Genomic DNA, 115,343 nt, shown 5'->3' with positions numbered 1-115,343 from the left:
TCGGTTTATTCCTGAAGTGGCTGCTTTACTCGATCATTTTAATTTTCTACCACAATGGCGTGTAGATGATGTTATGATTAGTTATGCAGTAGAGCAGGGTAGTGTGGGACCACATTATGATAATTATGATGTTTTCTTATATCAGGCCCAAGGTTCTAGAAAATGGTTACTTACTACAAAAAATTGTAATCCTGGGAATTACATAGCTGAGCTTGAACTACGCATCATGAAACAATTTGATGTTGAGCAAGAAATTCTTTTACAAGAAGGTGATATGCTTTATCTTCCTCCTCATATAGGTCATTACGGTATAGCGTCATCAAATGATTGCCTAACTTATTCTTTCGGCTATCGAAGTTACACGTCTTCTGAAATGTGGGATAGCTTAAGTGAGTACTTATTAGAGCATAAAAAAAATGATTTGTTATATAAAGACCCATTATGGTTTAATTTAAAAGCGCCTGCAGAAATTCCTAAACAGGCCTACCAGCAAGCTCAAGAATTATTACAAACAGTGCTTGCAGATGATATTTTAATAAGTCGATGGTTTGGTAGTTTTATTACTAACTTAGATAGGCAAGCAGAATCATTATTACCTAACGCCAATAAAAAAAGGAATTTAACTCAATTTCTCAGTAAATTAAAAAAAGCTAAACAACTAGCACGTAATCCTGTATGTCGTTTTGCTTATATTAATGATGAGGAAACGGGTTTACCTATTTTATACATTAATGGTGATTGTTGGGAAACAAATAGTATTAATCCAGACTTAATAAGAAAACTTGCTAACCATCGCTGTCTAGCATTAAAGGAATTAGCTCAATTCGTCGATAAAAAAGAAAACCAGCAATTTCTTTATGAGTTATGGAAATTGCATTGGATAGAATTTACAAGTATCTGATCTATTGTTAAAACTTTAATTTATGATAATACTAATAAGTAGTTGCGATTTTTAGGTTAAATCAGGAAAATTATCACTAATAGGGAAATTGCAATGTACAAAATAAAGCTAACCTTCATATTTTGGTTTAGTCTCCTTTATTCTATTTGTTTTGGACAGACAAAAGAGATTGCAATTACAATTGATGATTTACCGTTTGTCGGTTCAACACATGGTAAACCGGCTAATTTACAAAGGGAACATGATCGATTTTTGCAACTAGTTCAGGCATTACTTGATCATAAAGTGCCTGCAACGGGTTTTATTATTGCAGGCTCGATTGAAAAAGATCAATGGCAATTACTGGAGTTATTCCGTGAAAAAGGCTTCATTTTAGGTAATCACACCTATTCGCATAAAAGCTTAAATAATTTACCTGCAGAAAAATATATTGCTGATGTTGATAGAGCTGATAAAATTATTGAGCCACTTTTTAACGGCCCTAGATATTTCCGTTATCCCTATTTAGCTGAAAGCACGGGTGATAAACGTCAAAAAGTTTATGATTATTTAGCCCAGCATCATTACACAATTGCGCCAATAACTATCGATAGTAAAGATTATCAATTTAATGCAAGATTATTTGCTATTCCTTATCGACTTCGCCCGCAAAATTTACCCCGTATAAAAAAACAATATTTAGATTACATTTGGAGTCAAACACTAAGAGCTGAGGCACGTGCTCAAAGACAACACCAAGAAAATGCTAAACAAATTTTATTAATTCACGCTAATTTATTAAATAGTCATTTCCTAGGTGATATTCTGGATATGTATGAAAAAAATGGTTACAAATTTATTAGTCTTGAAGAAGCGTTAAAAGCACCAGCGCCTACTATTAACACACCTATTCAGCAAGACAGCCCTACAAAAGATGCTCCTACTAAAGATACACCCAATGAAGAAAACGATAGAGTTATAATAAGTCTGTTAGAATCTAATTTTCTTCGAACCATTCTAGATACAGCTAAAAAAGTTAATGTAGGAAATCATTTAGTGATTCGTAAATAAAAATTATATTTATAAAAACTTAAGCAATTGTTTTGGGAAGCAGTGCATTAACTGTATGCCGAGGTAATAATAACCAATAGCGACCTTTATTTTTCATATTTCCAGCAATAAAGGTTGCTTTATCGCCAGCTCCCCAAAATACATCGCCACGAACTACCCCACGTATTGCACCGCCTGTATCTTGCGCTATCATCAGGCGTTGTAACTTTTTATGTTCGTCTGGGTGTGGAGGATTAGGCCTTGTTGTGTCTAGCCATAAGGGCGCACCTAGAGGAATCCATTTTCGATCTACAGCGAGTGAGTAACCTGGGGTTAGAGTAACACCTTGAGCACCCATAGCAGCTGTATGTTTTAAAATTTTAAAGAAAACAAATGACTTATTATGGTTAATGACTGGTTCAATCTCCTTAGGATGGGCTTCTAAATAGGAACGAATGCGTTGCATTGATGCATTGTCCTTAGTCATTATACCGCGGTCTATTAAAACTTGTGCTATCGGTGTATACGGGGCGCCGTTTTCTCCTGCATAACCTAAATAAAGACGCTCTCCATTAGGAAGCTCAACTATACCTGAACCCTGAATTTCTAAAAATAATCTATCTATATGGCTATTAACCCACACAAGAACCGGGGCTTTATCTTTAAGAGCACCTTTATTAATTGCCTTACGGTCATAGAAGGGTAAAGCCTTATTATTTTCAATGCGTGCTACAATTCGTCTTGAAGCAAGATCTGGACTAAAGTCGCCTAAGTTAATAGTAACTAAATTTGCGGGTAGACCGTAAATTGGAACATTATATTCAGTAGTTTTAACTAAACTACCATGCAGCAGAGGTAAATAATAACCTGTAAAAAGGCCATGAACTGTCTCTTTTTCATAAAATTCTACAGGTTTAAACCATTTTTGAAAGAAGTTACGTGCAGTCTCTTCACTCGCTTCATTAAGCGCTAAGGCTTCTCGACAAGCAGGATACCAATCTTTAACCTTGAGAGGAATTTTTTGACTGCCTACTGCTCGCTCAGGATTCTGCCGCAAGAAGGTCTTACAGGAAAGCTGAAAAGCTGATAGCGATTTTTTAACATTAGCCTCATTCCAGCCAGGCAATTTAGCAAAAGAAGATTCCTTAAGCATAAGCGGTGCCGGTTGTTGATGCATTGTCCATATAACAAAACCTGCAACAACGCTTAAGGCCAGAATGAAGAAATAGAGTAGTTGTTTTTTCATAGGTGGACAAATATTACACGAAATGAAATAAATTTCAATAAATTTGGCAAAAAAAATATTTCGCCAGTAGAATATTTTAACTTTATTAAAGTTAAAATTAAGCAATAAGTTTTTGTTTAATAAATAATTATAGTAAGACTAAAAAATATTTTAGTTAATATCAAGAAGCATAAGCAGCAAGATGCCGCTTATGCTTCTGTATTATTATCTTGCTGCTCTTGAGATATCACCTAATGAAGTATGCCTCATTGAAGAAGCCCCTATTGAAGGCGTTCTCATTGAAGATTTACTCTGTTTAGAAGCGTGTTGTTTTTTTTGTTTGCTACCATTTGATTTTGACTTACTAGCTGAACTAGCTTGTCTTTTTTGGGTGCTACCACCGGATTTCGATTTACTAGCTGAACTAGCTTGTCTTTTCTGCGTGCTACCACCAGATTTTGACTTGCTAGCTGAACTAGCTTGTCTTTTCTGCGTACTACCACCAGATTTTGATTTACTAGCTGAACTAGCTTGTCTTTTTTGGGTGCTACCACCGGATTTCGATTTACTAGCTGAACTAGCTTGTCTTTTCTGCGTGCTACTACCGGATTTTGATTTACTAGTTGAACTAGCTTGTCTTTTCTGCGTGCTACCACCGGATTTTGATTTACTAGCTGAACTAGCTTGTCTTTTTTGATTGCTACCACCGGATTTCGATTTACTAGCTGAACTAGCTTGTCTTTTTTGAGTGCTACCACCAGATTTTGACTTGCTAGCTGAACTAGCTTGTTTTTTCTGCGTGCTACCACCGGATTTCGATTTACTAGCTGAACTAGCTTGTCTCTTCTGCGTGCCACCCGATTTTGATTTACTAGCTGAACTAGCATGTTTAGCTTTAGATTGACCTTGCCTACTAGAGCGGCTAGAAGTCGCTTTGGCTAACTCTTCCATAGGAATAGTAGGATTAAAGGCTTCTCTAGCAGCATTCATCATAGGATTAGACATAGGATCAAAAACAGTTTGAGCCATATCCATCATCATACTAGAAGGGTTCGCTGCAGCGCTGCCTACTCCCATATTATTGCCGGGATAAGTCATGTCAGCCATAGAATCAGTTGTTTCACGTAACTTATCATTTGATGCAAAAAGAGCTTCCTCAAGTATTTGAAAAGTTTTTTGCATATAATCAAGAGTCTTATGGCCATTTTCGATAGCTAATGTAACTTGTTTTTCAAATAACTCTTCAGGCTTAATACGAACTAACTCATCAGGTTTAAGGTAACTTAAATTTCGCATTGTTTTAATATTTAGCTCAGTCATTGCCTGTAAAGGCCGCTGCACATTCCTAATTATTTGAGTTAAACGTTTAAAATATTCTTGATTCATAGTTCTCTCCCTAGATGTTGCGATGCACAACAAAAGCTTAGTCCGTTATAGTCAATTACGCAAATACGCAAACTTAACCATTAATTTAGCTTGTCTAAATAAGAAGTTAGGCTCCTAACTATGAAAAGTTCTTATTTTTTTAAGTATAGTCAAATTAATGTTTAATTATCTTAAGACGTATAGAGTATGGCATAATTAGAAATTTAATTAGGAATAGCGAAGTGAATGCTTTTAATTATTTGCCCTCAATTAACATTCTTTATGCCCTAGGTAGCATCTGTATTGGCTACTTTATTGCTAAAAAAGTTAGCACTCTCGTACAAAGAGCAGTTGATAAACACTTCTCGCAACATCAAGCTATGCTTGCCCAGCGATTAATTTTTTATATCTTATTAGGGCTCTTTTTTATTAATGCTTTTCAAGAATTAGGTTTTAATTTAAAAGTTTTATTAGGTACTGCTGGTATTATTACTATCGCCCTAGGTTTTGCATCTCAGACAGCTGCCTCAAATCTAATTAGTGGTTTATTTTTACTATTTGAGCATCCTTTCCGGGTGGGGGATACTATTGATGTGAAAGGCATTACTGGTGTTGTTGTATCTATTGATCTGTTATCAACAAAACTTCGTTCAGCAGATGGCAAATTAGTACGTATACCTAATGAGACATTGATTAAATCTGAAATTACTAACTTAAGTTATTTTCCCACTCGTTGTGCTGAGATTATTATCAATATAGCTTATAGTTGCGATATTACTTTAATTAAAAAAATGTTACTTGAAATTGCTAATCAATGTGATCAAGTGCTCAGCGATCCGGAGCCAAAGGTGGTTATTAACAATTTTACAGCTTCCGCTGTAGAGCTTAAATTACAAGCATGGGTAAAAAATGATATGTTAAGTGCTACAAAGGATTACTTACAAGAACTAATAAAAGCAAGATTTGATCAAGAAGGAATTGAGATACCTTATCCTCAACTAATGATCCATCAGAATTAAATAAATTATTTTCTTGAATTTAAAAAGGCTCTGCTTTAGCTTATTTAACACTAAAACAGAGCCAGTTTTTATCTTAACGACGTATAAAAGAGGCTAAAATAAAACCTACGCCAGCAGCTATGAGTAAAGTAGTCATTGGCCGAGCGTGAACTTGTTTAATTAATTCATCAGAATAGACACGGATTGAGTCTTGCATTTCGGCTACTCGATAACGACCTTCTTCATATAATCCATTGGCTACTTTCTTACTATCTTTTAAAAGGTCACTAGCAGCTTCACTTAAATTGCTATTTCTACGATTGGTATCGCCCATAGTGCCTCTATTTGATCCAGCGCCCATATTTTGAAAGTTTTGAGTGCCTGTAGTCCTTCCTGTGACATCCATTGTTCTCTCCTTGTTGCTATAAATTGTTTACTATAAAAAACGATTTCTAATTTTGATCTCGCCTATAGATTTCTTATCTAACCCTTGTATTAAAATAATCTCAAAGGTCATAAAGATTTCTAATAAATCAAAATTTACAGCTTCACAAGAAATCTCATGTTAAGCATAGACAAGATTTTAAAAATAATAAATTTTTTTTTATAACTGCTATAATTTACGTGGGTAATAATACAAGGAGTTGACATGAGTCTAATTGCTCTATTAATTCTAATTCTGCTCTTAGCAGCAGTATTACCTGCTTGGCCATATAGTAGTGGTTGGGGTTATGGTCCATCAGGAATTATAGGATTGTTAGTTTTAATCTTAGTTATACTTTTAATCTTCAGAGTCTTACCCATTTAAATTTTAGAGGAATTAACTTTATTTACAGTTAATTCCTCTTCTAGATACTTTAATTCTATATTAGCCTTATTCGATTTTAATATTAGTAGCACCGTACTGTTTGAGAATATCCATGACTTCGTTAATTTGATCTTCATTAGTAATACTAATCCAAATAACAAAACCGCCTTGATTTGCCTGTTCGCGGTTCGCCTTAGTACGACGAAGGGTAATTAATCGCGATATAAAATAACCTACTGCACCACCTACTAATGCTCCTATAAACCCAAATATTAAATTATCAGTAATGTCGTCACGTAGATCACCACCAATCAAAAGACCAATGACAAGCCCTATAAACATAGGTATAGAAAAAGCAAATCCTTTAAGCCAGCCAAAATCATCAGCCAGATACGGCTCTTGTTTAGGCGCGTCTTTGCTTTCTTGTACTCGGTTGGGTTCTAAATATTGAGTACCAAATTTATCGGCTATAGCGCTAGGACTACCTTGAATTGTAATATCATGCCTGGCAACCGTTGTTTGCGTTAATTTATTAAAAACTCGCTCTACTCGATGCTCACTGCTTAAAATAGCACTAATTTTCCGTGTGGAAACCTTATCCATGATAATTCTCCTAATACGACTTCGTTTTAAAAGCTCTAAATCATTGCTAAAATAATTTAACCTTTATTTATTAATATTAAGTTATACTATTATTGCTAATCCTGTTAACATAATCTATCTTTCTTTAATAAATTGATAATATTGAAAAATTCAACATATCTGGATTAGAATTATTGTTAATGTTAAAAAGTCATTTGTCAAAAGTAATAAGCTATAAACTATTGACTAAATAACTAAATTTTCATAAAAATGTATATTTTCAGCCATATCGACCTATCAAATAAGATAAAGGACGTCTTAAGTTAGGTCGGTGTATTATATATAACCTGCATAAGCAGTAATTGGGAAGGAGAGGACTATGCTTATTACGCGGGAACCTGCTACTGAAAAAAAGACCCAATTTCGTATCCGTATGAGTGAAGCAGTTTATAACGAAATTACTGCTTACTGCGAATGGGCTGGTATTCGTTATCGGGACTTTTTTATTGAGCATGCCTGCCGTTATATCTTTACTCATGATGATGAGTGGATAGCTTATAAACAAAATAATTCAATAGAACAATCAACAAATAACGATTCTAAATAAAAGGATTTATAGATTTTACTAAGCTTAGTGTGTAAAAATTAGCTTTATGCTAATCATCTATGGCTGTATTAACAACAAGGAGTGTTAACTATGAGTAATAGAAGTGTAGTCAAGGCTAGTGAAGTTACTGGAGTCGATGTCAAAAGTGCAACGCGTGAGAGCCTGGGTACTGTCAATGACATAGTAATCGATAAGGTTTTTGGCAAAGTTAACTATGTTGTACTCGATTTTGGTGGTTTTTTAGGTTTTGGCAATAAATTCTTTGCTCTACCATGGCATTTGTTTACTTATGATCCAGCAGAAGATTGCTTTATCATTAACATTGATAAAGAAAGGCTTAAAAACGCACCTGGTTTTGATAAGGATAATTGGCCTAATTTTGCTGATACCCATTTTACATCCTCAATTGACGATTACTATCGGTAATCAAAACATTAAATTTTAAATTAGTTTTAAGATAATCATACATGTGTATTTAATTTTATGTCTTATAAATATTGACAGGTTTTGCATTATGAACTAACTTAAAGTGGTCACACAATTTGAGTTACATGTTGTGACGTAGTATTGACGTTAAAATGGAGTTGTTACTTTAATTAACCTCTTTAAAAGTTAAGAAAGAATAATAAAGGAGAGATTCATGTTAAAGAAAAGCTTACTCTGTAGCGCACTAGCTATAGCAGCAGTTAATCCGCTAGGAGTTTTTGCGGCATCTCAAACTGATACCACTACTTCGACTCAAAGTAATACAGGGACTATTCCTACAACGACTCCAACTCAAGGCGATACTACAGCGACTACGCCTACTACAACAACAAATACCACTCAAACTGTTAATACACAAAGTGCAGTAAACGACACAGCTATAATAGATCAAGTTAAAGCACTCTACCAAAAATCGCCCTTATTAAAGGGAAAAAATATTAATATTACTGCAACTAATCAGCAGGTAATCCTACGTGGTCAAGTTGATACTGATATGGAGTATGAGCGAGCAATTTCACTTGCAGAATCAGTTCAGGGTGTAAATGATGTAAATGCCGATCACTTATTAGTGAAAGATAGTAAATCTCCTTTAGCAGATACTTTTATTACTGCCAAGGTGAAAGGTACCTTAATGAAAGAGAAATTATTTGGCGAGAAGGATATAGAGTATTGGCCAGTAAGTGTTGAAACTAAAAATGGGGTGGTTTATTTAGCTGGTAATGTTGATACCAATGAGCAACGTACTAATATTGAAAATTTAGTCAAAAGAGTAAGTGGTGTGAAATCAGTTAAATCATCCTTAACAGTAAACCAAAATGCCAATAGTACCAATAATGCAGGAACTAATAATAATCATCAAGATAATTATTAAAATGACGATAATATTGCAGAATAAAGTCTAAACTGTAAGTAGATTGTTTTGTACTGATTTTAGTAGTTTTAATGTTCGGATAAAGGTGCTTAAGTGAATTTAGTAATTTACTTAAGTAATTTAAGGTCTTTAAATAAAGAGGATAAAATGATGGCTAATGATAAAAATAATGGGCAGGACAATTTAAGAAATGCAAAAAACTCTGCAAGTAATATATATGAAGAAGGTAAAGATAAAGCAAGTAATATGTATGAAGAGGGTAAAGACAGAGTAAATCAAGTTTATGAGCAAGGTAAAGAGAAAGCTGAAGATATTTACAAGCAAACTAAAGAAAAAGCGAGTGAAATCTATGAAGAGAGTATGAAAAAGGTTTCTGAAGCTCATGAAAATTTAAAAGAGTATTCAGATGAACTTGTTAAGACAGTTAAAGAAAAACCACTTACTTCATTATTAATTGCAGGTGGTATTGGTTTCATTATTTCTGCCTTGCTTAGAAAATAATGAAATTCTTAGAACATTTAGAAGGGCTTATTTCCAGCAAAATAGAGGTTGCCAAGAATCTTTGGTCTCTATTTAAGCTGGAAGCGAAGCTGGCGGGATTAAATATCTATCCCTTATTCATCAATCTGGCTCTATTACCAATTTTATTGCTAACCATCTGGTTTTCTACAATGACTTTGGTAGGTTATATTGTGGCAGTGTTAAGTGGTTACATTTGGTTAGGTATAGTAGCAGTAATGCTGCTTAATGCTGTTATTTTAGGTATTGTTGTTAAGCGTTTAATTACCAATGTACGTCAAATGAGTTTTGAAAAAACACGTGCTTGCTTTGCAAGTCATAAAGTGAGGGATGCTCATGAGCTCCAAGAAAGAACTGCTAGCGTTGATAACCAGCACGAGCTTAAAAATTCGGAACAACCAAGTTCAGTTAGCGCAACATAAGCGGTATTTTGAGCAATTTGCTAATAAACATAAATTAGCAGTGGTTTCTTTGCTTGTGCCTGCATTTATTGCAGGTTGGGAAAGTGCTAAGAGAATGAATCTAAAGCATTGGTTACGGCAAATGACTAGAGTAGGGTTTTCTACAGCTTTAGGTAGTATGAGGAAACTTTATCTAGGTATTTAAAAGTTTTAAATAACAGGGAGATAATTATGCTTAAATACTTACTTGCTTGGCTGTTAGGCGTGCCATTAAGTATATTAGTTTTAATTTGGTTAGTATCACATATTTTTTAATCGTTATAATTAAGATAAGGCTAAGGAAAGTATTATGATGAAAGAACATACGGTTGTAGATCCTGTACCAGGTCATGTGGATGAGCCGGTGATGGAAAGCTATCCATCGTTGAGGCGTATTTCTTGGAGTGCAGTTTTTGTTGGTGCTCTTGTAGGTGTAGGCTTAGGTTTTCTTTTAAATCTCTTTGGACTCGCTATTGGTTTAACAGCCTTTAGTGTAAACAATGATACAGGTGCTACCGCAGTGGCGATTGGTGGCTTAATTGGAATATTAATTGGTATCATTGCATCTATGGTGGCAGCAGGTTATACCGCGGGTTATCTAGGAAGATATTATTGCCCTAAGAAAAATATTGGGGTTATTTATGGCTTTACTACCTGGACTCTCGCTCTCTTGTTAAGTGCCATAGTTACAGCTCATGTTGGAAATTATGCAGCGAGCTATACTAATAATATGGCTCGTACAGGTGTATCAGCTAGAAACGATACGATGGCTACTGCGGCAAACACTTTAACACCAACAACTACTCAGGCCGGGACTAATAATCGAACAACTACTGTTACAGCTTCTCCTGAGAGTTTGGCTGCCAGTGCTTTTATTGTCTTTGTTTTATTTTTTCTCGGTGCACTCGCTTGCTGTTTTGGGGCGGTATGGGGTATGAGTTGTAAACGAGATGATTAAATAAAAGTAATTCACCGCAAAGCTTAAGGCTTTGCGGCTTTTGATTTAGTGAAAGGATATAAGATGCCTGAATATATCTATAAAGGATTTAAAGTTGTTTATAATATCGATACTGATGAAAGCAACAATAAATTATATAAGGCAGATGGGTATGTCCAATGTCTTTTAGATAAAAATAATCATCCACCACAAAAATTTCATACCGAATATAGTACTTTAGCTGGTGTACAAGAGGAAATTAAGAAAATGCTTGAAGATTATATTGATTTTGAATGGAATGAATTTAATAAAATGCATGATTAGATTTGGTATCTTATGTATTTGATGTTTTGCTAAAAATCAAATTAATTAGAGGAGGCTTATATGAGTAGAGGAGATAAATCAAAGTACACAGATAAGCAAAAACGCCAAGCTGAGCATATAGAAGAAGGATATGAGAAGAGAGGTGTGTCTAAAAAAGAGGCTGAGAAACGGGCCTGGGCTACTGTAAATGACCGCAGTGGTGGTGGTAAGAAGTCTGGATCGGGACGTAAAAAATCTGATTAATTTCAAGCAAATTATCTTACAGTAAAACAAAAATAATTTAATTATTTTTGCTTTACTGCTTTCTCAATCTTCTTAATTACTGATGAAGGTGAAATAGGAGTAATATTTCCACGTTTATCCGGAATTAATAAAACATCTACTTCCATCAATTTAGCTAAAAAGTTCCATTCTGTGACTGTTAAGCCTTGATTAATAATAGTATCGACATTAAGAATCTTAGTAGCGAGACCAACAAAGGAAGTAATAACTGTAACTTCATTTTCAGTGAAGTTAATTTTAACCTTTTCCATACTATTCCTTAACAATAAAACTCAAGCCTTTATTGTAATTATGACATGAGTTTCCAATTTAGTCTGTACCTAAAGTAATTTTACTTAGTTAAATTAAAAAAAGCTTAACATTCTGTTAAGCTTAGCTTTGAAAAGATAAAGCTAAAGTAAATGCCTTTTATTAGCTTGCTAAAGCTGAGTGGGCAAGGCTATCTATGACAGGTTTGTTCTAGCCAATACAAAAGCAGTTCATCTTCATTAAGCGTTTGAATTTTTTTATTTTGCTTTTTAAGCCATGTAGAAAAGCGGTTTTCTTTCCACCATTCAATGATTTCCGAATAGACATAACTTTTTTGGCAAATTGCTGGGGTGTGACCTAAAAGTTCGGCAACTTCTTCAATAACGCCTTTTAGTAAAGATGGTTCTGAACAATCTATACAAATTAGACGCTTTAAAGTTTCTCGGCACGCAGCCCAGGTCCGAAAATCTTTTGCTGTAAAGCCTTGGCCTGTAAGTGTTTGTAGATAGGCATTAATATCTTGTGAGCTAATCACATTTAATTGGTTATCTTCATCATAATATTTAAATAATTCATAACCTGGGATGGCTTCACATTTCTTTAACACTCGAATAATTTTTTTATCTCGCAATATAATATGCCAAGGTTTGGCATTTTTACCTATGAATTCTAAAACAGCTTTATTGTATTCCAAGGTTAAATGTTTTTTACGCAGTGTCGTAAGGCCATAGGATTTGTTTTGTTTAGCATAAATAGCATTGCCAATACGTATAAAAAAGCTATCGAGTAAATAGATAATTGCGCAAATAACTTGTTCTTTGGTTAGTTTGATGGTTTTCTCTAGCTCTTGATTAATGTGCTTGCGGATTAAAGGAAGAGCACGGCCAAACTCAATCATCATATGGAATTTATTTTGTTGGCGTTCTTGCTGCCATAATTTATGGTAACGATACTGCTTTTTATTCTTAGCATCCCGCCCTGTTGCCTGAATATGTCCATTGGCATAGGGACAAATCCAGACGTCTTTATAAGCTGGGGGAATGGCGAGTGACTTAATGCGTTTTAATTCTTGAGGGTCGGTAACTTGCTCACCTGTTGGATAATAATAGACAAAGTTTTTACCAACTTTTTTCCGCGTAATGCCTGGCGAAGTATCTCTAACGTAGCGCAGCGAAGCTGCTTTTGCAATTCGTTCACATTCTTCGGTAGAATATAGCGAAATTTCCATGTAGTTTCTTTGCTCTATTAAAATTTTATTATAAATAAAACAAATTTAATCTGACCAAGGTTCAGGCGTTTTAATTGGCTCTGGCTCTGGTGAGTTATTGGGCTCCGGTTCTGGTATGTCAGCAGGGGCTGGCTCGTAGGGATTGGGATTTTCCAGTTGTATAGCCTGAACCCCCTTTTGTAACTCGGTTAGCAAATAATGTCTTAACATAATATTCTCCTTATTGTAATTCCCATATCAATACTGTCATAGTATAGGTCTTTTATAAAATTATATTTTCATTTTAAAGACCTGTATTGAGGTTAATATATGATAGTTTCCTATTTATGTGATAATCATTTTAAGCAAGAAATCATTAACGTCCAAAGCTTATCGCTATTAAATGAGGCTGTATGGATTGATTTAATTGATCCAACTAAAGAAGAAGAAGCTTGGGTAGAAAAAGCATTGGCAATAGGAATACCAACCCAGGAAGAAATGCGAGAAATTGAGCTAACTAGTCGTCTTTATATGGAAAATGATGTATTATTTATGACAGCTCTTATGATTGCTCAATCGGCTTCTTTAAATCCTAAATACGACTCCGTTACTTTTGCTTTAACTCCTAAGCAATTAATTACTATTCGTTATATTGAACCCCAATCGTTTAAAATGCTAAGCAATAGTCTTGCAAAAACGAATAAGAAATATCGCTCCTCAGATATCTTAATTACTCTTTTAGAAGCAACGGTTGATAGGCTTGCAGATGTATTAGAGTATGTAGGTCAACATTTAGATGAGTATTCAAACTATATTTTTCAGCAAGATTATAATAAGGGGGCCAAACCTAAACCCGATTATCAACAAGTCATGCAAAATATTGGAAACAAGAGTAATTTAACGGCAAAAGTAAGAGAAAGCTTAATCAACTTTAATCGACTAATCGTTTTTTTCAGACAATCAACAGATAATCAGATAGATAAAGAAAGCAAGATACGATTAGTTAATCTCATGAAAGACTTAGGTTCTTTAAGTGATTATGCTAATTTTATTTCCAATAAAATTAACTTTTTACTTGACGCTACTTTAGGTATGATTAGCATTGAACAAAGCGCCATTATTAAAATCTTTTCTGTTGCAGCTGTTATTTTCTTACCGCCAACCTTAATTGCTAGTATTTATGGCATGAATTTTCAATTTATGCCTGAATTATCTTTTAAATGGGGCTATGAATTAGCTATTTTAATGATGCTTATTTCTGCTTGGATTCCTTATAAATATTTTAAGCACAAAGGGTGGTTGTAAGTGGATGAACTTTTTGGATTTAGTAAGATCCTTGATTATGGGCTTTATATACGGGGTATAGTAATTACTTTCTATTCATTACTTTTGTTTAGAGCAACGTCAGTGCGATTATTTGGTGAGTACTCTACCTTCGATTTTATTGTTTCTATTGTTCTTGGCGCTATTTTAGGCGAAGCAGTGGTTAACAATTTGCCTCTACTACCATCAATGATTGTTTGTGCAATTATTGTCTTTATACATCGCATGCTGGCATTTTTATCTTATAAAAGCCATTATATTGGCAAATACATCAAAGGCGAGAAAATGATTATTATCAAGGATGGTCATTATCAATGGGATAACCTCCATTGTTGCCGTCTTACTGAAAATGATATTCTACAATCTCTAAGAACCCAGCATAGTACCGATGATATCAGTAGCGTTGATAGAGCTATTTTAGAGCGCAATGGAGAAATTTCATTTCTCTTCAAGAATGCAAAAAAGAAGTAAAATCTTGGAAATTAAATTTCTGAAGTATCCTAATTAAGTAGTGACCCGCACTCATTGCAATTTATTTATCAACTTTCTGTAATTTCAATCATTTTCTGTAGGGCTTTTTTAGCATTTTTAATAACCCATTGCTGATCATTTAAATCTAAGCGATGACGGGCCCCTGTAAATTCATTAACCATATCGCCTGCTTTCACTTCATTGTAAGGCATTGCTTTACCTTGACGCAGTAAGTCTATAAGAGCAACTAAATGAGGTGGATCATTACGTGACATGGTAGCGCAGCCACAGCCTAAACCTTTTTCATTTTCATTTAAGGGGGCTTCTGCTAAGTTAACAACGTTAATACCTAAATTTTTACAGTACTGTTTTACATTTTCAACCATATGGTTTTCAGTGCCAATAGCATAGTACTTAGTGCCAGCACGATCATTGACCACAAAATCCCAGATAAATGCGGTAGAGCCTGCATGCTGAGCAATCCGAATAACATCATTACGACATTCAGGATGTACTACTGTCGTATAACCTAAACTATGCCAGTAATCACACATAGCTGGTGTATAGTGAGTATGGACTGCACAATGGCTTGCAAATAAGATAAGCTCTGCTTTATCAAATTGATCTAAGGTTTCTTTGTCTTGATTAAGCAAGGAGTATTGAGCTCCTGCAGTGCCTCCTGGCCAGTAAGCCATATTTTTAATTCCTAACCAATAGGCTACATTTTCGCCCATATGCTGATCTGGAATAAAAAGAATTTTCTTATTTTGCTCTCTTGCCCAGCGAAATATTTTTTTCACATTGGAGCTTGTGCATACCGCGCCGCCTTGTGCACCAGTCATTGCTTTAACACGACCAGATGTATTCATATAACAGACTGGTAGTATATTTTCTTTACCATAACGCTCATTTAAGTCCATAAAAGCAGGCTCAACCATGAAATCTTTAGCAAGCATTTCCATGGTACAGCCTGATTTGGGATTTGTTATATAAACTTGTTGGTGTTCATTGGCTAAAATACTAATAGATTCAGCCATAAAGTGCACGGCTGATTCGATAATAACCGATTTTTGTGGATTATTTGCAGCCATTAGCGCTAATTGATAAGAATCACCAATCTGACCACCAAATTGTTCTATAAGACGAACTATCTCTCCACCCATGTAATAATGAGCTAATAGAAGTAACTTATCACCAAAATGATCTTGTGCCTTTTTCATGTAAGGCGTCATCCAGGCTAACACAGTGGTCAATTTGCGATCTGGAAGCGCTTGGTATTCTTCAGCATAAGGAACAAATTCAGGCTGATACCAATCTAGCGGGTAATCACTTTGACATATTTGCATATCATTGGTGATATGCATTAATGTTCTTTCAGGATGATAAATCTCAGGGTTATTAAACATAAGTTAATACCTTTAAATAAATGGATTAAGAGGCAAATTGAGCCTAGAAATACTTTCTTTAGCTTGCGCGCTTTTTTCTGGAAAATCTTCACGGTAATGACCACCGCGAGATTCACGGCGCGCAAGAGCCGCACGAACGATAAGTTCCGCATTTAGAATAATATTACGTAGTTCAATAAAGTCTCGTGTAATAGAGTGTTTCCAGTAATATTCCTCAATAATTTGTTGGCGCTTCATAATTAATTGTAGTAAATCTTGTAATCCTGCTTCAGTACGCACAATACCAGCATAGGAAGTCATTTCACCGCGTAAACCGCGCCAATGCGCATTAATTTGGCTCGCTCGACGATTATTAACTTCACTGGGAGAATTCCAATTATCAATATTATCTAAGTTTTTAAAGGGACTATTAATATCATTTAAACTGTGATGAGCGGCACTACTTGCCATTACAATTGCTTCAAGCAGGGAATTGCTTGCTAGGCGATTTGCACCGTGAAGACCCGTAAAAGCAACTTCTCCAATAGCATAGAGTCGCTTTAAATCTGTTCGGCCATGCAGATCAGTTAAAACACCACCGCATTGATAATGAGCAGCCGGCACGACAGGAATCATATCTTGGCTCATATCAATACCAATTGTTAAAAGTGTGGCATAAATATTGGGAAAACGCTTTTTTAAGAACTCTTTTGATTGATGCGTTATATCTAAATAAACAAAACCACTTTGACTTAATTCAATTTCATTAAAGATGGCACGTGCCACTACATCCCGCGTGGCTAATTCAAGTTGCTCCGGCGCATAACGGTGCATAAAGCGCTCACCTGTTTCTGCATTTTTTAAGAAAGCCCCCTCGCCACGTACTGCTTCTGAGATTAAAAAGTTATTTAAAGTATGATGATGTAATAGTGTAGGATGGAATTGATAAAATTCCATGTTACCTACTCTAGCGCCTGCTCGATAAGCCATTGCTACACCATCACCTGTAGAAACCATAGGGTTAGTCGTGTATCGATAGGTTTTACCGGCTCCGCCTGTAGCTAAAATAACACAACGAGCAAGGAATGTATGAATGACATTTTTCTCACAATCTAAGATATAAGCGCCTAAAACTTCGCCTTGATTTTCAATAGAGTGAGGCTCGTAATGCGTAATCAGATTGACTGCAACATGATCTTCAAAGCACTGAATTTGCGGATGACGCTCAATTGCCTTAAGTAAAGTCTGTGTAACAATTAAACCTGTTTGATCACCACTATTAAAAATACGTCTATGCGAATGTCCGCCTTCCTGTGCTAAAACATATTCGCCAGCTTGTTTAATGAATTGAATAGGGTAGTCTAAGAGTTCTTTGATAGCACATGGCCCTTGATGAATAATGAATTCAACTGCAGGCGTATAGCATAATCCATCGCCTGCTTTTAATGTATCTTGGATATGTGCTTCAATAGAGTCTTCACCCGATACAGCAGCAGCAATTCCGCCTTGAGCATATTTGCTATTACATTCATTTAAAGAAGATTTACTAATTAAGGCAATATGTAAAGCCGGTTGTAATTTTAATAATTGCAAGCAATAGTGCAATCCAGCTAAACCCGAACCTAAAACTAAAACATCAAACTCGTGGGTGACACCTTGTTGGGAACTATAACTCATGTGAACGCCTTTACAAGTTGAGCAGCGAGCCCCGTATATTTTTCAGGTGTTAAATTGAGCAATTGTTCTTTAGCTGGTTTAGGAATATCTAGCGAGTCAATAAACTCGTTTAAAGTATTTTTATCAATACCACCTTGTCCTCTAGTTAACGCTTTTAATTGCTCATAAGCATTAGGAATTCGGTAACGACGCATAACAGTTTGAATAGCTTCTGCCAATACTTCCCAATTCGCATTTAAATCGTCTTGTAAAGCACGACGGTTAATTTGTAATTTATCATTACCTTTAGCAATAGCTTGATAAGCAATTAAAGTATAAGCGAAAGCTGAACCTAAATTACGTAAGACGGTTGAATCTGATAAATCACGTTGCATGCGCGATTGGGTTAGTTTAGTAGCAAAATGACAAAATAATGCATTTGCTAATCCTAAATTACCTTCAGCATTTTCGAAATCAATGGGGTTAATTTTATGTGGCATGGTTGAAGAGCCAACTTCACTCGCTACCGCTTTTTGAGTAAAGTAATTTAAAGAAATATACATCCAAATATCTTTAGTATAATCAAGCAATATATTATTAATACGCATCATAATATGACAAACTTCGGCGATACCATCATGGGGCTCAATTTGCGTGGTATAAGCGCTAAACGATAAGCCAAGTGAAGTTACAAAATTTGCACAATGTTTACGCCAATCAACTTCAGGATAAGCAATAATATGGGCATTGTAATTACCTACAGCACCATTACATTTAGCAGGAATAAGCACTTCTGCTAATTGCTGTTGTGGACGTTTAAGTCTTGCAACAAAATTAACTAATTCTTTGCCAACGGTTGTTGGCGTTGCTGGCTGCCCATGGGTACGACCAAGCATAGCCGCATCACCATGTTGTTTACCTAACATGGTAATGCCGCCAATGATCTCTGCCAAAGTTGGCTGAATAACCTGAGCAAGGGACTCTTTTATCATTAAAGCGTAAGCCAGATTATTAACATCTTCTGAAGTGCAAGCAAAATGAATAAACGGCGAAAATTTCGCTAAGTTTTCACGTTCACTCAATTTATCTTTTAGATAATATTCAATTGCTTTGACATCATGATTCGTTTGTTTTTCAAAGAATTTAACTTTTTCAGCTTCAGACTCATTGAATTGGCTAATTATATCTGTTAAGAAAGCCTTAGAGCCTGCATCAAGGTTGGGCACTTCTTTAATATCAGGATTGGCTGCGAGTGATTTTAGCCATTCCACCTCAACCAATAAACGATAATAGATAAGTGCAAATTCACTAAAGTAAGGGCTTAATGCACTTGTTTTTTTTTGATAACGACCATCAATAGGAGAAATAGCATTTAAAGTAGATAAAATCATGTATATAAATCAATCAAACCAAAGTTGCTTATTAGTATATAAGATAATCATAGAAAAAGCATGATAACTATAGGTTAGGTAGATTGTATAAGCAACTAGCGAGCTTAATATTTGAGAAATAGATAAAACCTATTGAACCTAAATACTTAAAGTTAACCATGCTATTTTTAGTCAGCATGCTAATAAATAGCTATTAGTAGCTAATTGTTAAGTGAAAACCATATAAATTTTCCTTAGTCTAACTATTTTCCATCTTCCAGTTTATAAGTTCATTCACATTAATTGTTAATTTAAGTAGAATGGCTAGAAATTAAAGAGCTAGGGTATCTAAAAATTATGGCAAGCAGGCATACTATTGAATTTGACTGTCTAGGCATGAAGGATTTAGAGCAAGTAGGTGGTAAAAATGCCTCGCTTGGCGAGATGATTAGCCATTTAACTCAATTGGGCGTATCAGTGCCACATGGTTTTGCAACAACAGCTGATGCATTTCGAGAATTTCTATCTACAAATGGCTTAGATAAAAAAATCTATGCCATGTTAGATTCTCTCAATACCGATGATATCGCAGAGCTTGTTTCTGTAGGTAAAAAGATTCGGGAACTAATTATTCAAACGCCTTTTTCTACTGATTTTAAAGATTCCATTAGGGCAGCCTATCATAAACTTACTCAAACAATTAACCAGACTGATTTTAGCGTTGCAGTTCGTTCTTCGGCAACAGCTGAGGATTTACCTGATGCATCCTTTGCAGGTCAGCAAGAAACCATTTTAAATGTTCGAAGTCTCGAAGGCGTATTTATCGCTATCAAACAGGTATTTGCTTCATTGTTTAATGATCGCGCCATTGCTTATCGTGTGCATCATGGCTTTGAACATAAGGAGGTTGCTTTATCAGTGGGAATCCAGCAAATGGTACGCAGTGATTTAGCAGCCAGTGGTGTTATGTTTACTATGGATACTGAGTCTGGTTTTAATGAGGTTGTTTTTATTACTTCTTCTTATGGTTTAGGTGAAATGGTGGTACAGGGTGCAGTAAACCCAGATGAGTTTTATGTACATAAGCAAGGACTTCGTGCAGGCCGACCCGCTGTGATACGGCGAAATTTAGGCAGCAAGGCAAGTAAAATGATTTACTGTACAGAGCAAATTGAGGGCCGCACTGTAAAAACAACTGAGGTAGGAGAGCAAGAGCGCCTTAAGTTTTCTCTAACCAACAGTGAGGTCGAAGAATTAGCTCGTCAAGCATTAATTATTGAAAAACATTATGGCCGGCCTATGGACATTGAGTGGGCTAAAGATGGGCAGGATGGTCGGCTTTATATTTTGCAGGCGCGTCCTGAAACCGTAAAAAGCCGCGTCATTGAGCAAAAGCTTGAACGTTATACCTTGCAGGGTAAAGGTCAAATCCTTGTTGAAGGACGCAGTATTGGACAGCGAATTGGTCAGGGCAAAGCGAAAGTCATTAAAGACATTAGTGAAATAAATCGGGTAGAACCTGGCGATGTTTTAATCTCTGATATGACAGATCCAGATTGGGAACCTGTTATGAAACGTGCAGCAGCAATTGTAACCAATCGTGGTGGGCGGACTTGCCATGCAGCCATTATTGCACGTGAATTAGGTATTCCTGCTGTGGTTGGCTCTAGTGATGCAACAAGAGTGATTAAAGATGGTGCGCATGTCACCGTCAGTTGTGCCGAAGGTGATACCGGTTATGTTTATGAAGGATTATTGCCTTTTGAGCGGGTCACATTGGATGTTGAAAACATGCCTGAATTACCTTTAAAAGTGATGTTAAATGTTGGTAATCCAGAAAGAGCTTTTGCATTTCAAGCTATTCCTAACCAAGGTGTTGGGTTAGCAAGGTTAGAATTTTTAATTTCCAATACTATTGGTATTCATCCTAAGGCCCTCATTCAATATGATCATTTAGAGGATAAAGAGTTAATAGCATTAATTAATGAAAAAACGGCTGCATACGATTCGCCTGTCAATTTTTATGTTGATCGTCTCAGTGAAGGGGTAGCCACTATTGCAGCAGCTTTTTATCCCAAACCTGTGATTGTACGTTTGTCTGATTTTAAATCAAATGAATATGCTAATTTAGCCGGAGGAAAGTACTACGAGCCACTAGAAGAAAATCCAATGTTAGGTTTTCGTGGTGCTTCGCGCTATGTTTCTCCTAATTTTGCTGATTGTTTCGCTTTAGAGTGTCAAGCTATTAAAAAAGTACGAGAAGAAATGGGTTTTAAGAATATCGAAGTGATGATTCCTTTTGTTAGAACAGTTTCAGAAGCTGAGCAGGTTATAGAAGTACTTAAGGAAAATGGTTTGGAAAGAGGTAAAAATGAATTGCGTATTATTATGATGTGTGAATTACCTTCCAATGCGCTGCTAGCGGATAAGTTTCTAGATTATTTTGATGGCTTTTCAATTGGTTCTAATGATTTAACTCAGTTAACATTAGGACTTGATAGAGATTCAGGGCTGGTCGCTGCTCAATTTGATGAGCGTGATGAAGCGGTCAAAACATTATTGCATATGGCTATAGCAACTTGTAAAGCACGGGGTAAATATGTAGGAATTTGTGGCCAGGGGCCATCTGATCATCAAGATTTTGCAGAATGGTTAATGCGAGAAGGAATTGAGAGCGTTTCTTTAAATCCAGATTCAGTTTTGGAAACGTGTCTGTTTCTTGCAAAATGTAAATAAGATGCTAAAAATTTGTTATTTTTTCTTACTCTTCATGTCTCCTGCTATTGTATTTGCAGGTGATATGCAGGCTCATGATCCAATCGCTAATGTTATCTTGTGGGTAACATTATTTTTTTCCTTTGCTATTCTAGGGCGCTATTTTGCTAAAATTTTAAATCAACCAGGTGTACTTGGCGAACTCCTAATGGGCGTTTTAATTGGCAATGTCTGTTATTTTTTTGGTTCGCAATTAATAGTTGTATTACGGGAAGGTGCCGCAATTTATTCTATTATGAAGGAGTTATTAGCAGGAATTCCTCTCCCCCAAGCTGTTATGCAGCATGTACCAAACACTTTTTATGCAGCCCAAGTGACTCATGCTTTAAGCAGCCCTTCAGGTATTGAGTTTATTAAGATAGGCTATGTGCTTGATGTTTTTTCTCGTTATGGGATTATTTTTCTTCTCTTTAAAGTAGGCTTAGAAAGTTCTATTCAGGAATTAAAATACACAGGCGTTGAATCAATAAAAGTTGCTGTGATTGGCGTTATCGCGCCTATTATTTTAGGCTTTTTAGTTGCTTATGTCATAGTGCCTGAAGCCTCATATAAAGTACATCTTTTTGTAGCCGCAACGTTGTCAGCAACAAGTATAGGTATTACTGCGTGTGTACTTTCAGAAATGAATAAATTAAAGACGCGTGAAGCCAGAACAATTCTTGGCGCAGCCATGCTTGATGATATTTTAGGACTTATTATTCTTGCTGTAGTCAGTAGCATGGTAATTCAGGGCCATGTTGATTTTTTTATGATAGGGCAGGTTATTATTGCAACAGTTATATTTTTTATGGTAGCGATTATAATAGGCCCTTGGTTATTAAATAAATCAATCAGGTACTTTCACTTTCTAGACTTATGGGAAGAAAAATTATTTATTTCATTTATTTTTGTGATGTTTTTTGCCTGGCTTGCAACGGTAGTAAACCTTGCTTCTATTATTGGCGCATTTGCTGCTGGATTGATTATTAATGATAGCTTTTTTGAAAATAAAGAAAATTCACGTCAGCATAGTTTAAGAATTAACGATCTAATCTCACCCATTGAATCTTTACTAGCTCCTTTGTTTTTTATGTTAATCGGCTTACAAGTTAAGTTAGAGACATTTATGCATTGGCAAGTGATTATTATGGCTAGTGGTTTGATTGCTGCTGCGGTTATAGGGAAATTACTTAGCGGGCTTGGAGGAAATAAAAAAGATGATCGTATGCTAATTGGCATTGGTATGCTGCCTCGAGGTGAGGTAGGATTGGTTTTTGCTTCAATTGGAAGGACCCTAGGGGTCATTTCTGATCAACTTTTTTCTGCCATTATTTTAATGGTTATCATTACCACAGTGATTGCGCCACCTTGGCTAAAGAGCCGCTATACTAGACAAAAGGTGAAGCTTTAAATGATTAATTTATCTCAGGTATTAAATGATGTCAGACGAGCATTAGAAGAAGATATCGGGAGTGGGGATGTCAGTGCTGCTCTATTAGCAGCAGATTTATATGCCCAAGCAGAAATTATTTCTCGTGAACCTATGGTATTATGCGGAGGGCCTTGGGTAGAGGCTGCTTTTCGGGAAATAAATCCATCTATCGAGCTTACGTGGTTAGTTAATGAAGGAGATTGGTTACCGAAAGCGACAACGTTATGCCTTGTTAAGGGTTTAGCTAGAGATATACTAACCGCTGAGCGCTGTGCTTTAAACTTCTTACAAACTTTGTCAGCAACAGCAACACAAACACATCATTATGTTAAGGAATTGCAAGGGACTAAGGCACGTCTATTAGATACAAGGAAAACACTACCTGGCCTCCGTTATGCGCAAAAATATGCCGTTGTTTGTGGTGGAGGCGTTAATCACCGTATGGGACTATATGACGCATTCTTAATAAAAGAAAATCATATTAAAGCATGTGGCTCAATTACCAATGCTATCAAGCGGGCGCGGGAAACTAATACTAATTTATTAGTGGAAATTGAAGTTGAAACCATGAATGAATTACGAGAAGCTTTGCAAGCCAAGCCCGATCGGATTTTGCTTGATAATTTTACCCAACCTATGCTTATAGAAGCTGTAAGCTTAAATGTTCCACATCAATGTGATTTAGAAGCATCAGGAGGAATAAATCTTGCCAATATTAAAGCAATTGCTCAAACAGGGGTAGATTATATTTCAATAGGTAATATCACTAAATCAATTCAAGCGATTGATTTAAGTTTGTTAATTAGATCTTGTTAGCAAATCAGGAAGAACCATGAAGCCAAAAATCGTTTTCACAGGCGGTGGCACTGCAGGGCATGTGACTCCAAATTTAGCTTTAATTGAAGCAGCAAAGCAAGAAGATTGGCAAGTTAATTATATAGGATCAAAAAATAGTGTAGAGGAAAATATAATCAATAATGCTGGCCATATACCTTTCTACGGTATTAGCTCAGGTAAGCTGCGACGTTATTTTAGTTGGCAAAATTTTCTTGATCCATTTCGAATTTTCTTAGGAATTATTCAATCTTATTACTTGTTACGAAAACTTAAAGCGCAGGTTGTCTTCTCTAAAGGAGGTTTTGTTGCGTTTCCAGTAGTATTAGGTGCTTGGTTAAATCGTATACCCGTTATTATTCATGAGTCTGATATGACCCCTGGGTTAGCAAATAAGCTAAGCTTTCCTTTTGCTAATAAAATTTGTGTTAATTTTGAGCTGGCAAAAAAACATTTTAAGCAAAACAGGCCAGTTGAAGTAACAGGAACCCCAATTAGGCCGGAACTGTTTTCAGGCTCTCGTACACATGGGTTAGAATATTGTCACTTTACCGATGAAAAACCTTGTTTATTAGTAATAGGCGGTAGTCAAGGTGCCAGTAGTTTAAATGCAATTATTCGTCAATCACTCAATGAGTTGACACAAACTTTTCAAGTTATTCATTTGTGTGGAAATGGAAAGAAAGATATTTCTTTAAGTCAACAAGGTTACTGTCAATTTGAATACGTAGATAAAGAGTTACCTGATTTATTTGCCGCAGCTGATTTAGTTGTATCACGTGCCGGTGCTAATTCACTTTGTGAATTGTTGGCATTACAAAAACCGCATGTATTAGTTCCTTTGTCTTTGAAAGCCAGTCGAGGTGATCAGATTCAAAATGCTCACTACTTTAGCCAATTAGGTATTAGCACGGTACTTGATAATGATACCTTAACAAGTCAGGCGTTAGTCCAATCAGTTAAACAGATTTATCTTAATAAAGACGAAATCGTTGCTAGAATGAAAGCACTACAAATCGAACCTGCAACAACTAAAATTTTAACTATCATTAAGGAGCAATTGCATGCTGAATCCCGAAATTTTGTATAAATTTATTACACAAGAATGGGATAATGCAATTTTGCCTAGCTTATGTGATTATATAAAAATACCTAATAAATCCCCGCATTTTGATCCGGATTGGGAAAAAAATGGCTATATGGAGCAAGCTGTTTGTCATATCGCTCATTGGTGTAGATTATATGCGCCTCCTGGCACAAATTTAGAAGTTATTCGTCTTCCAGGCCGTACCCCGTTATTATTTTTAGATATTCCTGGTACGATTAACGATACAGTACTTTTGTATGGTCATCTTGATAAACAGCCGGAAATGGTTGGCTGGCAAGAGGGTTTAGGTCCATGGGAACCCGTATTGCGAGAAGAGCGCCTTTACGGTCGTGGTGGCGCTGATGACGGTTATGCTGCTTATGCTTCCTTAACTGCCATTCGCGCTTTACAAAATCAACACTTGCCTCATGCACGTTGCGTGTTAATTATTGAAGCGTGTGAGGAAAGTGGTAGTTATGACCTGCCTTTTTATATGGAAATGCTTAAAGAAAGAATAGGTGTTCCTTCTTTAGTGATTTGCCTTGATTCTGGCGCGGGTAATTATGAGCAATTATGGATGACTACCTCCCTTCGAGGTAATGTTGTTGGTGAGTTAAAAGTAGAAGTTTTAACAGAAGGAGTTCATTCGGGAAGTGCCAGTGGCATTGTTGCTGATAGTTTTAGGATAGCTCGTCAGTTACTTAATCGCATTGAAGATGAAGTAACAGGAGAAATTACTTTATCAGCACTTTATTGCGATATTCCAGAGCAACGAAGAGAGCAGGCTGTTGATTGTGCTAATGCCTTAAAGGAGGTTTATAAAGCATTTCCTTTTCAATCTGGTGTTAAACCTATTAATAAAGATGGAACTGAATTAATTCTAAACCGTACTTGGCGACCTGCTTTAGCTATAACTGGCGCTGCTGGTTTGCCTGCTATTGCGGATGCTGGGAATGTGCTTAGGCCAAAAACAGCTTTAAAATTATCAATGCGTCTGCCACCTCTAACAGAGCCAAAACAAGCAGCGTTAGCAATGCAAAAGGCGTTAACAGAAGATCCACCTTATCATGCTCATGTTACCTTCAATATTCATGATAGCGCGCGTGGTTGGCATGCGCCATTAGTAGCAGATTGGTTTGCCCAAGCGGTCAATGATGCATCAATGACTTTTTACGATAAGCCTGCAGTTTATATGGGTGAGGGTGGCACCATTCCTTTTATGGGTATGTTAGGTGAACTATTCCCAGAAGCACAATTTATGATTACAGGTGTTCTTGGGCCCCACTCTAATGCGCATGGTCCTAATGAATTCTTACATCTTAATATGGCAAAGAAATTAACTGCCTGTGTTTCCTTTGTGTTGGAACGACACGCAAATCGAAATTTGTAACTTTGAGGGTCTCAATATAGAAACCTTTCTAGAGCCTGTTAATAATTACCCACAAGCCCTACGTGGTGCGGCTTGTCCGCGCCATCCAGAAAATCATAGCTTCAGTTGTAGCCTGGGTGAAACGAAGTGAAACCCGGGTTTCGGCCCGATGGGCCTACACCCAGGCTACCTAGTCTTTTTGTAAATTTATCCACTAACAATGCATTTCGATAGTAAAGCAATATAGCTTCTTGTTACTCATTTGATTTTTAGCAAATCAATTATTCAGCAATAAATTACTTAAATAAATCAATAAAATTATATCTTTTTTCACTCGACAATTTTTAAAATTGCTGACATACTTCGCCTACTTCAGTGAAGGAAAATTACTGAAGCGAGATTAGTTTATCTCATAGTCCAATCAATACGGAGAAAATAATGAAAATAAGACATTTAGTCGGTGTGGTATGTTTTTTTGTTTTACCTTCCTTTTCTTATGCTGCCCCCTCAAATCATTCATCGGCAATTTCCATAACTGATAAACAGATTAATTTAAATACAGCTGATATTAAACTGCTAACTAAATCTGCTAAAGGTATTGGTGCAAAGCGAGCTCAAGCTATTATTAAATATCGACAGGATCATGGGAAATTTAAATCGGTAAATGATTTAGCACAAGTACCTGGTTTTGGTCAAAAATTTGTTACCAGTCATCTTGAGGAATTACAGCGAGTTTTTACAGTGAAATAGCTTAACTTAATAGGTGGTTTCATTACCACCTAGCTGAAATTTTTGTTTAAATTAAAGATACTTCACGGTAAAAATCTGATAGAAATTGGTTGAAAAAATTTGTTGAAGCAGTCTTAATAATTAGCTATTGCGAATAGTTTTCTATCCTTAAAGCTGTTATTGATGCGGGGGCTCAGTTTTAAATGAATTTTCTAACATAGAATCATATTGTTTTTTTAAATCGGCAAAATCTTTTGCATGTTTAGATTCAAAAAGAGTCACGCCTATCTTCGTTTTTGCAATATCTGCACCTATTTGCCACTCATTGTCTGTGACGTTTCCGTCTTTAACTCGCTCTAATAGAAGCTGATGCGCTTTATACTGAATTTGCTCCATAAGAAAATGCAAAGTAGTTTGACCAAGAACTTTAGTTTCCGCATGTAAATGTTTTAAACTACTTTTATTTTTTAAGATAGTTAATAGTTGTTGTAATTCAGAAAGAGACGATGCCTCTTTAATTAAAGCTTCCATACCAAATTTTGTGTCATTTAATTTGTCTTGGGCTGATATCATAGGTAACTGGGCTCGGCTTTCCATACCCTTAACTATTACTTGTATTCTATCTTTTCCTACTTGTGGCTTTTCCTTTAGAGTTTTTTCATCTTCTTCTTTCTCTTTATCTAGCCCCTTCTTTTTCTCGTGGATTGCTTTTTGATCGCTTTTTTCTTTTTTTTTCTCTTTACTTAGACTCTCCTTTTCCTCTTTTTCTGCAAGCTTTCTCTTATGTTCCTCAGCTACTAATTTTTCACTTTGTTGCATTATATCTTTAAGTTCGCTGTGAGTTCTAAGTTTAGAGTAAATACTATTAGCTATGTTTGAAAAACCTAAAATATTAAATTCTGTAAAATGTTTATAACTTGGTTGATATCCTCGTTTAGCTGGCTCTTTTGGCGCGCCTTGCCACTCTTCCTCGAATGAATCCCAAGTAATTTTAAGTTCAACTAGTTTCTTTATGAGTTCCAGTTTATTATCGCTATCGGCAATAGCCTGAGGAAATTGCTCTAAAAACTCGCTATATTTAGCTCCTTGCCAATCTGCAGCTCGTTGAAAAAAATCTCTAATTTCTTCTATTTCAGTGGTCTTTAAAGTTTCTAATTTTTTAAGAATCTCTTGCATGACAACTTACCTAGGTTTTCAATGAATTTAAATTTATTATAGATGAGTTTTGTTTCTTTTAGATTCAAAAATAATCTATTTGGACTTTTTTATTTCAACAGTGTAGTATTTAATCATTAGAAAATTTGATTGTTAAATAATTTGTCTTTTTTTATTAATCCTATTGCTATTTTTAGTATATCTGATAAATTTTTAAACTAATTTTGATCGTTATAATTACAAAACATCACAAACAAATGTCGATTTTTAGGCAAATTTAGGATACAGTACTCTCCCAAAAAAGTTTGAGGGTGATGTAGTCTATGTTAAGGAAATTAAGGGGTGTTTTTTCCAATGACTTATCTATTGATTTAGGTACTGCCAATACCTTAATTTATGTTAGGGACAAAGGAATTGTTTTAAACGAACCTTCAGTCGTAGCTTTACGAAGTGAGTCAGGACAAAAACGTGTTGCAGCCGTTGGCTTAGAGGCTAAACGAATGTTAGGCCGAACCCCTGGCAATATCAATGCTATTCGTCCAATGAAGGATGGCGTAATAGCAGACTTTTTTGTTACCGAGAAAATGTTGCAGCATTTTATTCACAAAGTACATGAAAATCGTTTTCTAAGACCAAGTCCACGCGTGCTTGTTTGCGTACCCTGCGGGTCAACACAGGTTGAAAGACGCGCGATTAGAGAATCAGCAATGGGTGCAGGCGCTCGAGAAGTATTTCTTATTGAAGAACCCATGGCAGCCGCTTTAGGTTCAGGTATGCCTGTCGAAGAGGCAAGTGGTTCTATGGTAGTTGATATTGGTGGTGGTACAACTGAAGTCGCTATCATTTCTCTAAGCGGCATTGTTTATCATCAATCTGTCCGGATAGGTGGAGACAAATTTGATGATGCTATCGTTTCGTATGTTCGACGTAATTATGGCACCTTAATTGGCGAAACAACCGCAGAGCGTATTAAGCATGAAATTGGTTCAGCTTTTCCAAGCCGTGATCTTTTTGAAATTGAAGTAAGAGGAAGAAACTTAGCAGAAGGTGTTCCACGCAGCTTTACTTTAACCAGTGCTGAAATTCTAGAGGCATTACAAGAGCCACTTTCAGGGATAGTAGGTGCAGTAAGAGCGGCGCTGGAATTAGCACCACCAGAATTAGCAGCAGATATTGCTGAGCGTGGAATGGTGTTAACAGGTGGTGGCGCCTTGTTAAAGAACATGGACACCCTTTTGATGGAAGAAACAGGGCTACCCGTTTTAGTCGCAGAAGATCCCTTAACTTGCGTCGCTCGGGGTGGTGGTAAGGCACTTGAAACAATGGATTTACGTGGCGGTGATTTCCTCTCAACCGAATAACTATAAGAATAGGTTGTTTTCGCGTGGCAAACATCATTTTTTAGGTTTTTTGTTTGCCTGCGTTCTATCTATTGGACTTATGTTTTCCGATTATCATTATCACTATTTAAATAGTGTTCGCCATGCTTTTTCTTTTATTGTAGCGCCCCTACAATATGTCGTTGACTACCCGGTTCGTATTATAGGGTGGGTGCAATCCCTAGTGAGTACTAAAACAGCATTAATCAATGAAAATATGCAGCTGCGTTATCAGCAAACGCTCTTAGAAGCAGAGTTACAAAAATTACTTGTCATTAAAGAAGAAAATTTGCAACTAAGAGAGTTACTTCTAACATCATCAAGAGCCAAGATGAAAGCCATGGCAGCTCAAATTTTAGCTGTAGATACCACTATTGCCAGGCAAATCGTTGTTTTAAATAAAGGCAGGCGCGATGGTGTGTATGTTGGTCAGCCTGTATTAGATGCCAAAGGGGTTATGGGACAGGTGATTGATGTTGGTTACATGACAAGTACGGTTTTACTTATTTCTGATGCTAAAAGTGCGGTTCCTGTAAGAAATAATCGTACAGGCGAGCGTGCTATCTTAGCGGGCTTAAACAGTATTAGTCAGTTATCTTTAATTAATTTACCTAGAACCTCATCGATAGCTAAGGGCGACTTACTCGTCACTTCAGGATTAGGCCGTCTCTATCCGGAAGGGTATCCGGTTGGCAAAGTAGAAAGTGTTAAAAGTGTTCCAGGCGAAGCGTTTATTAAAGTGGATGTAAGCCCAATTGCCTTATTAAATAGAAATCGTCTAGTGCTTTTAATATGGCCAGATAAAGAGCAAGCAGAATTGACTGCTCAAATTAATGAGCGTATGAATATTATTGAGGCTTCTTAAGGGATTTCTACTATTATGCGTCTATCTATTGCGTTTATTGTCGCCCTTTGCTTAACAATTTTTCCTATGCCTAGCCTATTAATGGGTATTAAGCCGCCTTGGTTATTACTACTTATTTTATATATGCAATTTTATTTACCTGATCGTTTTAATCTGTTCAGCTTAATGATACTTGGACTTATTTTAGATGCATTACTATCGACTGTAATTGGTGAACACGTATTAGCTTTATCGTTAACAACTTGGATTGCTAGTAGCAAAGCTAGACGATTTTACTTCTTTTCTATGGGCCAGCAGATGGCTTTAATAGGTTTTTTCTGCTTGCTATATCAGCTTATTATGGTTATAACCGATGCCTTTTTAGGCTTTCACGTTAATTTGGTATTCATCCTTGTTAACACGATAATGAGTGTTTTAATATGGCCTTGGTTAAGACTTATTGCTGATGATATGATACGCAACAAAATCAAAGCTTATCGTACGTAAGTGATCAGCCCTTCACCAAGATATTGACATACCCCTTGATCTATTACTATCGAACTTAAGATGAATTCGTTAGTGTAAGTAGACGATATTCTCCTGGTAATAAGTCATCCAAAGACCAATCAGCTATACGATACCGAACAAGTCTTAAGGTTGGAAAACCTATGGTCGCAGTCATCTTACGAATCTGATGATTTTTCCCCTCACAAAGAATTATTTCTAACCAGGTTGTAGGAACCGATTTTCTAAAGCGAATGGAAGGTACCCTTTCCCAGAGTTTCGGTTCATTGATACACTTAACAGCAGCTGGTAAGAAATGAGTTTCTTTAAGTTTTAAACCTTCTCGTAACGGCTGTAAATCATCTTCGGTAGGTTTTCCCTCGACTTGAACCCAATAATATTTACGTTTATTGTAGCTAGGATGACTTAATTTATGCTGGAGTTTACCGTTATCAGTTAAAATTAGTAGGCCTTCACTATTTTTATCTAACCGTCCTGCTGCATAAAAATTAGGCAAAGCAATAAATTCAGCAAGTGTTTTTTCACCAAAATTACCAGTAAATTGACTAAGAACACCGTAAGGCTTATTAAAAAGTAAGATATTAGCCATTCTAAAGATTGTATCCTAATCGCTACCCACTAAGCTTTATACTGCGTTGCAAGTTCACTCGGTTCAGTCATGTACTCCTATGTACAATTCTTCACCTCGCTTCATTTGCGCCTTGTCTAAAGTTTATTGGGTGACGCTATATAAAATTATAATTATGGCGTTATTCTTTCTTGGGGCAAGTGTTTTCGCATGATATGATGTTTATCTTTAAAAGTAGGGGATATCGATGACATTTGAGAAAATTCATATACCAGAGCAGGGACAAGCAATTACTTGTGCTAATGGACGGTTAAATGTACCTGATTTTCCAATTATTCCATTTATTGAAGGTGATGGAATCGGGGTAGATGTAACGCCTGCAATGCGTAGTGTTGTTGATGCTGCTGTTGCTAAATCTTACGGTGATAAGAAAAAAATTGCCTGGATGGAAATTTATGCTGGAGAAAAGGCAACCCAAGTTTATGGGGGTGATCAATGGCTACCAGTTGAAACATTGCAAGCAATTAAGCAATTTGTCATTGCAATTAAAGGGCCATTAACGACACCTGTTGGTGGTGGGATTCGCTCATTAAACGTAGCCATTCGCCAGGAGCTTGATTTATATACCTGTTTACGCCCTATTAGGTATTTTGCAGGAACGCCAAGCCCATTAAGAGAGCCTTGGAAAACAGACATGGTTATTTTTCGTGAAAATTCTGAAGATATTTATGCAGGCATTGAATGGCAAGCAAATAGTGAAAATGCTAACAAAGTCATTAATTTCTTAACTCATGAAATGGGCGTTACCAAAATTCGTTTTCCGGAAAATTGTGGTATAGGTGTTAAGCCTGTTTCTGAGCAAGGAACAGCGCGTTTAGTAAGAGCGGCTATTCAATATGCAATTGATAACGATAGGGATTCTGTAACTTTAGTGCACAAGGGTAATATTATGAAATTTACTGAAGGTGCATTTAAAGAATGGGGTTATCAAGTAGCACGTAATGAATTCGGCGCTGAACTATATGAAGGCGGGCCATGGATGAAGTTAACTAATCCTAAGACTGGTAAGCCAATTATTGTAAAAGATGTAATAGCAGATGCTTTTCTGCAACAAATCTTATTACGTCCAGAAGATTATAGTGTTATTGCTACACTTAACTTAAATGGTGATTATATTTCTGATGCTCTAGCTGCACAAGTAGGAGGTATTGGTATTGCGCCAGGTGCTAACTTAAGTAATGAAGTTGCAGTATTTGAGGCAACCCATGGAACTGCACCAAGATATGCAGGGCTTGATAAAGTGAATCCAGGATCGCTAATTTTATCAGCAGAAATGATGTTACGCCATTTAGGATGGGTAGAAGCTGCTAATTTAATTATTCAGTCTATGGCAGATACAATTGAGTCTAAGACGGTAACATATGATTTTGCTCGTATGATGGATGACGCAAATTGTGTTAGCTGTTCAGGCTTTGCAAAAGCAATGATTGAAAATATGTAAGTTAATACACTGAGTTAACTAGGTCTCTTTTAAATTTTATCAAAGTGAAAAGGGATCAATAATTTTCTAAAGTTTTGCATAATAATTGCTAAAAGAAGCTATAATTAACTTAAATTAAGTTAATTATATTCCCTAAGGGAAAACTGCCTTAATGCGTATATTAAGACTTGTTTTCCCTGAAATGACTAATAAACCTTAATAAATTAACTTCAGCATTTAGGTCGAACTAATTAAATTCAAGCTAAAGATTTAATTAATTTGGGATAGCTATTGCAACTATCCTGGGTATCTTGGTGTTGAATTTAATGTAAGTAAGAATGGTTTTTTGATGACATCGTTTTATAGAAAAAAGAGATTAAAAACTTAATATAAATCCAATATAACTTCTATTTAGGAATGTCAAAATGGGTTCTATCTAATCATCGTGATGTACATTGTCACAAAGTTTGATTTTTTAGAGTAATAAAATCATTTTTTTACTGGCCAAATGCTCATTGAAAGTCTATAAAATTAGTAAAGGGTATAAAGATGAGTGGCCGGTATTTAGAAGAATATATTGAACATGAAAACGCAGAGGCAGAAGTTCTCCCTGCAGTCAAAGTTCCGAAGAAATATAAGGTAATTTTATTGAATGATGACTATACACCAATGGATTTCGTAGTAGATGTATTAAAGCGTTTTTTTCGACTAAATGAAGAACTGGCAACCCAGATTATGTTACAAATTCATATTTTGGGAAAAGGGGTGTGTGGTATTTATACCAGGGATATAGCAGAGACTAAAGTTGCTCAGGTAAACGATTATGCCAGAGGCCATGAGCATCCTCTACTATGTACGATGGAGCCGGAATAATGCAGGTGGGTGAAGAGGAGCAATGCCAATGTTAAACAAAGAACTTGAATTCACCTTAAATCTTGCTTTTAAGGAAGCTAAAGAAAAACGTCATGAGTTTATGACAGTTGAACATCTACTGTTGTCTTTACTTGATAATCCCGCTGCAGGTAATGTTCTCCAGGCTTGTGATGCAAATATTGAAGCACTAAGGCGAGATCTAATTGAATTTATTGATGAAACGACGCCCCGAATTCCTGAAGGGGAGCATGATAGGGAAACGCAGCCTACTTTAGGATTCCAACGTGTTTTGCAGCGCGCTGTTTTTCATGTGCAATCAGCTGGTAAAACAGAAGTAACAGGTGCTAATGTCTTAGCAGCTATTTTTAGTGAACAAGAAAGCCAAGCAGTTTACTTCCTACGACGCGAGAATATTACTCGTTTAGACGTTATTAATTACATCTCTCATGGCGTATCTAAATACCATAATAATGAGGCCAATGATCATCTAAGTTCTGCTATGGATGAAGAAGCTATGTCTGGTGAAGGTAGTGAGTCACCTTTAGAAAGCTATTGTTTAAATCTTAATAGACGAGCTCGTTTGGGTAAAATTGATCCGCTTATTGGCCGCCATGAAGAAATTCAACGAACTATTCAAGTGCTTTGTCGCCGTCGTAAAAACAATCCGTTGCTGGTTGGTGAAGCAGGGGTCGGTAAAACGGCTATTGCTGAAGGGCTGGCTAAACGTATTGTAGATGGCGAAGTGCCAGAATCAATTAACAATTGCGTTGTTTATGCGCTTGATTTAGGCGCTTTATTGGCTGGTACAAAATACAGAGGTGATTTTGAAAAGCGTCTAAAAGCTGTATTAAAGCAACTAGGTCAACAAGACGGCGCTGTATTATTTATTGATGAAATTCATACCATTATTGGTGCAGGCGCCGCTTCAGGTGGGGTTATGGATGCATCAAACTTAATAAAACCTTTACTTGCCAATGGCGAATTAAAATGTATAGGCTCAACGACTTACCAGGAATATCGAGGTATTTTTGAAAAAGACAGGGCACTTGCTCGTCGATTCCAAAAGATTGACATCAGTGAGCCTACTATTGAAGAAACCTTTGAAATCCTTAAAGGATTAAGATCAAAATTGGAAGAGCATCACGGTGTTAAATTTTCTGTTCCTGCCTTAAAAGCTGCAGCTGAATTATCCGCTAAATATATCAATGATAGATTTCTTCCTGATAAAGCCATTGATGTCGTTGATGAAGCAGGCGCTTATCAAAATTTATTAACAGCTAATAAACGTCGTAAGATCATTAATGTAAATGAAATTGAAAGTGTTGTTGCCAAAATTGCAAGAATTCCTCTTAAAAAGGTCTCTGCTAGGGATAAAGATACATTACGCAATTTAGAGCGCGATTTAAAACTGTTAGTTTATGGTCAAGATGATGCCATTACAGCATTAGCCTCAGCTATTAAACTGGCTCGTTCTGGATTACGAGATCAACAAAAACCTGTTGGTTGTTTCTTATTTGCAGGGCCTACAGGCGTAGGTAAAACAGAAGTTACACGACAATTGGCTAATGTTTTAGGTATTGAGCTTTTACGTTTTGATATGTCTGAATACATGGAAAAACATACTGTGTCCCGTTTAATCGGCGCCCCTCCAGGTTATGTTGGTTATGATCAAGGTGGATTGTTAACCGAGGCCGTAACTAAAAATCCACATTCAGTTTTATTACTCGATGAAATTGAAAAAGCTCATCCTGATGTATTTAATTTACTGCTCCAAATTATGGATCATGGTACGTTAACTGATACAAATGGTCGTCAAGCCGATTTCAGACATGTCATTTTAGTAATGACTAGTAATGCAGGAGCTGCTGAGATTACCCGAAATTCAATTGGTTTCTCATTCCAGGATAATAGTAATGACGGATTAGAGGCAATCAAAAAACAATTTAGTCCTGAGTTTAGGAATCGCTTAGATGCAATTATTAACTTCGCTTCTCTCAATACTGATACGGTAGGGCTCATTGTTGATAAATTTATTATGGAGCTAGATGAGCAGTTAAGTAATAAAGGCGTAACGTTTAAAGTAGATAAAGCAGCTCGTGATTGGCTAATTGAACATGGTTATGATAGAACGATGGGCGCTCGTCCAATGGCTCGTTTAATTCAAGAACAGATTAAAAAACCATTAGCAGATGAATTATTGTTCGGAAAACTAATGAAGGGTGGCCATGTTGTTATTAGAGTAAAAGATGGGAAGTTACATTTTGACAGTCATGATCATCGTGAAGGTGTCATTTAACACCTTAGTATATGCAATACTTTCCGCCTAATAGAGGCGGAATTTTTTATCTTTGAAAATATTTAACTTCTTAGTGATTTTCCATAAATGCATTTGCTTGAATCAAGACTCCTAGCTACAATTACAAAACTCTATGTAAAATAATGAATTAGATTTTTAGGTACTTTATGCTAAGCGTAATTATTATCAGTAAAAATGAAGAAGCTAATATTAAACGTTGCCTAGAATCCATAAGCTGGGCGGACGAAATTATAGTACTTGATTCAGGAAGTATTGATAATACAATTGCCATTGCGCAGCAATATACAGATAACGTTTATAAGAGTGAAGATTGGCATGGCTATGGTATTCAAAAGCAACGTGCGCTTAATCTTGCTACTGGCGATTGGGTCTTAAATATTGATGCCGATGAATCAGTTTCAGAGCATCTGCGGACAGCCATTGAAGAAGCTATCGAATCTGAAGAGGCAGATGCTTATCGAATTCCTATCTGTATGAATTTCTATGGTAAGCCTCTACGTTATTCATCAAGTCCTAAAAGGCATATACGCTTATTTAAACGCGAAGCTGCCCATTATAGTGACGATATTGTGCATGAAAAAATTATTTTACCGCCAGAAGCACGAATTGGGAAAATAACGCTCCCTATTATGCACCACTCATTTCGAGATGTAAGTCATGCATTGTATAAAATTAATCGCTATACCTCTTATAGTGCTAAAATAAGATCCCAAAAGGGTGAGCCACCAGGAATTATGAAAATCCTGTTTAGTACTGGCTGGATGTTTTTTCGCTGCTTTTATCTACAGCGTGGGTTTATGGATGGGGTGGCTGGATTTCTGCTAGCTGTTTTCAATGCTCAAGGTACCTTTTATCGAGGCATTAAACAGATTTATCCTGATGTCAAACATAGCGTTTCGTTATCGCCTCTTAGACAAGACGTACAGGAAGTGGCAGATTTACCATCTGGCCAATTGCCAACTGATAACAATCAAATTATAAAACAAAAGCAAGATTCTGAGGAAAATTTACCTGCAGCAACCGACCATTCCCTTCAGCAAGAAAGCGAACAAGAGCAAGTGGCTGAGAAAATCATTGAGAAAGACGAATTAACTCCTGAAGTTACTTCTACAGATGAAAATGTCATTGAAGAACAGCATATATCTAATTATGAAGACGAGCTTATTGAGCCAGAGAAACCCTTAGATGATGTTCCTTCAAAAAAGAAAAAGAAAGAGTAATTTATGATGTTATAGGAGATCTACGTAATGTGTCTTTTTCATCATGAATTCCACAGATTAAACCGGCATTTTGCTTAAATAACTCACATCATTACTTTGCCAGAGAGAATCGTTCAAAAATTAACCTCAATACGACTTTATAAATGGATCCCCGCCTGCGCACTATTGTCTGGTTAAAAGAAGGGAGGAGTAGATTGGGCTAAACGAAGTGCAGCCCAACAAATTATGAATAGGCTACCTGTCTTGTGACTGAAACTGTTGGGCTGCGCTATGCTTAGCCCAACCTACCTTACTCTACTTAACAATCTAGAATACTAATTTGAGCTGTTGCCAGTATTGATTATATAAATTAAGTGTCTCTTCACCAACATCACGTTGGAAAATTCCTTTCTTTAATATTTCTGGTGGGGGATAGACAACTGGGTTGTTGCGAACCGCGCTAGAAAGAAGAGCACGGCCTTGTAAATTAGTAATGGCTTGTCCGGTAATTAATGCGACTTGCGAAGCAATAGTAGGTTTAAGCAAAAAATTAATAAAAGTAAGCGCTTCTTCTGGATGCGGTGCGTTCTGAGGGACAGCTAAGCAATCAACCCAGATAATAAAACCATCTTCAGGGTAGATAAAATGAACATTGCTATTTTCCTTAGCTGCCTTATAAGCATCCGCATTCCAAGCAGAGCCCAAGGAGGCGTCTTCATCAATCATGATTGCTTGAATGCTATCGCTAGCAAATATTCTAATATTGGGCACAAGCTTAACAAGCTCATTATAAGCTGCTTTAATAAGGTTTGGGTCCTTTGTATTAGGATCAAAACCTAAACTAAGTAAGGCAATCGCAAATACTTCACGTGAATCATCAAGCATCATTAATTGATTAGACCAACGTTTATCCCATAAAGCCCGCCATGTTGTAGGAGGAGTAGTAATGTTTCTACTATTAAAAAAGATCCCTGTTGTTCCCCAAATAAAGGGAATGCTATAGTTATTGCCTTTGTCGTAGTCATTTTGAGTAAATTTTTGATCAAGATTGCTAATGTTAGTTAGCTGGCGATGATCAAGTTTAGCAAGCATATTTTGATTGCGCATCCGCTCCACAAAATAGGCAGATGGTAAAATAACATCATAAATACCTTGTCTACTTGCTTTTAATTTAGCGTACATTGTTTCATTGCTGTCATAAGTAGAAAAATTAACGGTAATACCCGTTTCTTTTTCAAACTGCTGAACAATTTCTTTAGGAATTTCCCCGCCCCAGACATAAACATTTACTACTGATTTAGCGTATACAGTTGAACAAAAAAAAGAGATTAATAATAAGCCAAATCGCTTCATAATGTTTTACCTGTAAGTCGATAAGAGAAAGTAACTAAAATCATCGAAAGCAAAAAAGTGATCGTGCATAAAGCGTTAAGTTCAGGTGTAACGCCTGTACGTACTAAGGAGTAAATTGCTAGCGGTAAAATATTAAAATCGGGACCTGCAACAAAATAACTAATCATGACGTCATCAACAGAGAGCGTGAAACTTAAGAGGAAAGCACTTAATACCGCAGGCCATAATAAAGGAAGTAAAATTTTAGATAGTGCTATATACCGACTTGCGCCTAAATCAAGAGCACTGAAATAAATATTTGGATCTAGAGTATTTATACGTGACTTAATCGTTAAAATAACAAAAGGGAGACAAAACGTAATATGAGCGATTAATAAGCTAAAAAATCCCAGTGGTATTTGCGTTACATTAAAGAAAATAAGTAAAGCAACCCCTAATACTAAATCAGGAATAATAATAAGTAATAAAAGTAAGATGTAAAAAATTTTTTGTTTTTTGGCACGAAATAGAAACAAATTAACACTTGCTAGCAAGCCTAACAAGGTAGCAATGAAAGATGCACAAAAACCTAAGAAAATGGAATTAAAAAAAGCAGACCACAGCCCTCTATCTTGAAAGAGTTCGTAATACCAACGCCACGTAAAGCCCTGCCATTGAAGTGAAAATCTAGCATCATTAACAGAATACAGAATTAAAATAAAAATAGGTATATAAAGCAGAGCAAAAACAGACATTAAAAAACTGCGTTGAATAAGCGCTTTCATTGAATAACCTCACTGCTTTTTTGGCGATAAAAAGCTAACAAAAGCAGCAATAGAAGAGTTAAAATTACACTGGTTGCCGAGCCTTGTGGCCAATTTTCTATGACTAAAAACTGATTTTGAATAAGATTGCCTAATAAAATGGAACGAGCACCGCCTAAGATATTGGGTATATAAAATAAAGTCATAGCAGGTAATAGCACTAATAAGCAGCCTGAGAGAATACCAGGTGCTGTATTAGGTAAGAACACACGGGTGAAAATAGCCCATTTTCCTGCACCTAAATCCTTCGCTGCTTCAATTAAGCGAAAATCAAAGCGTTCCATATTAGTAAAAATAGGCAATACCATAAATGGAAATAAATTATAAACTAACCCTGTAATGACAGCGAAATTCGAATACAATAAATTTAACGGCGTATGAATCAGATGAAATTTAAGTAATAACGCATTGAGTACGCCCTTATATTTAAGAATGGCAATAAGGGAATAAGTTCTAATTAAAGAGCTAGTCCAGAAAGGAATAATAATTAACAACAGTAAAACCGATTGATACCTCGATCTAATAAGTAAATAGCTAAAAGGATAGGCCAATAATAAACAACAACCCGTTGCCACAAGTGCAATAATTAAAGATCTAAAAAAGATTTTCGCAAAAACAGGGGTGAATAAAGCCGCATAGTTGTCGAGTGTTAAAGGTAAAGATACTAAATTAGTACTATCATTGGATAAAAAACTTGCTATTAAGACAAGCAATAAAGGAATAAAGCTAAAAATAATTAACCAAATATAAAGTATATAAAGAGAAACAGATTTAACCTTCATAAGGCAGTAAAACCTCCCAGCCGGGTAACCATTCAACCCAAACAGATTCGTTAGGTGAGTATTCTAATTTATCATCATCTTCGTCAAAGAACTCAGAAGCATTAATAAGTTTTCCAGAAGGTAATTCAACTTTAAGATCAACGGTTGATCCTTTATAAACAATTTCTACAATCCGCCCGGGTAGCATATTATTTGTATCATCTACTTCAGATAAACTCCAAACACGAATATCTTCTGGACGAACGACAAGATGTAGTTGATCACCAGGCTGATAATTGCCTGTATTTTTACAAGTTAATTCTACATTCTCAATAATCGTTGCTAATTGTTGGTTATCACTATTTTTAACTTCGATATCAAAAATATTTGTTTCACCTATAAATTTAGCGACCTCTAAATTTGCAGGATTTTCATACACTGCTCTTGGGGTGCCTATTTGCTCAATATGACCATGATTAAAGACTACAATTCTATCGGACATTGATAAAGCTTCTTCCTGATCATGGGTCACAAAAATAAAAGTCATGTTTAATTTTTTTTGTAATTGCTTTAATTCTGACTGCATGGCTTTACGTAAACGATAGTCAAGAGAACTTAAAGGTTCATCAAGTAATAAGACCTGCGGGCGATTAACAATAGCCCTTGCAATGGCTACCCGTTGTTGTTGTCCCCCACTTAGATGTTTAATATTACGATTGGCTAGGGATTCTAATTGTACAAGTTGTAAAGCTTCTGTAACCCGCTGACTAATTTCATTGCGATTAATTTTTTTACATTGCAAAGCAAAGGCAACATTATCAAATACCGATAAATGTGGGAAAAGCGCATAACTTTGAAATACCGTATGAACATCCCGTTTTTGTGGCGGTAGGCCATTAACACACTGGCCATTGATAAAAATCTCACCTTCGCTTGGCTGTTCAAAGCCAGATATAAGACGAAGTAATGTTGTTTTGCCACAACCAGAAGGGCCCAATAAGGTTAAAAATTCTCCATCTAATACAGACAGTGAAATATTGTTGAGGATTAGGGCACTGCCATAGGATTTATAGACTTGCCGAATTTCAATTAGCGGTACCGTCATGATAAGTTCAAAACAAAAGCATAATTATGATTGTTGACACCTAAATTGTCTAGTAACAATCAATAATACTTATCTATTTAGGCTAGGTAAGAATATAAACTAATTATAGGGATCACAATCATTGTGTCTTATGGTACCATGCGCTGAGCAAAGCTCAGAAATTCCACCATTATTACAAATGACCAGCCCCCCCTCATCGACTGTTAATACACCGCCCTGCCATAAACAGCAACCTTGCACGTTTTGTAAATCCATAATGGCATGACGTGTACAATAGCAAGAAGAATAATAGCCATTTTTACAAACTAAACGTCCTGCAGAAGAATCACAATAACTAACCCCGCCCATCTTCTCACAGCACTGGCCAAGGCAATGTTTTGGACAATCATCGCCGTGGCAATCGCCGCAGCGGCTTGCGTAAGCTTGTGTAAAGCAAATAGCAAATACCCAAACTGCAAACACTCGAGCAATTAATTGCATAAATTAGTTCCACAATTTTTTAGTTAAGAGAATAACATAAGTTATTAATTAAAAGGAATAAGCGGTTAAGATGTGTTGTTTTAGCTTAGCTTTAAATATTTTGCGAAACTAGCTAAACTTTACAATACGCTGATAGGTAATAATTGGCCTCTGGATAATTGACATGAAGCAAATCTTTTACTCCGTTATACTTTTTTTAAGTGGGCTTATTTCTCCTGACGATGTGCTTGCAGAGGATTTTTGTTCAAAAGCGTTAAACGAATTAAAAGATAAAGATTCCAGTTTAATTTCCGTAATAAAAATTAATACCACTAAGGATACACTTTATTCTACTACAGTAAAAACAAGTACTGACTGCCAAAATTTTCAGCCGTTTATTTCTGTGAAAAAACCTGACGCAATTAAGACCACCGGTGGTTTATGTGCGGTATTGCCTGCAGATGAAATAGAACCAGGATTATGTAGTTTACAAATTACTTTATGTATTGCTCAAAATAATTGCCAAACATTTACTATTAAGCTTGAATCGAATGGTAAGCACTATACGGCAGCAACACCGGCTTATTATGAAATGACTTTCTGCTAGACTTAATAGCTCTATTTAATTAGAGTCCAACATGTATAATCTATTAGATCTTATCTCTAAAGTAGTGAAACCGATAGGAAGTGAACGCCAAAGCAAATGAACCGGAACTTAAATTAGGTATACAATATATACCACCACAGTAATTAAACTTAGGTTAATGGTTATGTATGATAGCCTGTCCAGATTTATTTTTAGATGCTTAATAACAGCCAGTTACATCGCTTAAGCTAGGTATCCGTATAAGCTGAGGTCAACCAATTATCTCAACCTATTAAATAATCTCATAAGTTCGAATAATTATAAAATACAGTATTATTAAATCTTCCATTTAAATAAATATTAATTAATAATAGGATGGCTTTAACTCTACGACTTAAATTATTTTTCAGGATGAAACAATGAAAATTAAAACCAAATTTCTAATGACCGCTCTATTGCTCCCACTTCCACTTGCAGCAGCAAATTTTGATATTCATGGGGGCGGAGGTATTGCAAGATATCATATTTCTAATTCAAGCATAGCTATTAGTGGAGGAGAAATTGATACGTTAGGTGATCCTCATCAAGGTTGGGATCATGGTATTTATCAATTGGGCTTCAGTTTTTTTCCAGGTAGCGCTGTTCCTGAGCCTGGTGCATTTAATTTCTTGCATACAATGTCTTTTCAGATCAATGCTTATCATATAGCTGAAGACGATTTTACTGGCCCGGTTTATCGATTTGGTGATCGCTCCTTTCATGATTATAACTATACGATGAACATACGTAGTACTCGACTGATGGCTGATGCTGTTTTCAATGCATTTAGCTTTAATAACTTAGGTGTTTATGGCAAGGTCGGTATCGGTGAGGCCTGGAACCGAATTAGTTATTTTGATAGCGCAATTGATGGTATCGATTCAAATTCTATTTCTATACGCGGCAAAACTAGAAGTAATGTTGTTTGGGAAGCTGGCGCAGGCATTCAATATAACTTTACTGACCGTTTAGGTGTATCGTTTGAATACCTCTATGTAGATATGGATAGAGTAAGATTAGGTAATGCTAGTCCTTCTTCATGTTTAGGTAGTGTTATTTCACCAAGTGTTGATTTAGCCAGTAGTGCCTTTTTATTAAATTTACATTGGATGTTTGCTTAATCTTTTAAATTTAGGGGAATTTAAATGTTAAAAAAATTTAGCTATGGAATAGCCTTATGCAGTTTGATTTTACCTCTGTTAGGTATGGCCAAAAGTGAGGGATTAGTAGGTTGCGCAAAAAGTGAAGTATCTTTTATCCAAATACCTAATTTTGCTCCATTTATGACTACCTTCACTGCTCAATCTGGTGTTTACATTATCCGAAATAATAATACTAGAATGCCAATAAATTTGCAGGAAATTAGTTTAATTCGTAGCATAGGCGACACATTGCCAGATAGTGCTGCACTTATTGATAGATCATTTCCTAATACGTGCCAAACTTCATTAGCACCAGGTGCTACTTGTAATATACATGTAGTGTTATATCCAACAGTGCTTGGTACCTATAGTCGCTATCTCCACATAGGGATTAGTTCGCGTCAATGTAGGTTAGCTAGCCCGCCCTTCTTTGTGAATGTGACGCCTATTGTTGAGCCAGATGTGCCTGGCGTTGTATTTACTACGCCTTTCTTTAGCTGTTTACTTAATTCAAAGGCAGCATTAACCAGTAGCAATACTCCTACAAACAGTATTGTTCTTGGCGGTGTCTGTAGTGGTGCGCAGGTTAATGGTTTCACTGTCCCAGGGACTGCATTAGCAATACATAATAATGATGCAGTAGCAAATGCTGATTTAGCTGATACAGCTGCGCTTAATACTTCCTTAAGAGCGTTATGTCCCGCGTTTCCATTAGCAGGGCCAATTACCGGTACCTTTATTTCTGGCTCTGGCCCGCATTGTTTTACTGGCGCAACCGATTTAACAGGCCAAGTAGTTATAAGCGGCCCAGGGAATCACTTCTTTATTGTTGAAGAAGGACTTAACATTGCACCTGGTGCTCAAGTCATTTTAGTCAATGGTGCAACACCCGCTAATGTATTTTTCTCTACAAGTGGCCAAACCACCTTTGGAGATGGAAGCTTCTTCCAGGGTATTTTAATTGGTGAACAAGCTAACTTAACTATTGGTTCAGGTGTAACTGTTAGAGGTGCGGTGAAAAACCTTGGCGCTTCTTTTAATATCGGACAAGTCACTGTAAGTGCACCTTAATATTTAAGCAATTATCCTTTCTAGAAATAAAGGAGATCAATTGATCTCCTTTATTTATTTTAAAGTATACATAGACATAATTCGAATATGACTTTCTAGGTTTATCAATTGAATAACTTATATTAGTAGGACAACTAATGAGTGAACTATTCTTCATGAACTAATAAGTCAACCGATTCAATTTTTTGAAACTGTTGTGTTATCTTTTTAGCGGAAATAGTCACTTCGCCTACATCTTGATGGGCTAAATCAATATGCTTCGATAATTTATCCATTCTTTTTTCAAAGCGCTGAAAGTCTTGCGCAAGGGCTTGTAGGTGTTGTTGAATAATATGGACTTGTTTACGGGTGGCGTCATCTTTAAGAACCGCACGGGCTGTCGTTAACACAGCCATTAATGTACTGGGTGAAACAAGCCATACTTTAAGACGCTGTGATAGGGCGATTACATCAGGATAGCTTGCATGAATTTCAGCAAAGATAGCTTCTGCTGGAATAAACATCACCGCGCCGTCGGTCGTTTCGTTAGGAATAATATATTTTTCAGCAATGTCTTTGATGTGTTTTTGAATATCTTGGCGAAATTGCTGATGCAAGAGTTTTCTTTCTACCGAGCTAACATCGCTAGACATTAACTTTTGATAAGTTTCTAAGGGAAATTTTGCATCAATAACCACATGTCCGGTTGGCTCAGGTAAAAATAAAATACAATCCGCGCGTTTTTGATTACTAAGTGTATACTGCATGCGATAATGAGAGCTTGGGATCATGTTAGCAATTAGATTACCTAGTTGTACTTCACCAAAGGCACCACGGGCTCGTTTATCAACCAAAATATCTTGTAAATTAACAACGTGTGATGAGAGTTCCGTTATTTTTTTCTGCGCTTCATCAATAATAGTGAGTCGTCTAACAATATCCGTAAATGTCGTTGAGGTTTTCTCAAAACCTTCAGCTAATTTATGATTCACTTGCTGAGTTAAATTATTTAAGTGACTGCGTATTTCCTCAGTTAAGCTGTGTAAATGAGAGGTTAATGAATGAGCATGCTGCATAAAGCTATGATTAATTTGCTCCCGTACATCAGTCATCGATTGTTGAATGGTTTGGTTAATGAGTTGATGATTAGTTAATTGTCCCTGATTAATTTGCTCTAAAATACGTTGCTGATTGATTTGATGATGATCTTGTAAATCAAGTTGCAATTGATGTAATTCATCCACGATAAGCTGTTGTAATTTGTTAAATTGATCATCGGCATGTTGGCGAAACACAATGAAGCGCCTACAAAAGAAGAAAATAAAACAACATTGAAAGGCTAATAGAGCTATTATTCCTTGTGTCAGTGTAAACTGAGACCATCCAATCATATTAACCTAGGAGAAATATCGATGGGCGAATTATGTTCAAAAACAGGTTTGAGTTGGCCATAATCGATAAGTTGAATCAACCCCAAATAATACGGTGAAAGTTCTCGATTATCAATCTTATGTTTGAAAGAGAGGATTAAAGTAGAGTAACCTGGTGCTATCCAGTTGGCTGTTTGCGCAATTTCTATTGCATGCTTTTTGCCTTGCGCATCACCTTTAAAAAGAACAGCCTGGAGCATATAACGGCTGCCTGTCGCGACTTTAATAGTTGTAATAAATTTTAAAGAAGAGGGGAGTCTTGTAATTTTCGTAACCTGCGCTGAAGGAATGGCATAAGAAAAAGCGGTATGCGCATGGCGGTTGACAGTTTGATCACCAATTTTAGCACTGACATCTGTTTCTACATACCAGTTTTGGCCAGGAAAATTTTTTTCGTTATCAAGTTTTATTTTGCCCCGATAAAGGGTTGGCTCAATCTCATCCAAGGTAATCGGCAAGCGTTCACCATTCGGGCTCAAAAGGCTTGCTTTAATAGAATTAACTAAGTAGCGTCGATTATTTTTTGCAAGGAAAATAGTAGTAATAAGCTCATCACCATATTGGTAATAAGCTTGGTTAGTTTCTACATGTAGATAGGTCGTTGAGGCCTTATCAAATACGCGTATTTGAAAACGCTCAGTTGCTAAAATAGTTAAGTCGGTTAATGACAATATAAATTGCCCACTACCGAGTTCAGGTTTTAACTCAATGACTTTAGACCTCTTTCCAAACCGCCATTGACGGCCAATCTCTTCTGAAAAAATATCTTCAAAATGCTCATGTACTACTTGTACACTGCGCTTTTTCAGCTCTTTTTTCAACCGACCTTGTCTCGTCACTGACGGTTTGGAAAGAGGTCTTTTGTCTAAATTTATTAAAGACAGAGCATCAGGTGACTTATTCTGAGATAAGGTTGATGCATCTAAAAAGGAAAGCCTTATATTTGGCTCTTTAGCGAGATGAAGTTCTGAATCAAGTAAAACTATTTTCTTATTTTTAGGAACGATACGAATGACGGCTTGCGGTGCTGATGTATAAATAGGTACTCCTTGGCGTAACTCAGCAGCGGTTGCTTCAAAATGATATTTAGCACTTTCCTGTTTAGTGACATCATGTTTAAAAAGCTTATCATGAATAGGCCAAGAAGTACTTAAAGGCATATGTGAAAGAGAGTCGCAATGGGGGCATTCATATTCTTTTAACAATTGAGTAGGTATTGATATCGCCCAAACTTGGCTTAAACAGCCTATAGTAAGAAGAAAAAAGAATGATTTAACCATTAAGCTACTCCATCTGCTAGATCCTTACTTAATATTGCATCAAGCCCAAAACAAGTATGACGACTTTGATTATGGCTTAATGCATTATTATGTTCTGTTTTTTGAATATCATAAAACCAAACTGAACCAGCAGCGCGCTGTGATATACATTCTAAAAATCCATCTGCGCATTTATCTAAATAAAGTTTGGTAACTTTAAGGCCTGCATTATAACGATAACCGTTACAATAACTCGCCCGGTTAAAAGGAGAAGCAGTGACGTCAGTACCAATGATTGTTCGAAAAGGAATGGATAGAGCGGGGCGACCGATACTACCAAATAACAGTTCATTATTATAAATCGTCATATCCGCAACTCGCTGCTGCCGTACAGCATCATTGAGATAGCCTATTAACCAGCTAACTGCAGACTCAAATAAATTCCCTTCCACTACTTCTTCAGCAAGTGGCGTGCCGCCACTAGATGGTGAGAGTGCAATGACTTCAATTATCTTATTTGATAATGATAAATATCGTGCGTCAAAGGTTGGATTAGATAAAATCCAGCGAATAACATTTGCACCATTTGAGTGAGCATAAATCTTTAATTTGCTGATATGTTTATTGTTGATAAAAGATAATAATTGGTCTGCTGTGCAACCAGCAGCATCTTCGTGCCACATATATTGACTATAATCACAGCCAACAACAATATAATTGTCTGGGTTAGGTAAAGCTGATGCGAGTGAATCAATTAATTCCTTTTTCCAATAACCCCCTTCTGCATCAGTACGATGATCATTGTTGCCATGAATAAAAGCGATACCAAAATTTTCATCACGTGGTCGGGTATAACTTATAGAGCTATATGAAAAAAATAAGATAAAAAGAATAAAGATAAAACGTGGCAGGTCCATAAATTTAAGCCGTGTTTAAGCTATGGCTCATTCTATATCATAATTCTAAATCGCTGAGCAAGAGTTAAAGAATAGCCCAAGTAATTTTTTAATTAAGATAAAATAATTATATTGATGCAAATCGATGAACTGTTCATACTTAGCTGTTTTAAGTTTAACTGTTTTTTGGTTGGCGGATTATGAGTGTGGATAAAAATTTAGAAAGGATAGAGGCATTACGCCAACGGATTCGATTGTATGATTATCATTACTATGTTTTAGATGAACCTTTAGTCCCTGATATCGAATATGATCGTTGTTTTCGCGAATTACAGGCACTTGAAAACCAATATCCACAATATATTACTAGTGATTCGCCTACCCAGCGCGTAGGGATCCAACCCGTCACCGCTTTTGAGCCCGTGGCACATAGACAACCCATGCTTTCTTTAGGCAATGTATTTACAGCCCCAGAGCTGCATGCTTTTGTTAAGCGAGTAGCCGATCGCTTAAACTGTAAAGAAAATGACTTGCTTTTTACTTGTGAGCCTAAGCTAGATGGTTTGGCTGTTAATTTAACTTATGAGCATGGATTGTTAATTCATGCTGCTACGCGTGGTGATGGTGCCGTTGGAGAAAATATTACTTCCAATATTAAAACTATTTCGGCAGTTCCTCTTAAATTAATGATAAAAAATCCTCCGGCCTTTATTGAGGTAAGAGGCGAAGTTTATATACCTAAAGCAGGCTTTGAAGCACTTAATCAGCGAGCCCGAGAAACAGGTGAAAAAACGTTTGCTAATCCTCGTAATGCAGCAGCAGGTAGTTTGCGACAATTAAATCCACAAATTACAGCCTCAAGGCCACTTGCTATTTATTATTATGGTATTGGTGCTTATGAGGGTAGCCCATTGCCTGATAGTCATTTTGAGCAGTTGCAGCTGCTGCATCATATGGGTTTTAGAATCTCTTCTGAAAATAAGCAAGCAAAAGGGCTAGAAGGTTGCTTAGCTTACTATGAGATGATGGCCAATAAACGGCTTTCTTTACCTTATGAAATTGATGGCGTGGTTTATAAGTTAGATAGTGTTACACAACAACAAGAATTAGGCTATGTGGCACGGGCTCCTCGCTTTGCTTGCGCACATAAATACCCTGCTTTAGAAGAAATGACGGAAATTATTGCTGTTGATTTTCAAGTAGGTCGAACGGGCGCTTTAACGCCAGTTGCAAGGCTTAAGCCTGTTAATGTAGCGGGTGTTACAGTCAGTAATGCCACGCTACATAATATGGATGAAATTATTCGTAAAGACATTTTGATTGGTGATACAGTCATTATTCGCCGTGCTGGCGATGTTATTCCAGAAGTTGTCTCTGTTGTTAAAGAGAAGCGCCCAGAGCATACTATTCCCATTAGTCTACCTGCAACTTGCCCTGTCTGTGGTGCTGATGTAGTGCGTGAGGAAGGCGAAGCTGTTGCTCGCTGCACAGGTGGTTTATTTTGCGCAACCCAACTTAAACGTACTATTTGGCACTTTGCTTCACGTAAAGCCATGGCTATTGACGGTTTAGGGCAGGCTATTATTGATCTCTTAGTCGATACAAAATTGGTGAAAGATGTTGCTGATCTTTATCAGTTAAGATTAGAAGACTTAATTAATTTGCCAAGAATGGGTAAAAAGTCGGCAGAAAATTTATTGCAAGCGATTGAACAAAGCAAGTATACAACATTTAAACGATTTCTGTATGCCTTAGGAATACGTGAAGTGGGTGAAGTAGGCGCCGGTGTTTTAGCTTCTTATTATGCATCCATAGACTCTTTAAAGAAGGCTACAGTGGACGAGTTAATGATGCTTAAAGACATAGGGCCAGTTGCTGCACAGCATATAGTTGAGTTTTTTGCACAAGCTCACAATTGCGAAGTGATTGATAAATTAATCGCCTATGGTGTGCAATGGCCAGATACACCTAAGCAAGAATTTAATAAGGAACATCCTTTATATGGTAAAACAGTGGTACTTACTGGAACGCTTGCTAGCATGGGTCGTGATGAAGCGAAAGCAAAATTAGAAGCAGCAGGCGCTAAGGTAACCGGTAGTGTCTCGGCTAAAACTCATTATGTCATTGCGGGCAGTGATGCCGGATCTAAATTAGATAAAGCTAATCAGTTAGGGGTACCAGTATTAAATGAAGAGGATTTATTACAGTATTTAAACTAATTTTAAGGTAATTTTCATCTTAAGTGTTCAGTAGGGAGTAAGGGTCAACAATTTCTTCTTGAAATCTTACGAAGGGTTTGATCCATATACTCGTTTAATATGCTGTAAGGGATGCTTAGACTTCTAATTTGATTATCAAACTTTATATTAAATCAATAAATTATATTTTTTTCTTATAGAGAATTTCTTTTAAAAGTGCACCATTTTCATAAAACTCTTCTAGTTTTGTTATAGTAGTATTTTCAAAACCAAGTGCTTCATAAAATTGGCGCGCCTGACTATTATCAGAGAGCACCCAAACATAGACAAATTGATAATTCATTTTCGCTAATTCAGAGAAAGCGGTATGACATAACCTAGTTCCTAATCCTAAACGCCAATAAGTAGGATGTAGGTAAAGAGCGCTTATTTCTCCATTTAATGGGCTGAGATAGATATCTCGAAGTGTACATATACTTAAAAAACCAACTATATTTTGTTCCACTTCAACGACTAAGACTTTTACACCTTGTCTCATTAAATCTTGCCATTGCTTTGTCCTTTCTTTTACTGAAAGAGTTTGCAAAATAGCCTTCGGGATAAAATCTTTATAGCTAGCTTGCCAAGATAAAATATGAATCTTAGCAATAGCTTTTGCATCGTCTAAAGTAGCGAACCGAACGATTGGTTTTACGTTTCTAATCATTATAAAAAGATGGTTATCTCAATCTAGCAATGTAACATATTCAAGTCGTTTAATAAAATCCATTAAAGCAGTTCTGAATTTACTGATTAGAGTTATTGAATGCCGACTTTCAATTAATAATCTTATTGTAAATTACTTAGTCTTAAGAGGTATAAATACATCTAAATGATAAAACTATGTACTTTAGTAACAAAGTACGTATAATCTATTTTTTTATTAAAAATTATTATGAAGTATAAAAGTTTTAAAGATTTTAAAAATATTCAGCTTAAGTTTGGTTCGCCTGAGCAGGGATTCAATTACGGTTACACCGCCTTACCTAATTACCCTTGTAAAGATAGTGCCTTTTTCGATAATGAATTTTTTATCTTATATCGAAGAAGTGAGTATGCAGCCCAGGTTGAACTAGCGTGTGCTAGGATATTTCAGCATTTAATGGGTTATGGTCTGGAGATGGAAATTGTACAGGAGAATAATCAATTTTTTATTGCTAGCCGAAAAATAAAGAATTTTTCTGAAGGTTGTTATGGTTTAACGGCTCAAGATTTTTTGAAGGTTAAAGGCCTTATATCAATATTTATTATCTGGTATTTTATAGCCCAAACTGATACTCATTCTGGCAATTATGGTTTGGCAGGACTAGATAATATACTATTAGCTTTTGGACTAGATATGGCTGAAGCACTTGATTTTGAAATGCTCCAAAAGCCTTTAGAATTATCTGCCTTAAAAAAAATTCCTTACTTTGTAGAAGAAAATTATGAAGGTGTATCTGAACTTATTTTACCTAAGAGTTTAGTAGCTTCTAAAGCTTTTCAAGATGAGAAGTTTGCAATAATTAAGTTAATTGCCGACACTTCCTTTGCAGTATTTGAGGCCATTATTAGAGAGACAATCACATCTTCTTTTTCAATTCATCGAAAAATAATGTTAGAGAAATGTTTAGCTTTTGCTGAAGATGAAGCTACTAGAGAGCTTATTCAATCTAGTCTTAAACAAAATGACCCAGCAGATTACTCTGTAGACGCTCTTATTAGTTGTTTAAAGTCTCGTCATGAAAAATGGAAGTCAATTGTAAAAGAAAACCTAAAGGAAGATTTTGCACAAGATTTTTCTTTATCTAATCCAACTTTATTTTCTAAAGAATCAGAAAAATATCAGGGCGACTCTTTACGTGACAGTATTAGTTTAGAAAGGGGGGGTGAAACTGAGAATGTAAGAAGTAAAGATGAGGCAGAGAATACCTATTCATTGCGATTTTTTAGTTCAGAAAGTCAGGAAAATCTTACAAGTCCCGTCATAAATACAGAAGATAAAAATTTCCTTAAGTTTTAAAATTACAGCGCCTCTGAAGAGAAGTTAATAACTTCTCATGGCTGATTACAAGATCCCATATAATTTTTATCTATCCGCTATCTTTTTAGCTTGTTCCCAAAGCTCCATTAATTGCGTAAAAGTATAGCCTTCTAAATTTGTCTCTCCCCGATTTATCGTTAATTGTTTAACCGCCAGTAGCCTTCGTTCAAATTTAAGTAAAGTTAAGTTTAAGGTTTCTTTAGGATCAAATTGACAAAATACGCATAGAGAAAAAACAGCATGCAATAGATCGCCAATCTCTTCTTGTAAATCTGCGTTTAAGGGAGTTTTAGCTAAGTTTAGTAAATGCTCATTAACTTCATGATATTCGCTTTCAATTTGCGCCATAATTTGCTTAGCATTTTCCCAACGAAAGCCAAATTGAGCAGCTTCGTTTTCTAAAAGGACCACTTTTTCTAATAAATCCATCACAATACTCGCTTTATTAACTAATAGTAGAAAATCATCTCTGTTCGCTTTAAGATTAAAACAGACTTCATAATAATTTATTTCTTAGGACTACAATTTTGGCAAAACGTTATGCAAAAAGGATTTTTGTTTTAGTTTTGCTTATGACTTGCATACAAGGTTATGCAATAAACTGGGTGCTTAACAACCCTTATCCTAAGGATGAATCAACTAGAAAAATTTACTATTCTTCATTTAGTGAGCAACCCAAAACACTTGATCCAGCGCGCTCCTATTCCAGTAATGAATATCAGTTTATTGCACAAATTTATGAGCCGCTTCTTCAATATGATTATTTTATTAGGCCTTATAAACTTGTACCTCTAATCGCTAGGGCAATGCCCAGTATTCGCTATTTAAATGCTCAATTACAAGCCGTTCCAGCTAATTCCACTAATATTGCATATACCGTTTATACCTTGCAAATAAAGCCTGGAATTTTATATCAACCGCATCCAGCTTTTGCCAAAGATAAAAGAGGACAATATCGCTACCTGAATCTAACAGCAGATTATTTAGATGAAAATGATATTAGCGAATTAGCTAATTTTCCTTATACAGGAACACGAGAGCTAATAGTAGATGATTATATTTATCAAATTAAACGTTTAGCAAATCCTGCTGTCAATTCACCTATTTATGGATTAATGAGCGAAAAAATTATGGGGTTTCGGGAATTTGCAAAAATATTACCAACCTCGGGTTTTATCGATCTACGTAAATATTCATTAGAGGGCGTGCGCAAGATAGATGACTATACATTTGAAATTACCATCATAGGTCAATATCCACAATTTGTATTTTGGTTAGCCATGCCATTTTTTGCGCCTGTTCCTTGGGAAGCTGATCAATTTTATAGTCAAGCCGGTATGGACGATAAAAATTTAAGCTTTGATTGGTATCCTGTCGGTACAGGCGCTTTTATGCTTAGTGAAAATAATCCAAATAAACGAATGGTTTTAGATAAAAATCCTAACTTTCATGAAGAGTATTTCCCTATGAATGCGAGCAATGAGGATAAGAAGCTGGGTTATGCGCATCATTTAGGGCAGCGATTACCACTAATTGATCAAGCGATTTATACACTTGAAAAAGAAGCAATTCCCAGATGGAATAAATTTCTGCAAGGATATTACGATTTATCAGGAATTAGCACGGATAGTTACGCGCAGGCTATTCAGATTAACTCCCAAGGAAAACCCATTTTAAGTCCTGAAATGCAAGCTAAAAATATGCACTTAACAACCACTGTTGATCCTAGCATTTATTATATGGGTTTTAATATGCTTGATCCTATTGTTGGAGGTAACAGTGAACGAGCGCGAAAGCTTAGGCTTGCGATTTCTATTGCAGTTAATTATGAAGAAAATATTGCGATTTTTTTAAATGGCCGCGGGATTGCGGCGCAAGGGCCAATTCCACCTGGAATCTTTGGTTATAAGATAGGTAAAGCTGGAATTAATCCTTATGTTTACCGCTGGAGTGGTAATAGTAGTAAGAGGCGTTCTATCCAAGAGGCGAAAGAATTGTTAAAACAAGCAGGCTATCCGAATGGCCGAGATAAAAGCACTAAAAGAGCATTAATTCTACATTATGATGTAACCATAACGGGTGGGCCTGATGATAAATCACAATTAGAATGGATGCGTAAACAATTTGCCAAAATTGGGATTGATTTAAATATTCGTGCAACGCAATATAATCGCTTTCAAGAAAAAATGCGCAATGGTAATGCACAAATTTTCAGTTGGGGTTGGAATGCTGATTACCCTGATCCTGAAAATTTTCTCTTTATGCTTTATGGCGGCAATAGCAAAGTTCGGTATGGTGGTGAAAACGCTGCCAATTATGATAATCAAGAATATAATAAATTATTTAATTTAATGAAAAATCGCCCCAATGATAGAGAACGTCAAGCAATAATTGATCGGATGGTTGAAATAGTAAGACATGACGCACCTTGGGTATGGGGAATTAATACAGAGACTTTCATGCTTACGCAACAATGGGTGTCTTTAACAAAACCTAACACGATTGGTTTAAACTCTTTAAAATATACGAGTATTGATGTTTCATTGCGCAATAAGTTTAGAATTTTATGGAATAAACCTATTTTATGGCCTCTTCTTGTGATTTTATTGCTTTTATTTCTTCTAATAATACTTCCTATTTTTCTAGTTTATCGACAAACACAAAGACAATTAGCTAAGCGATTTAAATTATGATTTATTATTTTATTAGACGACTCCTTTATGCTGTGCCTATTTTGATTGGCATTAATCTTCTTACTTTTGCCTTATTTTTTATGATTAATTCACCTGATGATATGGCGCGCATGCAACTTGGTCAAAAGCATATAAAACCAGAGGCCATTGCGCAATGGAAGGCACAGCATGGCTATGACTTGCCACTGCTTTACAATGACACTAAGGCTGGGCTACAAAAATTTACTCAAACATTATTTTTTCAGAAATCATTAAAATTATTTGTTTTTGATTTTGGCATGTCTGATGCTGGGCGAGATATTAGTTTTGATATTTCTCATCGTATGTGGCCAAGTTTGGCGATTGCTATACCTATTTTAATACTTGGTATGTTAGTTAATATTATTTTTGCAATGGGAATGGCCTTTTTCCGCTCTACTTTTCTTGATTTAAGTGGCGTTGTGATTTGTATTATCTTAATGTCAATCTCAAGCCTATTTTATATTATTGGTGGGCAATATCTTTTCGGTAAGCTACTACGTTGGGTGCCTATTTCTGGTTATGATGATGGATTAAACAGTGTAAAATTTATCGTTTTACCGGTAGTGGTTGCGGTATTAAGTGGTATAGGCGCAGGCTCTAGATGGTATCGAACTTTATTTCTAGAGGAAATGAATAAGGAATATGTAAAAACTGCCCGGGCAAAAGGATTATCTGAGTCAAAAGTGTTATTTAAGCATGTTTTAAAAAATGCCATGCTGCCTATCTTAACGGGTGTGGTTGTAATTATTCCTACCTTATTTATGGGAAGTTTAATTTTAGAGTCCTTTTTTGGTGTGCCAGGTTTAGGTAGTTATATTATTGATGCAATTGGGCAACAAGATTTTGCAATTGTAAGAGCCATGGTTTTTTTAGGTTCCGTATTATATATCTTGGGTCTAATTTTAACTGACCTTTCTTATCTTTGGGCAGATCCTCGTGTAAGGTTAAATTAATGGAATTATTGTGGACTGATCAGTGGTTTTTACTTTTAATCGGAATTAGCTTTTTAGCTTTAGCAATAAGTTTACGCAAAAAACCAGTTAGACGTTCATTTCGTTATTTGCTTCATAATCCCATCGCTGTCAGTGCAGGCATTGTTCTCTTTTTTTTTCTGATCGTAGGTATTTTGGATTCAATTCATTTTCATGCAACAAATGAAGAAGAGAGTAGCAATTTAGTTTCTCTTTTAGATAAGATAATAGCACCTGTGGGTAGCGTTTATGAAAAAACTTATTCCGCACCTTTAGCTTTAAACCTTTATAGTTTAGAAACAACCATCATTAACGGCGAGGTTAAGCAAATTTATCCACGCTTAAAATATCCGCCAGCTGAAATTAAAACACCTGCTCAAAAACAAGAGCTTATTTTGTTTTTGCTAAAGAAGTCACTACTACAAAGTTTGATTACCTTCATTTTGGTGTTAATTCTTGGCGCTGCAATATATAACTATTTTTCTTTAACTCAGAAATTCATTATAAGTCCTAGCTTAATTTGGGGATTAATTACTTTCTTTTTATGTTTATTTTTTATATTTGCTAGCTATTGGTTATCGCGCAATTTTCATCTTTTAGGTACAGGAAAAATTGGCCAGGATATTTTTTATTACACGGTCAAAAGTATTCGCACAGGCCTTATAATTGGTACACTCACCACACTATTTATGTTGCCTCTAGCTATTATTTTTGGCATTGCTGCAGGTTATTTTGGTGGGTTAATTGATGATATTATTCAATACATTTACACAACTTTAAGCTCCATTCCAGGTGTGCTACTTATTACAGCGTCAGTTTTATCCATGCAAACTTACATTGCTAATCACCCCGATCAATTTCCCACCCTAGAAGAGAGTGCTGATGCGCGCCTTTTGGCCTTATGCTTAATCTTAGGAATTACAAGTTGGACTAGTTTATGTCGAATTCTACGAGCAGAAGCACTAAAGCTGCGAGAAATTGATTTTGTCTTGGCAGCAAAAGCGCTAGGTAGTAGCGCCTGGCGAATTCTTTATAAACATTTATTGCCTAATGTTATGCCTATTGTTTTAATTAACCTCGTGCTTGATTTTAGTTTTTTAGTCTTAGCAGAAGCTGTTTTATCCTATGTTGGTGTTGGTGTATCCCCCATGACAATTAGCTGGGGAAATATGATTAATAGTGCCAGGCTTGAGCTTGCACGAGAACCCGTTGTCTGGTGGCCAATGATGGCGGCTTTTCTATTTATGTTTATGTTAGTTCTTGCAAGTAATTTATTTGCTGATGCTATTCGTGAAGCCTTTGATCCGCATCGAATTAGACGATAAAATCTTTATATTGAACTTACGTTAATTAACTCATTTCATGCTAGTATGATGGCACTTAATTTAGATAAGGTTATTTTATGCGTACAATTTTTTCTATACTTATGATTACCTTGCTTTCTTTTGGTTTAGTGGTTAATGAAGCAGCCGCAAAGCGATTTGGTGGTGGACGTGCAATAGGGTTTCCTCGTTCAACTTCTTCTTACAGTAAAGCTGCACCAAAACAATCTTATGCAGCTAACCGCAATACCGGTAGTCGTTGGCGAAGTGGTTTAGCGGGTTTTATAATGGGCGGCTTATTGGCTAGTCTTTTTTTCGGACATGGCTTTGGTAGCGCTTTATTTTCATGGCTAATTATTGCTGGATTAATATTTATTATTTTTCGTTTGTTTCGCAGACCGCATAATCACAACCGAAATAGAGACTGGCACTAAGACAGCTGCCAATTTAATTAAAAAGGCTAATTTAATTTTTAAGCAGTATTTGCATTAATAAAAAGTGACATCTTTAATGAGCTAAAAGTTCAAATAGTTAATTAAATAAGTCTCTGGAGAAACTTAATGAGAATGGATGCCCTTATTCTTACAGGGTTTATCGGCTGCATTGCGGCAATTTTAGTAGGAATAGGGGAGTCTTTTTTACAGAATAGTGTTGAAAAAAATAACCTTGACTCTCCACAACTTAGCTTAACTAAATCTAAGAATTATTTAAAAAGTGGTTACTTTATTGTCGTACTTATAGCGCCCTTTTATAGTTTAGGCTTTTGGCATCTATATAAAATGTTATCGCCAAGTACTGGAATTCTAGTTGTCGCTATCGTATTTTTAGCAGTTTATAATTTTATTATTCAATTAGCATGGGTTAGTTTAAGGACAATTTTTAGTTTAATTGTGCAAGAACAGATAACAACTAAAGATTTAAACTCTTTAGTGCAAATTTATCAATCCTATGACAAAACTTTTTTAGAAATCACACGCTTTATTTTGCAAGTGTTATCTGTTTGTTTTATTTATTTAGTTTGGCAGGGGACAACCTCTTATCCGACTTGGATGGTAATTTTTAATCCTGTTGTAATCTTAACCGGAATCTTTATTTTTTATATGATTTTACCTAAATTTGGAAAATATCTTATACCCATTGCAATTCATGTCATGTACGCTATTTTCTTTGCGCTCTCGACTTATTTAGCCATTCGCTTAGAGTTGACATAAACCCCTATTAGGTTGTTTAGAAATTTAAAGTGCTGGTGTACAAATTTATAAATATTTCAGGTTTAAGAAGGTAGACTACCTTTTACTCATGATAAGTAGATTTCTTGGTTAGGTTGATTAGGATGATTTAGCCTCTTAAAGTCGAACTAACCCCAGTAATGATTTTTTTATGCGCAATTTGCAATTAGTTTAATTATAGATAATTTGAGTGGTTCAATTTATCCTCTCTTCTATAATTAGAGAGCAATTTATCATATCAACAAGTTAGAGGCATCACCCGTTTTCGGACATCTGGACTTCAAACCGCAGTAATAAAAGCTCAAATACTCTTTTACATTATTTATTGCAAATACCTGGAACGCTACTATCTACTATAATGAATATTATTAGTGCAAATTGACTTAATAGTATATACTGTTGCTAAGCTTCTACACTCTTTGAGCTTAAAGGAGATAATTATGAAAGAATCAAAAAGTAAACTATCTTTAAATGACTTACCTCCCGAGATGATAGTTTTAATTAATCAATTTTTAGAGCCAAAAGATACTGCAAGATGGTCGCAGGTAAACCGAAGATTTTTCCAAGATCTGAGTAAGGCAGCTAAAAAGGCAGCGGTTACAGAGGCATTAGAAAATATAGTTGTTAAAGTATTAGACAGTCTCAATCCTCATGACCTTTTTTTCTTAGCAGATCAAGATGAAAATATAGCAATGGTAGTAGTACAAACACCCGAGTTAGCTACAAAACTCAACCAAAGTTTATATGGAGATTATCACCAACCACATCAGGAAGGTTATAAGAAAGAACAGTACGAGACCCAAAATTGCTTAGACGCAACAGGGAAAAGGTATACTCATGACATCCCAGATCCCTTAGCTCTCATTGCAAAGTCGCATCCCAAAGTTGCTGAGCTCTTATTAAGTGATGATTATGACGTCATCGACCTGCGCGATAGAACTAATGCTGCACTAAAGTCAATGGTGCCTCCTAACCCCGGCCCTTAGTCCTTAGTGAGAGAAGAAGTCTGGTTTAATTTTATTATCCTACTGAAAACTCCCCAATTTAATCCCTATCACAGACTCCAGCAATAGAAAGGATCTTAAGAATACCTACCTGCGAAGCCTTTTGTTCTTCTAAATACGGACGACTCGGTGTTTTGCCATAATCATATGAATTCCTTATTTCTAAAAATTATGTTGACTTCATATTGCCTTTTTTATTCTATATTCAAAATTATTTTTAACAGGTACAACGTAGCAAGTGCCGCTATTACGCTGTGAAAGATAGACGACAATATTATTGTATAATAATTTATGAATCATTATAAGCTGGCATTTTCACTAATCTATCAGAGCGCATCAGTGGAATAGCTTGGTAATTTACATTCTTGCTCTCACTAATACCTTGATTTGATTCGATATTATTCTGTTTATTATTTTCTTAGTTCGTGTACCTAACATTTTACTAATAAATTCTGCGTCATTTATATCTTCTGTTGTAAATGCAATCTTTGTTTTAATGTTAGTAAAGGCGCGAGCTCCATCATGGCTGTATCTCTCATAGGTTTGTGCAATGTATTGAAACATTAAAATACACCGCTCCCAATACTCACGTTTAAACCAATTTTAGAATGTATCTAAAACCCAAACTAAAATAAAAAGCAAATTTTTGAATATAGATATCACTTAACAAGAAATCATCAATTCGGGTCTATATTCAAAGTGCATCGTATCATAATGGTACCATTTACCTCCCCAAATAAAGCCGTATTTTTCAAAAATGGGTATAATTTCCCAGGGAATATTATTATGGTAAGTTAAAGGTGTTGTTTCTGTAACTGGTTCGCCCTTGTCTCTAAGATCCCATTGCCAATAATTTGATTTATCTGCATTAATATCTATAGTCATTCCAAAGCTATGATTACTCAAGCGATTTGTATTGGCAATCAGTCGCCATTTAAAAGTACCACCTGGATTTTTTAAAAAGGGTATATATTCTGGATGTTTATCAACAAGCTTCTCTAACTCTTGCGATATTTTTTGTAGTTTTTGATTAACATGATTAACCGTTGTTACTAGAAGAGGATATTTACTGCCAAATAGTTTTGGCATCCAATAAATCGTTACAAGATGTGATTTTACTTCCTCTTCCGAATTGCCATACATTTTACGAAAAAAAGGCTCATATCGTACACGGCCCGGATCATTTTTTGGCTGATAAGTTTTAAAGGTTCGAGGTATTCCAGGTTCGTAACAAACATCTTCGATTTGATCATTTAATGAGGGTGAATCTAATTTCTCTTGCGGCGTTTTATTAATTTTTCCGTCTGTAGCATCCATGTAAGTATCATCGGCCCAAACAATATAATCCTTAGAGATAGACTTTATATATTCGGGGTAGGCCTGTTGTAGGTGAGATAAGTCAGCTAATCCAGCATAAACACTAAAATTAATACCTAAAAGAATGAGAAAACACAGCTTATTTCTCAATAATTTAATTAAATTAAGCAAGATAGACGCCCCATCATTTGATGAAAATAAGTCAAAATTAAAGCAAATTATAAAATTTTTAAATCAAATGCGCAATGTTTATTAATAAGCCAGTCTGATTTTATTATACTTTTAAGCAAATTAATGCATTTCATCGACTTAAAGAATAGGCTTCTTTGGAAACTCGCTACAGAGGTGCAGTGCGAGAAGACACGGCGCGCAGAACCGGAGTGTACACTTGAGTACATGAGAATTCTAGCACCATATCGACGAAGCAATGCGCCTCTGTAGTAGAGTTTCCGAAGAAGTCTAATCAATTTTTAGTTCTTGGCTAATATCTTCAAAGCTATTATTGCCCTTATTTTTAAATAGGAAACTTTGATAATGATCAATTAGTTGCCTATCGTTAGTTGTTTTACGGTAAGCAGTTACAAACAAATCAACCCAGCCTGTTTGTTGTAAATTGGCAATAGCCATAGAAATGGGAATTAGGTCTTTTTCAATTTCAATATTGAGTTTTTTGATATTAAATATACCTTGCCGGTTCTCATATAAATAAAATCCATCTTCCTGAGCTACAAATAAATCAGGTAAACCATCTTTATTCACATCAGCCGCTATGGCGCAGTAAGTAATATTAGAAGCGTCTCTCAAGCCTGTTTGCTTAGAAACATCAATTAAACTCTCATTTTTAATTAAGAATAATTTATCTGCTTTTTTATAACCACCAATAAAGAGGTATTGCTCCCCTTGCGAGCGTAAATTAAGCAGAGCCGTATTCATAAAAGAAGGGCGATTAAAATTATCTGTTTCTTTGCTCGAATCAGTAGTCTTAGATTCTGCCTGAACATTACGCTTTGAAGTAGTGATCTTTCTAACCACGAGGGCTTCTAAAATAATAATAAGTAAAGCAATAACGATTTTTATAATCATGGTGGCCTTTAATTATGAGTTTAGTGGTCAAAAAGTTATAATATTTATTAATACTTGCAAAATGTTATTAAAAATTAAGATTAAGTTTTTCTTGCTTATTATAAAAATAGCAAAAAATTCTTTAAATTAATCATTGTAAATCTTGATACAAAGGCTACCCATAAACAAGAGGATTAATTACAATAGGATTTTGGCAATGTTAAATCCTTATTTAAGTTATTCTGTGCTGATGCTTTAATAGCTAATGTTGCACAACGAGTTTTACAAGAAAATAAATTTCGGTAATTGTTAATGATCACTATAGCTAAAGTTTTTAATAGCAATTTTAAGCATTTAGTTATAATTTAGGACTACTTCTCTTATGCGATCGCAGTTCGTTCATCTTCGTTTACATACAGAATTTTCTCTAATTGATGGGTTAGTTTGTATTAAACCTTTAATGAAAGCAGTTGTTAACCGGGGGATGAATACAGTTGCCATTACGGATTTTTGTAATTTATTTGCCGCAGTCAAAGTATTTAAAGCAGCTGTGGATAATGGTGTAAAACCTATTCTTGGTAGTGATCTTCCCTGTTGTTTTCAAGATCAGCCTACTGTTTATTCATCACTATTATTTCTTTGTCAAAACAATATAGGCTATCGCAACTTAACTTGTTTAATTTCTAAAGCTTATTTAGAAGGTCAATATCAAGGCCAGCCACGTATTCAATACGAATGGTTAGAAGAGTTTGCTGAAGGTTTAATTGTTTTATCAGGTGGTAGTAAGGGCGTTATAGGGAGAGCATTATTGGCTGATGATCTAGCGCAAGCTTATGAATTAAGTCGCTATTTTGCCAAGCTGTTTCCAAATCGTTTCTATTTAGAGATTCAAAGAACAGGAAGGCCAGAAGAATCATTTTATAATGAACGCATAGTAAGTATTGCTGAAGAGCTAAATCTTCCGATTGTTGCTACCAATGATGTACGTTTTTTAGATAAAGATGATTTTGACGCCCATGAAGCACGGGTATGCATCCATCAAGGATGCACATTAGCCGATCCAAGACGTACCCAAGAATATAGTCCACAACAATATCTGCGTTCAGCAGAAGAAATGGTTACCTTATTTAGAGACTTACCACAAGCAATACAAAATACTGTAGAGATTAGTCAGCGTTGTACAGTTAAATTAGATTTAGGAAACAATTTTTTACCTACCTTTCCTATTCCTGCTAATTTTACTGTTGAAAGTTATTTATCACAATTATCAAAGAAAGGCCTAGAAGAGCGCTTAGCAATAATTTTTCGTCATCAATCGCCTGAAGAAATTGCAGTTAAGCGTATTCCTTATGATAAACGTCTACAGTTAGAACTTGATGTTATTAATAACATGGGTTTTCCAGGATACTTTTTAATTGTTGCTGATTTTATCCAGTGGGCAAAACAAAATGGAGTGCCTGTTGGGCCGGGCCGTGGTTCTGGCGCAGGTTCTTTAGTAGCCTATGCGCTTAAAATAACAGATCTTGACCCTTTACTCTATGATTTACTTTTTGAGCGATTTTTAAATCCTGAGCGCGTATCTATGCCTGATTTTGATATTGATTTCTGTATGGAAGGGCGAGACAGGGTTATTGACTATGTTGCAGAAAAGTATGGTAGACAGAGTGTTTCTCAGATCATTACTTTTGGTACGATGACAGCCAAAGCTGTGGTACGCGATGTAGGGCGCGTCCTAGGACATCCTTATGGTTTTGTGGACAAAATCGCTAAATTAATTCCTTTTGAAATTGGTATCACACTTGAAAAAGCCTTGCAGGATGAAGAAGAATTAAGGGTGCGCTATCAAGAAGAAGAGGAAGTTAAAGAGCTTATTGATCTTGCTTTAAAATTAGAGGGAATTACTCGTAATGCAGGTAAACATGCGGGCGGTGTAGTGATTGCTCCATCTAAGCTTACTGATTTTACTGCTATCTATTGTGAAGAAGGTTCGCAGCAAATTGTAAGTCAGTTTGATAAAGATGATGTTGAAGCGGTAGGTTTGGTAAAATTTGATTTTTTAGGCTTACGTACTCTAACAATTATAGATTGGGCGCTTAAAATCATTAATCAACAAAAGCGGGATAATCAAGAAGAAGAAATTGATATTGCTTTAATACCTACTGATGATAATGCGACCTTTAATCTACTTAAAGCTTGCCAAACTACGGCGGTATTTCAGTTAGAATCTCGCGGCATGAAAGAGCTTATTAATCGCCTACAGCCTGATTGTTTTGAAGACATTATCGCGTTAGTCGCTCTCTTTCGCCCTGGACCTTTGCAATCGGGCATGGTAGATGACTTTATCGATCGTAAACATGGGCGTGCAAAAGTTGAATACCCTCACCCTGATCTTGAGTCTATTCTAAAGCCTACTTATGGCGTCATTTTATACCAAGAGCAGGTCATGCAGATCGCCCAGGTTCTAGCAAATTACACGCTAGGTGCTGCAGATTTATTAAGAAGGGCAATGGGGAAGAAAAAACCAGAGGAAATGGCTAAACAGCGTGCTATTTTTACTGAAGGTGCCGTTGCAAGAGGCGTTGAAAAAGAAACAGCGACCTACATTTTTGATTTAATGGAAAAATTTGCGGGCTATGGCTTTAATAAATCTCATTCAGCAGCTTATGCACTTGTTGCCTACCAAACAGCATGGTTAAAAGCGCATTATCCAGCCGCTTTTATGGCCGCCGTATTATCTTCAGATATGGATAATACAGACAAAGTAGTTAATTTTATTAACGAAAGTAAGCAGATGAATTTAAAAGTCTTACCACCATCAGTTAATTTATCTAACTTTACTTTTACCGTCACCAAAGAGCAGACTATTTTATATGGATTAGGTGCAATAAAAGGGGTGGGAGAGTCAGCTATTTCTGGTATTGTCAATGAAAGACAGCATGGGCCTTATAAAAGTTTATTTGATTTTTGCCGTCGTCTTGATTTACGTAAAGTCAATCGACGTGTTCTAGAAGCATTAATCAAAAGTGGCGCTATGGATGATTGGCAAGTAGAACGCTCAGCTCTGTTTGAATCGCTTGAAAAAGCGTTAAAGTTGGCAGATAAAGCACAGCAGAATCTAACAACAGGGCAATCTGATTTATTTTCTTTATTTGAAGAAACAGAGAGTGACGAGGAAGTGTATTGTCAGTGCAAACCTTGGCCAGCTAGGCAACGACTAGAGGGCGAAAAAGAAACGTTAGGGTTTTATTTAACTGGTCATCCAGCTACACAATATATGGATGAATTTAAAGCTTATACTACACCGGTTATTCGACTAAATACCTCATTAGCTAAAAAAGCTTGTCTATGTGGTCTAATCACTTCATTAAAACGAATCATTACCAAACGAGGTAAGAAATTAATCATTGCTGCCTTGGAAGATGCAACAGGCAAAATAGATGTTGTTATTTTCTCAGAAATCTATGAAGCATTAGAAACACCACTACAAGTAGGCCAGATGATTTTTGCTGAAGGGGAAGTTGCTCAGGATGAATTTAGCGGAAATGCTAGGATGGCAGCTAATCAACTCTTCTCTATTGCAGAGGCACGAACACGTTTTGCTAACTCGTTGATTCTTATTTTAAATAAGACCATTGAGAGCGCATTAATTGCCAAGATAAGAACCATTTTATCTTCTAGCCCTGGTCAATGTGCTGTACAAATAAAATATTATAATGAGAGGGCACAAGCGCTACTGAATTTACCACAACAATGGTGGATAACGCCGACAGATGAAGTCATTAATTCACTTAAAGACGTTTTAGGTATACCAAATATTGTTTTAAATTATTAATGAGTTAGTGAAACTTAATATTATTTTTAATGAAAAATTCTTTTTTTGTTTATCACCATCAGCTACGATGAGTAGTTAAATAGATAGCTAATAGTAACTATCATTTGTCTAGTTAACCAGATTTAATTCTGTTATAACAGGCATTTATGAAGCATTAATGAGTAATAGGTTCATAAGATAACGTTGGATTTACGTTTATAAGGATTTTCAGATTGTGAAAAAAAATGTTTACTATAAAAGTTTACTTTGTATTTTATTGCTACTGCTAATGCAGAGTGCTTATGCAGTGAAGCGTTCACAACTTTTCTATCGTAATTTTTGGCAACCTTATTACCATGGCCAGCGCTTAGATTATTGTATGGTCGGTGGCGTTAATTGTGGTTTTCCTGTAGCTAATCGATATTGCCAGATGATGGGATATGCGCGTGCTGATCAACAACGAATTGCGCATAATGTAGGATTAACTAATTACATTTCCTGTCCTAAACGCTGTAAAGGTTGGCAATGTAATGGATTTAAAACAATTCGTTGTGTAGGATTTTTGTTACATAAGCCACCAAAAGCCTACCATTATCGTTATCGTCGTTTTGTTTACCCACGCTATAACGAATATCGTGTTGCTTGGTGCTATGACGGGTTGCGCGGGTGTGGTCGTCGAGCTGCTTACTCCTTTTGTCGACGTATGGGATATTTACAAGTAAGTAGTTATTCAATTCAGAAGCATGTCGCAGCTACAAAAGCAATAGGTAACCAAAAGCTTTGTTTTGGCAAAGAATGTTGTCATGCGTTTACTCACATAACTTGTTTCCGTTAGTGACGTTTATGCCTGAAGAGTCAGCTTCAAAATAGTCAAATTTATTTGCAGGACTTATATTTGTGTCATTTATTTGACAGGTTAGATTCGTTAACTAATACTCAAAGAATAACAATACTCTACTTTCTCAAGGATAGGTTATGCATATCAATGAGGAAATATTAATCATTGATGAGAATAAAGAACGTCGCGATAAACTTATCACAATAATGGAATTTTTGGAAAAGCCAAATTCCTGGGCTGATACTAGAAATCCCTTTGAAATTTGTTCTAGAAATACGAGAATTATCATTGTAGGTGCACATACTTCTATTGAAAAGACGATAGAAGTTTTACAGAATTTAAAAAAAACAATGCCAAAATTGCCTGTTATATTAATAGGCCCTCCGGTATTTACTGTACCGGCGGACTTCAGTAATGTTATTGCTGTTCTTAATTTCCCCTTTACTTATACTCAGATTCTTGAAGCGCTGCATAAGTGTCAAATTGCTTTAGAAAGCATTAACTATTTAATCGCTTACGAAAATCGTACACCCTTATTTCGTAGTTTAGTAGGCAACAGTGAAGTAATTCGTCAGGTGCGAAAATTAATTGGCCAGGTAGCAAAGACAGAAGCAAGTGTTTTAGTCTTAGGTGAGTCTGGTACTGGTAAGGAAGTCATTGCACGTAATATTCATGCTTTATCAGCGCGGGCTAATAAGCCTTTTATTCCTATAAATTGTGGGGCCATACCAGCTGAATTGCTAGAAAGTGAACTGTTTGGTCATGAAAAAGGAGCTTTTACTGGTGCAATTACCTCACGACAAGGTCGATTTGAACTAGCACACGGAGGCACACTATTTCTTGACGAAATTGGTGATATGCCTTTAGCAATGCAAGTGAAGTTATTACGTGTTCTGCAAGAACGATGCTTTGAGCGAGTCGGTAGTAATAAAAGTATTTCTGTGGATGTAAGGATTATTGCGGCTACCCATCGTAATCTAGAACAAGCTATTAGAGAGGGTAAATTTAGAGAAGATCTTTTTTATCGTTTAAATGTTTTTCCTATTGAGGTGCCACCATTGCGTGCGCGCAAAGAAGATTTACATCTATTGTTTAATGACTTAGTCTCTAAAATTGAAGGTGAACACCGTCCAGGAGTTAGATTGCTGCCAGCGGCTCTTAATGCATTAGCGCAGTATAATTGGCCTGGTAATGTACGGGAATTAGCTAACTTAGTTGAACGATTAACTATTTTATATCCCAATGATATTGTCGATGTTGATGATTTGCCACGTCGTTTCCGGGCAGATGATGTTAGTTCAGTTGCTACAGGGGTTTTAAATACTGAGCGTGAAACATTATTGCAAAAAGCTAATCAAGGCGCTTGTGTTGATAGAATTAATTTAAAAGAACACTTAGTGAAAACGGAGTTAGCATTAATTAGCCAAGCTTTAGAAGAATCAGATTGGGTAGTAGCGCATGCTGCTCATTATTTAAATATGCGTCGTACTACCCTAGTTGAAAAGATGCGTAAATATGGTTTAACTCGCCCAGAGAGAGCTTAAATTGCAGATCTAGGCAAGTATAAATTATAACACATCATCTTTTAGAGGTTTTTGCTCATCCACATGATGTTCTATCTCTACGTCGGCACTAGACGGCTTAGTTGTTTCTTTATTATCAAGATTATTTTCTGTGGGGGCAGTTTTTTGTTTCCGCTTAGTCGTCTTTTTTTCTGTAGATTGATAGCCTACACCCGCGTCTGTAGGTGTAAGCTCATCAAGAGGTTCTACCGTTTGAGCCTCCGCCGTGCTGTTATTAAGAGGTTGCGTTGAGCTAGAGCCTGGTGGAGTTGTAGGATTTGGCGGGTTAGTTGTACCTTTATCATGATGTATGTCATTAGGCCCAGATGTAGACGTTGTCGTTGTAGGGCGATCAGACGTAACATCATTAGAAGAAACTGTTGAGTTCGCATTGTCAGACTGCGCAGTTTCAGATCGTTTTTGTTTATATTCATCGATAAGTTCAGAAACACTATTTTTCACATCTTTAAATAGCTTACCTGCCATATGAGTAAGTTCCTGAAAACTAGGTAACTTAGATTTAAAATCGCTCATAATAATCAACTCCATGCTATCTATTTCTTATTCTTAAAGTATACATAACTCTCAGAAAATTGCCTGAAAAATATAACCTCTAGTGATTTAAATAGATTTTTAATTTAAATTAAAAACTAATTTGCCATTTTGGAAATCTTAAACTATGGTTAAAACACCACTTAAAAAAAGGAGATATACTATGGAAAGACAAAATATGAATCAAAACAACAACCGACCAGGTCAACCAGGTCAAGGTGGCCAAGGTGGTCAAGGTGGTCAAGGTGGCCAAAGACAAGGTCAACAAAATGACCAAAAAGGTCGACAAGGTCAACAAGGCCAACAAGGTGGTAGACAAGCTTCAAGTTGGGATAAAAAATCTGACCAACAAAGGTAAGCGATTTAAGGCGCCTAAGGCGCCTTTAGTTTTTAATCACTGTAACAAAATCTATTTACCAAGGTTTTAGGAAGCTTAGTGCTGGTTTAAATAGCTTTTCTGTAATTGATGGTTTGCTCGGTTTATTAATCTTAAAGATATTAAAATCATTCATTTTTTCAATAATGTAGTCATCGCTTGTCTTAAGGTAATCAACTAACTTCAAATTATAAGCATCTGTGGCCAGCCAATGTTCACCTGTAGATACTTGATCAATATCAAGTTGTTGACGATGAACAAATACATAGTCTCGAAAGGCATGATGAATCTTTTCAATCTCTTCTTGAAATTTTTTCCGTCCTTTTTCAGTATTTTCACCTAATATTGTTAATGTACGTTTATATTCACCAGCTGTTATTAACTCAACATCGATATCTTTTTTCTTAAGCCAACGGTGAAAATTTGGTAATTGTGCAACGACACCAATGGAGCCAATTACAGCAAAAGGAGCCGCCACGATTCGATTAGCAACGCAAGACATTAAATAACCGCCACTTGCAGCAACTTTATCGATACAGACTGTAAGAGGTATTTGCCTGTCACGAATACGCTGAAGTTGAGAGGCAGCAAGCCCATAGCCATTGACCGAACCTCCCGGACTTTCTAAGCGTAAAACAACTTCATCATTTTTTTGGGCGATAGAAAGAATGGCAGTAATTACTTCACGTAACTGCTCAACTTGTGAGGCCTTAATATCACCATGAAAATCAATAACATATAAAGATGGCTTTTCTTTTAGATTCTTTTCTTTTTTACTTTTCTTCTCTTTTTTTAATTTATGACCTTTTATCTCATGATACATACGCTGTTTAAGCTCATTATATTGCTTATTAAGTGGCGTAATCTCTAGTTTAGGCTTATTTTTTTTGCCCAAAGCTAACAATCCTGCAAAGAGTAACAAGATTGCAATAACACTTGTCAGCGCTTTTAAAGCAAATAAACCATATTGTGCGAGAAAATCCATGGCTGCCCTTGATTAAAAAAGGAAATAATTATCACAGTGACTGCTCTTTGGTGCAAGTGTTTTGCTTGAATTGATTATCATTTAAGAACTAAATTAATTTAATTACTTACCCTCTTTAATGGATAAAACATAAATTAATGTTTGCAAGCCCTATTAAAGGCATTATATAGTCTCATAGTCCTACTTATTATTACACTTTATGCTTGAAATTTGCTCTATTTATTTTGATTTCGAAGAAAAGCCATTGTTAAGTAATATTCAATTTAGTATTAAACCTGGCACATTATTGCATCTAAAAGGAAGCAATGGTGTAGGAAAAACGACTTTATTGAAATTGTTAGCCGGTTTATTGCAGCCTATAAAGGGCGATATCCATTGGCAAGGTCGCTCAATTTATAACAATTTAGCTAATTATCAGCAAAGCTTATGTTATGTAGGGCATAAATTAGGTTTAAGTAGCCAATTAACAGTCAAAGAAAATTGTTTATTAGATTTACAATGGCAACATCCTGCTTCCTCGTTATCGAAATTCCTTAAACTTCTTTCATTACAAGATTTAGCAGATAAGCCTTGTTCGCAGCTGTCAGCAGGACAACTACGGCGTGTAGCACTACTGCGGCTTTTAATGAGTAAAGCACCTTTATGGTTATTGGATGAACCATTAGTTGCTCTAGATAGTACATCCATTGAAATTTTATCAGCTTGTTTTAGCGAGCATCTTGCTCATGGTGGTTTAATCATTATGACATCACATCAAGTTTTACCTAAAAATTTTAAATATTGTCAGGAATATCAATTATGTTAACGCCATGGCAGTGTTTTAAAAGACAATTTAGACGCGATTTATTATTAAATATGCGTCAACCTCGTTTATTAATTAATGCAGTCCTTTTTTTTATAATGATTGTAGTATTCTTTCCTTTAACTATTCCTCCCAATTTAGATATGCTTAAGCAGGTTATACCTGGCATCATCTGGGTTGCTGTCTTATTGGCCATGTTGCTAGCATCCGATCGATTGTTCATGCAAGATTATGAAGAAGGAGTCATTGAACAATGGCTTACTTCAGGCTATTCTTTAACAATAATCGTTGGTGCTAAATTGACGGTGCATTGGTTATTAACACTGTTACCTTTATTAATTTTCTGCCCTTGTTTGGCCTTATTTTTCCACTTTTCTGAACTAGAATTAATCATTTTAATCAGCAGCTTAATTGTAGGTACCCCTGCAATCCTAGCCTTATGTTCGTTAGCCGCTGCATTTAGTATTAAATTACAGCAAAAAGGTATTATGATGGCATTGATTCTATTGCCATTAACCTTGCCTATTATGATATTTGGTAGCAGTAGCTTAGAGATGTTTGAATTTTCACAAATAACCGGGAATTTAGCTATTTTGTTAGCTATCTCGTTACTCTGTAGCTCTTTTCTCCCTTTTGCTATTGCAGCCATCATAAGAATTAGCTTAACAAATTAACGTGAGTTCGAGATAAAAAAGATACAGACTTCTTTGTCGCTAAACGAGGGTTATCCTGTGAAAAATTATAACCAGCGTAGCAACTGTCTTGAATTAAAATTCAAGACAGTTGCTACGCTTACTGATGGCTAAGTTGACTTATATTATCCTCATTAACTACTTGTCATCTCCGCGTGGATAAATTTAAGAAAAGATAAGTAGCCTGGGTGCAGGCCCCTAGGGCCGAAACCCGGGTTTCACTTCGTTTCACCCAGGCTACTACTCTCTGTCACTACTTTAGTTATAACGAACGTTATTTTATAAAACGCGAAACATTTATTCGAGCTCTATATTTAAGTAAATAGCCAGCATAACAAAGATAGCAATTATTTTATGTTGAATTTTCATTAAAGTTAACATCAAATTTTATTTTGTTTAGTAAGACTATAGTATGTCGCGTCTAATACATGATAAAATTTGTCTTTTTTGAAAGATTAAACTTTCGATGTGGAAATTTTTATATCAATTAGCATCACCTAAGTCTTTTTATTGCTTGACTGGGCGTTGGCTACCTAAAATAGCTGTGGTAACGACTTTCTTATTGGTGGTAGGTTTACTTTGGGGGCTTATATTTGCTCCTCCAGATTACCAACAAGGCGATGCTTTTCGTATTATTTATATTCATGTTCCAACGGCATTTATATCCATGGCACTATATGCTGCTATGGCTTTTTGCGCTTTATTATTACTAGTGTGGCAAATTAAGTTAGCTGGCATTATGTTAACGACGCTCGCACAAACGGGTGCTATAATGGCTTTTCTTGCTCTAGTTACAGGAAGTATTTGGGGTAAGCCTATGTGGGGCGCTTGGTGGGTATGGGATGCGCGTTTAACATCAGAGCTTATCTTGCTATTGCTTTATATCGCTATAATAGCGATAGGTAAGGCGTTTAGTAATGGAGAACAAGGTGATAAAATTGTTGCAATATTAGCTTTAGTTGGCGTAATTGACTTACCCATTATTCATTATTCTGTGTACTGGTGGAATACCCTACATCAAGGCGCAACATTATCGGCTTTTGCTAAACCTAAAATAGCAGCGCCTATGCTCTACCCTTTATTATTAAGTATTTTAGGTTTTTCCTTTTATTGTCTAGGGGTTGTTTTATATAAAGCTAGAAATGAATTATTACTACGAGAGCGTCGACAACATTGGGTAAAGGATTTAGTTGAAAAGGAAAGTATATGAATAAACTGATAACTTGGTTAGCAATGAGCGGTTATTCAATTTATATTTGGCCTGCATATGGTTTAGTATGCGTTGTGTTAGTAATGAATCTTTTGGGGATCAAAGTACAGCAATTACAAACTAAAAAAAAGTTACAACAATGGTTTAAGAAACAATAATGAACTCTCTACGACGCCGAAAGTTGAGTATGATATTATTTATCTTGCTTATAATAGCTGTGGCTCTTGCGTTAGTTATGTATGCATTGCGGCAAAATATTAGCCTCTTTTATACGCCAAGCCAAATTAATCAGGGTATAGCACCGCAAGGTAAATTAGTGCGTATTGGTGGTATGGTCGTTAAAAAAAGTGTGATACGTGAAACCGATGGTTTAACTGTTCGGTTTAAATTAACCGATTTTAAGCACATAGTATCCGTGAGTTACCGTGGTATTTTACCTGATTTATTTCGAGAAGGTCAGGGTATTGTTGCCTTAGGTACAGTACTCGATAATGGACATTTTAAAGCAACTGAAGTATTGGCTAAGCACGATGCTAATTATATGCCGCCTGAGGTAAAAGATGCTTTAGCAAAATCAACGCGAGAAGAGGCAGGTAGAGTAGAAGGATGATTGCTGAAATTGGTTTATTCTCCCTTATATTAGCTTTAATTTGTGCAAGCTCTCTTGCCATAATTCCTTTAATTGGTTTACTAAAAAATAAAACAGAATGGGTTGCAGCAGCACCTGTTTATGCTCTGAGCCAATTCTTTTTTATTGCTTTGGCTTATTGCTGTTTAACTTACTGTTTTCTTACGAATGACTTTAGTGTCATTTATGTTTTGGCTAACTCTAGTACGTTGCTGCCTTGGTTTTATAAATTATGTGCAGTCTGGGGCGGGCATGAAGGCTCTATGTTACTTTGGGTGAGTATATTAAGCTTCTGGATGATAACTGTTAGTTTTTTTAGCCGATCTTTAGCGCAAGAATTTAAAGTACGCGTTTTAATTGTTTTAGGTTGGCTAAGCGTTGGTTTTATCCTTTTTCTGTTATTAACCTCAAATCCTTTTGCAAGACAGTTTCAATTCTTAAATACAGAAGGTCGGGATTTAAATCCTCTCTTACAAGATCCTGGTTTCTTATTTCATCCGCCCATGTTGTATATGGGATATGTAGGGTTTTCAGTGGCTTTTGCTTTTGCTATTGCAGCACTTTGGCTAGGTCGACTTGAAGTGGCATGGGCTAAATGGACAAGGCCCTGGACTCTGGCTGCTTGGTGCTGTTTAACTGCCGGAATTACTTTGGGTAGCTGGTGGGCTTATCGGGAGCTAGGCTGGGGTGGCTGGTGGTTTTGGGATCCAGTTGAAAATGCATCGTTTATGCCCTGGCTAGTTGGTACAGCGTTATTACATTCCTTAGCAGTAAGTGAACAGCGGCAACAATTCTTAGCCTGGACATTACTTTTAGCTATTACAGCTTTTTCTCTGAGTCTAGTTGGCACATTTTTAGTCCGCTCAGGCGTATTAACCTCTGTACATGCTTTCGCTGTTGATCCACAGCGGGGCATTTATATTCTAGGTTTTTTATTTGTTGTTATTGGTGGGTCATTAAGTCTTTTTACGTTTCGTGCGCAAACCCTACAAAGTCGTATTAGCCCTAGCTTGTTTTCTAAGGAAAGTGCTCTCCTTCTAAACAATGTTTTTTTAGTAGTCATTATGCTCACAGTTCTTATGGGAACAGTGTATCCCTTATTAATAGATAGTTTGGGTTTAGGTAAATTATCAGTAGGGGCGCCTTATTTTAATGCTGTTTTTGTCCCACTAATGATTCCCCTTTTATTTCTTATGGGTTTAGGTATTCACTTAAATTGGCAACAAGATAAACCACAACGAATTATCAAGCGGCTTGGGATTATTGGATTTATGAGCTTTTTAGCGCCTTTGATGGCTCTAATTTGCTTTGCAAATTCCATTGATTTTTCTACCCTCTTGGGTTTGACCTTTGCGGCTTGGATTTTATTGAGTACCGCAAAATTTGTTTATGTAAGAGTTAAACAGAGAGCTTGGTATACTTTAAATCAATCCTTTTGGGGAATGGTTGTTGCCCATTGTGGCCTTGCTGTTAGTGTTATTGGTGTGAGTGTTTCGACAGGTTATGGTGTGCAAGATGATATAAAAATGGCGCCAGGCGACAGTACTCGTTTAAAGGGTCATATCATTACCTTTATTAAAGAAGCGCAAATTAAGGGACCTAATTATCATAGTTATCAAGCACGCTTTGAAATACGCAAAGGAAATTATCTTAAGGTTATTTTCCCAGAAAAGCGTATTTATGATGTTGGGAAAATGCCTATGACTGAATCTGCTATCGATGTCAATCCAATGCGTGATATTTATATTGCTCTGGGCGAACCACTCGATGATAAAGCTTGGACTGTTCGACTCTATTACAAACCGCTTATTCGTTGTATTTGGGGCGGTGGCTTTATGATTTTAGCAGGTGGGATACTTGCTATGACGGATAGACGTTATTATCTGAAACAAAGAAAGACTACTCTAAATAGCATAGGAGAAGGGCTAGCATGAAAAAATATGTTTTGCGTTTTCTGCCGCTTTTTCTATTTGTAACGTTGGTTATTTTTTTAGGACGAGGGCTGTTTTTAGAACCCCAAAAATTACCTTCCGTAAGGTTAGGGCAACAATTACCAGATTTTAAATTACCTCTTCTTGGTATTGAAGATAAAACCTTAACTGCTACTGATTTCAAAGGTGAGGTATCTTTATTAAATGTTTGGGCGAGTTGGTGCTCGGCTTGCAGTGAAGAGCAAGTCTTTTTATTGCGTCTAGCTGATATTGGTGTTCCTATTTTTGGCCTAAATTATAAAGATAATCCTAAAAACGCCAAAAAATGGTTAGCAGAATGGGGGAATCCCTATAAAAAAGTGGGCTCAGATGCGGCTGGCAAAGCTGCTATTGATTTAGGTGTCTATGGTGCGCCTGAGACTTTTTTAGTGGATGCAAACGGTATTATTCGTTTCCGACATGTCGGTGTTCTAAATGAAGAAGTTTGGGCTAAAGAATTTCTACCTCGAATCCAGCAGTTGAAGGGTCAAGGATGAGACAGTTAGTTTACTTTGTTTTTTTATTTTTATGGTTGCCCATAATTAGCGCCAATACGCTTTATCCTCTACCTACGCCTAAGCAGAGCGCTCAGTTTGAGCATCTTTTAAAAGAGTTACGTTGTTTAGTTTGTCAAAATCAGGATTTAGCTGATTCTAATGCTGGTTTAGCAAAAGATTTGCGTGACCAAGTTTATACGATGGTTAATGAAGGTAAAAGTGATACAGAAATTATCAGTTACCTAACAGCCCGTTATGGCGATTTTATTTTATTTAATCCACCTGTTAAAACATTAACTGTTTTGTTATGGTATGGGCCTATTATTTTCTTGGCATTAGGTTTTTTTATTTTCTGGCGAACTTGTATTAAGCGAAAACAATCATGATTAGTTGGGGTTTAATTAGCTGTCTTGTTACACTCGCTAGCTTTGCTATTTTAATAATTATCTATCCTTTAGGAAGAACCTTAAAAAAAGGATTTCTTCCTTTTATTATAAGTCTTGCACTAATCATTAGCTTTGCTTATTATCGCTGGGGCGCTTTTTCTGGCTGGCAACAGCACAAGCAACATGAGATTGCTGAGCAACGAGCAAAAGCATTACTAGATAAAATAAAGTCGCCTGAAGAGCTCATTAATAAATTAAAAGCTCATTTAGATGATACACCTGCTAGTGCGCGAGGCTGGTTTTTATTAGGTCGTCTTTATTCAAGTCAGGGTGACTGGCTTGCTGCACGCAATGCATTTGCTAAAGCTTATCAGTTAAATCCACAAGATGAGGCAGCCACTATTTATTATGCCAATAGTTTATGGCAATTAAATCATCAGCAATTTAATAAGGATATTCGTGCTCTTTTCAAGCAGTTATTGCAACAAAATCCCAATCAGCCTGATGCCTTAGCGATGCTTGCTTTAGATGCCTACGAAAGTAAGCAATATAACGAAGCAGTGAACTATTGGCAGCAATTGTTGAAATTAGCATCGCCAGACTCAGAAGAAGCCTCAGCACTTCGAAAAGCGATTGCAAAAGCAATCGCACAACAAGCTTAAACTTTAAGGTTGTCTCTATAAAGCTATCTATTTATATGGTTAGTGTTTGGAATTAAATAAAGTATCTTTTATATCAATCACATAATTAAAGTATACTTTTTGCGTAATTCCGCTAAAATTAAATAGTTTATCTAATTACGAAAGGGAATAGACATGACAGATCGCGTTTATCAGATTATAGAGCTTGTTGGAACTTCAGAAAATGGGATTGAAGACGCAATCAATAATGGAATCGCTAAAGCTGCAAGTTTATACGGCAAGCTTGATTGGTATGAAGTCATACAAACTCGCGGTTTTATTGAGGATAATAAGAACAAATATTATCAAGTACACCTAAAAATTGGTTGCCATACGCATTAGTTTTTAGTTCCTAGAATCTTTGGCACAGCTTAATTTTTAGTACTTTTAATATTAGCTGTGCTTCTATTTATGCTCATTATAAAATAATAACTTTCAGTTTTTATGCCTTTTAGAGCACTTAATATGGCAAACAGTTAAGTAAATTGAATCAATTATTTCACTGAGAATAGTACTTAGCTGGTGCACATCTATATTCCAATTCATCTTGTTAGGAAAAATTACCCGATTACCTGCTCCAGTTCTCTTATTGCAAACACATCTAACTTTATGATATGATCGAATTTTGATCAAATTGTGTTTTAATAAAACATTAATTTAATAAATTTACAATATAATTATTTATTGCTGAAAATGGGAAAATTATGACTTGGTACATAGACGCATTACAGCCTTTAGTTGATAAAGTTCCTCCTGAAGAGCAAATGAAAACTAAGCAATTCTTATATTTATGCTTTGATTTCTTTTATTGGCAAGGCGAAACAGGCTTCGGCCACTTTAATCCTGAATTAGAATTTTTCTTCGGTGTTATTGAAAAATCTTATCAGAAAGCTAAAAATTACCAACCAGGAACCTTAAGTCTTGAAGAGTTTGTAGCTTATATATTAACGCTTATGACAGTCTATGCAAAAGTAAGTTACGATAGCTTTAAACTTCAAAATCAAGATATCCTAGATGGGCTAGCAGCCTATAAGTGTACTATGCACTTAAGCAATGTAAGTTTATTAATGATGGAGATAGTGCCCTGTATATTAATTTTTAGCAAGGACGAATTGAAGAAGAGGGAAAAAATTCTCCTTCAAGAATTAGGTTATCAGGTTAAAATAGATATCTCTTTAGTTAAAAGTATTCTAGATAAGGTAGACAATCTTCCTGAAAGATTAAAAAACTGGGTTACAAGCAACGAAGATGCCTATGAATCTGTTGATCTAGCTGCGTTTAAGGAAGACTTATCCCAATTTGGGCCAATAATAGAAGTCGAAGAAGAGGAAGAAGAGGAAGAAGATAATGAAGATAATGAAGATATTAAGCAACAACTAGACACAGATTTTAATAATAATGAGGCAGTTTTTCAAGGCGAGTCAACGATATCAACAGTAGAATTAACTAATAGTGCTGAAAATCGACCAGCTGAAACTAGTGAAGCTCAAGATCGTCGCCTCCCTTCTGAAGAGAGTACAATAGTTCAAAGCGAACCGGCTGCACTTACAGTAGAATTACTTACTAGAGGAAAAAAACGAGCGGCTGAAGCTAGTGAAGCTCAGGATAATACACCCAACGATACTGCAAATACTTATGCATTACAACAATTTAATATTTTTTCCAGGCCTCCGAAAGATATTCATACTGATAAAAGGCAGCGAAATTTTAATCTAGATAGCTTTTCTCTAGACGGCTTTTCTAATTAATTTTTTAAGCTCACGCCTTTTTTGATAAAGATGAGTTAAGAATAGGTTGGTGATTCACTCACTTCTTGCAAAATCTTTAAAAACGCCTTTCCATAGCGATCAAGTTTATATTTGCCTACACCAGAAATAGATAATAATTGTTCTAAACTTTGCGGTTTTTTGATAGCCATCTCTTGTAGGGTGCTATCACTAAAAATCATAAAAGGTGGTTTATTCTCTTCATCCGCAATTTGGCGTCTTAGGATACGTAATTTTTCAAAAAGTGGATTGTTTTTTAATTGCGGTAATTTGGTTTTTTCTAGTATTTTAACCAATTCAGGTTTATCACTATCGAAAATGGCAAGCTTAATTCTTTCTTCACCTTTTAAGACTAAGATAGCTTTGTTTTTCAAACGTAAAACATTAAAGTGATTGAGGTCTTGATAGCAGAAATCCTGATGAATTAATTGCCAAGCAAGTTGTTTCCAATAGTAAGTTGGTTTATCTTTACCTATACCGTAGGTGCTTAGCTTATCATGGCCTGCTTGTTTAATTTTATCAGCGGTGCTGCCACGTAGGACATCTATCGTATAAGCCATTCCATAGTTTTGTTTTAAGCGATAAATACATGATAAAAGTTTTTGAGCATCTTCTGTTGTATCTTGTAAAACTGGAGGATTATCACAAATATCGCAATAATTACAATTTAAATCATACTGTTCATCAAAATAGCGCAGTAATATTTGCCTGCGACAGTGATTGCCTTGGGCAAAAGCCAGCATGTGATTTAATTTAGCAATTTCAATATGCTGTTTGTGATTATCTTCAATTGTTGCTACTAAGCTTCGTAAACGAGCACTGTCTGCAGGATCATAAAGCAAAAGTGCTCTTGCAGGTAAACCATCTCGTCCTGCTCGACCAGTTTCCTGATAATAACTTTCTATAGTTTTAGGTAGATCATAATGGACAACAAAACGTACATTTGGTTTATCAATACCCATCCCAAAAGCAATAGTTGCTACCACTAATTCAATTCTGTCATAACGAAATAAGGTCTGTACTTCGCGTCTAGCAGTATAGGAAAGACCTGCATGATACGCGCGTGCTGCAAAGCCAGCCGCTCTTAACTTTTCAGTTAATTTATCAACTGTATTGCGAGTTCCACAGTAAATGATACCTGCTTGAGAGCGCTGCGTTTCTAAAAAACTCTGTAGCTGTCTAAATGCATTATTTTTAAGTGTTACCGAATAATGAATATTAGGCCGATTAAAAGAAGCTAAATAAATTTTAGGTTGATAATTTAATTTAGCGACGATATCTAATCTTGTTTGTTGGTCAGCAGTGGCTGTAAGCGCAATAATTGGAATATCTGGAAAATGCAGTTTAAGTTTACCAAGGAGCGCATATTCAGGCCGAAAATCATGGCCCCACTGAGAAATACAATGGGCTTCATCAATAGCAAATAAAGATAGCTGGCAATCGTCTAAACGTTCAAGAAAAGCAGCACTAATTAAGCGTTCTGGCGCAACATAGAGTAAATCTAACTGGTTATTATGTAGCTCGGTGAGCACTTGCCTCGATTCTTCACTGTCTAAGGAGGAATTATAATAGGCAGCCTTAATCCCTTGTAATTTTAAAGCCGCAACTTGGTCTTCCATTAAAGAGATTAGGGGAGAGACAACAATGGCAACTCCTTTAAGAATGAGGGCTGGAATTTGATAGCATAATGATTTTCCGCCGCCAGTCGGCATTAATACTAACAAATCATTGCCAGCTAATAAATCATTAATAATAGACTCTTGTAATCCTCTAAATTGGGTAAAGCCGAAATACGTTTTTAAAGCAGCGGCAGGGTCAATTAAATTTGTTTGAGGATTGGACAAAATTTCCATTTGCTTTTCTTTTTAATTCATGGACGACGAAAATTAGCAATAATAGCACTTTTATCGCTACTCTCGTAAAGAAAATAAATAATTAACGAATATGAGCGTTCCTTATCATACTTAAGGGATTGAATTCAATTACAATTTATAAGAAATAACAGCGTCGCCGCGAATTTGGAAACAAAGCTAAGCCCATCAAGTTTAGCTTTAGACTAGACAATAAAGTACTTGGGACACTATACATCATAGGAATGTGAAAAGCGATTATAGGATTAGGCTCATATAAAGATAGTTTGCTAATCAACTAGCCGACTTTAAAAGTTATTGTCTTTCTTGAGTATTTAGGCTCACCAAATTTCTTCAATATCTAGGATAAATTTAACTTCCTTAGCCTTTTGTCACTATTACATGAAGGACAATCGTAGCTTAAATTGAATACTTATTGCACAAATTATCAATTATACTATTAGAACAGTATAAATTTGGAGATATTTATGAAAGATCGAAGCAAGGATATAGAAATGGTGACTGAGCCTAAGGCGGGAGAAAAACAATTCCGGGACGATACTATATATTATGCAATAGGCCCAAAGATAAGTACCACTGAAGAGACTTTGTTTAGGTCTGGCACAGCTCCCAGAAAAATAAAAAAAAGTGATATTGAAACAGCCTTAAAGGGTACAGAAACAGTAAAAATATTTGACACCCAAGATGAAGCAAGAAGTTATGCTAAGCTTACTAAGGAAATTCCCACGGGCTCTGATCCTGGTATGGCAGCTATTATTTTAGAAGTGCGACCTAAAAAAACTATTAACTTGCCTATTGAGCGGAAAGAGGAATCCAAGAAGATATCCAACTTTTCACCTGAAAGAGAGACTAGACAATTTGAGTATGTTGTTGCCAATATTAAAGACCTTACACTTATTTCAGGTCAGGTGCTTCGTGAAAAATTTTCTCTATCTGAAGGGCCTGGTGAAGATAAAAGTTGCACCATTATGTAATCGATAAACTATCAAGCTGAATGTGGGACGACTCTATAGTCCCTGTTCGCTTTGGCTATTTCCGAGTCATACATACTTGCCTGCTTCGCCCAATATTTGTGGAGAAATTTAAATCCTCTCATAATTGTTACATAAGATTATAGAGTTAATATTGGGGCGAGTTTTAAGCTATTAGTATCATTTTTGATGTAATTGTTTAATATTTTTTTAATATTGAATTGCTATACTATTAAAACTATATAAGTTAGTTTTTAGTTGGAGATTTTATGAAAGACCGAGGTGAAGAGAGTGTAGAAATGAAGACAGAGCCCAGCAAAAGTTCAAATGAAGGAGAAAAGGAGCTCCTGAAAAGTAAGAACTATTATGCGGTAGGTCGAAATGTACAAACTACTGAAGGTTCTATGTTAGCCTCTTACCCTAAACCTAAAAAGGAAATAGCGAGAGAAGATATTATACAAGCTATCCAGGGTACGGTAAAAATATTTGACACTCGAAAAGAAGCAGAGAATTATGCCAGGCTTATTCACGTTCCTAAAATGAGTTCGAAGCATAGCTATGCAGCTACTATTTTTGAAGTGCAACCTAAAAATGATCTTAGTGCTCCTATTCAGGTGGAAAGCGTAAGAAACAAGAACCCCCTTCCTGTATATCATGGAGAAGACCAACAGGTAATGTCGTATGCTGTTGTCAGTACTCATGACCTTAACTTTAGTTCATGTCAGGTATATGGTTATCCAATCATTCCTCTATCTACTCAAAAACCGGATGAAGATAGAGGTTGCACCATTATGTAATCGACAAAAACCTAGTTGAATAAAGGGACTTTATAGTCCCTGTTCGCTTTGGGCTAGTTTAGATAGTAACGTTAATTAGGGCTATCTAGCTAATTATCTGATATTTATTCTAAGTTACGCTCTGATTTTTTACTGCTAACTTATGTATAAGGGGTATGAAGAAGCGTAACAGTATCAGATTAAGTATCAACTTATATTTGGCGTTAATCTTTCTTTTTTGCTTGATAAATCACTCTCCTGAGCAAATTTTAACAAATAATGACTATTAAAAGTTTATTTACTTTTTCTTTAATTTGGGCAACTATATTCATCGGGCGCTTATCCTTACGTCGAACAGCGAAACTAAAAGACTGAAACAAAAACTTCCAATCTTACACATGCTTATCCTTTAACTACCTTACATCCCTCATAACAATAGGGATCTAAGCTGAATGGATAGAATAAGTAAAAGAATAATTGCTACAATTTAGCCATAAAGCTATTGTAAATAAGGGTTAAGCTATTAAAAATAGAAAATTTTATAATTTAAAGTAAACTAGTTAATTTGCCTGCCGAATTAATTGTTAGGGTAAATATATCCATACTACCTAAAAGACTTGTTTTTGCATTCCTTAATTTTTATTCTTGGTCATTTTAAAACGAGTCATAGTAAGGGCTATTGCTAATTTTAAATTGACTAAGGCGAAAAGCGGTAGCGAAACTTCAGTATATCTAAGTTAAACAGGTATAACTTAAATTAAGGACAAGCTTATGGATTTCTACTACAGTGAAGAGCACTCGGCATTTCGCGATATGGCTAGAGAGTTTGCACGTAATAAACTAGCTCCTAATGCAACCCAGTGGGATGAGCAAAGTTATTTTCCTATAGAGATTTTACGCGAAGCTGCCGAACTGGGTATGGCCGGTATAGTTGCTGCTGAGGATATTGGGGGCGCTAATTTAAAACGTTTAGACGCAGCTCTCATCTTTGAACAGTTAGCTGCCGGCTGTGTCACGACGAGCGCTTATCTTTCTATTCATAATATGGTGACCTCATTAATTGATCAGTATGCGGATAACTCGTTGCGTAAGATTTGGGGACCACGCTTAACCTCTCTAGAAGTATTGGGAAGTTACTGTTTAACTGAACCTGATTCAGGTTCAGATGCCGCTTCTTTAAAAACTCATGCAGTAAAAGATGGCCAAGATTATGTTGTAAATGGTACGAAGGCATTTATTTCAGGCGGTAGTGTAAGTGATGTTTATCTTTGTATGGTCCGTACTGGTGATAATTCGCATCAGGGAATTTCTTGCTTATTAGTAGAAAAAGACACCCCAGGCTTAAGCTTTGGTAAGTTAGAAAAAAAGCTAGGTTGGCGAAATCAGCCAACGTGTATGCTTTATTTTGAAAATTGTCGCATCCCAATCAGAAATCGTGTTGGTGATGAAGGAATGGGATTTAAGATTGCCCTTAATGCTTTAAACGGCGGCCGAGTCAACATTGCATCTTGCTCGCTTGGTGGCGCAATCGCCTGTTTGCGCTTAGCTCAAGCTTATTTAAAAGAGCGTAAGCAATTTGGTAAACCCTTAACTCAAATGCAAGCATTGCGCTTTTATTTTGCCGATATGCTTACTGATTTCGAAGCAGCACGCTTAATGGTTTACCGCGCTGCCGATGCTCTAGATAAACAAGATAAGCACGCGCCCATGTATTGCGCTATGGCAAAGCGGTTAGCAACGGATGTTGCTTTTCGTATTAGTGATAAGGCAATGCAATTACATGGAGGCTATGGCTATTTACATGATTATCAAATAGAGCGCATATTTCGTGATTTGCGAGTTCATCAAATACTTGAGGGAACAAATGAGATTATGCGTGAAATTATTGCCAAATCTGTATTAGATGATGAGTTTTTTATTGATTAAAAGGAGTATTATAAATGAGTATTGTGGAGCGAAGCTTAGATAGCGGTATTTTAACCATTACCTTCAACCGACCTGAAAAGTTAAATGCGCTTAATGAAGAGGTATTACAAACCTTGCAAGAAATAATTGAACAGGCTAAATATAATTCAGAAGTTAAAGCTTTATTAATTACAGGAAATGGTAAAGCGTTCTGTGCGGGTGCAGACATTAATCGCTTAGCAAAGTGCAATGCACAAAGTGGTTATCAATTTGCTTGTCATGGGCAAGAAGTATTCCGCCAGTTAGAAACAATAGGTAAACCCTCGCTTGCTGCAATTAACGGTTTTGCTTTTGGTGGTGGTTGCGAACTGGCGATGGCTGCAACACTGCGTATTGCTTCTACTCATGCTCAATTTGGTCAACCCGAAATTAAATTAGGCGTCATTCCTGGTTACGGCGGCACGCAACGTTTAGCACGTCTGGTTGGTAAAGGCCGCGCACTTGATTTATGTTTAACAGGCCGCTTCATTGACGCGCAAACAGCGCTGGCTTGGGGATTGATTAGTGAAGTTGTTGAACCTGATTTATTACTTGAGCAGGCGAATCGTATTTTGAAAAATATTATTTCTATGGCGCCTATTGCTGCTGCAAGCATTATGGAAGTCATTGATCGAGGCTATGACTTATCATTAAGTGATGCCTTGCATCTTGAAGCAGTTCATTTTGCAAAAGTATGTGCGAGTGAGGATAAGTCTGAAGGGGTTGATGCATTTTTAAATAAAAGGCCAGCGTCATTTAAAGGGGTTTAAAGCATGACAGACGTTCGCTTTGATTGCCAAGATCAACTTGGCATTATTACTTTAACACGCCCGCAAGCGTTAAATGCAATTAATCTACCCATGATTCAAGCAATACAACGACAGTTGTTACTCTGGGAAAAAGATAATGCAATTTACGCTATTATTATTCAAGCAGAACCTGGTAAAGCATTTTGCGCAGGTGGCGACGTACGCTGGCTTTATGAAACAGGATTAAAAAATAAAGCAGAGCAGATGCAATTTTTTTGGCATGAATATCGGTTAAATCATTATATTCATCAGTTAAAAAAACCTTATATTGCTTTGCTTAATGGGATTACTATGGGAGGAGGTGTAGGTATTTCTTTACATGGTTCTTATGTCATAGCACAGGAACAGTTTGTCTTTGCAATGCCTGAGACCGGTATTGGTTTATTTCCTGATATTGGCGCAAGCTACCTATTATCCCGCTGCCCAGGAGAGATAGGCTTATATCTAGCCTTAACAGGCGATCGTTTAAATGCTGAAGAGGCTTATGCTGCAGGCTTAATAGATTATGTTGTAAGCAATGAAAAACTTACAGAAATTATTCCTAGTTTGCGTAAGCTAGATTTAAGTGCTAATTCTCATCATCAAATCAAACTACTTCTACAACCAATTGCTACAAGTGTAAAAATAGCTTTTCCTAATGCTGAAAAAATCGATCAATACTTCTTAAAATCTAGTGTACAAGACATCATGACAGCTTTAAGAGAAAGCGAGGATCCTTGGGCTTTAACAACGCTACAAACTCTAGAGCAAAAATCACCTTTAAGTTTAGCAGTAACATTTGAACAAATCCGAAGAGCAAAATCATTGTCTATGGCTGAATGTGTAAAAATGGATTATCGTTTGGTAACTCATTTTATGCGTGATCATGATTTTTATGAAGGAATTAGAGCTTTATTAATTGATAAAGACAAAAATCCGCGGTGGTCTCCTAATAGTCTGGCTGCAGTAACGCCGGCGTTAGTGGCTAATTATTTTGAGCAGGATGGGGAAGAATTGTCTCTAATTGTAGAAAATTAAACGAATAACTTTTTTTCTAATGAAACTCTATCCTATATTATTGCACTAATATAGGGTAGAGCTGTAATAAATACATTAGTCATAATAAATCATGAATAAATTCTAATATTAGCCGATTAAATTCACAAGGCTTATCAAGCATTACTGCGTGTCCGGCGTTTTTAATAAAATGTATTTTATTTCGCCAAAGATTCTTAAACGTTATTTCATGTTGAACATAATCATAATTAATTGCAATATCGTTTTTGCCGCCTACAATTGCAATAGGTTTATCCCAAGTTGCGACAATATCACACTGGTTTCTGCCTATCCCATCGATAATAGATTGCGGATAAAGTACGCGTGCATCTTCATCTGTAGCGAGTATGGCATCGACTAAAAATTCTTTTTCAGCACTTTCGTCATAGCCAGAAACACTTGCTAATAATTGTGCCTCAGTATAAGTTAAATTCTTTTTGCCAAAGCAAGCCATAATCTTCGCATCAAGTGCCTTAAAACCTTTTTGTATGCCTTGTAAAGAAACTTCAAAAGGTGGCGTTCCGGTGAGAAGCAAACCCATTAATTGGGGAACTTTATCAACCATTTCTAGAGCGACATGGCCACCTAAAGACCAACCAATAATCACTAGTTTTTCAATCGCTAAAGACTGCAATGCAGTAATAATTGCGTTAGCAAAGCCTGGAAAATTATAAGTTTGCAGTGGTGCTAAGGGAGGTGGGCTTTGGCCATAACCAGGTAAATCGATAGCAATACGGTGATAGGATTTAAATACCTCCGCATTCATTTGATGATGAAAGAAGGTTTTATTGGTGCAATGGCCATGCAGAAATAATAGCGAAATGGGGGCTTTTGGATTTTTTTCCCAAATTGAAAGTGAATTGGAATAAAACACAGTAAATTATTATTAAATTAAATTAACACATAATAGCACAATGTGAAAAAAAAAGTCTCATATATCTTGCTAAGGCTTAAAAATAGCGAGGCATGTTTCCTCGCTATGTATTCTATTTAAATAGCAAAATCCATACATGGGTTTTCTATTTGTTCAGGTCGACTGTTATTAATAGCTTCTGTTAAAACAGCAAGTGTTCTTACTGAATGACTTGCTTTAAGTTTATCATGAAAATTAAGTAATAGAGTTAAGGCTTCTAATTGTAAATTTTCCTTAGTTAAATCTGTGGAAGTTAACTTATCGAGAGCCCTAACAAATTCATTAATAGTATTGCTGTGCTTGCCCTTAAAAAAGGAGAAGGCAGCACGGTGATGTAATTCTTTATGTTCTGTGAGAGTTTCTCTTATACCTTTAAGCTTTTTAACTAACTCTTCTTTATTATCACACTTTACTAATTTATTGAGTTCTGCCTCTATAGAGCAGCCTCTAATAGGATTGTTAATTTTCTCTGTTAAAAGTGCTTTTGCCAATCTTAAGCCTAAGGTTTGTTGATCTTCTTCCTTATTAATAAGTGGTAGAGCTAAGTGCTCTGTTATAGCCTTAACTAGACCTGCATTGTTTTCTTGACTTAAAACTGCAATTAGGCGAATTAGAATTTGATCGTCACTTAAATTTTTAGTCTTAAATAACGGCCCTGGATAATAAAGGATATTAGGATTTAGACGAGAAATTATTGTTTTCGCCATGTAATCGACATCAAGATAGTCGACATAATCTTTAGTAAGTTGATCACGAAACGCTAAAATATCTTCATCACTGTATTGAGCGATATTCTCAACTAGCTTAGCTAGCATACTGCGAACGAATGCTATTCCTTTCTTAGTTTCAGCGCGATTTAGCATCTCTATTATGACTATGGGGCGGAGTTCTTCAGAAAATTGCGAGTCTTGATAATTAGTTCTGTGTATCTGATTATATTTTGCAAGAATTTCATTAAAGTTAAGTTTATTTAGCTTAATTAAGAACTCAGATTTATGTTCAAAATCGTAGAACTTTTCAATTACCGCAGGCGGCAGATTACGTTTTAAATCATCAAGATAAGCATTTCTTAAACTTAATAATTGGTTATTTGTGAGTATACTAATATTGTCGTTGAGTAAGCGTGGTAGAATTCCTCTTAGAAAGTCAATATTATCTGATTTTAGCATGGCTAAAATAGCAACAACCTTATCTGCCTCTGTGGTAAATTTTAAAGGTAAAACAGGTGGCGTTAAAGAATGTTTTTTGAATTCATTAAAGAACTCATCAAAATGTTTGGGCATTAAGGTTAACGTTTGTTGGTGTAGCGCATTAAAATATCTACCTACTTTTTTCTTATTTTCTTCAATAATATCGCGAGTTAAGGCCACATATAATTCTTGTTGAAAAACACGTAAGTTAATTGTTTCATCTTGAGTGTCTGTCAACTGCTCATACTGCTTTTTAAACTGGTCAAAACCTTTCTTTTTATCAATATGATTTCTCTCTTTTGCCCATTCAAATAAATCTTTAAGAGTCTGATGCTGATAGATTTCAGCATATATTTCATTTTGTAAAAAGCCAGTCACAAAGCCACTGCCAGTCTGATAGTGAGGGAGGTAGCGACTGTCGCCGTTATTAAAGATGGTTATATTTGCTTTTTGTTGATTTGGTAAATCGACTGTCGCAGAAGAAATGACTTGGCCGCTTTCGCCACGCCCTGTAGGAAATCGTGAACGCAGTACATCATTTGCTTTTAAATCCTGAATAGGTAAATCTGGAAAAACTAATTCTGCAATTTTGCGCGTATAGTCAGCAACTTTTTTTTCAAATTCCTTTTTATTTATTATGCTCATCATTGAAATAGGTATTTCGGCACCAATATATAATATGTCATTGGCATAAAAAACACGGATTCGTGGAGGACGTACTAGATTCCAGCCAAATTTTTTTAACGGTTCTTGCCATGGTGTTAAATCGAGCGAACGCTGATGTCTCTCTAAAGTATCACAACTAATGATTTCTCTATTATATTGGTCTTTTATAAAGAAAGTTGTTGTCCCATGAACAGGTACAACTGGCATTGCTTCAACATCAGGCGTTGTATTTTCCATCTGATAAGTTTTTTTATCAGGATAGATAATTTCATGCCTTTGCGCATCACCCTGCAGTGCACCTGTTGCAACATGAATTTGAATGTCGCTATCAGTTAACTTTAGATGCTTTAAAATATCGATAACTTGCTCTGAAATAGGTTCGTTTAAGTTAAGATTTTGGGCAATAAGCTTTATATTATCTTGCTGCCAAAGGGTATCAAGCAGGATTTGTTGCAAATCGCGAATCTGAATTTGACTAAAGGACTTAGCAGCAAAAACAGAATCATCACCTTGCTGAAATCCTTGCGCAACTGAAAATTTTCGCTCATGTATTAATTTATCTAATGCTTGTTTATCAAGACCATCTGCAATTAGCTTATCTGTTACATCATCTCTTTCAAAGCGAAAAATATTGGCACGAGATTTCTCCCTATCAAGGCTGTGGTTTTTAGGGTTTAAGTGACGATCAAGGATAATGATTTGAGCGCTTGGATCAAGTTTTCTAACCTTTAGAGCACGATGTAGATTAGCAGGGCCAGCTCCTACGAAAACATGAATTGGCACGGAATACCTCTGTTTGTTGATTGATTAAACAACATGCTCAGCATTATAGTTTCTGAAACTTAAGGAATGCTTAAGTAGGATAAAATGTTTAATTTTATTTTCATTTTTGAATAAGAATTATACATAATTGGTTAATATAAGACAAAAAGTGCTGGGTATTAGATATTTAGAGGCTTAAGGAAAGCTTAAGTAAACTAAGGCGCTTAATTTTATTTTAATTTTTGCATTAAATTAAACATAAGTGTTTTCTATAGGCCAATGAAGTGTTGGCTTTATTATTAAGGATAAGAGAAGGAGCTGGGAAATAGATAACAAGTTATTATTTTAATGGATTAGTATTAGAGAATAACAAGCAGCTCACTATTTCAGGCAATTTAGTATTTAAATGCTTTTGTGGCTATAAAAATGTATTTTTTTAAATTAAAATTCGCTTGCAAAGGAATTATGGGACAACATTGATTAAGAAAATTTATTGATTTTTATTAACTCTATTAAAGGATAGAAAATGCCAAACGCGGAATGGCCTGCACAAGATTACGCAATCGGTTCTTATATACAGGCAACTGTTGCAGACGATTTACTACCAAACTTGCGTCTTTTACCCACAGATCATGTTTTAGATATTGGTTGCGGTAATGGTAATTATACACGAAAAATTCTTGATAAAGTCCCAGAGGGTTCAGTATTAGGAATTGATACATCGGAAAATATGCTTTCTTTAGCTCAAGAAGTCTGTCGCGATTACCCTAATTTTTCAGTGAAAAAAGATAATGTACTTAATATGACTTACATCAATCAATTTGATCAGGTTGTATCTTTTTGGTGCTTGCAATGGGCAACAGATATTAAAAAGGCATTTACCAATATTGCCTTAGCGCTTAAACCGGGTGGAGGGATTTTTACCATTTTTCCTGCTGGTAATGATCCTTTTATTATGGCTTATTATGCACTTAGAGAATCAGGGAGATTTCCAAGCCTTCAGAGTTTTAAGGCTCCTATGGACTATAAGGAATTGGATAATCTGGCTACAAAGCTAGCCACTATCCCTTGTAAAAAAATGAATGTAGACCTTATTCAAGAATCCATAATATTACCAAACTTAGATATTTTTAGAAAAATGGTAAATGGTATTGCGTTTTATCAAGGACAAGTGCCGGATTCTGAAATAAAATTGCTTAATGAAGCCATGGTTAACTGGTATGAGAACGAATGCCAAGAGAAGTGGCAAGGGATTTATAAATTTAAATTTTCGCTTTATTTGGTAACAGGTGAGAAATAGTTAACTATCTCCACTTGTATTAACATTTTTACTTTATTTTGATCATAAAATAATCTAGATGCTGTAAAATGTTACAGCAAAGAACTTCTTTAATTATTATTAGGTGCTATTTTAATAAAATATAATCCTCCTTGAAATAGAGTTTTAAATAAAGATGGCAACAGCGAAGAAAATCTTAGAAGAATTAAAAAAACAAAGTTATATACAACTACCATTTGATCTTACTCAAGAGCAAATAAAGCAGGCAATGACTGCATTTTTTCAATTTCTAGAAGAACCTAAGGAGATAAAACAGTTTATTAATTTCTCTATAGCACCTAATCATCGTCGCGGTGATGTTGGATTTAAGCATCGCCAGGCAGAGGATCATATTTACAATGACAATAAAGAATTTTTTCATTTCCACCCGGCCATTTTTGAGAACTTTCAAAGTTATTTGGCTAAGCATCAGACCGTAGCTAATTTTATAAACCAAGCTAAGTTAATTTGGGATATAGTTTATCGTTTTCTACTTAACATTTTTAAATTATTAGAGCCAGCCTATCCTGGTATAGTTGATAAAATTTTTGCAACGAGCAGGCCACATATCCTTTTAAGATTTTTAAAATATGATTGGCAGCAGTCGGGAAAATACCTAGCTAAACCTCATTATGATGCGGGCTCTTTTACGTTAGCCATTGCAGAAAGTTGTCCTGGTTTAAGAATTGGTAAAGATCCCCATCATTTAAAAATAGTAAAACACCAACCTGGTCATGCTATTTTTATGATTTCCTCAAATTATCGAAAAATAATTAACAATGATGATTTATTTCCAGCTTGGCATGATGTAATTCAGCTTGATGAGAGCTTAATTGGACAACCATTTGCACGTTGGGCATTGGTAGCCTTTATTGATAGGCATGGCGTTGAGGCATTACCAAGAACAGAGACGCATAAATGGTTTACAACTTAATGTTTATAAATTTAAGTGTTTTTGATTCTTGTACTAAATGCTTAAATAAGCGCCATATTTAGTGGATCTAAGACTTATTAACAGGCTAAGAGTAATAAAGTTTATTAATTCACTTGGCTAGCCATAAGCAAATACCTTTGTATAACAATATATATTTAATAATCTTATATTTAACTAAGGTTAAGAAACACCATTAAATATTTCAAATAAATCCTATATGATATAAATTGGCCTATTATACGAAGCAAAAATGACCTTTTTAAAAAAGTATTTTTACCTCTTAGCTAGTATTATGCTTACTGGTTATCTTCTAACCGTGTCAGCGAGCTTGGTTAATCCCTTTTTAGCAGCACTTATTTTATCTTTAGCATTAAAGCCTTTTGCCTCATTACTTGAGGAGTATAAAGTGCCGAGGTTGTTAAGTACCATCGTTTCAGTATTGCTGCTCATAGTTATTTTTATTGTACTTATTTTATTTTTTCAAGCGCAAGTACGTAGTATTGATTTTGAGTTGACCAATTTTAGTCAAAATATAACTAGTATTCCTACAAAAATACAAAACTGGATTACAAGTATTTTAGGTGTTAGTCAGGAGCAACAACAATCCATCCTTATGGAAGGATTTACAACAGTGATACAAAACAGTACTGTTTTAATTAACCGAACTATGTCTTTTACCGCCTCTGTTTTTACCGCATTTTTAATCTTTACCATTATGTTGTTTTTTTTGCTTTATTATCGAAAAAATTTTGTTTTATTTCTTTTTAAAATGACTTATCCCAAAAACCATGCGTCCTTAAAAAGGATTTTAAAGCGAGTTCAGTGTGTGGTAGAAAATTATATATTTGGTTTGTTTTTAGTTATCTTTATAGTAGGCCTATTAAATACTCTCGGCCTTTGGCTTCTAGGAATTGAGCACGCTGCTCTCTTTGGAGTAATGGCAGCTATTCTTACATTGATCCCTTATATCGGAATTTTTATTGGTTCTTTGCTTCCTGCAATTTTTGCTCTGCTAACAAAAGGCTCGCTCTGGTATGTATTAGGCGTTATCCTTATCTTTATATTTATACAATTTTTGGAGGGTAATTTTTTCACACCTAATATTGTAGGTAGGCAGGTAAGTGTTAATCCTTTTGCTGCTATTCTTAGTCTATTTGTAGGCGGGTTATTACTAGGGATTACAGGCATTATGTTTGCTCTTCCAGTACTTGCGATTACTAAAGTTATCTGTGATGAAATTAAACCCTTAAAGCCTATTGGTTATTTAATTGGAAATTTTAATTAGATAAACACTTTAAGAAAGGATAAATGGCTTAGACATGAAGAAATCTGATTTATTCACATCGCTTCCATATCCTATTATTCAGGCACCTATGGCAGGTAACATTGTATCTCCTGAATTAACAGCTATAGTTTCAAATGCCGGGATGTTAGGTTCAATTGCAAGTGGGTATCTTAATTTAGAAGATTGTGAAAAATTGATTTTAGCGGTAAAAGCCCTTACCACTGAACCTTACTTAGTCAATGTTTTTATTGAAGAGTCTCGATATAGTGAGCAAGTTCTACCAAAACCTAACTCTATTTTAGCTTTAGAGAAAAAGGCAGGTCTTAAGCCAGAAAAAACATTTGTCGTCCCAAAAACAATTAAGCTAGAAAATCTGGCTCAAATGTTTGTTAAACATGAAGTGCCTGCTGTTAGTACAACATTTGGTATTTTTGATGCTGGTATAATGAAGTACTTGAAAACGCATGGAATAAAATTACTGGTCAATTGCTGCAGCAGTATCGAAGCACAATATGCAGCGGAGCAGGGAGCCGATGCATTAATTTTACAAGGAACAGAGGCAGGCGGTCACCAAGGTAGCTTTTTAACTGACAAACCAAACGATATACCTACTCTGGAATTACTAAAGCAAATTAAAAATTTAAATCTTAATTTACCTTTAATTGCTGCAGGTGGGATTAATTTAGGTAATATTAAATATTATTGGGAAGAAGGCGCATCACTGGTGCAGTTAGGAACGCTCTTTATGCTTAGCAGTTTAAGTTTATTAAGCGAAGAATGTATCCAATATATTTTATCGCGCCAGCACCTAATTAAGACGAAGCTTACGGATACAATCACTGGTAAGTGGGTACGTAGTTTAGACAACCTCTTAGCAACTTCATTAGAGGCAGCGGATTACCCTTTTCCTGTTCAGCACTATGCAACTGCCTATTTAAGGGGTATGTCCAGAAAGAAAAACCAATTTGACTTTGCTGGTCTTTGGTTAGGAAAACATAACAATTATCAATCTGTGGTAACAGAAGAGCTTATACGGTTGTTAAAAACTGCTTATGAGGAGAGGAGTCTCGTTAAGAAGTATTGATAAGGATAGATAGGGGTTTGCCTATAGTAAAAAGGGCTCTAAGAGCCCTTTATTGTTAATAAGTATTGGTATTGGTAGTATTAGTATTGGTATTAGTACTATCTGCTTGCACTTCACAGGTGATTTTGGTGCAATCACGACAGTTCTTAGCAGCAAACTCAAAAGCCTTTTCAACTGACATTTTTTGTTGTGCCATTTTCTCATCAGCCATTTTATCTGCTTGAACATCACTAGAGCTAGCATTAGTTGTGCACATCCACACAGGTGCATGCAAGTCAGTAGGCTTTACTTGGTTATTATTAGCATTAGTGTTCATATTATTTGAACTAGCAAAAGCAACGCTTCCAGCCATTAAAATAGAAAATCCTAAGATTGTTTTATTCATGATGCTCTTCCTTATGTTGAAAGTTAAATATCCTATTTTGAACATCTAAATCTTACGAAGTTTAATTATAGCAGAATAATTACTCAGCTGTAATAAATACATCAAATTGCACCTTATTAGTGCTTAATATAGTATAAACTATTTTACCTGCCGTAGTGCTAAGGCAAGAAAGAGATAGCTCCAACCACTTATTAAGATTTCAATAGCAATAAGCAATCCAATAACCCAAAGACCACTGACAGGCCAGCTAATAAGGATAATAACGCCCATAATAACTGACGCAATACCGGCTAAGATAAGCCAAAACCATCCTTTTGCTTTTTTCAACATAAAAGCCATCATAAAGCGGATAAGACCAATAAAGATCAAGAGCCAGGCTAAAATAGCTGTTAAAATAGTTGACGCTAATATAGGGTCATAAATGATTAAAACACCTGCCAAAATATAAAGCAAAGCGATAAGAATGTGCCAAATTACGGCTTTCCAGCCTTTGCATTTAAATGCATCTACGAGTTGAACAATGCCGGCAATAAGAAGAATGGCACCAATAACTAATATGCTTGCTAAGGTTACAGCTACTAACATTCCTAGAGCCACAGTGCCAAGGATAATAAATAAAATACCTAAAGCCAGTAGCCAGCCCCAATGGCGTTTTAAGCCTGCTGGAATGATTAACTCATTATTAGTGTTATCCATAACGTTTACCAGTTGAAATGTCTTTATCAATAATAGATTATCACTAGTATAAATTGTAGCATTTCGAGCAAGTTATTTACTAAAGAGTCTTAAATTTTAGAGGTATTAGTATGGATCAAGAGCTTATTAACCAGTTGCGCAAAGATACTCCTGGATGTCAGCATGTGTTGCATTTTAATAATGCTGGCGCGGCATTAATGCCGGTACCGGTTATTAGCGCTTTGCAATCTCATCTTGAGTTAGAAGCAACAATCGGCGGTTATGAAGCAGCGGAGCAGGTTACAGACCAAATCGAGCTTTTCTATCATTTAGCTGCGAAACTTATTAATAGTCATACTGAAGAAATTGCTTTTATGGATAATGCTACGCATGCTTGGGCTATGGCTTTTCATAGTTTGCCTCTAAAAAAAGGGGATCGAGTTTTAACGGGTATGAGTGAGTATGCCAGTAATTATTTAGCACTACTACAGCGGGCTAAGAAATCGGGAATCATTATTGAAGTTATAAAAAATGATGAGTATGGTCAGAGCGACATAGATGATTTAAAGCGAAAAATAAATAAGGATGTTAAGCTAATCGCTATTACGCATGTACCAACTCAAGGCGGCTTAATTAATCCTGCTGTAGAAGTAGGAAAAGTAGCTCGCGAAAGGGATATTCCTTATTTGCTTGATGCTACTCAATCAGTAGGTCAATTGCCTACTGATGTAGAGGCTATTGGTTGCGATTTTCTCTGCGCAACAGGCCGTAAATATTTACGCGGCCCACGAGGCACGGGTTTCTTATATGTTCGTAGGAAAATGCTTAAGCAATGTGAACCCATTTTTATTGATTTACATTCAGCAACTTGGACGGCAAGTCATAATTATCAGTTAAGAGCGGACGCTCGCTGTTTTGAAACTTGGGAACAAAATATTGCTGCCAAAATTGGCCTAGCCAAAGCGATAGAATATGCGCTTAATTTAAGTATGCCTGTCATTTGGTCTAGGATTAAATATTTAGCAAATCTATTACGTCAGCAATTAGCCCTAATACCTGGCCTTAAATTGCAAGACTTAGGCGAAAATCAATGTGGATTAGTTACTTTTACACTCGAAGGTTTTTCTGCACAAGCCATTAAAAAACAACTCGCTCAATTAAATATAAATGTATCCATATCCTTACAAGAGTATGCGCGGTTAGATTTAGAAAGTAGGAATATTAAGGATTTAGTTAGAGCCTCCGTTCATTACTACAATACGAAAGAAGAGATCGACAATTTCTGTGGCACACTTAAAAAATTAGTGTTGTGTTTAAAGTAAAATAACAAAATTTTAAAGATTAATCATTATTGTTTTGATAAATTATCTAAAAGACGGCTACTAAAGTCATGGACGTACAATTATGAATTTATTTATTACTATCTTACTAATATTTCTATCGGGTTCGCTAATGGCTAAACAAACTATAGAGCTTTTTAATCATCGTGATCTTTCAGGTTGGCAACATATTGGCGAGGGGACATTTCATGTTAAAAATAAGCTCTTGGTAACTGAAGGCGGTATGGGGCTACTTTGGTACACTAAGCAGAAGTTTGGTCAGGTCAAATTAAAAGTGGTTTATAAAGTTGATTATCCAGAAGCTAATTCAGGTATTTTTATTCAAATTGCTAATAAGCCTAAAGATGTCTGGGATGCGGTTCATCAAGGTTATGAAGTACAAATTTGTGATGAAGGAAAAGAAGTTCATAATGAGTACTATCGTACAGGTGCAATCTATACGATGGCTAAACCTTTAAAGCTTGCATCTAAACCGCCAGGACAATGGAATACTTTCGAAATCATTATGAAAAAGAGTGCGGTAAAAATTTTCTTAAATGGAGAGCTCGTGAATGATTTTCATCCTACTCAACCTATGCCTGAGAAAAAACTACATTCAGATCCTAATCGAGGTATTCGGCCTGAAGTAGGCTACATTGGTCTGCAAAATCATGACCATACTGCTTTAAATAAGGATAGCCATGTTTATTTTAAAGAGATAAGCGTGACACCCCCTTGAATAAACAAATGAAAAGAAGTGGCTTAAGCTTAATTGATTTTATAACTCTTTAAGCAATTAAATCCTTTTCTGTCTTTATTTTTAGTACTATAAATTGCTTTACCTTCCATTAACTCACAGACTTGTTCAGTACTTAATGAATCTAGGCAAGTGGTTAATGATAAGCCCTTGCAAGCGCCAAAAATATGGTTTGGCGAATTAATAGCATAATAGTGATCGTTAGCCCACCTTGATTCGTCAGTTGTAAAGTAAGTAGTAAAATCTTGGATAGTTAAATCATCATTTAAATGAAAAATTTTCATCGCTGGATTATTATAGTGACGGCGACTTATAGAAGGTGTTGAGTAGGCATAAATATTTCTATCCTCGTTAAGCGTTATTTTTCGCAATTCATCATAATGACTGTGAGACGTTAATAATGAGATTTGTTGATAATTTTTATGATATTTATTAAGTAATGCAATGAATTGAGCGAGAGACTCGTCCTGCCAAACTTTTTTATTACGATAATCCATACCAGGTTCTTCGTGCATAGCAATTAATAATTGTTTAGCTTGATGATTTTTTAATTGGGCCGCTAACCATTTTAATTGCTGTTTGGCATCGGCATCTTGATTAAGATAAGGTGGAATCCAAAAAGGGAGCTTAGCAAATTGCGTCGCGTTTAAGACAATCAGAATGATGTCTTGGTTATTTGGAATAACATAGGTTGCGTAATATCCGCCACTCTCCATAGCTGTTTTATCTATAATTAATCCATCACAGTAGGCGCAGGCACCTTGCCAATCATAGGCATAGCTAAGCGGTGATTTACCTTGTTTTGCAAAAGGTTGATAGTTACCTTCAAGAGAATCATTGTTACCCGGAACATAGAAAATGGGTTTATGCGTGTTATCGGCTATAAATAAATCATGAAATATTTTAGCCTCATACTGAGCTTTCCTATCATTGCCTAGAAAAGGAAAAGGATGAGTAGGTAAATCACCTAGAAGAAGAATAAAATCAACTTTTTGCTGCAGTACTTTAAACTTTTCAAGAGCAGAAGACCATAAGACATCACCCGTATCATGCCCATTGCCAGTGGCATTATTTGCCCCATAATGAATATCTGAGAGCGCCAAAAAGTGGACAGCAGGCCAGGTCGCATTGGCTGCAATTATAATAAGAAGACTAATTAATGCTTTTAATAATTTGTTCAAGGAATAGAATGAAAAGATGATTTTTGTTCATTATAATAGATAATTACTAAGATTCAATGTCATAAGTAGGCGCACTTTAGATTTGTTTGTTAAAGCGCTTTCCCTTAAAATTATCGCTTTTCTTAAACTAAGGTTTTGTATGTCCGATTTTTATGAGGATTTTACTAAAAGAAGAACATTTGCCATTATCTCGCATCCTGATGCTGGTAAGACAACGGTTACAGAGAAATTATTGTTATTTGGTGGCGCAATTCAGTTAGCGGGTACAGTAAAAGGTCGCAAGGCAGATAGACACGCAACATCTGACTGGATGGAAATGGAAAAAGAACGTGGAATTTCCATAACAACGTCAGTTATGCAATTTGTGCACAATGAACATGTGATTAACCTTCTAGATACCCCCGGACATGAGGATTTTTCGGAAGACACTTATCGGACTTTAACGGCAGTGGATTCAGCGCTTATGGTTATTGACGTTGCTAAAGGCGTTGAAGAACGTACCGTTAAATTGATGGAAGTATGTCGGTTGCGTGATACACCGATTATGACGTTTATTAATAAACTAGACCGAGAAGGAAGAGAGCCTATTTCGCTACTTGATGAAGTAGAAGAGGTTTTGGGTATTCAATGTGCGCCTGTAACATGGCCTGTTGGCATGGGTAAACGTTTTAAGGGAATTTATCATCTCTATCAGGACAAAATTTATCTTTATCAGCCAGGAAAAAATGCGCAAAAACAAGAAGCACTACAAATTAATGGTCTAGATAATCCACAACTTGATCAATTACTCGGAGAAGTAGCACAAGAATTGCGCGATGAAATTGAATTGGTTAAAGGCGCCTCGCATGCCTTTAATTTAAACGATTACCTCGCTGGTAAATTAACACCTGTCTATTTTGGCTCAGCCATTAACAATTTTGGTATCAAAGAATTGCTAGATGACTTCACGCTTAATGCGCCGGGTCCAAGGCCACGTCAGGCAGTTGAGCGAGCTGTTAACCCTGATGAACCATCCTTCAGTGGTTTTGTTTTTAAAATACAAGCCAATATGGATCCTAAGCATCGTGATAGAATTGCTTTTTTACGTATTTGTTCAGGAACCTTTAGAAGAGGTATGAAATTAAATCACTTACGTTTAGGCAAAGACATTGTCATTGCTAATGCATTAACTTTTATGGCTGGTGATAGATCACATGCTGAAACTGCCATGGCAGGTGATATCATTGGCTTACATAACCATGGCACTATTCGTATTGGTGATACCTTTACGCAGGGGGAAGTATTAAAATTTACTGGTATTCCCAATTTTGCTCCTGAGTTGTTTCGCCTTGTGCGATTAAAAGATCCTTTAAAAAGTAAAGCGTTATTAAAGGGGTTAGTTGAATTATCAGAAGAGGGTGCAACCCAAATCTTTCGGCCATTAAATAGTAATCAATTGATTTTAGGCGCAGTTGGGGTGTTGCAATTTGATGTGGTTGCACATCGTCTTCGTCATGAATATAAAGTGGATTGCGTTTATGAATCAGTTAATGTGTCCTGCGCTCGCTGGGTTTATTCAGAGGACGATAAAGCTATGCAAGAGTTTCGTACCAAAGCATATGACTATTTAGCACTCGATGGTAGCGATGCTCTAATCTATTTAGCTCCGACTAAAGTTAACTTAACGATGGCTGAAGAACGTTACCCTAAAATTCATTTTTCATCAACAAGGGAACACTAAGACAAAAATAAGACCTCTTAACTATAACAAGAGGTCTTTTACTAAAGGCTTAATTTGTTTAACTTGTTTAGAGTAATTTTATTAATAAGCCAGCTGTGCGTCTGATTCTTGGTAAATAGAAGAAGCTAATGAATCACTTAAGTTCTCAGTATATTGATCCATTGATTTAAATAAGTGATAGCGGGTTAGTTTATTAGCAGTATTTGCTCCCGCTAACAGAGATATTATGGTACTTCCTAAAACTATACCTAAAGTAATCCCTTGGGCGGTACCTGCCATCGTAGTTAATGGCCCAAATATTAAGCCTCCTATAAAGATACCAAATGTTGCTCCTATGACTGCGCCTGCTAAAGCCCCGCCCAATGTACAGGCTGCCATAATAATTTCCTGGCTAGTGGTTGCTTTTATACAGTTTTGTTTGTACTGATTAGCTGTAGCTATAAAATGCCTTATGAATTGATTAGCTTCTTGAAAATCATTAATAGATAGCTTATTTAATGCAGACTTGGTTTTAACAAATTCTGACAGTAAATGACTGGTTTGCTCACTAATTTCTTTAATTTCTTTTGCTCTCTTATCTAAACGATCTTTAAGGTAAGCTTGGCAAAGTTGTTGATGAAGTAGAAGCTTAAGTTTAAATAAGTAGCCATTACTATAAGAATAATAGGGGCTACTTAAATTTAGCTGATGAATAGCTTGCAGTGTAGTAAAAAATAGTTGGTTTTCCTGTTTTAAATTTTGAAAAAACTCTCTAATTAACCTCTCGTTAAGTTGTGCATTTTGTTCAAGTAACGCCGTATAGCTATTCATTAAGGTAAGCTGGATGGTGTAATCTAGTTGACAGAAATGGCGTAAGAAAAGTAATTTGGCATGCTGTTGTCGATTTAAAAAATTTATTTGTAAAAAGTGCTTAATCTGATGACTTAATAAATCAAGATTAGCTAAATCAGTCTCAGAACTATTTAAGCCGATACGGCGTGCAAAATTTAGTATAATGAGAGGTTGGTTTTTATAGTGAGTTATCGTACTATCGATCTGCTGATTAATAAACTTAACCAACTCATTTTTATCAATCATAGAATAACGAGCTAGCGTTTCAAAGAAGTAAGTAGCAGCATTTGTTAAAGCATCTGAAATTTGATCATGATAGGCTGGAGGGCCACTATAGGAGGGATGATAACGAAATAAGTTATAAAAACTCTTAATATGAATTTTCTCATCAAATTTTCGCTGGCCGAATAAGCGAAAGTCACCTAGGGCGCCGCCAAAATCAATTTGTACAGCGCGGGTATTACCAATATTCGGTATTAAATAATAATTTTTATTATATTTAATGAGAGCTTCGCTATATCCATCAATATCGAGTTGTTCGGCTAATCTAAATTTATAGTACTTTGTATTGTTAATAGTTATTTCTTTAATTTCATCTAAAGAATAATTCTGCGGAAGCGATTTTTTTGCACAATAGCCACTATAATGCCCGTTCTCAAAAATAGGTATAAGATCTTCATCAATTGATTTTTTTATGGGAGTCGCGCCAATATTTTTATAGTGAGTGTCGGGATCATCAACAATAGCGCGCAGTGCTAAGCCAGGAATAAGCTCTTTATAACGGCCTGCTTCAGTCATGGTATCAATGCAGATATCATGCTCAAAATAACGAGGCCTTTGATGAGGTAGAGTGTGTAATTTATTGCCAACGACTTTATGTAAATCTTGATAAGCCGGTAATTGATAAGCGAGATAAGCATCTAAGAATAAATCTCGGTAGTCATGAAAGAGTTCAGAAGCAATATAAATTTCCTCGTTAGAGGGTAATGTGAGATAAGAAACATTAGCAATAACATTGGGATCCTCACCAATTTTTTCAGCAATAAAACGCATAAATTGGCTAGCAAAAACCTCGCAAATATTCCTATCTTGCTCCGGATCTTGCTTTAAGTAATACTTCCTAATGTCTGCTTGATTAATCATGTTGTAAGTTACCTAATTATCTTTTTAAGTATTTCTTCCATAAATATCCGACTTAATTACGATTTTGAGTCCTATTATAATCAAAATATGATAATGTTCTAGACATATTGATTTATTGAAACTAAATTTGGTTAGAAAAATCCTTTAATAAAAGCGTAATTAACCTTTGTCATCCATAGACTAATTAATATTTGCTGAGGTTAAAGTAAGTAGTTTTCCTTATATCATACTTTGCAGAAAGTATAAAAAGTTGTCTTTACTATTTAATTGACTCCAACAATCTTGTGTGTAGAATTAGCCCATTTCGAGTTTTAGATATATTTAAGGGGATCAGTATGCGCCTAGAAGAGCAAATTAAAAAATCAATTATTGTACTGATTGAAGCAGTTAAAGAAGGGAATCTACTTCTAGTAGATTCTCTACTTGACAATCTTTTGAAGCATGTTCCTATGAATGAGATTGTAGATCCCACTTATGCTGGAAATCCACTTCATTGGGCAGCTAATGAGGGTCAGTTAGATATCTTAAAGAAACTTATTGCTAAATGTCCTCAGGCTGTTAATTCAACCACTTCAAATGGCTCTACCCCCTTATTAAATGCCATAATTAATGATCATTATTCTGAAATGGTATATTTATTACAAAATAGCGCTAGTCCTACCTTAGCTAATAACAATTCTGAAAATGCATTTTCTGCTGCTTTTAAAAAAGCAAATAATCATCCCATTAAAGTATACATGCAGGAATATCGCGAATTATTAAATAAGAGCTTCAAGGAAGCTATACTAGAAAATAATTGGGAACAAGCAGAAGAATTTTTAAATAAAGGAGCAGATATTGAAACATCAATTAAAACGATTGATGGTAAAGCAATATATACGGCCTTATTTCATGCTTGCTGTATTGGTAATACAGAAGTGGTCAAAAATCTAATTGCACGCAAGGCCAATGTGAATGCAGTAGGGGCAAAAAATGGCTTCTCTGCGCTACATACTGCTGTTAATTTTGGGTATCTGGAAATTGTAAATCTGTTACTTGATGCTGGGGCCAACTGCTTTGCAAAAGATATAAACGGTAATACGCCATTAGATATAGCTAAAACCAGACAGATACCTCAGATTATTTCAAGTTTAGAAACTAAAACAATCAGGCCCATTTCCTCAAATACTCAATCTCAATTGCCAAGATTAAATGAAATGTCCTCCCGAAATGCCTCTTCCTTTTTTATGCCGACTGTCGTAAGTAAGCCCCCACTTACCTTAGAAGAGCGACTTAATAATCTCAAAGGAAACTATTCTTACTTTCAAGCCAACACCAAGACTCAAGCCACTGATCAAAATTTGAAAAAAATTACCTTAGAAGAATTAAGAGAAAAAGTTAGCGTGTTAACTACTTACCTCGAGCAGATGGAAGAATCAGGGCCTAAATGTATTGGTGCATTTAACTCGAAGTGCACCTTGCCTACTCAACAAGAAATGAAAGTTGATTTATTAGAGTTTAGGAACTACTTAACATCTATTAAAAAATTAATAGACTCATTACACAAATGCTTTAATCAGGACGATATCCAAGATATCATTGAAGCAGTCACTAAAAACTATAAAATTGAGAATACTTGTTCAAAAATAGTTAATGCCACGAGTAATATCCGTACTTCTTTAAACCAGAAAATATTACCTTCACAAGAATATTATAAAGATTATACCAAATTATTTGATGGCATGCGGCTGCTAGAAGATAAGGGAAGTCATTTGCAAAAACAGGTAAAGAAATTACACAATCATAAGCTGTTACTGACAGAACCTGCTAGCTCTTTGGAATATAATTGAAGGGTGGAAAACTAAACTTCCTTAATATAACGGTTCTGAACTACCACCTTTAGAATCATTATATTAAATGAATATTTATTAGTGCAAAATTTAGCTTCAAATTTGCTTATTCATTGAAATAGATTATAAGTTATCTTTATAAGGTAATTGCTATCCTAGTGCTATAATTAACTTAGTATGAATCTAACTGAACTAGGAGCAACTTTGAATAAAAAGCGGATTTGGTATCAAAGTTTTGTTGACCCCCAAGAGCAGAAAAATTATTTAACGCATCTTCAAACCTATTTAGATACTTATGCAGATAAAGATTTTAAATTTGAAGTGAATGGATTAACGCCGCCTGATAAAAATCTTCATCCTTTAACTGAGTTTCGCTGCGCGGCACAAACTATTCAAAACGCTATCAAAGCTCAAAAGGATGGTTTTGATGCATTTGTAATAGGTCATTTTCAAGAACCAGGCATCAATGAAATTAAAGCCATTCTTAACATGCCTGTCATTGGGCTAGGCGAAGCAAACATGCTTTATGCCTGTAGCATTGGACGTACAGTAGGGTTGGCCACGATAAACCCAATTTTTATTCCTTGGCACGAAAATCAAATTAATTACTATGGATTAGAGCGGCGAATTCTTTCTGTTCAAGCAGTTAATGCCCAAGTAGATGATTTTGAGCAAGCATTTAGTAATAAAGCGACTTATGAAAAACTACGTAATCATTTTTTAGAGCAAATTAAGCCTATGGTAGCAGAAGGCGTTGAAGTCATTATTTTAGCGGGAGGCTTACCCATGCTCTTACTTGCCCAACAAAAAAATTTAACAGTTGATGGCGCTGTTATTGTAAATGGCATAGCCGTCTGTGCAAAATTTGCTGAAATGGCCTTAAAGTTACAGGAATTAACAGGAAATTTCATTAGTCGCAGGTCAACTTACACCCAAGCAAGTTCACAAACTATTGATGAATTTTTAAAATTATTCCGATAGAAATAGCTCATTAAAATAATTGAGCTTCGCTTTTTTTATTCTCTTCTGGCAAAATCGGGACAAAAATTTGGATAGATAATTAAATTATGCAATCACAAGTTATTCTTATTACAGGCTGCTCAAGCGGAATTGGTTATGATGCAGCGCTTGCCTTAGCAAAACGTGGCCATCGAGTTATTGCTTCTTGTCGGAAGCCCGAAGATTTGCAGAAGTTATTAGCACAAGGCCTAGAGGCTGTTTTATTAGATGTCAATGATCCTTTGTCTATTAAACGAGCGTTTCAAGAAGTGTTAGATAAAACAGCGGGTCGTTTAGATGTTTTAATTAATAATGCTGGCTATGGTCAAGGTGGGGCGCTTGAAGATATTTCGCGGGAGGTACTGCAAGCGCAATTTGAAACCAATGTCTTTGGCTTGCTCGATGTAACACGCTTAGCCATACCCATTATGCGCAAGCAAGGTTATGGACGAATTATTAACGTAAGCTCTGTTTTGGGTATTGTTAGTATGCGTTTTCGTGGTGCTTATAATGCTTCAAAGTATGCAGTTGAAGGCTTAAGCGATACGTTACGGCTTGAGCTTGCGCCTTTCGGCATCAAAGTCATTACCGTAGAGCCTGGACCTATTGAAAGTAAATTTAGGGATAACGTTATTGATTTTTCATTAACTAAAATTGATCTTGAAAATAGTCATTTTAAAAATGAATATAACTATATGTTGAACTCTTATAAAAAACAAAAGGAACAATCGCCTTTTACCAAAGGAACAGACGCAGTTATTAAAAAATTAATTCACGCAATTGAATCATCAAATCCTAAAGCAAAATATTTAATAACTTTTCCCGCTTATTTGTTTGCTTTCTTAAAGCGGTTTCTAACCACTAAAATGCTTGATCGTGTGCTTGGTGCAATTTCTAGTAAGGAAGTAAAATCTCGCTAATCTAAATAGACTTCTTTTCGAAAGAAGTCTAATGAAAAGTTAGAAACTTGCTACTTCCTCCTAAAAATTTAAGAGGAGATAGCAAGCTTAAGAGCAAGTTTAAGATATTTGGCATTTAGTCTTAATAGAATGAGGCCCTTTATTCGTTAATTCGACTTGTGCTGCAGCTTCAGCAACTAAATCAAAAATATCACCATTACGGATAATGATATCTAATTCATCACCTGCTCTAATAACTTTGCCATTAACTTCGCCTGAGCGATTTAACCCTTTAACATGAATGATATTGCTTTCATCTTGGGTTTGTACTTTGCAAACTGCATGAACTTTAAAAATAGTAAAATTGGTTAAGACTTCTGGCGAGTTGGCTGGAAGTTCATAGTCTATACTTGCCTTTGGGCTTAAGCTGTGAGTCATTGCCATGGTTGAAGTGCTTATTAAAGCGCCAGCACATAAAATACTTAAAGCAATTTTTCGCATTGATATATCCTTAGTGTAAAAAAACGGCTACTAAGATAACCTTAATTTCTCCCTATAGCAATTGGGACATCAAGTAAATAATTTATATTTTTGCTTGACATTCATAAATCTGCTAGCGCTTTAACGATCGATTCTGTCATGGCTTTGGCATCACCAAATAGCATATAAGTGTTTTCCCTATAAAATAATTCGTTTTCAACGCCTGCATAACCTGCGGCAAGACTCCGCTTAACAAATAAAACAGTTTTAGCCCTTTCAACTTCTAAAATAGGCATACCATAAATAGGTGAGCTTGAATTAGTTTTTGCTGCTGGATTGGTAATGTCATTGGCGCCAATAACAAAAGCAACATCACAGGTAGCAAAGTCTGAATTGATTTCACTTTGTTCAAAAACGCGATCATAAGGGATATTAGCCTCAGCTAATAAAACATTCATATGGCCAGGCATGCGGCCTGCAACTGGATGAATAGCGAAACGTACGCGAATTGAGCGCTTTTCTAATGCGTCCATCAATTCTTTAACTGCATGCTGAGCGTGAGCAACAGCCATCCCATAACCAGGCACAATAATGACATCTTGGGCATTACTTAGTAAAAAGGCAGCATCTTCACCATTCGCTTGCCGAACAGATTGATTATCACGTTGAACGGCAGCAGTATTGTCATCATTGGCTCCGTGTAAACCACCAAAAATAACATTAATAATCGAGCGGTTCATACTAACGCACATGATATAGCTTAAGATGGCACCACTTGCGCCAACTAAGGCACCGGTAATGACTAAAAGGTTATTACTTAGGGTAAAACCAATACCAGCCGCTGCCCAACCAGAGTAAGAATTAAGCATGGAAATGACAACGGGCATGTCAGCACCGCCAATGGGTATAATTAATAAAATACCAATTAAAAAAGCCAAAAAGGTAAGGCTTGAAAAAATACTAAGCGATTGCTGAATAACAAAGGTCACCAAAAGCGCTAAAATAACAAGGCCAATGATTAAATTAATCCAGATATGTCCTTTAAAACGAATAGGTTGCCCTGACATAATTCCTTGCAGTTTTAAAAAGGCAATGACTGAACCTGAAAAAGTGATAGCGCCAATAATTAAACCTAAGCTCATCTCAATTAAACTTTTAACTTCAATATCACCAGGTAGGCCAATATTAAAAGAAGCAGGGGAGAGAAAAGCACAGAAAGCCACCAAAACTGCAGCTAAGCCCACTAGAGAGTGAAAAGCAGCAACGAGTTGTGGAATAGCCGTCATATTGATTTTAAGCGCAATAATGGTTCCTACAATACCACCAGCGACTATGAGGCTAATTAACAGTAGATGATGATTAATGGTTGGCATCATCAAGGTTGCAACAACAGCGATAATCATACCGAGTATACCGAGTAGGTTTCCACCTCTTGCTGTAACAGGACTTGCTAAGCCTTTAAGAGCTAAAATAAAAAAGACAGCGGCAATTAAATAGAGAAATGAAATTAATGAAGTCATGGCAGTATCCATTATTATTTTTTATACATTCTTAGCATCCGTTGTGTAACAACAAAGCCGCCAAAGATATTTATTGCTGTTATAAAAATCGCAAGTCCACCTAAAATTGTTATCGTGCCTAATAACTTATTACCAGCGGCAATCAATGCACCTAAAATAATGATACTTGAAATAGCATTGGTCACAGACATTAAGGGTGTATGTAAAGCAGGTGTTACTTTCCATATGACGTAATATCCAACAAAACAAGCCAATACAAAAATAGTTAAAATGGCAATATAGTCATTGGCGGTAACGGTATGATTTAACATGCTAGACCTCCTTGGTTGATTGAAATGGCATGTACTTACCTTCATGACAGAGCATCGCTTGTTGAATAATTTCATCTTCAACTTGGAAAACTAACGAAGTTGGCGCAACCGTAATTAAGCGAACTAAATTTAAAATATTGTTGGCATAAAGTTCACTGGCAGTCGCAGGTATTAAGCCTGCAAAATTACTGTACCCAATGATGGTAATATCATGATGTTTAATTATTTGATCTTTTTCGCTTAACTCACAATTGCCACCACGAGAAGTAGCTAAGTCGACAATGACGGAGCCCTCTTTCATTTCTTCAACAGTATCGCGTCTAATTAAAATAGGCGCAGGACGACCTGGAATAAGAGCAGTGGTAACGACAATATCAGCTAACTTGGCATATTTATGAATAAGCGCTGCTTGGCGCTCTTTATAGCTTTCACTCATCTCATTAGCATACCCACCCGCTGTTTCAAGATCAGCACCATCTTCTACTTCAATAAATTCAGCGCCTAAACTTTCTACTTGTTCTTTAGCCGCTCGGCGAACATCAAAGGCGTAAACAATAGCGCCTAAACGTTTAGCGGTAGCAATGGCTTGTAAACCAGCAACACCTGCGCCAAGAATCAAAATTTTAGCAGGCTTAATCATTCCTGCTGCAGTCATCATCATAGGAATCGCGCGATTAAAATGATGAATACCTTCTAATACGGCGCGATAACCCGCTAAATTAGCCTGTGAAGACAAGCTATCCATAGCTTGGGCACGGCTAATTCGCGGAATTAAGTTCATTGAAAAAAGACTTATTCTATTTTTGCAACACCATTTAATAAGCTCAATTTCGGGTTCATTATCGATAGGCGCAATAATGAGTGCTTTAGCTGGTAGGTTTGTTAGTAAAGCAGGATCGGGGGTGTTAACGAAAGCCAATACATTAGTGTTACTTAATAATTCTTGTCGATCATCGATGATAATCGTTTCTACTTCTTCATAAGCTCTATTATTAAAACCAGAAGCAAGGCCGGCATTTTTCTCGCAGTAAACTTTAAAACCTAATTTGATGTATTGTTTAACAATAGAAGGGGTAATGGCAACCCGAGAATCTGCTGGGCTTTCATTTAGAGCAGCAATAATCATAGCTAATCCTTTAACTAAATAATTTATCGTATTGTAAACTAATAAATTTTGCTACTTTTTATAGGCATTGGGAATAAATTTATTAAATTAGCTTAATTTATTTTTAGCATTAGAATTTTTGTTTAGTAAGGTAAAATCTTTAGTTTAGCCTGAGTCATTTAGTTGCGAAAACCTTAAAGTAGGTTTAAAAGATTTATAAAAGTTAGCTTCCTTGCCATGGCATTACTATAAAGTAATTAATTATTTCTAAATGAAGATACGATGTCTCTATTTAACTGTTTAAGGAGTATAGCTAACTTCAGAAACTGTTTCTGGCATGGGGCTACGTCGACCTTGAGTAGGCGAACCAAAAAAGGTAGGTGACGAGCTAATAGAGGGTATTTTAGCATAGCTATATCCTTCACCTTTATATGCTCTAATAGTTACGCCTTGGATCTGGTTTTTGCTAAATTCTCCTGCTACTCGCCCTAATAAGCTCTCCTTATCCTCGACAGAACCTCTAATTCCTGCCGTGTTATAGCCCATTAGTTCAACCTCCTTGATATTTCCATGTGATTTTACACACTCAGAGATTTGACTTGCATCACAATTAGCAATCTTAGGAGAATTACCGAGGGTAGGCCCTATAAAAACCAAGGTAGATTTACTCTCACCATCATTACTTGCCTTACCAGCTATAGCTAAAATATCCTTAATAGGTTGAAAATGATAAGTAGATAGACGAATGCATTGACCTGGGTATTTTTCTTTATAAGAATCAAGCGCTCTTTTATCAGCACCCTGTAAATTAGGCAGGGTAATGATTAAATAACGTTTATCTTTAACGTATTCTTCAATAGCTTTTTTTCTTTCTTCTTCTATTCTTTTCTTTTCATCTTCATTTTTATAACTGGCTGGCATCGCAAATATTAAAGTAACATCTGCGGCAAGAAAATGGTTTAACCCATGCTTATTAAGCATTAGACTCTTAATAGCATCATTACGAATATTTCTTATTTCCTCAGGGTATTGGTATGCAAAATCGAAAAATATACTTTTCTGATCTTCGGAAAATTCTGAACCTTGCAGTGGAAAATGTCGGTCCATATCTTTTTTATACTCTTCTAGCGTTTTCATCATAAACCTATAATGTTACAACTTTATTCCTAATATAGGGATCTAGGATTAAGGTAATATTAAATATAATAGTACAAAATGTAAAAATATTGCAAAGGTTGTTGTTATTTAAGTAAAGTTGTGTAGGTTATAACAAGTTTCTTAACATCTTATAACATGTATAAAGTAATTTATTGATTAATATATTAAACTAATCTAAATTAGCATGTCTGCAAGTCCAATAACTTAAATTATGGAAATACTCTGCTTTTTAGCTGGAGTGGCTTTGGTTTATATAAAATCAGGCTACCCTGTCTTATTCATTTTAATTGCCTTTTTTTTACAAGCGCCATGGCGCCTTACTTATTGGTTTTTTTTAGGAATTATTTGGAGTTTTATTCATTATTGGTGGGTAGCCGATAAAGGTATGCCAGATACAAAAATTATTGAGCAAGCAACCTTAGCAGGCAAGATTATTTCTATTCCAACCGTGACTGAATTTAAAACCCAATTTCAATTTCGCTTACAACAATTAAATCATAAACCTGTTAAAGCAACTATCTTATTAACTTGCTTTAATCATTGCCCAACGTTTAAAAATGGTCAAATATGGCAGTTGCAAGCTAAATTAAAACGTCCTGAAAATTTAGGCAATCCAGGCCATTTTCTTTTTCGTGAGCGTTTATCAGCAGATCATATTCATTGGATAGGCTATTTAAAAAAAGATCAGCAATTACTGCGAGAGGGCAGTTTAAGTAGCGTTCTTGTCTTTCGTGAGTATCTCGCAAGCAAATTAGCTATCCTTTTGCCTGAAAACGCATCTTTGGGAATTATAGAAGCGTTAACCTTAGGACTAACCAATCAGATTAGTAAAACACAGTGGGAGTTATTTCGCCACACCGGTACAACTCATTTAATGGTTATTTCAGGCGCACATATTTATTTAGTCGCTACTCTCTTTTATAACGTAATTTATTGGCTTTGGCGTCAAATTAGCTATTTATGTCTATATCGGCCTGCCATGCAAGCAGCGAGTTTAGGTGGTTTAGTGATGGCTTTTTGCTATGCACTGTTGTCAGGTTTTGCTATTCCTGCTCAAAGAGCAATCATTGCTTGTGCAGTGTTAATGCTACGCTATTTTGCTAAGCGTTATTATTCAAGCTGGCAAGCCTGGCGTTATGCCTTATTAGTTATTTTAATGATTGAACCTCATGCAGTATTGCTGCCGGGTTTTTACTTATCCTTTATGGCAGTAGCCATTTTAATTACTTCTAGCCAACGTATTGGCTATCGAGGATTTAAGAAAATAGTTGCCCTCCAAGTTGCTTGCTTAATTGGTTTGCTGCCCTTTACGCTTTTTTGGTTCTCTTATGGCGCTGTCAATGGGCTGTTAGCCAATTTAATTGCAATTCCTGTCGTTGGTTACCTTATCGTGCCTGTGTCCTTGTTAAGTTTAATACTAAGCCAGTGGATTGCAGAGTCTTGGGTTTTATGGCCGGCTGACTATTTAATTAGAGGATTATTGATTTTTTTACATTGGGTAGATCAATTAACCTTTCTTAATTTAAATTTTCCTGTGCTTGATTTTTCAATTTTACTTGCCTTAGTTACGGCTATTGCGATTTTCTTTTTTCTTCCTTTAAAAAAATTAATGATTGGGGCAGGAATATTATTAGGCGCAGGATTATTTCCTAAATACTCAGAAGTTAAATTTAATCAAGCTCGGCTTGATGTGTTAGATGTAGGGCAGGGATTGGCCATTGTGATTAGTACGGCTAAGCATGTGCTTTTATATGATACAGGTATGAAATTTTATCAAGGAGGCGATATGGCACAAATGGCTATTATTCCTTATCTTAATACTCTCGGTATTAAAAAAATCGATAAGATTGTTATTAGTCATTCTGACTTAGATCATCGTGGCGGCCTGCCTACCTTGGAAGAAAAATACGGTCAAGTCGATTTACTTGTCGATAATCCTAAATTTTATCATCGAGGCGATAATTGTCATCATTACCCAGCTTGGCAGTGGGATGGTATAGATTTTCGTTTTCTACCTATTCAATTGTCTTCGCGAAGTAAAAATAATTCTTCTTGTGTATTAAAAATAACTACACCTAGTGGTAGTGCCTTATTAACTGGCGATATTGAAAAGGAAGCTGAAAATTATTTGATGACCCATTTTACTCAACAACTCGCTTCTGATGTTTTGATTGTGGCGCATCATGGTAGTAAGACATCATCAACACAAAATTTTATTAAACTTGTAGCGCCAAAGTTTGCTCTTATTTCTGCAGGTTTTGATAATCGCTTTCATTTTCCACATCAACAAACACTTACCACGTTATCGCGCTACAATAGCAACATTTTAAGTACTATCGATTGTGGTATGATAACTATCGACTTTAATCCACAAAAACAACAGATAATACCTAAATGTTATAAACAAGATGTTCGTGCCAATTAATCAATTTGACCTTTTAATATTGACATTAAAATGTTCATTATGTACTATACGAGCACTAAAGATTTAGGTGCCTTATCCATGCGTTTATCTGTAACTCTTTGTTTGACAAGTCTTCTTTATACTTCAGCGCTTTTTGCCGTTCCTTCAAATGGCTGTGAGCAACAAAAATGTGTCGTGGTTATTGATGCAGGAAGTACCGGGTCTCGCTTACATCTTTACTCTTATGACTTAGATGAAACTAATTCGCCAGTTAAGATTACAGAACGCTATAGCAAGAAAGTTAAACCAGGCTTGGCAACCATTGAGCCTAATACAGCAACTATAGATGCCTATCTAACCACTTTATTTTCAGGAACGCCGGGCCAAGCTTACCCAGTTTACTTTTATGCCACAGCAGGCATGCGTCTTCTACCACAAGCGCAACAACAAAAATTTTATTCATTAGTTAATAATTGGTTTCAATCAAATGCAAATTGGCAACTGGCTTCTGCAAAAACAATTAGTGGTAATGACGAAGGCCTTTATGGCTGGCTTGCTCTTAATTATCGATTAAATAAGTTAGCAAATGCTACTGCAAAACCTGCAGGCTATATGGATATGGGGGGAGCATCTGTAGAAATTGCTTTTCCTGTCACAGACGATCAGGCAATTGATTCAAAAGACGTTAAGAATATTGATTTATATGGCCAGCATTTTAAAATCTTTGTGCATAGCTTTTTAGGCTTAGGTCAGACTGAAGTAACGCATCAATTCCTAGATACCAATAGCTGCTTTATTAAAGATTATGAATTACCTACTGGTGAGTTAGCGCAAGGGGATGCTTATCAATGTGAAAGTGAAGTCTCTGCTTTAATGAATGGTGTTCATCATGTTAATAAAGCCATTCAACCTATTTTAAATGCGAGTTCTATCACGGATTGGTACGTAGCTGGTGGCTTAGAAGCATTAGCAAAAAGCCCGCCTTTTAATTTTGCAGAGAACCATTTTTCAAGCCAGGAACTTCTTGATCAAGCTAATTCACTAGTGTGTCAGCAAGAGTGGCCAGATCTTAGTGCTCAGTACTCCAATAATGATTATTTATATGGCTACTGCCTCTTCCCAGCCTACTATTATGCTTTGATCGTTGACGGCTATGGCATTCAATCCGGGCAGCCTCTCAATTATCTACCTTCTGAACAAAGTGCCGATTGGAGTTTAGGTGTGGTGCTGCAACAAAAGGCTAGTTAAAGAGGCTGGTTTATTTTAAAGTGGTGCTGTTAATTTAGAAGATTGTCTGGGATTAATAAAAAGGAATTTAGCATGGAGCACAGTTTATTTCAGGACATATTTAGTACCACAGCCTCTCCTTGGGTCATTTTTATTCGTTTAGCAGTCGGGTTAGTTTTCTTCCCTGAAGGCATTCAGAAATTAATTTTTCCCGAGTTGTTTGGCGCCGGTCGCTTTAAAGCCCTAGGCCTACCTTTTCCTCAACTACTAGGGCCTTTAGTAGGCTGGCTTGAATTAATCTGCGGCTTATTAATCCTCCTAGGTTTATTTACCCGCATTGCTTGTATTCCTCTTATTATTCTAATGATTATTTCGCTAATCACTACCAAAATTCCTATTTGTTTTGGCGGCCAATGGGGAATTTTTCAGGTACGCGAAGTAAACCGATATGGCGTATGGAGTTTCTTACATGAATCCAGATCAGACTGGGCCATGTTAATGGGATGCTGTTACTTATTAATAGTAGGCGCTGGCAGCTGGTCATTAGACGCTTATTTAAGTTAATAAAAAAGCATAGAGCCAAAGAGAAACTCTAGGTCAAACTTGCTCGCCCAAACACCCAAGTATATACTTTGAAAACCGCCGTTGTAGCTCAGTTGGTAGAGCGATTGACTCGTAATCAATAGGTCAGCGGTTCGATTCCGCTCAACGGCATAGTAAAATCAATAACTTACGAATTTCAACC

General features: G+C 35.9%; 109 protein-coding genes, 1 tRNA gene and 2 pseudogenes (1 of these 112 only partly in view). 73 read left to right on the top strand and 39 right to left on the bottom strand.

What is annotated here, in order from left to right:
* Together ACQUW5_RS06805 and ACQUW5_RS06800 are read left to right on the top strand one after the other, a co-directional pair.
* Positions 1-901 (top strand): annotated as a pseudogene (locus tag ACQUW5_RS06805) (JmjC domain-containing protein); it begins 274 nt to the left of the window's first position.
* Between the two features lie 93 nt (positions 902-994).
* Positions 995-1,951: a polysaccharide deacetylase family protein gene (locus ACQUW5_RS06800; protein WP_444990470.1), complete on the top strand. Its 957-nt coding sequence runs from the start codon at positions 995-997 to the stop codon at positions 1,949-1,951.
* A 19-nt stretch (positions 1,952-1,970) separates the two neighbouring features.
* Here the strand turns inward: ACQUW5_RS06800 and mltA are convergent, their stop codons facing one another.
* Together mltA and ACQUW5_RS06790 are read right to left on the bottom strand one after the other, a co-directional pair.
* Positions 1,971-3,176: a murein transglycosylase A gene (mltA, locus tag ACQUW5_RS06795; RefSeq protein WP_444990469.1), complete on the bottom strand. Its 1,206-nt coding sequence runs from the start codon at positions 3,174-3,176 to the stop codon at positions 1,971-1,973.
* Between the two features lie 204 nt (positions 3,177-3,380).
* Positions 3,381-4,541 (bottom strand): hypothetical protein, encoded by a 1,161-nt coding sequence (locus tag ACQUW5_RS06790; protein ID WP_444990468.1) that lies wholly within the window; start codon positions 4,539-4,541, stop codon positions 3,381-3,383.
* A 221-nt stretch (positions 4,542-4,762) separates the two neighbouring features.
* On the opposite strand from ACQUW5_RS06790, the gene ACQUW5_RS06785 reads away from it, so the two are divergent.
* Positions 4,763-5,539: a mechanosensitive ion channel family protein gene (locus ACQUW5_RS06785; RefSeq protein ID WP_444990467.1), complete on the top strand. Its 777-nt coding sequence runs from the start codon at positions 4,763-4,765 to the stop codon at positions 5,537-5,539.
* Between the two features lie 73 nt (positions 5,540-5,612).
* Here the strand turns inward: ACQUW5_RS06785 and ACQUW5_RS06780 are convergent, their stop codons facing one another.
* Positions 5,613-5,924: a hypothetical protein gene (locus ACQUW5_RS06780; RefSeq protein WP_444990466.1), complete on the bottom strand. Its 312-nt coding sequence runs from the start codon at positions 5,922-5,924 to the stop codon at positions 5,613-5,615.
* A 243-nt stretch (positions 5,925-6,167) separates the two neighbouring features.
* Between ACQUW5_RS06780 and ACQUW5_RS06775 the strand changes: the two genes are divergently transcribed.
* Positions 6,168-6,326, top strand: coding sequence for a DUF3309 family protein (locus tag ACQUW5_RS06775; protein WP_444990465.1), 159 nt, complete (start codon positions 6,168-6,170; stop codon positions 6,324-6,326).
* Between the two features lie 66 nt (positions 6,327-6,392).
* On the opposite strand, the gene ACQUW5_RS06770 is transcribed toward ACQUW5_RS06775, so the two are convergent.
* Positions 6,393-6,929, bottom strand: coding sequence for a hypothetical protein (locus ACQUW5_RS06770; protein WP_444990464.1), 537 nt, complete (start codon positions 6,927-6,929; stop codon positions 6,393-6,395).
* A gap of 358 nt (positions 6,930-7,287) precedes the next feature.
* Here ACQUW5_RS06770 and ACQUW5_RS06765 point away from each other — a divergent pair, with 358 nt between their 5' ends.
* The 9 genes from ACQUW5_RS06765 (at position 7,288) to ACQUW5_RS06725 (ending at position 11,335) form a co-directional block, all read left to right on the top strand.
* The gene (locus ACQUW5_RS06765; RefSeq protein WP_444990463.1) at positions 7,288-7,515 is read left to right on the top strand and encodes a hypothetical protein; all 228 of its coding nucleotides are present in this window, start codon (positions 7,288-7,290) and stop codon (positions 7,513-7,515) included.
* A 90-nt stretch (positions 7,516-7,605) separates the two neighbouring features.
* Complete coding sequence (locus ACQUW5_RS06760) at positions 7,606-7,941, top strand: PRC-barrel domain-containing protein (RefSeq protein WP_444990462.1); 336 nt, start codon at positions 7,606-7,608, stop codon at positions 7,939-7,941.
* A gap of 214 nt (positions 7,942-8,155) precedes the next feature.
* Complete coding sequence (locus ACQUW5_RS06755) at positions 8,156-8,872, top strand: BON domain-containing protein (protein WP_444990461.1); 717 nt, start codon at positions 8,156-8,158, stop codon at positions 8,870-8,872.
* A gap of 93 nt (positions 8,873-8,965) precedes the next feature.
* The gene (locus tag ACQUW5_RS06750; protein ID WP_444990460.1) at positions 8,966-9,373 is read left to right on the top strand and encodes an ElaB/YgaM/YqjD family protein; all 408 of its coding nucleotides are present in this window, start codon (positions 8,966-8,968) and stop codon (positions 9,371-9,373) included.
* Positions 9,373-9,813 carry a hypothetical protein gene (locus tag ACQUW5_RS06745; RefSeq protein ID WP_444990458.1) on the top strand — a complete coding sequence of 147 codons (441 nt, stop codon included), beginning with the start codon at positions 9,373-9,375 and terminating at the stop codon, positions 9,811-9,813. Before ACQUW5_RS06750 ends, ACQUW5_RS06745 begins: the two co-directional genes overlap by 1 nt.
* On the top strand, positions 9,728-9,997 hold the full coding sequence (locus ACQUW5_RS06740) for a hypothetical protein (RefSeq protein WP_444990457.1): 270 nt from the start codon (positions 9,728-9,730) through the stop codon (positions 9,995-9,997). The genes ACQUW5_RS06745 and ACQUW5_RS06740 overlap by 86 nt, the downstream gene beginning before the upstream one ends.
* A gap of 144 nt (positions 9,998-10,141) precedes the next feature.
* Positions 10,142-10,789, top strand: coding sequence for a hypothetical protein (locus ACQUW5_RS06735; RefSeq protein ID WP_444990456.1), 648 nt, complete (start codon positions 10,142-10,144; stop codon positions 10,787-10,789).
* 63 nt (positions 10,790-10,852) lie between these two features.
* Entirely contained in the window at positions 10,853-11,092 is a 240-nt protein-coding gene (locus ACQUW5_RS06730) for a hypothetical protein (protein WP_444990455.1), read from the top strand.
* 60 nt (positions 11,093-11,152) lie between these two features.
* Positions 11,153-11,335 (top strand): hypothetical protein, encoded by a 183-nt coding sequence (locus tag ACQUW5_RS06725; protein ID WP_444990454.1) that lies wholly within the window; start codon positions 11,153-11,155, stop codon positions 11,333-11,335.
* A gap of 41 nt (positions 11,336-11,376) precedes the next feature.
* Here the strand turns inward: ACQUW5_RS06725 and ACQUW5_RS06720 are convergent, their stop codons facing one another.
* The 3 genes from ACQUW5_RS06720 to ACQUW5_RS06710 all read right to left on the bottom strand — a co-directional run bounded on the left by ACQUW5_RS06720 (position 11,377) and on the right by ACQUW5_RS06710 (position 13,061).
* Positions 11,377-11,625, bottom strand: coding sequence for a hypothetical protein (locus ACQUW5_RS06720; protein WP_444990453.1), 249 nt, complete (start codon positions 11,623-11,625; stop codon positions 11,377-11,379).
* A gap of 188 nt (positions 11,626-11,813) precedes the next feature.
* Positions 11,814-12,851, bottom strand: coding sequence for a DNA topoisomerase IB (locus tag ACQUW5_RS06715; RefSeq protein ID WP_444990452.1), 1,038 nt, complete (start codon positions 12,849-12,851; stop codon positions 11,814-11,816).
* Between the two features lie 45 nt (positions 12,852-12,896).
* Positions 12,897-13,061 carry a hypothetical protein gene (locus ACQUW5_RS06710; RefSeq protein WP_444990451.1) on the bottom strand — a complete coding sequence of 55 codons (165 nt, stop codon included), beginning with the start codon at positions 13,059-13,061 and terminating at the stop codon, positions 12,897-12,899.
* Positions 13,062-13,160: 99 nt separating this feature from the next.
* Here ACQUW5_RS06710 and corA point away from each other — a divergent pair, with 99 nt between their 5' ends.
* Together corA and ACQUW5_RS06700 are read left to right on the top strand one after the other, a co-directional pair.
* Positions 13,161-14,135, top strand: a complete 975-nt coding sequence (corA, locus tag ACQUW5_RS06705; RefSeq protein ID WP_444990449.1) for a magnesium/cobalt transporter CorA — start codon at positions 13,161-13,163, stop codon at positions 14,133-14,135.
* Entirely contained in the window at positions 14,136-14,624 is a 489-nt protein-coding gene (locus tag ACQUW5_RS06700) for a DUF421 domain-containing protein (protein ID WP_444990448.1), read from the top strand.
* A 68-nt stretch (positions 14,625-14,692) separates the two neighbouring features.
* Here ACQUW5_RS06700 and nadA read toward each other — a convergent pair whose 3' ends face one another.
* The 3 genes from nadA to purB are packed head-to-tail and all read right to left on the bottom strand — an operon-like array spanning position 14,693 to position 19,056.
* A complete protein-coding gene (nadA, locus tag ACQUW5_RS06695) occupies positions 14,693-16,030 on the bottom strand; it encodes a quinolinate synthase NadA (protein WP_444990447.1) in 1,338 nt (445 codons plus the stop codon).
* Between the two features lie 12 nt (positions 16,031-16,042).
* The gene (nadB, locus tag ACQUW5_RS06690) at positions 16,043-17,686 is read right to left on the bottom strand and encodes an L-aspartate oxidase (protein WP_444990446.1); all 1,644 of its coding nucleotides are present in this window, start codon (positions 17,684-17,686) and stop codon (positions 16,043-16,045) included.
* A complete protein-coding gene (purB, locus tag ACQUW5_RS06685) occupies positions 17,683-19,056 on the bottom strand; it encodes an adenylosuccinate lyase (RefSeq protein ID WP_444990445.1) in 1,374 nt (457 codons plus the stop codon). Before purB ends, nadB begins: the two co-directional genes overlap by 4 nt.
* Positions 19,057-19,389: 333 nt before the next feature.
* Here purB and ppsA point away from each other — a divergent pair, with 333 nt between their 5' ends.
* The 6 genes from ppsA to ACQUW5_RS06655 all read left to right on the top strand — a co-directional run bounded on the left by ppsA (position 19,390) and on the right by ACQUW5_RS06655 (position 27,261).
* On the top strand, positions 19,390-21,771 hold the full coding sequence (gene ppsA, locus ACQUW5_RS06680; RefSeq protein WP_444990497.1) for a phosphoenolpyruvate synthase: 2,382 nt from the start codon (positions 19,390-19,392) through the stop codon (positions 21,769-21,771).
* Between the two features lies 1 nt (position 21,772).
* A complete protein-coding gene (locus ACQUW5_RS06675; RefSeq protein ID WP_444990444.1) occupies positions 21,773-23,200 on the top strand; it encodes a cation:proton antiporter in 1,428 nt (475 codons plus the stop codon).
* Positions 23,201-24,037: a carboxylating nicotinate-nucleotide diphosphorylase gene (gene nadC / locus ACQUW5_RS06670; protein ID WP_444990443.1), complete on the top strand. Its 837-nt coding sequence runs from the start codon at positions 23,201-23,203 to the stop codon at positions 24,035-24,037. It abuts the gene before it with no gap.
* Positions 24,038-24,053: 16 nt separating this feature from the next.
* Entirely contained in the window at positions 24,054-25,145 is a 1,092-nt protein-coding gene (murG, locus tag ACQUW5_RS06665; RefSeq protein WP_444990442.1) for an undecaprenyldiphospho-muramoylpentapeptide beta-N-acetylglucosaminyltransferase, read from the top strand.
* Positions 25,120-26,532 carry a M20 family metallopeptidase gene (locus ACQUW5_RS06660; protein ID WP_444990441.1) on the top strand — a complete coding sequence of 471 codons (1,413 nt, stop codon included), beginning with the start codon at positions 25,120-25,122 and terminating at the stop codon, positions 26,530-26,532. Before murG ends, ACQUW5_RS06660 begins: the two co-directional genes overlap by 26 nt.
* 417 nt (positions 26,533-26,949) lie before the next feature.
* Positions 26,950-27,261, top strand: a complete 312-nt coding sequence (locus ACQUW5_RS06655; RefSeq protein ID WP_444990440.1) for a ComEA family DNA-binding protein — start codon at positions 26,950-26,952, stop codon at positions 27,259-27,261.
* A gap of 156 nt (positions 27,262-27,417) precedes the next feature.
* On the opposite strand, the gene ACQUW5_RS06650 is transcribed toward ACQUW5_RS06655, so the two are convergent.
* A complete protein-coding gene (locus ACQUW5_RS06650; RefSeq protein WP_444990439.1) occupies positions 27,418-28,416 on the bottom strand; it encodes a hypothetical protein in 999 nt (332 codons plus the stop codon).
* Positions 28,417-28,718: 302 nt separating this feature from the next.
* Here ACQUW5_RS06650 and ACQUW5_RS06645 point away from each other — a divergent pair, with 302 nt between their 5' ends.
* From ACQUW5_RS06645 to mreD, 3 genes are read left to right on the top strand one after another with little or no spacing between them, the layout of a single operon-like run.
* Entirely contained in the window at positions 28,719-29,756 is a 1,038-nt protein-coding gene (locus ACQUW5_RS06645) for a rod shape-determining protein (protein ID WP_115302113.1), read from the top strand.
* The gene (gene mreC / locus ACQUW5_RS06640; protein WP_444990496.1) at positions 29,734-30,639 is read left to right on the top strand and encodes a rod shape-determining protein MreC; all 906 of its coding nucleotides are present in this window, start codon (positions 29,734-29,736) and stop codon (positions 30,637-30,639) included. Before ACQUW5_RS06645 ends, mreC begins: the two co-directional genes overlap by 23 nt.
* A gap of 15 nt (positions 30,640-30,654) precedes the next feature.
* On the top strand, positions 30,655-31,125 hold the full coding sequence (gene mreD, locus ACQUW5_RS06635) for a rod shape-determining protein MreD (RefSeq protein WP_444990438.1): 471 nt from the start codon (positions 30,655-30,657) through the stop codon (positions 31,123-31,125).
* A 55-nt stretch (positions 31,126-31,180) separates the two neighbouring features.
* On the opposite strand, the gene ACQUW5_RS06630 is transcribed toward mreD, so the two are convergent.
* Positions 31,181-31,732 carry a pseudouridine synthase gene (locus ACQUW5_RS06630; RefSeq protein ID WP_444990437.1) on the bottom strand — a complete coding sequence of 184 codons (552 nt, stop codon included), beginning with the start codon at positions 31,730-31,732 and terminating at the stop codon, positions 31,181-31,183.
* A 226-nt stretch (positions 31,733-31,958) separates the two neighbouring features.
* On the opposite strand from ACQUW5_RS06630, the gene icd reads away from it, so the two are divergent.
* The 4 genes and pseudogenes from icd to ACQUW5_RS06610 all read left to right on the top strand — a co-directional run.
* Positions 31,959-33,212: an NADP-dependent isocitrate dehydrogenase gene (gene icd, locus ACQUW5_RS06625; RefSeq protein WP_444990435.1), complete on the top strand. Its 1,254-nt coding sequence runs from the start codon at positions 31,959-31,961 to the stop codon at positions 33,210-33,212.
* Positions 33,213-33,740: 528 nt separating this feature from the next.
* Positions 33,741-34,064: an ATP-dependent Clp protease adapter ClpS gene (gene clpS, locus ACQUW5_RS06620; protein ID WP_444990434.1), complete on the top strand. Its 324-nt coding sequence runs from the start codon at positions 33,741-33,743 to the stop codon at positions 34,062-34,064.
* A 28-nt stretch (positions 34,065-34,092) separates the two neighbouring features.
* Positions 34,093-36,360 carry an ATP-dependent Clp protease ATP-binding subunit ClpA gene (gene clpA, locus ACQUW5_RS06615; RefSeq protein ID WP_444990433.1) on the top strand — a complete coding sequence of 756 codons (2,268 nt, stop codon included), beginning with the start codon at positions 34,093-34,095 and terminating at the stop codon, positions 36,358-36,360.
* A 167-nt stretch (positions 36,361-36,527) separates the two neighbouring features.
* Positions 36,528-37,262: pseudogene (locus ACQUW5_RS06610) on the top strand (glycosyltransferase family 2 protein); the annotation flags it as partial.
* 645 nt (positions 37,263-37,907) lie between these two features.
* Here ACQUW5_RS06610 and ACQUW5_RS06605 read toward each other — a convergent pair.
* The 5 genes from ACQUW5_RS06605 to ACQUW5_RS06585 form a co-directional block, all read right to left on the bottom strand.
* Positions 37,908-38,933 (bottom strand): ABC transporter substrate-binding protein, encoded by a 1,026-nt coding sequence (locus ACQUW5_RS06605; RefSeq protein ID WP_444990432.1) that lies wholly within the window; start codon positions 38,931-38,933, stop codon positions 37,908-37,910.
* On the bottom strand, positions 38,930-39,697 hold the full coding sequence (locus tag ACQUW5_RS06600; protein ID WP_444990431.1) for an ABC transporter permease subunit: 768 nt from the start codon (positions 39,695-39,697) through the stop codon (positions 38,930-38,932). Before ACQUW5_RS06600 ends, ACQUW5_RS06605 begins: the two co-directional genes overlap by 4 nt.
* Complete coding sequence (locus ACQUW5_RS06595; RefSeq protein WP_444990430.1) at positions 39,694-40,518, bottom strand: ABC transporter permease; 825 nt, start codon at positions 40,516-40,518, stop codon at positions 39,694-39,696. Before ACQUW5_RS06595 ends, ACQUW5_RS06600 begins: the two co-directional genes overlap by 4 nt.
* Positions 40,508-41,602, bottom strand: a complete 1,095-nt coding sequence (potA, locus tag ACQUW5_RS06590; protein ID WP_444990428.1) for a spermidine/putrescine ABC transporter ATP-binding protein PotA — start codon at positions 41,600-41,602, stop codon at positions 40,508-40,510. The genes ACQUW5_RS06595 and potA overlap by 11 nt, the downstream gene beginning before the upstream one ends.
* Positions 41,603-41,701: 99 nt before the next feature.
* On the bottom strand, positions 41,702-42,082 hold the full coding sequence (locus ACQUW5_RS06585) for a neurogenic locus notch (RefSeq protein WP_444990427.1): 381 nt from the start codon (positions 42,080-42,082) through the stop codon (positions 41,702-41,704).
* A 163-nt stretch (positions 42,083-42,245) separates the two neighbouring features.
* Here ACQUW5_RS06585 and ACQUW5_RS06580 point away from each other — a divergent pair, with 163 nt between their 5' ends.
* From ACQUW5_RS06580 to ACQUW5_RS06570, 3 genes are all read left to right on the top strand, one after another.
* Entirely contained in the window at positions 42,246-42,668 is a 423-nt protein-coding gene (locus tag ACQUW5_RS06580) for a hypothetical protein (protein WP_444990426.1), read from the top strand.
* Between the two features lie 398 nt (positions 42,669-43,066).
* Entirely contained in the window at positions 43,067-43,807 is a 741-nt protein-coding gene (locus tag ACQUW5_RS06575; protein ID WP_444990425.1) for an outer membrane protein, read from the top strand.
* A 24-nt stretch (positions 43,808-43,831) separates the two neighbouring features.
* Positions 43,832-44,899, top strand: a complete 1,068-nt coding sequence (locus ACQUW5_RS06570) for an ice-binding family protein (RefSeq protein WP_444990424.1) — start codon at positions 43,832-43,834, stop codon at positions 44,897-44,899.
* Positions 44,900-45,045: 146 nt separating this feature from the next.
* On the opposite strand, the gene ACQUW5_RS06565 is transcribed toward ACQUW5_RS06570, so the two are convergent.
* Genes ACQUW5_RS06565 through ACQUW5_RS06555 form a run of 3 tightly spaced genes read right to left on the bottom strand, consistent with a single transcriptional unit; the run spans position 45,046 to position 48,484 of the window.
* Complete coding sequence (locus ACQUW5_RS06565; protein WP_444990423.1) at positions 45,046-46,269, bottom strand: DNA recombination protein RmuC; 1,224 nt, start codon at positions 46,267-46,269, stop codon at positions 45,046-45,048.
* Positions 46,266-47,588 carry a DUF4785 domain-containing protein gene (locus tag ACQUW5_RS06560; RefSeq protein WP_444990422.1) on the bottom strand — a complete coding sequence of 441 codons (1,323 nt, stop codon included), beginning with the start codon at positions 47,586-47,588 and terminating at the stop codon, positions 46,266-46,268. The genes ACQUW5_RS06565 and ACQUW5_RS06560 overlap by 4 nt, the downstream gene beginning before the upstream one ends.
* Positions 47,588-48,484, bottom strand: coding sequence for a hypothetical protein (locus ACQUW5_RS06555; RefSeq protein WP_444990421.1), 897 nt, complete (start codon positions 48,482-48,484; stop codon positions 47,588-47,590). The genes ACQUW5_RS06560 and ACQUW5_RS06555 overlap by 1 nt, the downstream gene beginning before the upstream one ends.
* Before the next feature lie 179 nt (positions 48,485-48,663).
* Between ACQUW5_RS06555 and ligA the strand changes: the two genes are divergently transcribed.
* Positions 48,664-50,682: an NAD-dependent DNA ligase LigA gene (ligA, locus tag ACQUW5_RS06550; RefSeq protein WP_444990419.1), complete on the top strand. Its 2,019-nt coding sequence runs from the start codon at positions 48,664-48,666 to the stop codon at positions 50,680-50,682.
* Positions 50,683-50,842: 160 nt separating this feature from the next.
* On the opposite strand, the gene ACQUW5_RS06545 is transcribed toward ligA, so the two are convergent.
* Positions 50,843-51,367: a GNAT family N-acetyltransferase gene (locus ACQUW5_RS06545; RefSeq protein WP_444990418.1), complete on the bottom strand. Its 525-nt coding sequence runs from the start codon at positions 51,365-51,367 to the stop codon at positions 50,843-50,845.
* Between the two features lie 228 nt (positions 51,368-51,595).
* On the opposite strand from ACQUW5_RS06545, the gene ACQUW5_RS06540 reads away from it, so the two are divergent.
* Positions 51,596-52,702 carry a hypothetical protein gene (locus ACQUW5_RS06540; RefSeq protein ID WP_444990417.1) on the top strand — a complete coding sequence of 369 codons (1,107 nt, stop codon included), beginning with the start codon at positions 51,596-51,598 and terminating at the stop codon, positions 52,700-52,702.
* Positions 52,703-52,768: 66 nt separating this feature from the next.
* Here ACQUW5_RS06540 and ACQUW5_RS06535 read toward each other — a convergent pair whose 3' ends face one another.
* On the bottom strand, positions 52,769-53,152 hold the full coding sequence (locus tag ACQUW5_RS06535) for a nucleoside triphosphate pyrophosphohydrolase family protein (RefSeq protein WP_444990495.1): 384 nt from the start codon (positions 53,150-53,152) through the stop codon (positions 52,769-52,771).
* Positions 53,153-53,295: 143 nt separating this feature from the next.
* Between ACQUW5_RS06535 and ACQUW5_RS06530 the strand changes: the two genes are divergently transcribed.
* The 6 genes from ACQUW5_RS06530 to ACQUW5_RS06505 all read left to right on the top strand — a co-directional run bounded on the left by ACQUW5_RS06530 (position 53,296) and on the right by ACQUW5_RS06505 (position 59,945).
* Positions 53,296-55,416 (top strand): ABC transporter substrate-binding protein, encoded by a 2,121-nt coding sequence (locus ACQUW5_RS06530; protein WP_444990494.1) that lies wholly within the window; start codon positions 53,296-53,298, stop codon positions 55,414-55,416.
* Positions 55,413-56,390 carry an ABC transporter permease gene (locus ACQUW5_RS06525; protein ID WP_444990416.1) on the top strand — a complete coding sequence of 326 codons (978 nt, stop codon included), beginning with the start codon at positions 55,413-55,415 and terminating at the stop codon, positions 56,388-56,390. Before ACQUW5_RS06530 ends, ACQUW5_RS06525 begins: the two co-directional genes overlap by 4 nt.
* Positions 56,390-57,733 (top strand): ABC transporter permease, encoded by a 1,344-nt coding sequence (locus tag ACQUW5_RS06520; protein WP_444990415.1) that lies wholly within the window; start codon positions 56,390-56,392, stop codon positions 57,731-57,733. The genes ACQUW5_RS06525 and ACQUW5_RS06520 overlap by 1 nt, the downstream gene beginning before the upstream one ends.
* A 77-nt stretch (positions 57,734-57,810) precedes the next feature.
* Positions 57,811-58,164, top strand: a complete 354-nt coding sequence (locus tag ACQUW5_RS06515; protein WP_444990414.1) for a hypothetical protein — start codon at positions 57,811-57,813, stop codon at positions 58,162-58,164.
* Positions 58,165-58,290: 126 nt separating this feature from the next.
* A complete protein-coding gene (locus ACQUW5_RS06510) occupies positions 58,291-58,941 on the top strand; it encodes a DUF6796 family protein (protein WP_444990413.1) in 651 nt (216 codons plus the stop codon).
* Between the two features lie 458 nt (positions 58,942-59,399).
* On the top strand, positions 59,400-59,945 hold the full coding sequence (locus tag ACQUW5_RS06505; RefSeq protein WP_444990412.1) for an F-box protein: 546 nt from the start codon (positions 59,400-59,402) through the stop codon (positions 59,943-59,945).
* 375 nt (positions 59,946-60,320) lie between these two features.
* Here the strand turns inward: ACQUW5_RS06505 and ACQUW5_RS06500 are convergent, their stop codons facing one another.
* The 3 genes from ACQUW5_RS06500 to ACQUW5_RS06490 all read right to left on the bottom strand — a co-directional run bounded on the left by ACQUW5_RS06500 (position 60,321) and on the right by ACQUW5_RS06490 (position 62,363).
* On the bottom strand, positions 60,321-60,527 hold the full coding sequence (locus ACQUW5_RS06500; protein ID WP_444990411.1) for a TraM recognition domain-containing protein: 207 nt from the start codon (positions 60,525-60,527) through the stop codon (positions 60,321-60,323).
* Between the two features lie 99 nt (positions 60,528-60,626).
* On the bottom strand, positions 60,627-61,451 hold the full coding sequence (locus tag ACQUW5_RS06495) for a M15 family metallopeptidase (protein WP_444990410.1): 825 nt from the start codon (positions 61,449-61,451) through the stop codon (positions 60,627-60,629).
* A gap of 288 nt (positions 61,452-61,739) precedes the next feature.
* The gene (locus ACQUW5_RS06490) at positions 61,740-62,363 is read right to left on the bottom strand and encodes an FG-GAP repeat domain-containing protein (protein ID WP_444990409.1); all 624 of its coding nucleotides are present in this window, start codon (positions 62,361-62,363) and stop codon (positions 61,740-61,742) included.
* Between the two features lie 361 nt (positions 62,364-62,724).
* On the opposite strand from ACQUW5_RS06490, the gene dnaE reads away from it, so the two are divergent.
* From dnaE to ACQUW5_RS06475, 3 genes are all read left to right on the top strand, one after another.
* The gene (gene dnaE, locus ACQUW5_RS06485; protein ID WP_444990408.1) at positions 62,725-66,174 is read left to right on the top strand and encodes a DNA polymerase III subunit alpha; all 3,450 of its coding nucleotides are present in this window, start codon (positions 62,725-62,727) and stop codon (positions 66,172-66,174) included.
* 214 nt (positions 66,175-66,388) lie between these two features.
* Positions 66,389-66,988: a hypothetical protein gene (locus ACQUW5_RS06480; RefSeq protein WP_444990407.1), complete on the top strand. Its 600-nt coding sequence runs from the start codon at positions 66,389-66,391 to the stop codon at positions 66,986-66,988.
* Positions 66,989-67,128: 140 nt separating this feature from the next.
* The gene (locus tag ACQUW5_RS06475) at positions 67,129-68,535 is read left to right on the top strand and encodes a sigma-54 dependent transcriptional regulator (RefSeq protein ID WP_444990406.1); all 1,407 of its coding nucleotides are present in this window, start codon (positions 67,129-67,131) and stop codon (positions 68,533-68,535) included.
* A 24-nt stretch (positions 68,536-68,559) separates the two neighbouring features.
* Here the strand turns inward: ACQUW5_RS06475 and ACQUW5_RS06470 are convergent, their stop codons facing one another.
* Positions 68,560-69,087, bottom strand: coding sequence for a hypothetical protein (locus ACQUW5_RS06470; protein WP_444990405.1), 528 nt, complete (start codon positions 69,085-69,087; stop codon positions 68,560-68,562).
* A 181-nt stretch (positions 69,088-69,268) separates the two neighbouring features.
* On the opposite strand from ACQUW5_RS06470, the gene ACQUW5_RS06465 reads away from it, so the two are divergent.
* Positions 69,269-69,463, top strand: a complete 195-nt coding sequence (locus ACQUW5_RS06465) for a hypothetical protein (protein WP_444990404.1) — start codon at positions 69,269-69,271, stop codon at positions 69,461-69,463.
* 55 nt (positions 69,464-69,518) lie between these two features.
* Here the strand turns inward: ACQUW5_RS06465 and sohB are convergent, their stop codons facing one another.
* Entirely contained in the window at positions 69,519-70,466 is a 948-nt protein-coding gene (sohB, locus tag ACQUW5_RS06460) for a protease SohB (protein ID WP_444990403.1), read from the bottom strand.
* A 199-nt stretch (positions 70,467-70,665) separates the two neighbouring features.
* On the opposite strand from sohB, the gene ccmA reads away from it, so the two are divergent.
* The 11 genes from ccmA to ACQUW5_RS06405 all read left to right on the top strand — a co-directional run bounded on the left by ccmA (position 70,666) and on the right by ACQUW5_RS06405 (position 79,079).
* A complete protein-coding gene (ccmA, locus tag ACQUW5_RS06455; protein WP_444990402.1) occupies positions 70,666-71,271 on the top strand; it encodes a cytochrome c biogenesis heme-transporting ATPase CcmA in 606 nt (201 codons plus the stop codon).
* A complete protein-coding gene (ccmB, locus tag ACQUW5_RS06450) occupies positions 71,265-71,942 on the top strand; it encodes a heme exporter protein CcmB (protein ID WP_444990401.1) in 678 nt (225 codons plus the stop codon). The genes ccmA and ccmB overlap by 7 nt, the downstream gene beginning before the upstream one ends.
* 484 nt (positions 71,943-72,426) lie before the next feature.
* Entirely contained in the window at positions 72,427-73,170 is a 744-nt protein-coding gene (ccmC, locus tag ACQUW5_RS06445) for a heme ABC transporter permease CcmC (protein WP_444990400.1), read from the top strand.
* On the top strand, positions 73,167-73,328 hold the full coding sequence (ccmD, locus tag ACQUW5_RS06440) for a heme exporter protein CcmD (RefSeq protein WP_444990399.1): 162 nt from the start codon (positions 73,167-73,169) through the stop codon (positions 73,326-73,328). The genes ccmC and ccmD overlap by 4 nt, the downstream gene beginning before the upstream one ends.
* Positions 73,328-73,780 (top strand): cytochrome c maturation protein CcmE, encoded by a 453-nt coding sequence (gene ccmE, locus ACQUW5_RS06435; protein WP_444990398.1) that lies wholly within the window; start codon positions 73,328-73,330, stop codon positions 73,778-73,780. The genes ccmD and ccmE overlap by 1 nt, the downstream gene beginning before the upstream one ends.
* The gene (locus tag ACQUW5_RS06430) at positions 73,777-75,732 is read left to right on the top strand and encodes a heme lyase CcmF/NrfE family subunit (RefSeq protein WP_444990397.1); all 1,956 of its coding nucleotides are present in this window, start codon (positions 73,777-73,779) and stop codon (positions 75,730-75,732) included. The genes ccmE and ACQUW5_RS06430 overlap by 4 nt, the downstream gene beginning before the upstream one ends.
* Positions 75,729-76,265 carry a DsbE family thiol:disulfide interchange protein gene (locus ACQUW5_RS06425; RefSeq protein ID WP_444990396.1) on the top strand — a complete coding sequence of 179 codons (537 nt, stop codon included), beginning with the start codon at positions 75,729-75,731 and terminating at the stop codon, positions 76,263-76,265. The genes ACQUW5_RS06430 and ACQUW5_RS06425 overlap by 4 nt, the downstream gene beginning before the upstream one ends.
* Positions 76,262-76,651, top strand: a complete 390-nt coding sequence (locus ACQUW5_RS06420) for a cytochrome c-type biogenesis protein (RefSeq protein WP_444990395.1) — start codon at positions 76,262-76,264, stop codon at positions 76,649-76,651. Before ACQUW5_RS06425 ends, ACQUW5_RS06420 begins: the two co-directional genes overlap by 4 nt.
* Entirely contained in the window at positions 76,648-77,313 is a 666-nt protein-coding gene (locus ACQUW5_RS06415; protein ID WP_444990394.1) for a tetratricopeptide repeat protein, read from the top strand. Before ACQUW5_RS06420 ends, ACQUW5_RS06415 begins: the two co-directional genes overlap by 4 nt.
* Positions 77,314-77,466: 153 nt before the next feature.
* A complete protein-coding gene (locus ACQUW5_RS06410) occupies positions 77,467-77,673 on the top strand; it encodes a dodecin (protein WP_444990393.1) in 207 nt (68 codons plus the stop codon).
* Between the two features lie 362 nt (positions 77,674-78,035).
* Complete coding sequence (locus ACQUW5_RS06405; RefSeq protein WP_444990392.1) at positions 78,036-79,079, top strand: hypothetical protein; 1,044 nt, start codon at positions 78,036-78,038, stop codon at positions 79,077-79,079.
* Between the two features lie 35 nt (positions 79,080-79,114).
* Here the strand turns inward: ACQUW5_RS06405 and recQ are convergent, their stop codons facing one another.
* Positions 79,115-80,950 carry a DNA helicase RecQ gene (gene recQ / locus ACQUW5_RS06400; protein WP_444990391.1) on the bottom strand — a complete coding sequence of 612 codons (1,836 nt, stop codon included), beginning with the start codon at positions 80,948-80,950 and terminating at the stop codon, positions 79,115-79,117.
* Positions 80,951-81,435: 485 nt separating this feature from the next.
* Between recQ and ACQUW5_RS06395 the strand changes: the two genes are divergently transcribed.
* The 5 genes from ACQUW5_RS06395 (at position 81,436) to ACQUW5_RS06375 (ending at position 86,485) form a co-directional block, all read left to right on the top strand.
* Complete coding sequence (locus ACQUW5_RS06395) at positions 81,436-81,942, top strand: hypothetical protein (RefSeq protein WP_444990390.1); 507 nt, start codon at positions 81,436-81,438, stop codon at positions 81,940-81,942.
* Between the two features lie 266 nt (positions 81,943-82,208).
* A complete protein-coding gene (locus tag ACQUW5_RS06390) occupies positions 82,209-82,736 on the top strand; it encodes a hypothetical protein (RefSeq protein WP_444990389.1) in 528 nt (175 codons plus the stop codon).
* Positions 82,737-83,486: 750 nt separating this feature from the next.
* Positions 83,487-84,641, top strand: a complete 1,155-nt coding sequence (locus ACQUW5_RS06385) for an acyl-CoA dehydrogenase family protein (RefSeq protein WP_444990388.1) — start codon at positions 83,487-83,489, stop codon at positions 84,639-84,641.
* 14 nt (positions 84,642-84,655) lie between these two features.
* A complete protein-coding gene (locus tag ACQUW5_RS06380; RefSeq protein WP_444990387.1) occupies positions 84,656-85,429 on the top strand; it encodes an enoyl-CoA hydratase/isomerase family protein in 774 nt (257 codons plus the stop codon).
* A 3-nt stretch (positions 85,430-85,432) separates the two neighbouring features.
* Positions 85,433-86,485, top strand: coding sequence for an enoyl-CoA hydratase/isomerase family protein (locus ACQUW5_RS06375; protein WP_444990386.1), 1,053 nt, complete (start codon positions 85,433-85,435; stop codon positions 86,483-86,485).
* A gap of 79 nt (positions 86,486-86,564) precedes the next feature.
* Here ACQUW5_RS06375 and ACQUW5_RS06370 read toward each other — a convergent pair whose 3' ends face one another.
* Positions 86,565-87,377 carry an alpha/beta fold hydrolase gene (locus ACQUW5_RS06370; protein ID WP_444990385.1) on the bottom strand — a complete coding sequence of 271 codons (813 nt, stop codon included), beginning with the start codon at positions 87,375-87,377 and terminating at the stop codon, positions 86,565-86,567.
* Between the two features lie 116 nt (positions 87,378-87,493).
* The gene (locus ACQUW5_RS06365; RefSeq protein ID WP_444990384.1) at positions 87,494-90,055 is read right to left on the bottom strand and encodes a hypothetical protein; all 2,562 of its coding nucleotides are present in this window, start codon (positions 90,053-90,055) and stop codon (positions 87,494-87,496) included.
* A gap of 505 nt (positions 90,056-90,560) precedes the next feature.
* On the opposite strand from ACQUW5_RS06365, the gene ACQUW5_RS06360 reads away from it, so the two are divergent.
* The 4 genes from ACQUW5_RS06360 to ACQUW5_RS06345 all read left to right on the top strand — a co-directional run bounded on the left by ACQUW5_RS06360 (position 90,561) and on the right by ACQUW5_RS06345 (position 94,655).
* Complete coding sequence (locus tag ACQUW5_RS06360; RefSeq protein ID WP_444990383.1) at positions 90,561-91,334, top strand: class I SAM-dependent methyltransferase; 774 nt, start codon at positions 90,561-90,563, stop codon at positions 91,332-91,334.
* A 154-nt stretch (positions 91,335-91,488) separates the two neighbouring features.
* Positions 91,489-92,286 (top strand): hypothetical protein, encoded by a 798-nt coding sequence (locus tag ACQUW5_RS06355; protein WP_444990382.1) that lies wholly within the window; start codon positions 91,489-91,491, stop codon positions 92,284-92,286.
* A 250-nt stretch (positions 92,287-92,536) separates the two neighbouring features.
* Positions 92,537-93,571, top strand: coding sequence for an AI-2E family transporter (locus ACQUW5_RS06350; protein WP_444990381.1), 1,035 nt, complete (start codon positions 92,537-92,539; stop codon positions 93,569-93,571).
* A gap of 34 nt (positions 93,572-93,605) precedes the next feature.
* Positions 93,606-94,655, top strand: a complete 1,050-nt coding sequence (locus ACQUW5_RS06345) for a nitronate monooxygenase (protein WP_444990380.1) — start codon at positions 93,606-93,608, stop codon at positions 94,653-94,655.
* 55 nt (positions 94,656-94,710) lie between these two features.
* Here ACQUW5_RS06345 and ACQUW5_RS06340 read toward each other — a convergent pair whose 3' ends face one another.
* Both ACQUW5_RS06340 and ACQUW5_RS06335 read right to left on the bottom strand, forming a co-directional pair.
* Entirely contained in the window at positions 94,711-95,040 is a 330-nt protein-coding gene (locus tag ACQUW5_RS06340; protein ID WP_444990379.1) for a hypothetical protein, read from the bottom strand.
* A gap of 138 nt (positions 95,041-95,178) precedes the next feature.
* Positions 95,179-95,736 (bottom strand): HdeD family acid-resistance protein, encoded by a 558-nt coding sequence (locus ACQUW5_RS06335; RefSeq protein WP_444990378.1) that lies wholly within the window; start codon positions 95,734-95,736, stop codon positions 95,179-95,181.
* A gap of 110 nt (positions 95,737-95,846) precedes the next feature.
* Between ACQUW5_RS06335 and ACQUW5_RS06330 the strand changes: the two genes are divergently transcribed.
* Complete coding sequence (locus tag ACQUW5_RS06330) at positions 95,847-97,037, top strand: aminotransferase class V-fold PLP-dependent enzyme (RefSeq protein WP_444990377.1); 1,191 nt, start codon at positions 95,847-95,849, stop codon at positions 97,035-97,037.
* 130 nt (positions 97,038-97,167) lie between these two features.
* The gene (locus tag ACQUW5_RS06325) at positions 97,168-97,773 is read left to right on the top strand and encodes a 3-keto-disaccharide hydrolase (RefSeq protein ID WP_444990376.1); all 606 of its coding nucleotides are present in this window, start codon (positions 97,168-97,170) and stop codon (positions 97,771-97,773) included.
* A 29-nt stretch (positions 97,774-97,802) separates the two neighbouring features.
* On the opposite strand, the gene ACQUW5_RS06320 is transcribed toward ACQUW5_RS06325, so the two are convergent.
* Complete coding sequence (locus tag ACQUW5_RS06320) at positions 97,803-98,972, bottom strand: metallophosphoesterase family protein (protein WP_444990375.1); 1,170 nt, start codon at positions 98,970-98,972, stop codon at positions 97,803-97,805.
* Positions 98,973-99,111: 139 nt separating this feature from the next.
* Between ACQUW5_RS06320 and ACQUW5_RS06315 the strand changes: the two genes are divergently transcribed.
* The gene (locus tag ACQUW5_RS06315; protein WP_444990374.1) at positions 99,112-100,692 is read left to right on the top strand and encodes a peptide chain release factor 3; all 1,581 of its coding nucleotides are present in this window, start codon (positions 99,112-99,114) and stop codon (positions 100,690-100,692) included.
* Between the two features lie 81 nt (positions 100,693-100,773).
* On the opposite strand, the gene ACQUW5_RS06310 is transcribed toward ACQUW5_RS06315, so the two are convergent.
* Complete coding sequence (locus tag ACQUW5_RS06310) at positions 100,774-102,666, bottom strand: hypothetical protein (protein WP_444990373.1); 1,893 nt, start codon at positions 102,664-102,666, stop codon at positions 100,774-100,776.
* A 335-nt stretch (positions 102,667-103,001) separates the two neighbouring features.
* Between ACQUW5_RS06310 and ACQUW5_RS06305 the strand changes: the two genes are divergently transcribed.
* From ACQUW5_RS06305 to ACQUW5_RS06295, 3 genes are all read left to right on the top strand, one after another.
* Positions 103,002-104,495, top strand: a complete 1,494-nt coding sequence (locus ACQUW5_RS06305; RefSeq protein WP_444990372.1) for an ankyrin repeat domain-containing protein — start codon at positions 103,002-103,004, stop codon at positions 104,493-104,495.
* Positions 104,496-104,699: 204 nt separating this feature from the next.
* Entirely contained in the window at positions 104,700-105,476 is a 777-nt protein-coding gene (locus tag ACQUW5_RS06300) for an aspartate/glutamate racemase family protein (RefSeq protein WP_444990371.1), read from the top strand.
* An 86-nt stretch (positions 105,477-105,562) separates the two neighbouring features.
* Entirely contained in the window at positions 105,563-106,414 is an 852-nt protein-coding gene (locus ACQUW5_RS06295) for an SDR family NAD(P)-dependent oxidoreductase (RefSeq protein WP_444990369.1), read from the top strand.
* A 99-nt stretch (positions 106,415-106,513) separates the two neighbouring features.
* Here ACQUW5_RS06295 and ACQUW5_RS06290 read toward each other — a convergent pair whose 3' ends face one another.
* From ACQUW5_RS06290 to ACQUW5_RS06270, 5 genes are all read right to left on the bottom strand, one after another.
* The gene (locus tag ACQUW5_RS06290) at positions 106,514-106,894 is read right to left on the bottom strand and encodes a hypothetical protein (RefSeq protein ID WP_444990368.1); all 381 of its coding nucleotides are present in this window, start codon (positions 106,892-106,894) and stop codon (positions 106,514-106,516) included.
* A 101-nt stretch (positions 106,895-106,995) separates the two neighbouring features.
* Positions 106,996-108,393 carry an NAD(P)(+) transhydrogenase (Re/Si-specific) subunit beta gene (locus tag ACQUW5_RS06285; protein ID WP_444990367.1) on the bottom strand — a complete coding sequence of 466 codons (1,398 nt, stop codon included), beginning with the start codon at positions 108,391-108,393 and terminating at the stop codon, positions 106,996-106,998.
* Between the two features lie 14 nt (positions 108,394-108,407).
* On the bottom strand, positions 108,408-108,704 hold the full coding sequence (locus ACQUW5_RS06280) for a proton-translocating transhydrogenase family protein (RefSeq protein WP_444990366.1): 297 nt from the start codon (positions 108,702-108,704) through the stop codon (positions 108,408-108,410).
* A gap of 1 nt (position 108,705) precedes the next feature.
* Positions 108,706-109,830 carry a Re/Si-specific NAD(P)(+) transhydrogenase subunit alpha gene (locus ACQUW5_RS06275; RefSeq protein WP_444990365.1) on the bottom strand — a complete coding sequence of 375 codons (1,125 nt, stop codon included), beginning with the start codon at positions 109,828-109,830 and terminating at the stop codon, positions 108,706-108,708.
* A gap of 279 nt (positions 109,831-110,109) precedes the next feature.
* Positions 110,110-110,949 (bottom strand): hypothetical protein, encoded by an 840-nt coding sequence (locus tag ACQUW5_RS06270; RefSeq protein ID WP_444990364.1) that lies wholly within the window; start codon positions 110,947-110,949, stop codon positions 110,110-110,112.
* Between the two features lie 262 nt (positions 110,950-111,211).
* Between ACQUW5_RS06270 and ACQUW5_RS06265 the strand changes: the two genes are divergently transcribed.
* The 4 genes from ACQUW5_RS06265 to ACQUW5_RS06250 all read left to right on the top strand — a co-directional run bounded on the left by ACQUW5_RS06265 (position 111,212) and on the right by ACQUW5_RS06250 (position 115,312).
* Positions 111,212-113,392 carry a DNA internalization-related competence protein ComEC/Rec2 gene (locus tag ACQUW5_RS06265; protein WP_444990363.1) on the top strand — a complete coding sequence of 727 codons (2,181 nt, stop codon included), beginning with the start codon at positions 111,212-111,214 and terminating at the stop codon, positions 113,390-113,392.
* 39 nt (positions 113,393-113,431) lie between these two features.
* A complete protein-coding gene (locus tag ACQUW5_RS06260) occupies positions 113,432-114,619 on the top strand; it encodes a multidrug DMT transporter permease (RefSeq protein ID WP_444990362.1) in 1,188 nt (395 codons plus the stop codon).
* Positions 114,620-114,691: 72 nt separating this feature from the next.
* Positions 114,692-115,162, top strand: a complete 471-nt coding sequence (locus tag ACQUW5_RS06255; protein ID WP_444990361.1) for a DoxX family protein — start codon at positions 114,692-114,694, stop codon at positions 115,160-115,162.
* 77 nt (positions 115,163-115,239) lie between these two features.
* Positions 115,240-115,312 (top strand) — tRNA-Thr (locus ACQUW5_RS06250).
* Positions 115,313-115,343: the final 31 nt, after the last annotated feature.

Source organism: Legionella pelazae, assembly GCF_052527395.1.
Note: the sequence above shows the minus strand (reverse complement) of the source record. Positions and strands in the feature narration are given on the sequence as shown.

Excerpts from the sequence above, each read along its gene's own strand:
- ACQUW5_RS06800 (WP_444990470.1), top strand. The coding sequence starts at position 995 with ATGTACAAAATAAAGCTAACCTTCATATTTTGGTTTAGTCTCCTTTAT.
- mltA (WP_444990469.1), bottom strand. The coding sequence starts at position 3,176 with ATGAAAAAACAACTACTCTATTTCTTCATTCTGGCCTTAAGCGTTGTT.
- ACQUW5_RS06790 (WP_444990468.1), bottom strand. The coding sequence starts at position 4,541 with ATGAATCAAGAATATTTTAAACGTTTAACTCAAATAATTAGGAATGTG.
- ACQUW5_RS06780 (WP_444990466.1), bottom strand. The coding sequence starts at position 5,924 with ATGGATGTCACAGGAAGGACTACAGGCACTCAAAACTTTCAAAATATG.
- ACQUW5_RS06775 (WP_444990465.1), top strand. The coding sequence starts at position 6,168 with ATGAGTCTAATTGCTCTATTAATTCTAATTCTGCTCTTAGCAGCAGTA.
- ACQUW5_RS06770 (WP_444990464.1), bottom strand. The coding sequence starts at position 6,929 with ATGGATAAGGTTTCCACACGGAAAATTAGTGCTATTTTAAGCAGTGAG.
- ACQUW5_RS06765 (WP_444990463.1), top strand. The coding sequence starts at position 7,288 with ATGCTTATTACGCGGGAACCTGCTACTGAAAAAAAGACCCAATTTCGT.
- ACQUW5_RS06760 (WP_444990462.1), top strand. The coding sequence starts at position 7,606 with ATGAGTAATAGAAGTGTAGTCAAGGCTAGTGAAGTTACTGGAGTCGAT.
- ACQUW5_RS06755 (WP_444990461.1), top strand. The coding sequence starts at position 8,156 with ATGTTAAAGAAAAGCTTACTCTGTAGCGCACTAGCTATAGCAGCAGTT.
- ACQUW5_RS06745 (WP_444990458.1), top strand. The coding sequence starts at position 9,373 with ATGAAATTCTTAGAACATTTAGAAGGGCTTATTTCCAGCAAAATAGAG.
- ACQUW5_RS06740 (WP_444990457.1), top strand. The coding sequence starts at position 9,728 with ATGAGCTCCAAGAAAGAACTGCTAGCGTTGATAACCAGCACGAGCTTA.
- ACQUW5_RS06735 (WP_444990456.1), top strand. The coding sequence starts at position 10,142 with ATGATGAAAGAACATACGGTTGTAGATCCTGTACCAGGTCATGTGGAT.
- ACQUW5_RS06730 (WP_444990455.1), top strand. The coding sequence starts at position 10,853 with ATGCCTGAATATATCTATAAAGGATTTAAAGTTGTTTATAATATCGAT.
- ACQUW5_RS06725 (WP_444990454.1), top strand. The coding sequence starts at position 11,153 with ATGAGTAGAGGAGATAAATCAAAGTACACAGATAAGCAAAAACGCCAA.
- ACQUW5_RS06720 (WP_444990453.1), bottom strand. The coding sequence starts at position 11,625 with ATGGAAAAGGTTAAAATTAACTTCACTGAAAATGAAGTTACAGTTATT.
- ACQUW5_RS06715 (WP_444990452.1), bottom strand. The coding sequence starts at position 12,851 with ATGGAAATTTCGCTATATTCTACCGAAGAATGTGAACGAATTGCAAAA.
- ACQUW5_RS06710 (WP_444990451.1), bottom strand. The coding sequence starts at position 13,061 with ATGTTAAGACATTATTTGCTAACCGAGTTACAAAAGGGGGTTCAGGCT.
- corA (WP_444990449.1), top strand. The coding sequence starts at position 13,161 with ATGATAGTTTCCTATTTATGTGATAATCATTTTAAGCAAGAAATCATT.
- nadA (WP_444990447.1), bottom strand. The coding sequence starts at position 16,030 with ATGTTTAATAACCCTGAGATTTATCATCCTGAAAGAACATTAATGCAT.
- nadB (WP_444990446.1), bottom strand. The coding sequence starts at position 17,686 with ATGAGTTATAGTTCCCAACAAGGTGTCACCCACGAGTTTGATGTTTTA.
- purB (WP_444990445.1), bottom strand. The coding sequence starts at position 19,056 with ATGATTTTATCTACTTTAAATGCTATTTCTCCTATTGATGGTCGTTAT.
- ACQUW5_RS06675 (WP_444990444.1), top strand. The coding sequence starts at position 21,773 with ATGCTAAAAATTTGTTATTTTTTCTTACTCTTCATGTCTCCTGCTATT.
- nadC (WP_444990443.1), top strand. The coding sequence starts at position 23,201 with ATGATTAATTTATCTCAGGTATTAAATGATGTCAGACGAGCATTAGAA.
- murG (WP_444990442.1), top strand. The coding sequence starts at position 24,054 with ATGAAGCCAAAAATCGTTTTCACAGGCGGTGGCACTGCAGGGCATGTG.
- ACQUW5_RS06660 (WP_444990441.1), top strand. The coding sequence starts at position 25,120 with ATGCTGAATCCCGAAATTTTGTATAAATTTATTACACAAGAATGGGAT.
- ACQUW5_RS06655 (WP_444990440.1), top strand. The coding sequence starts at position 26,950 with ATGAAAATAAGACATTTAGTCGGTGTGGTATGTTTTTTTGTTTTACCT.
- ACQUW5_RS06650 (WP_444990439.1), bottom strand. The coding sequence starts at position 28,416 with ATGCAAGAGATTCTTAAAAAATTAGAAACTTTAAAGACCACTGAAATA.
- ACQUW5_RS06645 (WP_115302113.1), top strand. The coding sequence starts at position 28,719 with ATGTTAAGGAAATTAAGGGGTGTTTTTTCCAATGACTTATCTATTGAT.
- mreD (WP_444990438.1), top strand. The coding sequence starts at position 30,655 with ATGCGTCTATCTATTGCGTTTATTGTCGCCCTTTGCTTAACAATTTTT.
- ACQUW5_RS06630 (WP_444990437.1), bottom strand. The coding sequence starts at position 31,732 with ATGGCTAATATCTTACTTTTTAATAAGCCTTACGGTGTTCTTAGTCAA.
- icd (WP_444990435.1), top strand. The coding sequence starts at position 31,959 with ATGACATTTGAGAAAATTCATATACCAGAGCAGGGACAAGCAATTACT.
- clpS (WP_444990434.1), top strand. The coding sequence starts at position 33,741 with ATGAGTGGCCGGTATTTAGAAGAATATATTGAACATGAAAACGCAGAG.
- clpA (WP_444990433.1), top strand. The coding sequence starts at position 34,093 with ATGTTAAACAAAGAACTTGAATTCACCTTAAATCTTGCTTTTAAGGAA.
- ACQUW5_RS06605 (WP_444990432.1), bottom strand. The coding sequence starts at position 38,933 with ATGAAGCGATTTGGCTTATTATTAATCTCTTTTTTTTGTTCAACTGTA.
- ACQUW5_RS06600 (WP_444990431.1), bottom strand. The coding sequence starts at position 39,697 with ATGAAAGCGCTTATTCAACGCAGTTTTTTAATGTCTGTTTTTGCTCTG.
- ACQUW5_RS06595 (WP_444990430.1), bottom strand. The coding sequence starts at position 40,518 with ATGAAGGTTAAATCTGTTTCTCTTTATATACTTTATATTTGGTTAATT.
- potA (WP_444990428.1), bottom strand. The coding sequence starts at position 41,602 with ATGACGGTACCGCTAATTGAAATTCGGCAAGTCTATAAATCCTATGGC.
- ACQUW5_RS06585 (WP_444990427.1), bottom strand. The coding sequence starts at position 42,082 with ATGCAATTAATTGCTCGAGTGTTTGCAGTTTGGGTATTTGCTATTTGC.
- ACQUW5_RS06580 (WP_444990426.1), top strand. The coding sequence starts at position 42,246 with ATGAAGCAAATCTTTTACTCCGTTATACTTTTTTTAAGTGGGCTTATT.
- ACQUW5_RS06575 (WP_444990425.1), top strand. The coding sequence starts at position 43,067 with ATGAAAATTAAAACCAAATTTCTAATGACCGCTCTATTGCTCCCACTT.
- ACQUW5_RS06570 (WP_444990424.1), top strand. The coding sequence starts at position 43,832 with ATGTTAAAAAAATTTAGCTATGGAATAGCCTTATGCAGTTTGATTTTA.
- ACQUW5_RS06565 (WP_444990423.1), bottom strand. The coding sequence starts at position 46,269 with ATGATTGGATGGTCTCAGTTTACACTGACACAAGGAATAATAGCTCTA.
- ACQUW5_RS06560 (WP_444990422.1), bottom strand. The coding sequence starts at position 47,588 with ATGGTTAAATCATTCTTTTTTCTTCTTACTATAGGCTGTTTAAGCCAA.
- ACQUW5_RS06555 (WP_444990421.1), bottom strand. The coding sequence starts at position 48,484 with ATGGACCTGCCACGTTTTATCTTTATTCTTTTTATCTTATTTTTTTCA.
- ligA (WP_444990419.1), top strand. The coding sequence starts at position 48,664 with ATGAGTGTGGATAAAAATTTAGAAAGGATAGAGGCATTACGCCAACGG.
- ACQUW5_RS06545 (WP_444990418.1), bottom strand. The coding sequence starts at position 51,367 with ATGATTAGAAACGTAAAACCAATCGTTCGGTTCGCTACTTTAGACGAT.
- ACQUW5_RS06540 (WP_444990417.1), top strand. The coding sequence starts at position 51,596 with ATGAAGTATAAAAGTTTTAAAGATTTTAAAAATATTCAGCTTAAGTTT.
- ACQUW5_RS06535 (WP_444990495.1), bottom strand. The coding sequence starts at position 53,152 with ATGGATTTATTAGAAAAAGTGGTCCTTTTAGAAAACGAAGCTGCTCAA.
- ACQUW5_RS06530 (WP_444990494.1), top strand. The coding sequence starts at position 53,296 with ATGACTTGCATACAAGGTTATGCAATAAACTGGGTGCTTAACAACCCT.
- ACQUW5_RS06525 (WP_444990416.1), top strand. The coding sequence starts at position 55,413 with ATGATTTATTATTTTATTAGACGACTCCTTTATGCTGTGCCTATTTTG.
- ACQUW5_RS06520 (WP_444990415.1), top strand. The coding sequence starts at position 56,390 with ATGGAATTATTGTGGACTGATCAGTGGTTTTTACTTTTAATCGGAATT.
- ACQUW5_RS06515 (WP_444990414.1), top strand. The coding sequence starts at position 57,811 with ATGCGTACAATTTTTTCTATACTTATGATTACCTTGCTTTCTTTTGGT.
- ACQUW5_RS06510 (WP_444990413.1), top strand. The coding sequence starts at position 58,291 with ATGAGAATGGATGCCCTTATTCTTACAGGGTTTATCGGCTGCATTGCG.
- ACQUW5_RS06505 (WP_444990412.1), top strand. The coding sequence starts at position 59,400 with ATGAAAGAATCAAAAAGTAAACTATCTTTAAATGACTTACCTCCCGAG.
- ACQUW5_RS06500 (WP_444990411.1), bottom strand. The coding sequence starts at position 60,527 with ATGTTTCAATACATTGCACAAACCTATGAGAGATACAGCCATGATGGA.
- ACQUW5_RS06490 (WP_444990409.1), bottom strand. The coding sequence starts at position 62,363 with ATGATTATAAAAATCGTTATTGCTTTACTTATTATTATTTTAGAAGCC.
- dnaE (WP_444990408.1), top strand. The coding sequence starts at position 62,725 with ATGCGATCGCAGTTCGTTCATCTTCGTTTACATACAGAATTTTCTCTA.
- ACQUW5_RS06475 (WP_444990406.1), top strand. The coding sequence starts at position 67,129 with ATGCATATCAATGAGGAAATATTAATCATTGATGAGAATAAAGAACGT.
- ACQUW5_RS06470 (WP_444990405.1), bottom strand. The coding sequence starts at position 69,087 with ATGAGCGATTTTAAATCTAAGTTACCTAGTTTTCAGGAACTTACTCAT.
- ACQUW5_RS06465 (WP_444990404.1), top strand. The coding sequence starts at position 69,269 with ATGGAAAGACAAAATATGAATCAAAACAACAACCGACCAGGTCAACCA.
- sohB (WP_444990403.1), bottom strand. The coding sequence starts at position 70,466 with ATGGATTTTCTCGCACAATATGGTTTATTTGCTTTAAAAGCGCTGACA.
- ccmA (WP_444990402.1), top strand. The coding sequence starts at position 70,666 with ATGCTTGAAATTTGCTCTATTTATTTTGATTTCGAAGAAAAGCCATTG.
- ccmB (WP_444990401.1), top strand. The coding sequence starts at position 71,265 with ATGTTAACGCCATGGCAGTGTTTTAAAAGACAATTTAGACGCGATTTA.
- ccmC (WP_444990400.1), top strand. The coding sequence starts at position 72,427 with ATGTGGAAATTTTTATATCAATTAGCATCACCTAAGTCTTTTTATTGC.
- ccmD (WP_444990399.1), top strand. The coding sequence starts at position 73,167 with ATGAATAAACTGATAACTTGGTTAGCAATGAGCGGTTATTCAATTTAT.
- ccmE (WP_444990398.1), top strand. The coding sequence starts at position 73,328 with ATGAACTCTCTACGACGCCGAAAGTTGAGTATGATATTATTTATCTTG.
- ACQUW5_RS06430 (WP_444990397.1), top strand. The coding sequence starts at position 73,777 with ATGATTGCTGAAATTGGTTTATTCTCCCTTATATTAGCTTTAATTTGT.
- ACQUW5_RS06425 (WP_444990396.1), top strand. The coding sequence starts at position 75,729 with ATGAAAAAATATGTTTTGCGTTTTCTGCCGCTTTTTCTATTTGTAACG.
- ACQUW5_RS06420 (WP_444990395.1), top strand. The coding sequence starts at position 76,262 with ATGAGACAGTTAGTTTACTTTGTTTTTTTATTTTTATGGTTGCCCATA.
- ACQUW5_RS06415 (WP_444990394.1), top strand. The coding sequence starts at position 76,648 with ATGATTAGTTGGGGTTTAATTAGCTGTCTTGTTACACTCGCTAGCTTT.
- ACQUW5_RS06410 (WP_444990393.1), top strand. The coding sequence starts at position 77,467 with ATGACAGATCGCGTTTATCAGATTATAGAGCTTGTTGGAACTTCAGAA.
- ACQUW5_RS06405 (WP_444990392.1), top strand. The coding sequence starts at position 78,036 with ATGACTTGGTACATAGACGCATTACAGCCTTTAGTTGATAAAGTTCCT.
- recQ (WP_444990391.1), bottom strand. The coding sequence starts at position 80,950 with ATGGAAATTTTGTCCAATCCTCAAACAAATTTAATTGACCCTGCCGCT.
- ACQUW5_RS06395 (WP_444990390.1), top strand. The coding sequence starts at position 81,436 with ATGAAAGATCGAAGCAAGGATATAGAAATGGTGACTGAGCCTAAGGCG.
- ACQUW5_RS06390 (WP_444990389.1), top strand. The coding sequence starts at position 82,209 with ATGAAAGACCGAGGTGAAGAGAGTGTAGAAATGAAGACAGAGCCCAGC.
- ACQUW5_RS06385 (WP_444990388.1), top strand. The coding sequence starts at position 83,487 with ATGGATTTCTACTACAGTGAAGAGCACTCGGCATTTCGCGATATGGCT.
- ACQUW5_RS06380 (WP_444990387.1), top strand. The coding sequence starts at position 84,656 with ATGAGTATTGTGGAGCGAAGCTTAGATAGCGGTATTTTAACCATTACC.
- ACQUW5_RS06375 (WP_444990386.1), top strand. The coding sequence starts at position 85,433 with ATGACAGACGTTCGCTTTGATTGCCAAGATCAACTTGGCATTATTACT.
- ACQUW5_RS06360 (WP_444990383.1), top strand. The coding sequence starts at position 90,561 with ATGCCAAACGCGGAATGGCCTGCACAAGATTACGCAATCGGTTCTTAT.
- ACQUW5_RS06355 (WP_444990382.1), top strand. The coding sequence starts at position 91,489 with ATGGCAACAGCGAAGAAAATCTTAGAAGAATTAAAAAAACAAAGTTAT.
- ACQUW5_RS06350 (WP_444990381.1), top strand. The coding sequence starts at position 92,537 with ATGACCTTTTTAAAAAAGTATTTTTACCTCTTAGCTAGTATTATGCTT.
- ACQUW5_RS06345 (WP_444990380.1), top strand. The coding sequence starts at position 93,606 with ATGAAGAAATCTGATTTATTCACATCGCTTCCATATCCTATTATTCAG.
- ACQUW5_RS06340 (WP_444990379.1), bottom strand. The coding sequence starts at position 95,040 with ATGAATAAAACAATCTTAGGATTTTCTATTTTAATGGCTGGAAGCGTT.
- ACQUW5_RS06335 (WP_444990378.1), bottom strand. The coding sequence starts at position 95,736 with ATGGATAACACTAATAATGAGTTAATCATTCCAGCAGGCTTAAAACGC.
- ACQUW5_RS06330 (WP_444990377.1), top strand. The coding sequence starts at position 95,847 with ATGGATCAAGAGCTTATTAACCAGTTGCGCAAAGATACTCCTGGATGT.
- ACQUW5_RS06325 (WP_444990376.1), top strand. The coding sequence starts at position 97,168 with ATGGCTAAACAAACTATAGAGCTTTTTAATCATCGTGATCTTTCAGGT.
- ACQUW5_RS06315 (WP_444990374.1), top strand. The coding sequence starts at position 99,112 with ATGTCCGATTTTTATGAGGATTTTACTAAAAGAAGAACATTTGCCATT.
- ACQUW5_RS06310 (WP_444990373.1), bottom strand. The coding sequence starts at position 102,666 with ATGATTAATCAAGCAGACATTAGGAAGTATTACTTAAAGCAAGATCCG.
- ACQUW5_RS06305 (WP_444990372.1), top strand. The coding sequence starts at position 103,002 with ATGCGCCTAGAAGAGCAAATTAAAAAATCAATTATTGTACTGATTGAA.
- ACQUW5_RS06295 (WP_444990369.1), top strand. The coding sequence starts at position 105,563 with ATGCAATCACAAGTTATTCTTATTACAGGCTGCTCAAGCGGAATTGGT.
- ACQUW5_RS06290 (WP_444990368.1), bottom strand. The coding sequence starts at position 106,894 with ATGCGAAAAATTGCTTTAAGTATTTTATGTGCTGGCGCTTTAATAAGC.
- ACQUW5_RS06285 (WP_444990367.1), bottom strand. The coding sequence starts at position 108,393 with ATGACTTCATTAATTTCATTTCTCTATTTAATTGCCGCTGTCTTTTTT.
- ACQUW5_RS06280 (WP_444990366.1), bottom strand. The coding sequence starts at position 108,704 with ATGTTAAATCATACCGTTACCGCCAATGACTATATTGCCATTTTAACT.
- ACQUW5_RS06275 (WP_444990365.1), bottom strand. The coding sequence starts at position 109,830 with ATGATTATTGCTGCTCTAAATGAAAGCCCAGCAGATTCTCGGGTTGCC.
- ACQUW5_RS06270 (WP_444990364.1), bottom strand. The coding sequence starts at position 110,949 with ATGATGAAAACGCTAGAAGAGTATAAAAAAGATATGGACCGACATTTT.
- ACQUW5_RS06260 (WP_444990362.1), top strand. The coding sequence starts at position 113,432 with ATGTACTATACGAGCACTAAAGATTTAGGTGCCTTATCCATGCGTTTA.
- ACQUW5_RS06255 (WP_444990361.1), top strand. The coding sequence starts at position 114,692 with ATGGAGCACAGTTTATTTCAGGACATATTTAGTACCACAGCCTCTCCT.